The sequence below is a fragment of the Aureimonas sp. AU22 genome (genome assembly GCF_001463745.1).
Classification (GTDB): domain Bacteria; phylum Pseudomonadota; class Alphaproteobacteria; order Rhizobiales; family Rhizobiaceae; genus Aureimonas.
The window spans coordinates 56,864-168,336 of the sequence record NZ_BBWJ01000045.1; the positions used below are offsets into that span (position 1 = coordinate 56,864).

At 65.4% G+C, this 111,473-nt stretch carries 107 protein-coding genes, 2 tRNA genes and 1 pseudogene (2 of these 110 running past the window's edge); 36 read left to right on the top strand and 74 right to left on the bottom strand.

The features are described from left to right. Positions 1–765: the 3' portion of a mechanosensitive ion channel family protein gene (locus AUL34_RS16625; protein ID WP_082653440.1), read on the top strand. The gene continues 300 nt to the left of window position 1, outside the view; only the last 765 of its 1,065 coding nucleotides appear in the window; its start codon lies beyond the left edge, outside the window; the stop codon is at positions 763–765. A 36-nt stretch (positions 766–801) separates the two neighbouring features. Here AUL34_RS16625 and AUL34_RS16630 read toward each other — a convergent pair whose 3' ends face one another. Beyond that, complete coding sequence (locus AUL34_RS16630; protein ID WP_061936070.1) at positions 802–2,574, bottom strand: SLC13 family permease; 1,773 nt, start codon at positions 2,572–2,574, stop codon at positions 802–804. A 272-nt stretch (positions 2,575–2,846) separates the two neighbouring features. On the opposite strand from AUL34_RS16630, the gene AUL34_RS16635 reads away from it, so the two are divergent. Genes AUL34_RS16635 through AUL34_RS16650 form a run of 4 tightly spaced genes read left to right on the top strand, consistent with a single transcriptional unit; the run spans position 2,847 to position 5,647 of the window. Then, on the top strand, positions 2,847–3,314 hold the full coding sequence (locus tag AUL34_RS16635) for an Rrf2 family transcriptional regulator (protein WP_061936073.1): 468 nt from the start codon (positions 2,847–2,849) through the stop codon (positions 3,312–3,314). Continuing rightward, positions 3,304–4,200: an NAD(P)/FAD-dependent oxidoreductase gene (locus tag AUL34_RS16640; RefSeq protein ID WP_061936076.1), complete on the top strand. Its 897-nt coding sequence runs from the start codon at positions 3,304–3,306 to the stop codon at positions 4,198–4,200. Before AUL34_RS16635 ends, AUL34_RS16640 begins: the two co-directional genes overlap by 11 nt. A gap of 29 nt (positions 4,201–4,229) precedes the next feature. Further along, the gene (locus AUL34_RS16645) at positions 4,230–4,949 is read left to right on the top strand and encodes a class I SAM-dependent methyltransferase (RefSeq protein ID WP_274532660.1); all 720 of its coding nucleotides are present in this window, start codon (positions 4,230–4,232) and stop codon (positions 4,947–4,949) included. Then, on the top strand, positions 4,946–5,647 hold the full coding sequence (locus tag AUL34_RS16650; RefSeq protein ID WP_061936082.1) for a class I SAM-dependent methyltransferase: 702 nt from the start codon (positions 4,946–4,948) through the stop codon (positions 5,645–5,647). The genes AUL34_RS16645 and AUL34_RS16650 overlap by 4 nt, the downstream gene beginning before the upstream one ends. 253 nt (positions 5,648–5,900) lie before the next feature. Here AUL34_RS16650 and AUL34_RS16655 read toward each other — a convergent pair whose 3' ends face one another. Beyond that, positions 5,901–8,288 carry a diguanylate cyclase domain-containing protein gene (locus AUL34_RS16655; protein ID WP_061936087.1) on the bottom strand — a complete coding sequence of 796 codons (2,388 nt, stop codon included), beginning with the start codon at positions 8,286–8,288 and terminating at the stop codon, positions 5,901–5,903. A 140-nt stretch (positions 8,289–8,428) separates the two neighbouring features. Between AUL34_RS16655 and AUL34_RS16660 the strand changes: the two genes are divergently transcribed. Next, the gene (locus AUL34_RS16660; RefSeq protein ID WP_370539054.1) at positions 8,429–8,767 is read left to right on the top strand and encodes an SOS response-associated peptidase family protein; all 339 of its coding nucleotides are present in this window, start codon (positions 8,429–8,431) and stop codon (positions 8,765–8,767) included. A 305-nt stretch (positions 8,768–9,072) separates the two neighbouring features. On the opposite strand, the gene AUL34_RS16665 is transcribed toward AUL34_RS16660, so the two are convergent. From AUL34_RS16665 to AUL34_RS16675, 3 genes are all read right to left on the bottom strand, one after another. Continuing rightward, entirely contained in the window at positions 9,073–9,369 is a 297-nt protein-coding gene (locus AUL34_RS16665) for a hypothetical protein (protein WP_061936090.1), read from the bottom strand. Between the two features lie 80 nt (positions 9,370–9,449). Then, on the bottom strand, positions 9,450–10,559 hold the full coding sequence (locus tag AUL34_RS16670) for an HWE histidine kinase domain-containing protein (protein ID WP_061936093.1): 1,110 nt from the start codon (positions 10,557–10,559) through the stop codon (positions 9,450–9,452). Positions 10,560–10,621: 62 nt separating this feature from the next. Further along, positions 10,622–10,828 carry a hypothetical protein gene (locus AUL34_RS16675; RefSeq protein WP_061936095.1) on the bottom strand — a complete coding sequence of 69 codons (207 nt, stop codon included), beginning with the start codon at positions 10,826–10,828 and terminating at the stop codon, positions 10,622–10,624. A 130-nt stretch (positions 10,829–10,958) separates the two neighbouring features. Here AUL34_RS16675 and AUL34_RS16680 point away from each other — a divergent pair, with 130 nt between their 5' ends. Further along, a complete protein-coding gene (locus tag AUL34_RS16680) occupies positions 10,959–11,249 on the top strand; it encodes a DUF3572 domain-containing protein (RefSeq protein ID WP_061936098.1) in 291 nt (96 codons plus the stop codon). Between the two features lie 4 nt (positions 11,250–11,253). Here the strand turns inward: AUL34_RS16680 and AUL34_RS16685 are convergent, their stop codons facing one another. The 5 genes from AUL34_RS16685 to pcsA form a co-directional block, all read right to left on the bottom strand. Beyond that, the gene (locus AUL34_RS16685; protein ID WP_061936101.1) at positions 11,254–12,501 is read right to left on the bottom strand and encodes an MFS transporter; all 1,248 of its coding nucleotides are present in this window, start codon (positions 12,499–12,501) and stop codon (positions 11,254–11,256) included. Between the two features lie 350 nt (positions 12,502–12,851). Continuing rightward, positions 12,852–13,064, bottom strand: a complete 213-nt coding sequence (locus tag AUL34_RS22375; protein ID WP_156420967.1) for a hypothetical protein — start codon at positions 13,062–13,064, stop codon at positions 12,852–12,854. Positions 13,065–13,088: 24 nt separating this feature from the next. Then, entirely contained in the window at positions 13,089–13,415 is a 327-nt protein-coding gene (locus AUL34_RS16690) for a hypothetical protein (RefSeq protein ID WP_370539055.1), read from the bottom strand. Between the two features lie 990 nt (positions 13,416–14,405). After that, on the bottom strand, positions 14,406–15,383 hold the full coding sequence (locus tag AUL34_RS16695) for a quinone oxidoreductase (RefSeq protein WP_061936104.1): 978 nt from the start codon (positions 15,381–15,383) through the stop codon (positions 14,406–14,408). After that, entirely contained in the window at positions 15,380–16,138 is a 759-nt protein-coding gene (gene pcsA / locus AUL34_RS16700) for a phosphatidylcholine synthase (RefSeq protein WP_061936405.1), read from the bottom strand. Before pcsA ends, AUL34_RS16695 begins: the two co-directional genes overlap by 4 nt. A gap of 123 nt (positions 16,139–16,261) precedes the next feature. On the opposite strand from pcsA, the gene AUL34_RS16705 reads away from it, so the two are divergent. Continuing rightward, a complete protein-coding gene (locus AUL34_RS16705; protein WP_061936106.1) occupies positions 16,262–17,485 on the top strand; it encodes a UbiH/UbiF family hydroxylase in 1,224 nt (407 codons plus the stop codon). A gap of 9 nt (positions 17,486–17,494) precedes the next feature. Next, positions 17,495–17,833 carry a heat shock protein HspQ gene (hspQ, locus tag AUL34_RS16710; RefSeq protein ID WP_061936109.1) on the top strand — a complete coding sequence of 113 codons (339 nt, stop codon included), beginning with the start codon at positions 17,495–17,497 and terminating at the stop codon, positions 17,831–17,833. A gap of 67 nt (positions 17,834–17,900) precedes the next feature. Here the strand turns inward: hspQ and AUL34_RS16715 are convergent, their stop codons facing one another. Then, positions 17,901–18,446 carry an invasion associated locus B family protein gene (locus tag AUL34_RS16715; RefSeq protein WP_082653448.1) on the bottom strand — a complete coding sequence of 182 codons (546 nt, stop codon included), beginning with the start codon at positions 18,444–18,446 and terminating at the stop codon, positions 17,901–17,903. Positions 18,447–18,717: 271 nt separating this feature from the next. On the opposite strand from AUL34_RS16715, the gene AUL34_RS16720 reads away from it, so the two are divergent. Further along, positions 18,718–20,580: an extracellular solute-binding protein gene (locus tag AUL34_RS16720; protein WP_061936115.1), complete on the top strand. Its 1,863-nt coding sequence runs from the start codon at positions 18,718–18,720 to the stop codon at positions 20,578–20,580. Between the two features lie 77 nt (positions 20,581–20,657). Here the strand turns inward: AUL34_RS16720 and mfd are convergent, their stop codons facing one another. Both mfd and AUL34_RS16730 read right to left on the bottom strand, forming a co-directional pair. Next, the gene (mfd, locus tag AUL34_RS16725; protein WP_061936118.1) at positions 20,658–24,170 is read right to left on the bottom strand and encodes a transcription-repair coupling factor; all 3,513 of its coding nucleotides are present in this window, start codon (positions 24,168–24,170) and stop codon (positions 20,658–20,660) included. Further along, on the bottom strand, positions 24,167–24,463 hold the full coding sequence (locus AUL34_RS16730; protein WP_061936121.1) for a succinate dehydrogenase assembly factor 2: 297 nt from the start codon (positions 24,461–24,463) through the stop codon (positions 24,167–24,169). The genes mfd and AUL34_RS16730 overlap by 4 nt, the downstream gene beginning before the upstream one ends. A 133-nt stretch (positions 24,464–24,596) precedes the next feature. Here AUL34_RS16730 and recG point away from each other — a divergent pair, with 133 nt between their 5' ends. Next, entirely contained in the window at positions 24,597–26,705 is a 2,109-nt protein-coding gene (recG, locus tag AUL34_RS16735; protein ID WP_061936124.1) for an ATP-dependent DNA helicase RecG, read from the top strand. A 6-nt stretch (positions 26,706–26,711) separates the two neighbouring features. Here the strand turns inward: recG and glmS are convergent, their stop codons facing one another. The 3 genes from glmS to AUL34_RS16750 all read right to left on the bottom strand — a co-directional run bounded on the left by glmS (position 26,712) and on the right by AUL34_RS16750 (position 30,776). Then, positions 26,712–28,538: a glutamine--fructose-6-phosphate transaminase (isomerizing) gene (gene glmS / locus AUL34_RS16740; protein WP_061936126.1), complete on the bottom strand. Its 1,827-nt coding sequence runs from the start codon at positions 28,536–28,538 to the stop codon at positions 26,712–26,714. 102 nt (positions 28,539–28,640) lie between these two features. Beyond that, positions 28,641–29,993 carry a bifunctional UDP-N-acetylglucosamine diphosphorylase/glucosamine-1-phosphate N-acetyltransferase GlmU gene (glmU, locus tag AUL34_RS16745; RefSeq protein ID WP_061936129.1) on the bottom strand — a complete coding sequence of 451 codons (1,353 nt, stop codon included), beginning with the start codon at positions 29,991–29,993 and terminating at the stop codon, positions 28,641–28,643. Positions 29,994–30,035: 42 nt separating this feature from the next. After that, positions 30,036–30,776: a cytochrome c biogenesis CcdA family protein gene (locus AUL34_RS16750; protein WP_061936132.1), complete on the bottom strand. Its 741-nt coding sequence runs from the start codon at positions 30,774–30,776 to the stop codon at positions 30,036–30,038. Between the two features lie 151 nt (positions 30,777–30,927). On the opposite strand from AUL34_RS16750, the gene AUL34_RS16755 reads away from it, so the two are divergent. After that, positions 30,928–31,003, top strand: a tRNA-Lys gene (locus tag AUL34_RS16755). Positions 31,004–31,022: 19 nt separating this feature from the next. Next, positions 31,023–31,898: a nucleoside triphosphate pyrophosphohydrolase gene (gene mazG / locus AUL34_RS16760; protein WP_061936135.1), complete on the top strand. Its 876-nt coding sequence runs from the start codon at positions 31,023–31,025 to the stop codon at positions 31,896–31,898. 32 nt (positions 31,899–31,930) lie between these two features. Here the strand turns inward: mazG and hflX are convergent, their stop codons facing one another. The 8 genes from hflX to AUL34_RS16800 form a co-directional block, all read right to left on the bottom strand. Then, positions 31,931–33,301 (bottom strand): GTPase HflX, encoded by a 1,371-nt coding sequence (gene hflX / locus AUL34_RS16765; RefSeq protein WP_370539056.1) that lies wholly within the window; start codon positions 33,299–33,301, stop codon positions 31,931–31,933. 45 nt (positions 33,302–33,346) lie between these two features. Beyond that, positions 33,347–33,595 carry an RNA chaperone Hfq gene (gene hfq / locus AUL34_RS16770; RefSeq protein ID WP_061936137.1) on the bottom strand — a complete coding sequence of 83 codons (249 nt, stop codon included), beginning with the start codon at positions 33,593–33,595 and terminating at the stop codon, positions 33,347–33,349. 183 nt (positions 33,596–33,778) lie between these two features. Further along, positions 33,779–35,155 carry a Trk system potassium transporter TrkA gene (trkA, locus tag AUL34_RS16775; protein WP_061936411.1) on the bottom strand — a complete coding sequence of 459 codons (1,377 nt, stop codon included), beginning with the start codon at positions 35,153–35,155 and terminating at the stop codon, positions 33,779–33,781. A 16-nt stretch (positions 35,156–35,171) separates the two neighbouring features. After that, positions 35,172–36,533, bottom strand: a complete 1,362-nt coding sequence (locus tag AUL34_RS16780) for a sigma-54 dependent transcriptional regulator (RefSeq protein WP_061936141.1) — start codon at positions 36,531–36,533, stop codon at positions 35,172–35,174. Beyond that, the gene (locus tag AUL34_RS16785) at positions 36,533–38,764 is read right to left on the bottom strand and encodes a PAS domain-containing sensor histidine kinase (protein WP_061936145.1); all 2,232 of its coding nucleotides are present in this window, start codon (positions 38,762–38,764) and stop codon (positions 36,533–36,535) included. The genes AUL34_RS16780 and AUL34_RS16785 overlap by 1 nt, the downstream gene beginning before the upstream one ends. Before the next feature lie 74 nt (positions 38,765–38,838). Further along, a complete protein-coding gene (gene ntrC / locus AUL34_RS16790) occupies positions 38,839–40,287 on the bottom strand; it encodes a nitrogen regulation protein NR(I) (protein WP_061936148.1) in 1,449 nt (482 codons plus the stop codon). Beyond that, the gene (locus AUL34_RS16795) at positions 40,287–41,429 is read right to left on the bottom strand and encodes a nitrogen regulation protein NR(II) (RefSeq protein ID WP_061936151.1); all 1,143 of its coding nucleotides are present in this window, start codon (positions 41,427–41,429) and stop codon (positions 40,287–40,289) included. Before AUL34_RS16795 ends, ntrC begins: the two co-directional genes overlap by 1 nt. A gap of 3 nt (positions 41,430–41,432) precedes the next feature. Beyond that, a complete protein-coding gene (locus AUL34_RS16800; protein ID WP_061936154.1) occupies positions 41,433–42,506 on the bottom strand; it encodes a tRNA-dihydrouridine synthase in 1,074 nt (357 codons plus the stop codon). A gap of 115 nt (positions 42,507–42,621) precedes the next feature. Between AUL34_RS16800 and AUL34_RS16805 the strand changes: the two genes are divergently transcribed. Both AUL34_RS16805 and AUL34_RS16810 read left to right on the top strand, forming a co-directional pair. Next, positions 42,622–43,836 carry a bifunctional 2-C-methyl-D-erythritol 4-phosphate cytidylyltransferase/2-C-methyl-D-erythritol 2,4-cyclodiphosphate synthase gene (locus tag AUL34_RS16805; RefSeq protein WP_370539057.1) on the top strand — a complete coding sequence of 405 codons (1,215 nt, stop codon included), beginning with the start codon at positions 42,622–42,624 and terminating at the stop codon, positions 43,834–43,836. A 4-nt stretch (positions 43,837–43,840) separates the two neighbouring features. Further along, positions 43,841–44,353 (top strand): CinA family protein, encoded by a 513-nt coding sequence (locus AUL34_RS16810; protein WP_061936160.1) that lies wholly within the window; start codon positions 43,841–43,843, stop codon positions 44,351–44,353. Here the strand turns inward: AUL34_RS16810 and AUL34_RS16815 are convergent. The 14 genes and pseudogenes from AUL34_RS16815 to tpiA all read right to left on the bottom strand — a co-directional run bounded on the left by AUL34_RS16815 (position 44,335) and on the right by tpiA (position 58,456). Continuing rightward, positions 44,335–44,787, bottom strand: a complete 453-nt coding sequence (locus AUL34_RS16815; protein ID WP_061936163.1) for a type II toxin-antitoxin system RatA family toxin — start codon at positions 44,785–44,787, stop codon at positions 44,335–44,337. The genes AUL34_RS16810 and AUL34_RS16815 overlap by 19 nt on opposite strands. Positions 44,788–44,790: 3 nt before the next feature. Continuing rightward, positions 44,791–45,756, bottom strand: coding sequence for a lipoyl synthase (gene lipA / locus AUL34_RS16820; protein ID WP_061936166.1), 966 nt, complete (start codon positions 45,754–45,756; stop codon positions 44,791–44,793). Positions 45,757–45,798: 42 nt separating this feature from the next. Beyond that, the gene (locus AUL34_RS16825; protein WP_061936169.1) at positions 45,799–46,059 is read right to left on the bottom strand and encodes a GlsB/YeaQ/YmgE family stress response membrane protein; all 261 of its coding nucleotides are present in this window, start codon (positions 46,057–46,059) and stop codon (positions 45,799–45,801) included. Positions 46,060–46,154: 95 nt separating this feature from the next. Further along, a complete protein-coding gene (lpdA, locus tag AUL34_RS16830; protein WP_061936172.1) occupies positions 46,155–47,606 on the bottom strand; it encodes a dihydrolipoyl dehydrogenase in 1,452 nt (483 codons plus the stop codon). Between the two features lie 29 nt (positions 47,607–47,635). Beyond that, positions 47,636–48,271 (bottom strand): SGNH/GDSL hydrolase family protein, encoded by a 636-nt coding sequence (locus AUL34_RS16835; protein WP_061936175.1) that lies wholly within the window; start codon positions 48,269–48,271, stop codon positions 47,636–47,638. Between the two features lie 23 nt (positions 48,272–48,294). Then, on the bottom strand, positions 48,295–49,698 hold the full coding sequence (locus tag AUL34_RS16840) for a pyruvate dehydrogenase complex dihydrolipoamide acetyltransferase (protein ID WP_061936178.1): 1,404 nt from the start codon (positions 49,696–49,698) through the stop codon (positions 48,295–48,297). Positions 49,699–49,914: 216 nt separating this feature from the next. Next, positions 49,915–51,330: a pyruvate dehydrogenase complex E1 component subunit beta gene (locus AUL34_RS16845; protein ID WP_061936181.1), complete on the bottom strand. Its 1,416-nt coding sequence runs from the start codon at positions 51,328–51,330 to the stop codon at positions 49,915–49,917. Between the two features lie 12 nt (positions 51,331–51,342). Next, positions 51,343–52,434 (bottom strand): pyruvate dehydrogenase (acetyl-transferring) E1 component subunit alpha, encoded by a 1,092-nt coding sequence (pdhA, locus tag AUL34_RS16850; RefSeq protein WP_082653442.1) that lies wholly within the window; start codon positions 52,432–52,434, stop codon positions 51,343–51,345. Positions 52,435–52,581: 147 nt separating this feature from the next. After that, complete coding sequence (locus tag AUL34_RS16855) at positions 52,582–52,908, bottom strand: septum formation initiator family protein (RefSeq protein WP_061936184.1); 327 nt, start codon at positions 52,906–52,908, stop codon at positions 52,582–52,584. 112 nt (positions 52,909–53,020) lie between these two features. Next, positions 53,021–54,298, bottom strand: a complete 1,278-nt coding sequence (gene eno, locus AUL34_RS16860; RefSeq protein WP_061936186.1) for a phosphopyruvate hydratase — start codon at positions 54,296–54,298, stop codon at positions 53,021–53,023. Between the two features lie 78 nt (positions 54,299–54,376). After that, positions 54,377–55,210: a 3-deoxy-8-phosphooctulonate synthase gene (gene kdsA / locus AUL34_RS16865; RefSeq protein ID WP_061936189.1), complete on the bottom strand. Its 834-nt coding sequence runs from the start codon at positions 55,208–55,210 to the stop codon at positions 54,377–54,379. 20 nt (positions 55,211–55,230) lie between these two features. Then, on the bottom strand, positions 55,231–56,859 hold the full coding sequence (locus AUL34_RS16870; protein ID WP_061936192.1) for a CTP synthase: 1,629 nt from the start codon (positions 56,857–56,859) through the stop codon (positions 55,231–55,233). Positions 56,860–57,156: 297 nt separating this feature from the next. Then, positions 57,157–57,615: pseudogene (gene secG, locus AUL34_RS16875) on the bottom strand (preprotein translocase subunit SecG); the annotation flags it as partial. A gap of 85 nt (positions 57,616–57,700) precedes the next feature. Further along, positions 57,701–58,456 (bottom strand): triose-phosphate isomerase, encoded by a 756-nt coding sequence (tpiA, locus tag AUL34_RS16880; RefSeq protein WP_061936195.1) that lies wholly within the window; start codon positions 58,454–58,456, stop codon positions 57,701–57,703. Positions 58,457–58,627: 171 nt separating this feature from the next. Here tpiA and AUL34_RS16885 point away from each other — a divergent pair, with 171 nt between their 5' ends. The 6 genes from AUL34_RS16885 to lexA all read left to right on the top strand — a co-directional run bounded on the left by AUL34_RS16885 (position 58,628) and on the right by lexA (position 64,794). After that, a complete protein-coding gene (locus AUL34_RS16885) occupies positions 58,628–60,514 on the top strand; it encodes a SurA N-terminal domain-containing protein (RefSeq protein WP_061936198.1) in 1,887 nt (628 codons plus the stop codon). Next, entirely contained in the window at positions 60,511–61,536 is a 1,026-nt protein-coding gene (gene trpD, locus AUL34_RS16890; protein ID WP_061936201.1) for an anthranilate phosphoribosyltransferase, read from the top strand. The genes AUL34_RS16885 and trpD overlap by 4 nt, the downstream gene beginning before the upstream one ends. A 3-nt stretch (positions 61,537–61,539) precedes the next feature. Next, a complete protein-coding gene (gene trpC / locus AUL34_RS16895; protein WP_061936204.1) occupies positions 61,540–62,349 on the top strand; it encodes an indole-3-glycerol phosphate synthase TrpC in 810 nt (269 codons plus the stop codon). Further along, positions 62,346–62,828 carry a cyclic pyranopterin monophosphate synthase MoaC gene (gene moaC, locus AUL34_RS16900; protein WP_061936208.1) on the top strand — a complete coding sequence of 161 codons (483 nt, stop codon included), beginning with the start codon at positions 62,346–62,348 and terminating at the stop codon, positions 62,826–62,828. Before trpC ends, moaC begins: the two co-directional genes overlap by 4 nt. Then, positions 62,825–64,045, top strand: coding sequence for a gephyrin-like molybdotransferase Glp (gene glp, locus AUL34_RS16905; RefSeq protein WP_061936211.1), 1,221 nt, complete (start codon positions 62,825–62,827; stop codon positions 64,043–64,045). Before moaC ends, glp begins: the two co-directional genes overlap by 4 nt. Positions 64,046–64,137: 92 nt before the next feature. After that, complete coding sequence (gene lexA / locus AUL34_RS16910) at positions 64,138–64,794, top strand: transcriptional repressor LexA (RefSeq protein WP_370539058.1); 657 nt, start codon at positions 64,138–64,140, stop codon at positions 64,792–64,794. Between the two features lie 16 nt (positions 64,795–64,810). Here the strand turns inward: lexA and AUL34_RS16915 are convergent, their stop codons facing one another. After that, the gene (locus AUL34_RS16915; RefSeq protein WP_061936217.1) at positions 64,811–66,991 is read right to left on the bottom strand and encodes a ComEC/Rec2 family competence protein; all 2,181 of its coding nucleotides are present in this window, start codon (positions 66,989–66,991) and stop codon (positions 64,811–64,813) included. 249 nt (positions 66,992–67,240) lie between these two features. On the opposite strand from AUL34_RS16915, the gene gltX reads away from it, so the two are divergent. Then, a complete protein-coding gene (gene gltX, locus AUL34_RS16920; RefSeq protein WP_061936220.1) occupies positions 67,241–68,662 on the top strand; it encodes a glutamate--tRNA ligase in 1,422 nt (473 codons plus the stop codon). Positions 68,663–68,801: 139 nt separating this feature from the next. Next, positions 68,802–70,091 (top strand): citrate synthase, encoded by a 1,290-nt coding sequence (gene gltA, locus AUL34_RS16925; protein ID WP_061936223.1) that lies wholly within the window; start codon positions 68,802–68,804, stop codon positions 70,089–70,091. Between the two features lie 21 nt (positions 70,092–70,112). Here the strand turns inward: gltA and AUL34_RS16930 are convergent, their stop codons facing one another. The 14 genes from AUL34_RS16930 to AUL34_RS16995 form a co-directional block, all read right to left on the bottom strand. Next, positions 70,113–71,288, bottom strand: coding sequence for a lipid-A-disaccharide synthase (locus AUL34_RS16930; protein WP_061936226.1), 1,176 nt, complete (start codon positions 71,286–71,288; stop codon positions 70,113–70,115). Next, complete coding sequence (locus AUL34_RS16935) at positions 71,285–72,169, bottom strand: LpxI family protein (protein WP_061936229.1); 885 nt, start codon at positions 72,167–72,169, stop codon at positions 71,285–71,287. Before AUL34_RS16935 ends, AUL34_RS16930 begins: the two co-directional genes overlap by 4 nt. Next, positions 72,166–72,975, bottom strand: a complete 810-nt coding sequence (gene lpxA / locus AUL34_RS16940) for an acyl-ACP--UDP-N-acetylglucosamine O-acyltransferase (RefSeq protein ID WP_061936232.1) — start codon at positions 72,973–72,975, stop codon at positions 72,166–72,168. Before lpxA ends, AUL34_RS16935 begins: the two co-directional genes overlap by 4 nt. Further along, positions 72,972–73,436: a 3-hydroxyacyl-ACP dehydratase FabZ gene (gene fabZ / locus AUL34_RS16945; protein ID WP_061936235.1), complete on the bottom strand. Its 465-nt coding sequence runs from the start codon at positions 73,434–73,436 to the stop codon at positions 72,972–72,974. Before fabZ ends, lpxA begins: the two co-directional genes overlap by 4 nt. Then, positions 73,414–74,481 carry a UDP-3-O-(3-hydroxymyristoyl)glucosamine N-acyltransferase gene (gene lpxD / locus AUL34_RS16950; RefSeq protein WP_061936237.1) on the bottom strand — a complete coding sequence of 356 codons (1,068 nt, stop codon included), beginning with the start codon at positions 74,479–74,481 and terminating at the stop codon, positions 73,414–73,416. The genes fabZ and lpxD overlap by 23 nt, the downstream gene beginning before the upstream one ends. Positions 74,482–74,503: 22 nt before the next feature. Continuing rightward, positions 74,504–76,951 carry an outer membrane protein assembly factor BamA gene (bamA, locus tag AUL34_RS16955; protein ID WP_061936240.1) on the bottom strand — a complete coding sequence of 816 codons (2,448 nt, stop codon included), beginning with the start codon at positions 76,949–76,951 and terminating at the stop codon, positions 74,504–74,506. A 200-nt stretch (positions 76,952–77,151) separates the two neighbouring features. Beyond that, complete coding sequence (rseP, locus tag AUL34_RS16960; protein ID WP_061936243.1) at positions 77,152–78,291, bottom strand: RIP metalloprotease RseP; 1,140 nt, start codon at positions 78,289–78,291, stop codon at positions 77,152–77,154. 161 nt (positions 78,292–78,452) lie between these two features. After that, positions 78,453–79,304 carry a phosphatidate cytidylyltransferase gene (locus AUL34_RS16965; protein ID WP_061936246.1) on the bottom strand — a complete coding sequence of 284 codons (852 nt, stop codon included), beginning with the start codon at positions 79,302–79,304 and terminating at the stop codon, positions 78,453–78,455. Positions 79,305–79,307: 3 nt separating this feature from the next. After that, on the bottom strand, positions 79,308–80,036 hold the full coding sequence (locus AUL34_RS16970) for an isoprenyl transferase (RefSeq protein ID WP_061936249.1): 729 nt from the start codon (positions 80,034–80,036) through the stop codon (positions 79,308–79,310). 44 nt (positions 80,037–80,080) lie between these two features. Further along, positions 80,081–80,638 (bottom strand): ribosome recycling factor, encoded by a 558-nt coding sequence (gene frr, locus AUL34_RS16975; RefSeq protein ID WP_061936251.1) that lies wholly within the window; start codon positions 80,636–80,638, stop codon positions 80,081–80,083. A 38-nt stretch (positions 80,639–80,676) separates the two neighbouring features. Then, positions 80,677–81,390 (bottom strand): UMP kinase, encoded by a 714-nt coding sequence (pyrH, locus tag AUL34_RS16980; RefSeq protein ID WP_061936254.1) that lies wholly within the window; start codon positions 81,388–81,390, stop codon positions 80,677–80,679. Positions 81,391–81,497: 107 nt separating this feature from the next. Then, positions 81,498–82,424, bottom strand: coding sequence for a translation elongation factor Ts (tsf, locus tag AUL34_RS16985; RefSeq protein ID WP_061936257.1), 927 nt, complete (start codon positions 82,422–82,424; stop codon positions 81,498–81,500). A 107-nt stretch (positions 82,425–82,531) separates the two neighbouring features. Then, positions 82,532–83,329: a 30S ribosomal protein S2 gene (gene rpsB, locus AUL34_RS16990; RefSeq protein WP_061936260.1), complete on the bottom strand. Its 798-nt coding sequence runs from the start codon at positions 83,327–83,329 to the stop codon at positions 82,532–82,534. 167 nt (positions 83,330–83,496) lie between these two features. After that, a complete protein-coding gene (locus AUL34_RS16995; RefSeq protein WP_156420968.1) occupies positions 83,497–84,294 on the bottom strand; it encodes an EipB family protein in 798 nt (265 codons plus the stop codon). Positions 84,295–84,408: 114 nt separating this feature from the next. Between AUL34_RS16995 and AUL34_RS17000 the strand changes: the two genes are divergently transcribed. From AUL34_RS17000 to AUL34_RS17015, 4 genes are all read left to right on the top strand, one after another. Beyond that, positions 84,409–84,873, top strand: coding sequence for a RidA family protein (locus AUL34_RS17000; protein WP_061936266.1), 465 nt, complete (start codon positions 84,409–84,411; stop codon positions 84,871–84,873). Between the two features lie 4 nt (positions 84,874–84,877). After that, on the top strand, positions 84,878–85,597 hold the full coding sequence (locus AUL34_RS17005; protein WP_061936269.1) for a glycerophosphodiester phosphodiesterase family protein: 720 nt from the start codon (positions 84,878–84,880) through the stop codon (positions 85,595–85,597). A gap of 34 nt (positions 85,598–85,631) precedes the next feature. Further along, entirely contained in the window at positions 85,632–86,834 is a 1,203-nt protein-coding gene (locus tag AUL34_RS17010; protein WP_061936419.1) for a GNAT family N-acetyltransferase, read from the top strand. A 65-nt stretch (positions 86,835–86,899) separates the two neighbouring features. After that, entirely contained in the window at positions 86,900–87,322 is a 423-nt protein-coding gene (locus tag AUL34_RS17015; protein ID WP_061936272.1) for an HIT family protein, read from the top strand. 3 nt (positions 87,323–87,325) lie between these two features. Here the strand turns inward: AUL34_RS17015 and AUL34_RS17020 are convergent, their stop codons facing one another. From AUL34_RS17020 to AUL34_RS17040, 5 genes are all read right to left on the bottom strand, one after another. Next, entirely contained in the window at positions 87,326–87,691 is a 366-nt protein-coding gene (locus tag AUL34_RS17020) for an AzlD domain-containing protein (protein ID WP_244492618.1), read from the bottom strand. After that, on the bottom strand, positions 87,688–88,428 hold the full coding sequence (locus AUL34_RS17025; RefSeq protein WP_061936275.1) for an AzlC family ABC transporter permease: 741 nt from the start codon (positions 88,426–88,428) through the stop codon (positions 87,688–87,690). Before AUL34_RS17025 ends, AUL34_RS17020 begins: the two co-directional genes overlap by 4 nt. Before the next feature lie 67 nt (positions 88,429–88,495). Continuing rightward, a complete protein-coding gene (gene clpA / locus AUL34_RS17030; protein WP_061936278.1) occupies positions 88,496–90,997 on the bottom strand; it encodes an ATP-dependent Clp protease ATP-binding subunit ClpA in 2,502 nt (833 codons plus the stop codon). 8 nt (positions 90,998–91,005) lie between these two features. Continuing rightward, on the bottom strand, positions 91,006–91,404 hold the full coding sequence (clpS, locus tag AUL34_RS17035; protein ID WP_244492619.1) for an ATP-dependent Clp protease adapter ClpS: 399 nt from the start codon (positions 91,402–91,404) through the stop codon (positions 91,006–91,008). A 234-nt stretch (positions 91,405–91,638) separates the two neighbouring features. Continuing rightward, a complete protein-coding gene (locus tag AUL34_RS17040; RefSeq protein WP_061936281.1) occupies positions 91,639–91,998 on the bottom strand; it encodes a phasin family protein in 360 nt (119 codons plus the stop codon). 324 nt (positions 91,999–92,322) lie between these two features. Between AUL34_RS17040 and AUL34_RS17045 the strand changes: the two genes are divergently transcribed. Further along, complete coding sequence (locus AUL34_RS17045) at positions 92,323–93,798, top strand: D-alanyl-D-alanine carboxypeptidase family protein (protein ID WP_082653444.1); 1,476 nt, start codon at positions 92,323–92,325, stop codon at positions 93,796–93,798. 104 nt (positions 93,799–93,902) lie between these two features. Beyond that, positions 93,903–94,166: a hypothetical protein gene (locus tag AUL34_RS17050; RefSeq protein WP_061936284.1), complete on the top strand. Its 264-nt coding sequence runs from the start codon at positions 93,903–93,905 to the stop codon at positions 94,164–94,166. A gap of 7 nt (positions 94,167–94,173) precedes the next feature. Here the strand turns inward: AUL34_RS17050 and AUL34_RS17055 are convergent, their stop codons facing one another. Then, positions 94,174–94,596 carry a DUF1489 family protein gene (locus AUL34_RS17055; RefSeq protein WP_061936288.1) on the bottom strand — a complete coding sequence of 141 codons (423 nt, stop codon included), beginning with the start codon at positions 94,594–94,596 and terminating at the stop codon, positions 94,174–94,176. Between the two features lie 107 nt (positions 94,597–94,703). On the opposite strand from AUL34_RS17055, the gene AUL34_RS17060 reads away from it, so the two are divergent. Both AUL34_RS17060 and AUL34_RS17065 read left to right on the top strand, forming a co-directional pair. Beyond that, positions 94,704–95,402, top strand: coding sequence for a DUF599 domain-containing protein (locus AUL34_RS17060; protein ID WP_061936291.1), 699 nt, complete (start codon positions 94,704–94,706; stop codon positions 95,400–95,402). Further along, on the top strand, positions 95,402–95,674 hold the full coding sequence (locus tag AUL34_RS17065; RefSeq protein ID WP_061936294.1) for a DUF3253 domain-containing protein: 273 nt from the start codon (positions 95,402–95,404) through the stop codon (positions 95,672–95,674). Before AUL34_RS17060 ends, AUL34_RS17065 begins: the two co-directional genes overlap by 1 nt. Positions 95,675–95,677: 3 nt before the next feature. Here AUL34_RS17065 and AUL34_RS17070 read toward each other — a convergent pair whose 3' ends face one another. Continuing rightward, positions 95,678–96,475, bottom strand: a complete 798-nt coding sequence (locus tag AUL34_RS17070; protein WP_061936297.1) for a YdcF family protein — start codon at positions 96,473–96,475, stop codon at positions 95,678–95,680. Between the two features lie 66 nt (positions 96,476–96,541). Next, on the bottom strand, positions 96,542–97,372 hold the full coding sequence (locus AUL34_RS17075; protein ID WP_061936300.1) for an aldo/keto reductase: 831 nt from the start codon (positions 97,370–97,372) through the stop codon (positions 96,542–96,544). A gap of 104 nt (positions 97,373–97,476) precedes the next feature. Between AUL34_RS17075 and AUL34_RS17080 the strand changes: the two genes are divergently transcribed. Further along, positions 97,477–98,433 carry a heparan-alpha-glucosaminide N-acetyltransferase gene (locus AUL34_RS17080; RefSeq protein ID WP_061936303.1) on the top strand — a complete coding sequence of 319 codons (957 nt, stop codon included), beginning with the start codon at positions 97,477–97,479 and terminating at the stop codon, positions 98,431–98,433. Between the two features lie 5 nt (positions 98,434–98,438). Here the strand turns inward: AUL34_RS17080 and AUL34_RS17085 are convergent, their stop codons facing one another. Further along, positions 98,439–98,831, bottom strand: a complete 393-nt coding sequence (locus AUL34_RS17085) for a MerR family DNA-binding transcriptional regulator (RefSeq protein WP_061936306.1) — start codon at positions 98,829–98,831, stop codon at positions 98,439–98,441. 129 nt (positions 98,832–98,960) lie between these two features. After that, positions 98,961–99,045, bottom strand: a tRNA-Leu gene (locus tag AUL34_RS17090). A gap of 178 nt (positions 99,046–99,223) precedes the next feature. On the opposite strand from AUL34_RS17090, the gene lipB reads away from it, so the two are divergent. From lipB to AUL34_RS17110, 4 genes are read left to right on the top strand one after another with little or no spacing between them, the layout of a single operon-like run. Then, positions 99,224–99,967 carry a lipoyl(octanoyl) transferase LipB gene (lipB, locus tag AUL34_RS17095; protein ID WP_061936431.1) on the top strand — a complete coding sequence of 248 codons (744 nt, stop codon included), beginning with the start codon at positions 99,224–99,226 and terminating at the stop codon, positions 99,965–99,967. Beyond that, positions 99,964–100,422 (top strand): YaiI/YqxD family protein, encoded by a 459-nt coding sequence (locus tag AUL34_RS17100; protein ID WP_061936309.1) that lies wholly within the window; start codon positions 99,964–99,966, stop codon positions 100,420–100,422. Before lipB ends, AUL34_RS17100 begins: the two co-directional genes overlap by 4 nt. Before the next feature lie 58 nt (positions 100,423–100,480). Then, a complete protein-coding gene (locus tag AUL34_RS17105) occupies positions 100,481–101,308 on the top strand; it encodes a cytochrome b/b6 domain-containing protein (protein ID WP_061936312.1) in 828 nt (275 codons plus the stop codon). Next, positions 101,305–102,084: a molybdopterin-dependent oxidoreductase gene (locus AUL34_RS17110; RefSeq protein ID WP_061936314.1), complete on the top strand. Its 780-nt coding sequence runs from the start codon at positions 101,305–101,307 to the stop codon at positions 102,082–102,084. Before AUL34_RS17105 ends, AUL34_RS17110 begins: the two co-directional genes overlap by 4 nt. On the opposite strand, the gene AUL34_RS17115 is transcribed toward AUL34_RS17110, so the two are convergent. The 11 genes from AUL34_RS17115 to rpsK form a co-directional block, all read right to left on the bottom strand. Further along, positions 102,085–102,804: an ATP12 family chaperone protein gene (locus tag AUL34_RS17115; RefSeq protein WP_061936317.1), complete on the bottom strand. Its 720-nt coding sequence runs from the start codon at positions 102,802–102,804 to the stop codon at positions 102,085–102,087. 29 nt (positions 102,805–102,833) lie between these two features. After that, positions 102,834–103,523, bottom strand: a complete 690-nt coding sequence (locus AUL34_RS17120) for an HAD-IA family hydrolase (protein WP_061936320.1) — start codon at positions 103,521–103,523, stop codon at positions 102,834–102,836. Then, positions 103,523–104,512: an RluA family pseudouridine synthase gene (locus tag AUL34_RS17125; RefSeq protein WP_061936323.1), complete on the bottom strand. Its 990-nt coding sequence runs from the start codon at positions 104,510–104,512 to the stop codon at positions 103,523–103,525. The genes AUL34_RS17120 and AUL34_RS17125 overlap by 1 nt, the downstream gene beginning before the upstream one ends. A 70-nt stretch (positions 104,513–104,582) precedes the next feature. Beyond that, positions 104,583–104,960, bottom strand: coding sequence for a fluoride efflux transporter CrcB (crcB, locus tag AUL34_RS17130; RefSeq protein WP_061936435.1), 378 nt, complete (start codon positions 104,958–104,960; stop codon positions 104,583–104,585). A 17-nt stretch (positions 104,961–104,977) separates the two neighbouring features. Next, positions 104,978–106,315 carry a replication-associated recombination protein A gene (locus tag AUL34_RS17135; RefSeq protein ID WP_061936326.1) on the bottom strand — a complete coding sequence of 446 codons (1,338 nt, stop codon included), beginning with the start codon at positions 106,313–106,315 and terminating at the stop codon, positions 104,978–104,980. Between the two features lie 7 nt (positions 106,316–106,322). Further along, positions 106,323–107,762: a DegQ family serine endoprotease gene (locus tag AUL34_RS17140; protein WP_082653445.1), complete on the bottom strand. Its 1,440-nt coding sequence runs from the start codon at positions 107,760–107,762 to the stop codon at positions 106,323–106,325. A gap of 102 nt (positions 107,763–107,864) precedes the next feature. Beyond that, positions 107,865–108,035 (bottom strand): hypothetical protein, encoded by a 171-nt coding sequence (locus AUL34_RS22380; RefSeq protein ID WP_156420969.1) that lies wholly within the window; start codon positions 108,033–108,035, stop codon positions 107,865–107,867. Between the two features lie 230 nt (positions 108,036–108,265). Further along, a complete protein-coding gene (locus AUL34_RS17145) occupies positions 108,266–109,285 on the bottom strand; it encodes an NAD-dependent epimerase/dehydratase family protein (RefSeq protein WP_061936329.1) in 1,020 nt (339 codons plus the stop codon). Positions 109,286–109,364: 79 nt separating this feature from the next. Further along, positions 109,365–109,787, bottom strand: coding sequence for a 50S ribosomal protein L17 (gene rplQ / locus AUL34_RS17150; protein ID WP_061936332.1), 423 nt, complete (start codon positions 109,785–109,787; stop codon positions 109,365–109,367). Positions 109,788–109,933: 146 nt separating this feature from the next. Next, entirely contained in the window at positions 109,934–110,953 is a 1,020-nt protein-coding gene (locus AUL34_RS17155) for a DNA-directed RNA polymerase subunit alpha (protein WP_061936335.1), read from the bottom strand. Positions 110,954–111,090: 137 nt separating this feature from the next. Next, positions 111,091–111,473, bottom strand: the 3' portion of a protein-coding gene (rpsK, locus tag AUL34_RS17160) for a 30S ribosomal protein S11 (RefSeq protein WP_039192607.1). 7 nt of this gene lie beyond the right edge of the window; only the last 383 of its 390 coding nucleotides appear in the window; the start codon falls outside the window, past its right edge; the stop codon is at positions 111,091–111,093.

Consider the following 111,473-nt stretch of genomic DNA (forward strand, 5'->3'; position numbering starts at 1 on the left):
AAGTGGCTGGTGCTCCTGTTCGGCACGCTGCTCGCGCTGACCATCGTCATCCCGTCCCTCAACCCCGGCGACCTCCTGGCCGGCCTCGGCATTGGGTCGGTGGCGATCGGCTTCGCCTTCAAGGACATCCTCCAGAACTGGCTGGCGGGCCTCCTGATCCTGATCCAGCGCCCTTTCGAGGTCGGCGATCAGATCATCGTCGATGGGTTCGAGGGCACGGTGGAGTGGATCGAGACGCGGGCGACGATCATCATCCTGTTCGACGGGCGCCGCGTCATCATCCCGAACGCCAGCGTCTATTCGAGCTCGGTGACGGTCAACACTGCGCGGGCCCTCCGACGGTCGCAATACGACATCGGCATCGGCTACGGCGACGACATTGCCGAGGCCCGGAGCGCGATCCTGGAAGCGATCGACAAGGTCGAGGCCGTCGTCTCAGATCCGGCGCCGGAGGTGATCGTGTTCGACCTTGCCGCCTCCAGTGTGAACCTCCGCGTCCGCTGGTGGACGCCGTCCAAGGGATTCAACCTCGTGAAGGTGCAGGGCGAGGTGCTGGAGGGCGTCAAGCAGGCGCTCGACGCGAAGGGCATCGACATCCCCTACGCGACACAGGTCATGCTGTTCCACGACCAGACGGAGGACGCTGACGGGCATCGCGGCGCGCAGCGAGAGGGCTGGCCGAAGGCACCTTCCGGCGCTGCGTCGGGGAGCAACGGCACTGCCCGGCCATTGGGTAACGACCGCGTTGGTGGCCGCGGGACCTAACGGCCCAAAGCGCCCCCTCCGGTTCGTCGGGCGACGCTACTGCAGCGGCCAGAACACGAGCAGCGTCGGCACCGCGACGAGCACGACGAGGATCGAGAGCGGCAGCCCGAGACGGGCATAGTCGCCGAACCGATAGCCGCCTGGCCCCATGACCAGCGTGTTGCACTGGTGGCCGATCGGCGTGAGGAAGTCGCATCCCGCGCCGATCGCAACGGCCATCAGGAACGCGTCCGGACGCAGGCCGAGCTGTCCGGCAAAGGTCGCGGCGATCGGCGCCATGACCAGAACCGTGGCGGCGTTGTTGAGGAACGGTGTCACGGCCATCGCCGCCACCATGATGAGGGCGAGCGCGCCCCAGGACGGCAGCGAGGCGGCGATATCCGAGAGCAGGCCCGCGACGAGATCGGTGCCGCCCGTCGTACGTAAGGATTCGCTGACCGGGATGAGGGCCGCCAGCATCAGGAGGATCGGCGCGTCGAGGCTGCCGTAGACCTCGCGGACGGGAAGCGCCCCCGAGACGACCATCAGCACGGCCGCGGCAAAGAAGGCGACGGCGACGGGGACGAGCCCCGTGGCTGTTGCGGCCATCGCCGCGCCGAGGATCAGGAGCGGCACGAGCCCGCGCCGTACGCTGCCGAGCCGCAGCTTGCGCTCGGCCAGCGGCAGGCAGTCCCATTCGCGCAGGAGATCGGGCAGACGCTCGACGTCGCCCTGAAGCACGATCACGTCACCGGCCAGGATCGAAATCTCGCCCAGACGTTCGGTGAAGCGCTTGTCGCGTCGGCTGACGGCCAGAAGCGTCAGCCCGGCGCGGTGGAACAGCGACAGGTTCTTGGCGGTGTGGCCGATCAGTTCGGAGCGCTCGCCCACCACGGCTTCGGCGACGCCGAGTTCGGCTGGCCCGTCCGGGCGATCGGCGTTGCGGTCGTCGAGCACTAGCGCTCCCTGATCGACGAGGCGATCGAGCGCTTCCGGATCGCCCTCTAGGAGAAGCACGTCGCCAGTCTGGAGCACCGTGTCGGGCAGCGGCACGCGGCGCTTGTCGGATGCCGTCACGATGGCCGTGACGGTGGCGTCGCCGCTGGCGAGCTTGAGGAAATCGCCGATGGTCTGCCCCATGGCGGATGAGCCCTCCCCGACGCGGGCTTCCGTCGTGTAGTTTTTGATGTCGATCGCCGCCCCCATCGCGCCACCGGCCGCCTGCCGCTTCGGGAGGAGCCAGTAGAACAGGGCGAGGAAGACGATGCCGACGGCGGCGAGGACAGCGCCCACCGGTGTGAAGTCGAACATCGTGAACGGTGCGCCCGTAATCTCACCGCGCACGCGCGAGACGATGATGTTCGGCGATGTCCCGATCTGCGTCATCAGGCCGCCGAGCAGCGAGCCAAAGGCCATCGGCATCAGAAACATCGAGGGCGTCACACCGGATCGCTTGGCCATCTGGAAGGCGATCGGCAGCATGATCGCCAACGCGCCGATGTTCTTCACGAAGGCGGAGAGCACCGTGACGATCAGGACCAGGACCACGAGTTGGGATCGGGGCGCGGAGATGTCGGGTGCGAAGCGGCGCAAGGCGGCCTCCGTCACGCCGGATCGCGAGATTGCAGCGCTGACGACGAGCGCGCTCCCCACGATGATGACGATCTCGTCGGAAAAGCCCTTGAAGGCGTCGTCCGGTTTGACGATGCCGGCGGCAAGCGCAGCCAGAAGAGCTCCCGCTGCGACTAGATCGTAGCGGTACCGTCCCCAGACGAACGCCACCATCATCCCGCCGATGATCGTGAATGCCAGAACCTGATCGAGCGTCATGCATGTCCCCCGCCGGCCCTAACGCGGGACCCGCGCATCCGACGCGGAGACGATCTGGAAAACTTCGGTAGTTGGGAGGGACTGGTCCCGATCCAGGACGAACGCATCGGGCTTTCAAAGCAAACGGTCTGCCAACCTTTCCGTCTGGCGTGCCGAACATCGGCATTCGGGCTTCAGCCGGCGAACGCTTCGCTGGCACTACCCGGTCGACGTCCCGTCGGCGTATCTTCGACGCCTTGACGGATCCCGCTTCATGTAACATTTGATAGTGCATGAAACGCGACAGCCGACTTTCGGGCATCCTGCACGTCCTTCTCCACATGGCCGAGACCGATGGTCCGGTCACCTCCGAGCATCTGTCTAAAGCGATGCAGACCAACCCAGTCGTCATCCGCCGGACCATGGCGGGTCTGCGCGAGCAGGGATTGGTGCGCTCGGCCAAGGGGCACAACGGCGGCTGGACGCTATCTCGCGACCTCGCCACCGTGTCACTGCGCGAAATCTACGAGGCTCTCGGCTCGCCCGGGATCTTCGCCATGGGCAACCGCACGGAAGCGCCGGGGTGCCTCGTCGAGGAGGCGGTGAACGCCGCGCTCGACGACACCTTCGCGCGCGCCGAGACGCTACTCCTCGAACGGTTCGGCGAGGTGACGTTGGCCATGCTCCACGCCGACTTTCACGTCCGCATGGAGCGGCACGCGAGCCATTGCGACTTCAAGGACGAACCCGATGCGGCATGACGCGATCGTCGTCGGCGGAAGCTTCGCAGGTCTGTCGGCAGCCACCTATATCGCCCGGGGACGGCGCTCCGTCGTGGTGGTGGACGCCGGAATTCCCCACAACCGCTTCGCCGCCCACTCCCACGGCTTCCTCGCGCAGGACGGCTCGGATCCCGGCCAGATCCTCGCGACGGCCCGCGAACAACTTGCCGCCTATGGCGAAGCCTCGCTCGTCGGCGCGACGGCGATCGACGCGCGCCCGGTCGAGGATGGCTTCGCCGTGACTTTAGACAACGGCCTGGCCCTGGAAACGTCGAAGCTGGTGCTGGCCTTCGGCGTTGCTGACATCCTTCCGGACGTTCCCGGCGTCGCCGAGCGCTGGGGCCGCACCGTCCTCCACTGCCCCTACTGTCACGGCTACGAGATCTCGAGGCAAAGGCTCGGCGTCCTCTACGGGTCGCCCCGATCCGCCCAACAGGCGATGCTGATCGCCGAATGGGGACCGACGACGCTCTTCCTCGACGGCCAAGCCAGTCCCGATGCGGACACGATGGAAGAACTCGTCCGCCGGAACGTATTCCTCGAACCGGCCCGCGTCATCGCGCTCGTCGGCGAGGACCACGGATTAGTGGACATAGCCTTTGAAGGTGGACGGCAGGAACGGATGGGTGCGCTCTTCATCGGAGCACCGAACCGTTTGAACAGCGATCTCGCCGAGCGGCTCGGCTGCGCGATCGACGACGGGCCGCTCGGGCCGGTGATACGCACGGACGCAGATCGGATGACGAGCGTCCCCGGGGTCTACGCGGCGGGCGACATCGCCCGTGCGCCCCACAGCGTGACGTGGGCTGCGAGCGACGGCGTGACCGCCGGCATCGCCGTCCATCGCAGCCTCGCTTTCGGTTGAGGACCGGAATGGCGATCGGGGGAGAGTTTATGCGCCGCCTCCTGCAAGATGCGGGCCTTCGACCCAGCATGAGGGTGCTCGACGCCGGCTGCGGTTCGGGGGACGTAACTTTGATCGCGGCCGAACTGGTCGGCTCCGCCGGCCATGTCGTCGGCATCGACCGCAGCGTGGGGGTGGTCCATGCGGCTCGCGAGCGCGCATCGGCTGCCGGCGTCGGCAACGTTACCTTCGAGACCCGCGACATCGACGACCCGCCCGAGGGTCCCTTCGACGCCGTGGTCGGCCGGCGCGTCCTGATGTACCATCCCGATCCAGTCCGTGCCGTCCGCGGTCTGGCCGCCGCCCTTCGTGAAGGAGGCATCGCCGCCTTCCACGAGCATGCCGCAGTCGAACCCTTGTCAGGCGACGGGCTCATGCTCCACAGAACGGCTCAAGGCTGGCTCCACGAAACCATCCGCCGTGAAGACGGTAACGGGCGCATCGGCATGGAACTCCACGCGGTGCTGACGCAGGCCGGGCTCAACGTCGTGGAGGTCCGGGCCGAGGCCGTCGTCCAGACGCCGACGCAGCACTACGCACTGGCCTCCATCGTGGGCGCGGTTTTGCCGCGGATCGTGGAGCGCGGCGTCGCGACGGCGGACGAGATCGACATCGGGACGCTCGAGGCGCGCCTCGACGCGGAACGCATCGCCTCCGGCTCGACCTACGTCGCCGACATGATGTTCGGGGCCTGGGGACAGAAGCGATGACTGGCGAACGTCCGGCAGACCGCCGCACGACAAGCTTTTCGGATCCAAGGGCGGTGGAGCGCTACCTCGAAGGTCCGGTGCGCATGGTGCCGGGCCTCGTCGACATGCATCGCATGGCGGCGTTGCTCCTCGCCGAACGCGTCCCCGACGACGGACGCGTCCTGGTCCTTGGGGCCGGGGGCGGCATGGAGCTACGAGCCTTTGCGGAGCGCCATCCCGGGTGGCGTTTCGACGGCGTTGATCCGTCGGCCGAGATGCTGGCACTGGCCGGACGGACGCTAGGCCCCCTCGTCTCGCGGACCCGGTTGCATCAAGGGATGATCGCCGTGGCTCCGGAAGGGCCGTTCGACGGGGCCACGTGCCTGCTGACCCTTCACTTCCTTCCGCGGGACGAACGTCTCCGAACCCTGAAGGAGATCCGCCGGCGCCTCAAACCCGGCGCACCCTTCGTCGCCGTCCACCACAGCTTTCCGCAGGAGCCCGATACCAAGGCCCGCTGGCTCGGACGCTTCGCAGAATTCGCTTCTGGATCCGGCATCCCGTCTGACGTTGCCGCCGGCGCCGCCGCGGGGATCGGCGCTCGCCTCCCGGCTCTATCGCCCGAGGAGGATGAGACCATGCTCGGGCAAGCGGGCTTCACCGACGTCGGGCTGTTCTACGCGGCCCTGACCTTTCGGGGTTGGGTCGCCTACGGCTGAAGGGGCCATGGACGTACCGTTCGGGAATTTGTCGGGGCAGCGGGCTCCGCCCTCAAGGCCATGGGGTAGGATCGCGCAACAGAAGGCAGTGACGCCGTACGGACCGTGCTACATGGACCGCGGTGAACCACCGTGTGATCAACCGTCTCAGACCGGAGCCTAGCTACTGACGGCAAAAGAATTCGTTCTCCACTCTTGCACGGGCTGCTGCCGGAGTGCCCATGCGATAAGGCTCGTCCTTCCCTGACAGCCGTCACTTCAAGCATTCGGCAACTGCTTGGCTCAGTCGCTTCAGGGCGTCGCGCTGGGCGGCCGTGGGACTGTCGAGGACTTCAGGTCCGATCGCGCAAACGGCACCGAGCCATAGGCCCTCTCCGGGATCGAGAAGAGGCGCGCCTGCGTAGAACCGGAGATTGGGCTCGCCGGCGACGAGAGGGTTCTGCGCGAAGCGGGAATCGCGTTTGAGATCCTCGACGATCATCGGTTCCGACCCCGTGATCGTATGTGAGCAGAAGGCGATGTCGCGGGGAACGACCTGCGCATCGATGCCCTCTCGGCCGATCAGCCAGACGTCTTCAGCGCCCACCAAGGAGACGAAGCCGACCGGGGCATTCATGATACCGGCGGCATCCCGAGCCATGGCATTCAGAATCGCCACCCGATCGTCGTCGAGAAGACGCGTTCTCACGCGGCTTACCGCTGCAAGGCGCTGCTCCTCCCTAGGACCGATCGGCGCCGTGGGATTGCTCGGCATGTCGCCGGTGGCAATTACCCGGTCCCGCCCCGTCCGCTTCGCTTCGTAGAGCGTGGCATCCGCTCGTCGAACGAGTTCGTCCGGGGTCACCGCGTCGACAGAGCCCGGACCATAGGTCGTGCAGCCAAGGCTTACCGTGACGACACCAGCACCCCCCGCGTCCCGGTTTCCCTCGTGGGCGATCGCGAGCTGGCGCACGGCATCTCTGATCAGTTCCGCGACTGCGCGAGCCGTGACGTCATCCGCATGGGGGAGAACGACCGCGAACTCCTCACCGCCGTACCGAGCAACGAGATCGTTCGATCGCACGCATCCGGCGACGGCCTCAGCAACCCGGCGCAGGCATTCGTCGCCAGCCTGATGGCCGTAACGATCGTTGTACCGCTTGAAGTAATCGACATCGAGAAGAAGCAGGGACAGGCTGCCCCCAGCATCGCTCGCCGCCTCGCATGCATGGGCCAGGACATCGTCGAACCGGCGACGGTTCGCCAGTCCGGTCAGTCCGTCCTTGCTGGCTAGGTCCCTCAGCTCCGCGTGGGCCTTTTCGAGCTCGACCTCCGCAGCTTTCCGCTTCGAGATGTCGCGCAGGACGACGAGGAAGCCGTCTTCGCCCGGCATATACCCGTACCTCCCCTCGACCCAGACATCGCGGCCAGTTCGGTGACGCAGGCGATAAGTGGCCTCTGCCGGCTCACCCGTCTCGCGTGCCGCCGTCACGATGCCCTCGACCAACGGCCAGTCGTCGGGATGGATAAGGTCACGGCTCCTGTGTCCGACAAGCTCCACGGCCTCGTATCCCAGTACGCTGCGGCAGGCAGGCGACACGTAACGCCGCGTCAGCGTATGGTCGAGACGCACGATCATGTCCGTCGCGTTGTCGGCCAGCAGCCGGTACTGCGTCTCGTTTCGGAGGGCCGCCGCCTCAGCCTTCAACGCCACAGCCTCGGCCTTCGTGCGACGGATGAGCTCGCGCCTCATGCGAAGGCCAAGGGTAACGGCAAGGATGGAAAGGAGGACAAGGACGCCCGCGATCTGCGCGGCACGGGTCCGCCAGCCGGCGTAGATTGCCTCTTCGTCCAAAGCCACGTTGAGGATCAGGGGCAGACTGCCGACATGCGAGAACGTGTAGACGCGTCGAACGCCATCGACTGCTGCAACGCCCGAGAAGGACCCGTCGTGATCCCGGATGAAGTGTCGAACGTTGTCGGTCCCCGAGAGGTCGCGGCCGATCTGGTCCTCGCGAAACGGCATGCGCATGAGGAGGACGCCCGAGGTTGAGAACAGGTTGATCGCGTCCCGCGGCTGAAGATGCGCTCGCTGGAGGAGGTCCCGGAAGTAGTCGAGCCGCACCGTCCCGACCGCCACGCCAGCAAATGAGCCGTCCGGGCGCTCAATCCGTCTGCTGAGAGCAATTACCAGATCGTCGCCCGTCAGCCTTCGTTGGAACGGCCGGCTGACAGAGAGCCCAGGCGAGGCGCTGTCGCGCTGCGCTTGGAAATAGTCCCGATCGGAAAAGTTCTCCGTCCTGTGGGGGAAGGCGCCTGCATCCCGCACCACGTTGCCTGCCGCGTCGAGGATGAGGAGGCTAGTGAAATAGGGCTTCACCAAGGCTTCGTCGAAGAGGTAGCGTTGCTGTGCGTCGGGACCGAGCGCAACGAGCTTCGAGCCGTCTAGCTTCGCCGTCACATCGGAAAGGATGCGGTCGTAAGCCGAGAGGCTGTTCTCGATGTCTTGGGACAGCACGGCCAGGAGGTTGCGCGAACCGGCCATGGCGATCGCGTAACTGTCGCGGCGCAGTTCGAGAAGGGCCCAGCCCGATGCGCACCAGAAGCCGGCCAGAATGGCGGCGAGAAGGACCCAGAAGCGGCCGCCCGACTGTTTGGACATCGATTCCAGCCCTCGGCCCGATCATGAATGCCCTGCGACGCCTGTTGGCGAACGCCAGGAAGGCTTGCGTAGCATCGCGGTGGTAGCGATCGCGTTACCGTCGCAGGCCGCCTCGACGGTGCAGTTGCCCCATCGAGTAGTTGCTGGCGTCCGCCAGGCACGGCCGCCTCCGCATCGCCGCAAACGAGGACCGCCCGCTGATGACCTTCGCGGGCGTCTGGACTGAATGGACCAGCACCCGGAAGAAAGCCGAGGATGAGATCACGGGCGACGCCTACGGGTTCCTTACCACCGACGCCAACGGCGTGGTTGGGCGGATCCATCCGAAGGCCATGCCCGTCATCCTGACGGGGCCCGAAAAGTTCGACGTGTGGATGCGGGCGGACAGGTCGGAGGCGTCGAAGCTTCAGCGGCCTCTGCCCGACGACGTCCTCCAGATCGTCGCCAGCGGCCAAAAGCGCGCCGGCGAGGCGTCATGAGCGGCGACAACTCTTGGCGGACCTTCCTGGCCCGACGCGCGCATGGCGTCCGCAAGGTGCATGTTCCTCCGGTCATCTCCGAAGGGCGGCGGCTTGAAGCTTGGGAGCGCGCCGCAGAGAATATCAAGCGGCTAATGCGAAAGGACAGCGAAGCACGATGGACGGCGAAGACGTCTATCGGGCCCGGCTCGCCGCCTGTTTGGCCGCAGCGGAGATAGCGACCCTACCGCAGGTCAGGAAGCGCCATCTTGCGGCCGCCCGCCAATGGCAGACCTTGTTGGACAACGCCTTGGAACTTAAGGGTGCTATCCCTCCGCCGGGCCCCACGGCCTGAGTTCGCGCCGCAGCTCGTCCTGCTGTCGATCGAGGGCGCGCCGGAGACGGCTTCTCGCGTCCGTCGCAGTCGCGATATCATGACGTGTCAGCACATTGAACTCTGTTCGCCCGGCCGGTGTCTCGATCGCTTCTCGGAAGGTCTCGATGTTCTCGAACCAACGGTCGCACTCGCGGAGCATCTCCGTTAGCCGCTCGAAGGTGAGAGCCGACAGCGCCGCCTCGTCCGAATAGACGACGGCGATCGGTAAGTGGCTTCGATGTGGCATGTGGAGTGGTCGCAGACGTTGGTATGATCTGGAGGTGTAAGGAACAAGGTGCGGCGCTGCCAGCGAGTTCCCAGATGGCACTAATCGTGAGGTGGATGGAAACCTACAAGATCGCCATCGATCCGGTAGCGCAGGCCCGACGCCGCGTATTCAATTATCGCTGTGCCTTGGAAGTAGCTCGGGACGACGCGCTCGGTCAGCCGCGATCCGAATCCTTTGGACGTCGGCGTCACGACGGTAGGACCGCCGTCCTCCTCCCATTGGAAGTGGAAGCGCCCGTCCACGTGCTGCCACGCGACCAAGACGTGTCCGCGCTCGTTCGACAGGGCACCGTACTTCGCCGCGTTCGTGGCCAGCTCGTGGATCGCCAGGGCCAGTCCCATGCCTTGCTGCGCCGTCAGTTCGATCGGTGGCCCCTCGATCGCGAAGCGGCCTCCGCCGTCCTTGTGCGGTCCGAGAGCAGCCTCGACGACGTCCCGGATGTCCGACGTCTCCCAATTCGCCTCCGTCAGGGCGTCCTGCGCGCGACCCAGCGCCTGGATACGGTCCCCGACGACCTTCGCGGCGTGATCGAGAGAAGGAGCGTTCCGCAGGCTCTGTGTGACGATTGCTTGGATCATCGCCAGCGTGTTCTTCATGCGGTGGACAAGTTCGCGCTGGAGCATGCGCTGTTGCCGCTCCCAGTCCCGTCGCTCGTCCGCCATCCGCGTCATCTCGGCCATCCGGTCAAAGGCGCCGATGTGCTGGCCGATTAGGTCGGCGAATAGCTTGAAGGTTCCTATCGTGTCGGGGTTCTTCAGCTTTCGGGGTTTCGCATCTATCGCGCAGAGCGTGCCGAAGAATCGTCCGTCGGCGAGGATGATCGGGAACGAGACGTAGCTCTGCAGGCCATACATCGCCGGCGTCGCATGCCCACGGTAGAGCTCGTCCTCCGCGACGTTATCGATGACCACCGGCTCGCGATGATCCTGGATCTCGTGACAGATCGTCGTCTGAACCTTCAGCTCTCCGCCCGGCGCCAAGCCGAAGCCGATGTCGTCACGCGTTGAGCATGCGACCCATCGGTCTTTGGTGACCCGGGCGACCGCGGCGAAGCCCATCCCTGTGGTCCGGCAGACGACGTCGAGAATCGAGTGGACAGCCGGGATGCTCTGAATCAGATCGATGTCGGACTGGAAGTCGTGTTGCACGTCGCACTCGTCGAGGATTCTGCCAGCGTAACCTACATACCAACGATCCTTTCGGTCGAACGCTAAATCGTTGTGTGACGCAAGCTCCGACGCACGCAGCCCGCCGAGATCCGATCCGCATACGCCTCATGCAGCGACCGCTGGCCAAGGATCAGCACCTTGATCGCTACCATCGGATCGCCGCCGGCCACCTGCAGCGCTTCGCCGGCCGCCTCGTTGAGATCGTCCTTCAACGGCAGGTCCGTGATCCGTTCGGCCAGCTTCGACATCGTCCGCTCCTTTGGCGATTCGCTCTGTGGATGATGACTCCGAAGACGGTCGCGAGGAAGCTTTTGTTCCCATTTTGTTCGGGATTAGGAATCAGATCGGAGCCCCTCACATGCTCGACCGCCGCCTCACATGCTCGACCGCCGCCTCGCCAAGCCCGCTGCCATCGACGCGGACCAGATCGCAATCGACGCGCTCGGCTACATCGCCATTGAGCCAGACCTGATGCGGCGGTTCCTGGACCTGACCGGCATCGAGGCCGATGGAATCCGCTGGGCCGCCAGCCACCCTGGCTTCCTCGTCGGCGTGCTCGACTTCTTGCTGGCGAACGAGAACGACGTCGTTGCCTTCAGCCATGCGACCGGCACGCCGCTCGAGGCCGTCCAAGTTGCAAGGCAGATGCTGGACCGCGGCCCGGTATAGAGCGCTAGCGTTCCAGCGCAGCGTCGGCCCGGGGATCGAGTATGATGGACGCGGGGGTCTGGGTGCGCGCCATCGGCACCGACTGGAAGTCAGGCCGCTCGTCGGCAGGCCGCGCGCTCCGGCGAGTGATGCGGACCATCGTATAGAGGAGAAGGGTCAGATGCGCGCTGCCGGTGGCGATGAAGACGCCATTGGGTCCGAAGGTCTGCATCAGCCAGGCCGCCAGCATCGGGCCCCCCATGGTGCCGAAACCGTAGAGGATCAGCAGGCCCCCCGAAATCTTCACGAAGTCAGCCGGGTTGGCGAAGTCGTTGGCATGAGCTACGGCCAAGGAATAGGTCGGGTAGATCACGCCGCCGATCACGAAGGCGATGGCGAAAAGGCCAAGGGCGTCGGTAGACCAGAAGGTCAAGGCCGTGAACGCTACGCTCGCACCGATTGCGCCGGACAGCGCCAGCACGTAGCGGCGATCGATCCAGTCCGAAAGTCGCCCGAGTGGCACCTGGAACACGGCCCCGCCTGCCATCGTCGCCACAAGCAAGGTCGAAATCTCAGCCGTGGACAGACCGATTTCCTGGCCGACGACCGGAGCCATGTTGACCCAAGCGCCCGACAAGATGCCGGACAGGAAGACACCCGCCACCGCGGCAGGCGAGTTCCGGTAGATGCTGCTGAGGTCAAGACGCACCTGCGTCAACGGTTTCGGGCTTGGCGCACGGGACAGGGCATTGGGAATCACCGCGGCGGCGTAGAGGATAGCGCAGAGCATGAAGGCAGCGGGAAGCGCGGGGTCAGCCAGCGGCATCGCAAACTGACCTCCCATCATCGCGGCCATCGAGACGATCATGTAGATGGAGAACACTCGGCCCCTGGTCTCGTTGGTCACGCGCTCGTTCAGCCAACTCTCGATCACCATGTAGGAGCCGGCCAGTGCGAAGCCGGCAAGGCCGCGCACGGTGATCCACACAATCGGATCAATCGCCAGCCCATGCAGCAGCACCGATATGGCAAGCAGCGCCGCCAGCGCCGAGAAGGTTCGCACGTGTCCGGCGGAACGCACGATCGACGGCATCACTACGCAGCCCAGCGTGAAGCCCACCGCGTAGCTTGTGCCCATCAGGCCGATCTCATAGGGGCTCCAACCTTCCAGGGAGGCGCGCACCGGTAGGAGAATGCCTTGGAGACCCGCGCCGGCCATCATGAAGAAGGTGGAGATAAGTAGGGAAACGATCGGCAGGAGGCTGGTGCGCATGGACCGCTTCAGGACAGTGACTGCGAGTGGCGGGGTCGCCCGCGATACCCTCTCTTATAGCGTCGGGTTGACGGTTTTGTGCCCAATGGAGGAGGCAGACGTGTTTGGACGGAACATTGTCGGCATTCAGGCTGCGTTCCTACAGTTTAGGGCACTCTAGAACGCTAGGCCGTCCGTTGGCGCCAGTGGTCTAGGCAATCCGCAGCTTCGATGTGAGTTTACGACGGGCTCGGCACGGTAAATGAAGACGAGGATGGGGCTGGGTAGTGCAGCACTACCAGCTTCGGGTGACGCAGCCTCAGCGGCTTTGCCTGACGATGCGGTTCGTTACGTAAGGAGGACCTGCCCTCTCAAAACTTTCTGTCGAGTTGAGTGCGCACCGCGGCCACCTCAGGCCCTCCCCCGCCACGCTCCAGAAAGTCCTCGACCAGCCGTCGGGTCTCCGTTCCGCCCGAAGAACGGTTGGCACGGTGTATCACCATCACGACCTCACCTGACGCGTTGCGTTCTACGAGCCAGTCGTCACCATTGGAGGATTGATACACCACTTCCGTCTGGGCCATGATCGTCGAACCCTCCGATTTATATCAGTGAATCGTAGGCGCTTCGCCTTCGACGAATGAGCGAATGCCGTCGAACTGTTTCGTCAGCATGAACTGCCGATGAGCCTCTTCGGCCGTTGGGAAAAGCTCTTCCCACGTTGTTGAACCACCTTCATGATCAACCACCTCGAGAGCCCACCCGTCGGTGCTGCCGACGATACGGTAGATGTGCACTTGAACCGTAATGTCATCCTCGGTGACGACGCCACCGAGCGGTGAGAATTCGAGTTCGGGAACATCTTGAGTCATCGTCTGGGATCCCTTCTCGGGTTGCCAAGCGACCGCCCCAAGCAGCGAGCCGGTGGGCTCCATACCGCCTTCGGTTTGTACCGGTCGCGGCTCAGGCCACGTAAGCATTTCGCTTCGAGCATCGCTGAAGTCGATTGAGCATGTCCGCTGCCGCGTCCGCTTCGTCCAGACTCATACGAACCATCACGTGGTTGCGGTGATGCGCAGGGTACATGGTCGAAAGGTCGATGACTGACCACGTCCCGGTCTCATTCAACAGGAGGTCATAACGATCGTTCGACATGTCACGCCTCTTGAATCGTCGCTATGGGAACATGGACCTTGGTTGCCGAAAGTCGACGGACAAAAGGCCTCTCAGCCGACATCGGTTTCGGCGATCCGCACGCTAGGTACGCATCCGCTTTAGAGCGAACATGACGTGAACGGGCTGCTACCATTTTGCTACCCAACTCGGTAGCACAGAGCAGAACAGAACAATACGGTAACGGACGTTGGCTGCAATAACGCCAGACAAACCAGCATATTGGCGGATGAGGTGGTACGGGCTCGGACGCCCGCAACCGAATTTCAAGACCGCTGCCTTAAACCACTCGGCCACCCATCCAAGCCTCTGCGACTTGCATCGCGACGTCCGTTCAGGACTTAGATTTTGTCACGTCGGCACGCGGATTCACGAACCGCTGCGGCTTTTGGCTTTACCGCTTCGTCGTTGGCAAGGTCAACCGGACAGCATGACCGCGTTGGATATGTTAGGCATCCTCGATGCGGAACGGCGCGCGAGGCTACGAGGTGGTGATGTCCGAAGGTTCGATCATACCCTCGGGACCGCGCCCACCCGATCGAAGGCCCATTCGAGCCGATCGGTTGAGCCTCGCACCATCGGAGTTGATCATTGACCGACAGACCTGACCGCCGCCGCACCGCCATCTGGCTTGCCATAGGGCTCATCGCCGTCGTCGGTATCCTCGGCAACATCGGTATTGCGATCTGGATTCTGAACCGCGCCGTTTGACGAACTGCGCTGTGCCGGCCCCGCCGCTCCTAGCGCCGTAGTCAGCCGACCGTTAAGATCGAGATGCCCGTGGTGCGGCGGCCTTCCAAGTCCCGATGCGCGCGACCGGCGTCCTCGACCGGATAGCGTTGGTCGATCCGCACTTTCACCGCGCCGCTTCGCACCACCTCGAAGAGCGCGCCCGCGCTCGCCTCGAGTTCCTCACGCGTCGCGGTGTAGCCGAAAAGGCTGGGCCGGGTCGCGTAAAGCGAACCCTTCTGGTTGAGGAGCGCGAGGTCGAAGTTCTGAATGGTACCGGATGACTGCCCGAAACTGACGAACAACCCACGGCGCTTGAGGCAGTCGAGGCTGGCGGGGAACGTATCCCGCCCCACCGAATCGTAGACGACGTCGCATTTCGCACCGCCCGTGATGTCGGCCACGCGTTCGACGAAATTATCCGTGCGGTAGTTCACGACATGGTCGTAGCCGTGGTCGAGCGCAAGGCGCACCTTGTCGTCCGAACCCGCGGTGCCGATCACGGTGGCGCCGAGGTGCTTGGCCCATTGCCCGGCGATCAGACCGACGCCTCCGGCGGCTGCATGAATGAGGATCGTGTGCCCGGGCCCGACCGGGAAGGTGCGACGCAGGAGATATTCCGCCGTCATTCCCTTGAGCATGATGCCGGCGGCGACGTCGTCGGCGATGGCTTCCGGAATGCGGACGGCGATGGCGGCCGGAACGTTGATCTCCTCGGCGTAGGTGCCGCTGGCGGCACTGTAGGCAACCCGATCGCCGGCGGAGAAGCCGCGAACGTCGGAACCGACGGCGACCACGACCCCCGCGCCCTCCTTGCCCGGCACGAAGGGAAAGGTCGGCGCCTTGTAGGTGCCGTTCCGGAGGTAGACGTCGATGAAGTTCAGGCCTGCCGCGGTCTGGCGTACGCGCAACTCGTCAGCGCGCGGCGCGCCCGGGTCGAACGGCCGCCACGTCATCACCTCGGGTCCGCCAATCGCGTCTACGACCATGGCATGGGTCATTCGTAGGACACCTCTTCGACGGGCCGACCCCGGATACGGTCGAGGATTTGCAGGATAGCGCCGATCGAGAAGAGGTACAGCGCCGACAGCAGGATGCCGGCCCTCACCCAGACCGGGGAATCGAAGGCATAGAGCATCGCCAGGCCGCCGAGTGCGCACCAGACGCCGAGGATCGTCAGGTTCAACACGCGCAGTCGAACCACCCGTACCGGATGGAGGAACTTGATCGGCAGGAAGGTTGTGGCCGAGCAGAGAAGCACGAAGACGAAGGCCGTCCATTCGTTGGGCGTTGCCGCGAACAGCGTAAAAACCACCATGTTCCAGGTCACGGGGAAGCCGCGGAAGAAGTTGTCCTTCGTCTTCATCCGTGTGTCGGCATAGTAGACGGCGCTGGTGATGACGATGAGGGCCGCGGCGGCGAACGACAGCGGGCGCCCGATCATCCCCGACTGGTAGAGCGCGAAGGCCGGGATCAGGACATAGGTCGAATAGTCGATGATCGCATCCAGCATATCGCCCGACCAGTTCGGCAGTCGGCGCTTGATGTCGACGCGTCGTGCGAGGGGGCCGTCGATCCCATCGACGAACAGCGCAAGACCGAGCCAGGCGAACATGTCGACCCAATGGCGATCCGCGGCGGCGATCAGCGCCATGAACGCCCAGAACGCGCCGCTTGCCGTCAGCAGGTGGACGGTGAACGGACGCCACTGCTTGAAATCTGTTCCCAACACGCGCTTCGCTTTTTCGATCGACATGTTCGTCAAGTAACCCACGCATCGGGCCATTGCCATCCGGGACGCCGAGCGTATCTCCCGAATGTGTTGAAAGACGCTGCCGAGCCCGACATCGACCGTTCGGAAACCGCAGGAGTGCGACGTTTGAACCCATCGCGTCATGAAATCTGCGTCGTCGGCGGCGGGCTCGCCGGTGCCAGCGCGGCGCTGGCCTTCGCTCAGGCTGGCTTCGACACGGTCCAGATCGCCGCCCCGTCGCGCACGGACGGCCGCTCGACCGCGCTGATCGGTCCGTCCATTCGGTTCCTCGAGCGGCTCGGCGTCCTGCCTGCTCTGGAGGGACGGGCGCAGCCGATGTTCGCCATGCGGCTGGTGGACGACACGGGCCGTCTGCTGCGCGCTGCGACGGTGGAGTTTCGTGCCGCCGAGATCGGCCTTCCCTATTTCGGGCTGAACGTCCTCAACGCGGACCTCCTCGAGACCCTTCGTGTGCAAGGCGACGTCTACTCCGACCGCCTTCTGCGCATCGACGAACCGGTTGTCTCGGTCGATCTGGACAAGGACCACGCCACCGTCGTCACCGAAAGCGGGCGTTCGATCGTCTGCCGACTTTTGGTTGGCTCCGACGGGCGCAACTCCGTGGTTCGGACGGCCATGCAAGCGCCCGTCCGCGCCTGGAGCTACCCGCAGGTGGCCCTCGTTCTGAACTTCGGGCATCAGAAGGGGCACGATGGCGTCTCGACCGAATTCCACACGGTGACGGGGCCCTTCACGCAGGTTCCCCTGCCCGGTCACCGATCCTCGCTCGTATGGGTGGAGACGCCGGAGAATGCCGATCGGCTGAAGGCGTTGCCCACGGAGCGGCTTTCGGAAGAGGTCGAACGCCGACTGCACTCGATCCTTGGAGCCGTGACGGTCGAGGATCCGGTCCAGAGCTTCCCCCTGTCGGGAGCGAGTGTCGGCCGGCTCGCGGCTCGGCGTTGCGCGTTGGTCGGCGAAGCCGCCCACGTTTTCCCGCCGATCGGCGCGCAGGGCCTCAACCTCGGCCTGCGCGACGTGGAAGCGCTTCTCGCGTGCGCCATGGAGCATCGCGACGATCCGGGTGGCGCCGGAATGCTGGCGGCATACGAGGCACGTCGGCGAACGGACGTCGCCACGCGCACGGCCGCCGTCGATCTCCTCAACCGCTCGCTGCTGACCGGTTTCCTTCCGGTCCAGGCGCTGCGCGCCGTGGGGCTGGGCACGCTGGCGGCGGTCCCGGCGCTGCGCCATGCCTTGATGCGGGAAGGCGTCGAACCAGGGGCTGGTTTCGCTGGCGCCCTTGGGCGAGTGCGCACGCTCTTGCCGGGGCAGCGTGCTTCCGGGTAAGGCCGGAACATGAGTTCCCGCCAGTCCAAGACCGCCCGCTTTTCCATAGGTCAGATCGTTCGCCACCGGCTCTTTCCGTTCCGTGGCGTGATCTTCGACGTCGATCCCGAATTCGACAACACGGAGGAATGGTACGAGTCCATTCCCGAGGACATGCGGCCGCGGAAGGACCAGCCGTTCTATCATCTCTTCGCCGAGAACGCGGAAACCGAGTACGTCGCCTACGTATCGGAGCAGAACCTTCTCGCGGACGAGGAAGGCGGCCCGGTGCGCCATCCGCAGATCGCCGAGATATTCGACGGACCGGTGAACGGCGTCTATCTGCTCAAGGAGGCGAACCTCAACTGAGGCCCCGCCTCAAACGAAAACGGCGGCCCATCGACCGCCGTTTCCTCAATCTCATCCGCGCCGCGTCTTACTGCGCTGCGGTTTCCTTGGCCTTGGTCTGCGCGTCTTCGAAGCGCTGGCGGCGGGCTTCAGCCTGGCTCTGCAGGGCCTCGTTCAGCTGCTGCTGGCGCTGCGCCAGTTCGGGCTCGGCGCGAGCCGGACCGTCGTAGGCGCCGGTGAAGCCGGACAGCGTGATCGAGATCGGGTTGGGCTGACGCTGGAAGTTCACCGAGGTGACCTTCAGCGTAGTGCCCTTCTTCATCGAGTTGACGACCGCGTCGGACAGCTCGACCTCGGCAATGCACCGATCCGGGAAACACACGGAGTAGTTCAGCGTCTGCGGCTTGTTCTGGTCGATCTGAAGCTGGACGCCGGCCGGGATCACGCGGCCCGTCGGCACCACGGTCTGCAGAACCTTCTGCTTCACCTTGCCGTTGACGTTGATCAGGTTGACCGCGGTGATCAGCTGACGCGTGTCGGCGATCAGCGTGTACTGCGTGTTGCAGATTTCGTTGTCGCCCTGCTTGGAGCAGACCTTGAACCATTCGGCGGGGACCTGCTGGGCCTGGGCCATGGCGCCCGTGGCCGGAGCGGCAGCCAGAAGGGCGAGGCCGGCGATCGTGGCAGCGCGCTGGCGGGCGGAAAAGCGGGTTCTCACGGGTTGTGCATCCTTCGTTGGCGGAATGGCTCTGTCCGGTCGGCGCCTTCCATAGCGACCTGTGCGGTCGTCTGCAAATACGGCCGTTTGAAGACCTGCGCGAAGCTTGCGCCAGCCCAGCGAGAGGTAGGCAAGACTTTCGCATTTCGATAGTTTCCGGCTCGAAATGGATGGAGTGCCTGCGACCATGAGACTGCAACGGATGGCCTCGACCGGGCGAAACTGTCTGGCTTCCGCCGGTCTGTGCGTGCTGATCTCTGGGCTCAACCTGTCGGCTTCTCTGGCTGAGCCGAGCCATGCCATCGCGATGCAGGGCGAGCCGAAACTCTCCGCCGCCTTCGACCATTTCCCCTATGCCGAACCCTCCGCGCCGAAAGGCGGGCGGATGGTCTACGGCGTGTTCGGCGACTTCGACAATCTCAACCCCGTCAGCGTGCGGGGCGCCCTCACCACAGCGCGCGGCATCTTCGGGGACCAGGAATTCGGCAATCTCGTCTACGAGCCGCTGATGCAGCGCTCGATGGACGAAGCTTTCACGCTCTACCCATTGATCGCCAGGACAGTCGAGACCGACGACGAGCGCAGTTTCGTCGAGTTCCAGCTCGACCCCGCCGCACAATTCTCGGACGGGCGCCCGATCCGGCCGGAGGACGTGATCGCAACGGCCGATCTCCTGAAGGTGCAGGGAAGCGTCCGTCCGCAATATTCCAACTGGCTGTCGAAGGTCGCCAGGATCGAGCGCGTCGAGCCGAACGGGGTGCGCTTCACGTTTAACGATAAAGCCGACCGTGAACTGCCGTTGCTTCTCGCGGGGCTTCCGGTCCTGCCGGCGGATGCCTTCGACGCCACGACCATCACGCAAACCACGACGAAGCCGCCCATCGGCTCCGGCCCCTATCTGGTGGAGCGGGTCGAGCCTGGCCAACGCATCGTCTATCGCCGCAATCCTGATTATTGGGCGAAGGATCTGCCGACCAAACGCGGCATGGACAATCACGACCAGATCATCGTCGAGTACTACCGCGACCAGAACGCCCAGTTCGAGGCCTTCAAGAAAGGGCTCTCGTCCGTCTACCTCTATCAGCAGCCGAACCCGCGTCACTGGCGCACGGCCTATAACTTCCCTGCCGTCACCGAAGGAAAAGTCGTCAAGGACACGTTCGCCAACGGGCGTCCGGCCAATCTCAACGCCTTCTTCTTCAACGGCCGACGCCCGGTCTTCGCCGAACCCGAGGTTCGGCGCGCGCTCGGCATGGTGTTCGACTTCGAATGGGCGAACGCCAACCTGTTCTACGACACCTATACCCGCATGAGCGGCTATTTCGACAACAGCGAGCTATCGAGCATCGGCCGTCCGGCCGACACTTTGGAGCGCGACATCCTGGCGCCTTACGCCGCGAAGATCGACCCCGCGATCCTCGACGGCAGCTTCCGCCAGCCCGTCGCTGACGGAACGGGCGCCGACCGCAAGGTCTTGCGGGAGGCCTTCGACCTTCTTCAGTCGCAAGGCTTCAAGCTCGACGGCACGCGCATGGTCGCGCCGAACGGTTCGCCCCTCGCCTTCGAGATCCTCGTTCAGTCGACCGACCAGCAGCGCATCGCCCTCGCCTGGTCGCGCACCCTGTCGCGCATCGGCGTCGCCGCCACGGTGCGTCAGGTAGACGACGCGCAGTATCAAAAACGCAAGCAGAGCTTCGACTACGACGTCCTGATCTCCGCCTTCTCGGGCACGTTGTCGCCAGGCGCGGAGCAGATCAACCGCTGGGGCTCGTCCGCGGAAAACCGGCCGGGGTCCTTCAACTATGCCGGCGTCGCCGATCCCGGCGTGGACGCGCTGATCGAGCGGATGGTCGCGGCACGCTCGCGCGACGACTTCGTTTCGGCCGTGCGCGCCTACGACCGTCTTCTGATTTCCGGCTTCTACGTCGTGCCGCTCTACTATGTGCCGGAGCAGTGGATGGCGCGCTGGTCGAACGTCCATCATCCCGAGGTCACCCCGTTGACGGGCTACTACCTCCCCGCCTTCTGGATCTCGGACGAGAAGAGCTGAGAGTGCGCTGAGCCCGGCACCCACCATCGTCGTTCTCCGGATTGACCTGAGAACGACGACGGTGGGCAGATCGGCCCCTACGCTGCCTTCTTCAGCGTCTCGTCGGCGAACCGAGCCAGTTGCGTCGCGACCGAGGCAGCGCCGTTCAGCCGCTGCTCCGGTTTCGTCCAGTCGCGCATGAGAACGATGGACTGGTCGGCCCGGATCTTGGCGGCGACACCCTGTTCCGAGATGTAGCGCACCAGCGCCGCGGGGTTGGCGAAGGTCTTGTCGCGGAACTGGATGACGATGCCCTTCGGTCCGGCATCCAGCTTCTCGATGTTGGCTCGGCGGCACAGTGCCTTGATGAAGACCACCTTCAGAAGGTGCTCGACCTCGACCGGCATTGGACCGAACCGGTCGATCAGCTCCGCACCGAAAGCGTCGATCTCGCGGGCTTCGGTCAGATCCGCAAGGCGCCGGTAGAGCGTCATGCGAAGCTGGAGGTCCGGTACGTAGCCCTCCGGGATCATCACGGCGGTGCCGAGTGTGATCTGCGGCGACCAGTTGCCGTCGTTCTCGACCTCGATGCCCTTCATCTCGGCCACGGCTTCTTCCAGCATCTGCTGGTAGAGTTCGAAGCCGACCTCCTTGACGTGGCCGCTCTGCTCGTCGCCGAGAAGATTGCCGGCGCCGCGCTGGTCGAGGTCGTGGCTGGCAAGCTGGAAACCGGCGCCCAGCGTATCCAGCGACTGAAGCACCTTGAGGCGGCGGTCGGCGCCTGCCGTCGGGGTCTTGTTCGCAGGAATGGTCATCAGCGCATAGGCGCGCTGCTTGGAGCGGCCGACGCGCCCGCGCAGCTGGTAGAGCTGGGCCAGGCCGAACATATCGGCGCGATGAACGATCATCGTGTTGGCCGAGGGGATATCGAGACCCGACTCCACGATCGTCGTCGAGAGCAGGACGTCGTACTGTCCCTCATAGAAGGCGTTCATGATGTCGTCGAGCTCGCCGGGCGGCATCTGGCCGTGGGCGACGGCGACCTTCAGCTCGGGCACCTGTTCGTCCAGGAACTCCTTGATGCCGGCGAGGTCCGCAAGGCGCGGCGCGACGTAGAAGCTCTGGCCGCCGCGATAGCGCTCGCGCAAGAGCGTCTCGCGCACCACGAGCGGATCGAACGGCGCGACGAAGGTGCGCACCGCCATGCGGTCCACCGGCGCGGTGGTGATCAGCGAAAGCTCGCGCACCCCCGTCAGCGCCAGCTGCAGCGTGCGCGGGATGGGCGTCGCGGAAAGGGTCAGGACGTGGATGTCCGACTTCAGCTCCTTCAACCGCTCCTTGTGCTTGACGCCGAAGTGCTGCTCCTCGTCGATGATCAGGAGGCCGAGGTTCTTGAAATCCACCGCCTTGCCGAGCAGCGCGTGCGTGCCGACCACGATGTCGACCTGACCCTCTTTCAGCCCCTTCTTGGTCTCGTTCAGTTGCTTGGCGGTCACGAGGCGGGAAGCCTGCGCGAGATTCAAAGGCAGGCCGTGGAAGCGCTCCGCAAAGGTCTTGAAGTGCTGGCGCGCCAGAAGCGTCGTCGGCACCACGACTGCCACCTGAAGCCCGTTCATGGCGGCGATGAAGGCGGCGCGCAGCGCGACTTCCGTCTTGCCGAAGCCGACGTCGCCGCAGACCAGACGGTCCATCGGCTTGCCGGCCGACAGGTCGTCCGCCACCGCATCGATCGCGTTCTGCTGATCCTCGGTTTCCTCGTAGGGAAAACGCGCCTGGAACTCGCCCCAGAGACCGTCCGGCGGGTTGAGGACGGGGGCCCCACGCATCTGGCGTTCGGCCGCGATGCGGATGAGGCCGCCCGCCATGTCGAGAAGGCGCTTCTTCAGCTTGGCCTTGCGGGCCTGCCAGGCGCCGCCGCCGAGCTTGTCGAGGATCGCCTCCGATCCCTCGCCGCCGTAGCGCGACAGAAGCTCGATATTCTCGACCGGGAGGAACAACCGGTCCTCGTTGGCGTAGCGCAGCTCCAGGCAGTCGTGCGGCGCGCCCGCCGCCTCGATCTTGCGCAGGCCGACGAAGCGGGCGATTCCGTGGTCGACGTGAACGACGATGTCGCCCTCGTCGAGGCCCGTCACCTCAGAGATGAAGTCCGCGCCGCGCTTCTTCCTGCGCCCGCGTCGCACGAGGCGGTCGCCGAGAATATCCTGCTCGCCGACGATGGCGACGCGATCGGTCTCGAAGCCCGCCTCGATGCCGAGGACGGCCGTCGCCACGATGTTCTTTCCGACCTCCAGAGCCTTGCTGTAGCTCTCGACCGGCTTGATGTTGCCGAGCCCGTGCTCTTCCACGACCTGCGTCAGACGCTCGCGTGAGCCCTCCGACCAGGCGGCGAGGATGACCTGTTTCCCATCGGCCCGCAGGCGGGCGATGTGGTCGACGGCGACCTTGAAGACGTTGACATCCTCCGCCTGTCGCTCGGCCGCGAAGTTGCGGCTGCGGTGGACGTCGAGATTGACGACCTCCGTCTGGAAGCCGGCGTCGGTGATGGCATAGGCCGAGAGGCGCACGGGGTCGGCGCTCGCGATCCGGCCGTTCAACTCGTCCTCGGTGAGGTAGAGTTCCTGCGGCCCGAGCGGGTTGTAGGGCACCGAGTTGGCGCTGCCTTCCGCGATGCCGCGCCTGCGCGCCTCGTAGTAGTCGAGCACCAGCTTGCGCCGCTCGCCGATCGCCTCCACCACGAGGTGGTCGAGAACGATGGGGAAGCCTTCGACATAATCGAACAGCGTCTCGACGCTTTCGTAGAACAGCGGCAGCCAGTGCTCCATGCCGCTGAAACGGCGGCCGTCGCTGATCGAGGTGTAGAGCGCGTCGTCGCGCGAGGGCGCGCCGAACCGCCGGACGTAGTTGGTGCGGAAGCGCGAGATGGTCTCTTCGGTCAGCGTCACCTCGGAGACCGGCGCCAGCTCGAAGCTCTTGCGCTGGCCGGTCGTGCGCTGGCTCGCCGGATCGAAGCTGCGGATCGATTCCAGCGTGTCGCCGAAGAAGTCGAGCCGCAGGGGTTCCTCGTCGCCCGGCGCGAACAGGTCGAGAATGCCGCCGCGCACCGCGAAGTCGCCACGCTCGCGCACCGTCGTCTGTCGCTCGAAACCGCCGCGCTGGAGGACGCGCACGATGTGGTCCATGGAGATGCGACCGCTCGCCTTCGCCGAGATCGTCTCGTCCTGAAGAACCTGAAGCGGCGGCATCTTCTGCAGCATCGCGTTGGCGCTGGTCAGGATGATCGCCCGGTGCGGATCGCGCCGCAGCGCCCCGATGGCGGACATCGCCGAGAGACGCCGCGCGGCGGCCTCCGCGGATGGGCCGACGCGGTCGTAGGGAAGGCAGTCCCAGGCCGGGAGGGTCAGGACCGGCAGGTCGGGCGCGACGAAGCGCAGCGCGTCCTCGAGCTCGCCCATCCGGTTGCCGTCGCGCATGACGAAGACGATCGGCTTGTTGCCGCCGCGATGGCGCGCGATCTCGGCGAGCAGGAACGGCTCGTAGCCGTCCAGCACGTTGCCGATGCGGATGCCGCCGCCCTTCTTGAGCTGCTTCTGGAGAACCGCCGAGACGCTCACGACCGCGATTCCTCGCTCAGCTCGTAATAGGCGCGGATGCGCCGGAAGACCGGCGTATCGTAGTTGGCCGGCGTCTCCGCCGAGCCGGTCAGCCACGTGAAGAGGTCGCGGTCGGGCGCTTCCATCAGGTGCTCGAAGACGGTCAGCTCTTCGTCGTCCAGCCTATCGATTTCGGCATCGGCAAAACGGCCGAGCACGAGATCCATCTCGCGCGTGCCGCGATGCCAGCAGCGGAACAGCGCCTTGCGCCGACGCGGATCGAGGTCGGAGGAGGATCGTGTCGTACCCGTCATCGAGATCAGCCCGGTCTAGCAATGCCGCAGAGGCCGGACGCGCGGCGCACCCTGCCTGTTCGCCACCGATATAGGCTTCGAGCCGCGCAGTGTCAGCCTATGCGCGGCGGAGAACAGACGATAAACACCGCCCATGCGCCCTGCCGAACTCGATCCCCTCTTCGCCTCGGTCTCCACCGTTCCGGGTGTCGGCCCCAAGCTTTCCAAGCTTCTGGACGGCTTGGTCTCGCCGCCCGGCGCACAGGACGGTGCGAAGGTGCGCGACCTTCTGTTCCATCTGCCGAGCGGCGTCATCGACCGTCGGCGGCGCGAGGCGATCCGCGATGCTCCCGAGGGCGCACTGGTAACGCTGGAGGTTCGGATCGACCGCTACCAGTTCCCCTCGCGGGAGGCCCGAAACCAGCCGGCGCGTGTGATCGCGTTCGACACTACCGACGAGATCGCGCTCACGTATTTCCGTGCCCAGCCGCAATGGCTGGAGAAGCTCCTGCCGCTCGGCGAGACGTTGCTCGTGTCCGGCAAGGTGGACCGCTACAATGGCCGGGCGTCGATGATCCATCCCGACTTTGTCGGAAGGGCCGAGGATGCGGCCTCTCTGCCACTCGTGGAACCGGTCTATCCGCTGACCGCCGGCCTGTCGGGCAAGGTCCTTCGCCGGAGCGTCGACAGCGCCCTGGAGCGCCTGCCGGCACTTCCAGAATGGATCGAACCGGGCGTCTTCGCCCGCGAAGGCTTCCCCGGCTTCTCCGACGCTCTCCTGCAGCTGCACCGTCCCAACGATCCTGCAGACCTTGCACCGGCAAGGCCGGCTTATCGACGTCTCGCCTATGACGAACTTCTGGCCAGCCAGATGGCGCTCGCGCTTGCGCGCGAACGAGCACGGCGCAAGCCCGGGCGGTCCCTCGGCGGCGACGGCGCGGTTCGCCGGCAGGCAGAGGCTGCCCTGCCCTTCGCGCTCACCGAGGGCCAGCGGCAGGTCCTCGCCGAGATCCACGCCGACATGGCGAAGCCCGTCCGCATGCTTCGCCTGCTCCAGGGCGATGTGGGCGCCGGCAAGACGGTCGTCGCTCTTCTGGCGATTGCCGCCGCCAAGGAGTCCGGCGCACAGTCGGCGCTTCTGGCTCCGACGGAGATACTCGCGCGCCAGCACTTCGCCGGGCTCTCCCGCTTCTGCGAAGCGGCGGGTTTGTCGATCGTGCTCCTGACCGGGCGGGACAACGGCCGCGTGCGCACGGCCAAACTCGAGGCCATCGCCAACGGCGACGCGGACATCGTGGTCGGCACCCATGCCCTCTTCCAGGACGACGTCGACTATCACGACCTCGGCCTCGTGGTGGTGGACGAGCAGCACCGCTTCGGCGTCCACCAGCGCTTGAGCCTCACTCGCAAGGGGCGTGCGCCCGACCTCCTCGTGATGACCGCCACCCCCATCCCGCGCACGCTGGTGCTCGCCGCGTTCGGCGACATGGACGTCTCGCGCCTTCACGGAAAGCCGGCCGGCCGCAAGCCGATCACCACCGTCGCCATCCCCTTCGAGCGCATGGACGAGATCGTCTCGCGCGCCCGCCGGGCGATCGAGGAAGGCGACAAGCTCTACTGGGTCTGCCCGCTCGTCGAGGAAAGCGACAAGAGCGAGCTGACGGCGGCGGAAGAGCGGGCCGAGGTGCTGCGGCAGTTCTTCGGCGACCGGGTCGGCCTCGTCCACGGCCGGATGAGCGCCGAGGAGAAGGATCGCGCGATGGCGGACTTCAAGTCCGGCGTCACCCGCCTCGTGGTGGCGACGACCGTGATCGAGGTCGGCGTCGACGTACCCGACGCGTCCATCATCGTGATCGAGCATGCCGAGCGCTTCGGCCTGTCGCAGCTGCACCAGTTGCGCGGCCGCGTCGGACGGGGCGAGAAGGCTTCGTCCTGCGTCCTTCTCTACAAGGCGCCGCTCGGCGAAACGGCCAAGGCGCGTCTCGCCGTCATGCGCGAGAGCAACGACGGGTTCCGCATCGCGGAGGAGGATCTGCGGCTGCGGGGCGAAGGCGATCTCCTCGGCACGCGCCAGTCCGGCATGCAGACCTTCCGCATCGCTCGTCTGGACGAGCACGCCGACCTTCTGGAGATCGCGCGCGACGACGCGCGACTGCTTCTCGCGACCGACAAGGAACTGGCCTCGCCGCGCGGCCAGGCGATCCGCAACCTCCTCTACCTCTTCGGGAAGGACGATGCGGTTCGCCTGCTGCGCGCCGGTTGACCGGCGCTACTCGACGGTCACGGACTTGGCGAGGTTGCGAGGCTGATCGACGTCCGTGCCCATCTGCACGGCCGTATGGTAGGCCAGAAGCTGCAGCGGCACGCTGTAGACGATGGGGGTGAGGATCTCCGGCATCTGCGGCAGGAGGATCGTATGGGCGTTCACGCCCTTGCCGGCTTCCGCACCCCGTTCGTCGGTGAAGAGGATGATCCGCCCGCCGCGTGCGGCGACTTCCTGCATGTTGGAGACGGTCTTCTCGAACACGCGGTCGTACGGCGCGACGACGATCACCGGCATGGTCTCGTCGATCAGCGCGATCGGCCCGTGCTTCAGCTCACCCGCCGCATAACCTTCTGCGTGGATGTAGCTGATTTCCTTCAGCTTTAGCGCCCCCTCCATAGCCAGCGGGAAGGAGAATCCGCGCCCGAGGAACAGCGCATGGCGATAGGTCGCCATCTCGCGCGCCAGGGTCTCGATCTCCTGCTCCGCATGCAGCGCCGCGTTGATCATGCGCGGCGCCTCGGCCAGCGCCTGTGTCAGCTCCGCTTCCTGGTTCGCCGAAAGCACGCCGCGCTGGACGCCGGCCCGCACCGATAGTGCGGCGAGTGCCGTCAGCTGGCAGGTGAATGCCTTGGTCGAGGCGACGCCGATCTCCGGGCCCGCCAGCGTTGGCAGGGCTGCGTCGGCCTCCCGAGCGATGGTGGACCCTTGGACGTTGACGATTGCCGCCGTCTTCAGCCCCTCGGCCTTGGCGTAGCGCAGCGATGCCAGCGTATCGGCCGTCTCGCCGGACTGCGAAACGAACAGCGACAAGTCGACATCGCCGAGCGGGCTCTCGCGGTAGCGGAACTCCGACGCGACATCGAGGTCGCAGGCGATGCGTCCGTAGCGTTCGAAATAGTAGCGGCCGACCATGCCGGCGTAGAAGCCGGTGCCGCAGGCCGAGATCGCCATGCGGCGGACGTCGCTGAAGTCGAGCTCGGCGCCCGCGGGAATGCGCGTGCGGCCGGTGGTCATGTCCACGAAGGCTCCGAGCGTGTGCCCGATCACCTCGGGCTGCTCGTAGATTTCCTTCTGCATGAAGTGTCGGTGGTTGCCCTTGTCCACATAGTGCTGCTTGCCGACCGAGCGGCGGCGCGGGCGGTCCACCGGCTGGTTGTGGGCGTCGAAGATCTGCGCGCCCTCGCGCCCGATGACCGCCCAGTCGCCGTCCTCGAGATAGCTCACCTCGTCGGTGAAGGGCGACAGCGCGATGGCGTCTGAGCCGAGGAACATCTCGCCTTCACCGTAGCCGATCGCCAGCGGCGGGCCCGAACGCGCGGCCATGACGGTGGACGGATCGTCCTCGAACATGACGGCCAAGGCGTAGGCGCCCGTGATCGACTTCAGAAGCCGTTCCATCGCCTCGCGTCGGCCTGCGCCTTCGCGCCGGGAGCGAGCGAGGAGATGAGCGACGACCTCGGTGTCGGTCTGGCTGACGAAGGACGCACCGTCCGCCTGGAGGTCGCGCTTGAGCTCGGCGAAATTCTCGATGATGCCGTTATGGACGACGGCGATGCCGGTGGCGAAATGCGGGTGGGCATTGGTCTCGTTGGGCACGCCATGCGTCGCCCAACGCGTATGGCCGATGCCGATCGTGCCGCCGAGCGGGTCCTGCGCCAGCCGCGCTTCGAGATTGCGCAGCTTGCCCTCCGCGCGCCGCCGGTCCAGCGCACCGCCATCCAGCGTCGCGATACCCGCGGAATCATAGCCGCGATACTCCAGGCGCTTCAGCGCCTCGACGAGACGCAGGGCCACCGGCTCCTGGCTGACGATCCCGATGATGCCGCACATGCTTCGGTCTCCCGATTCGATCCCGATCGAGCGTTAGCACGACCTCGGGCAGCATCGGCTTAATACGTTCGTCAAACTTGATATCAGTCGATTTCGCTGGCCCTAAGTCCGTCCCGCTTTGCGAGCGGCGTTCCGGGCATTGATTTCGGCGCCCCGTCCCGGCTTCGTCACCTGCCGCGCCCGACCGACCGCGAGCGCTTCGTCCGGAACGTCCTCGGTCACAACGCTACCCGAGCCGACATAGGCCCCGTCCCCGATCACAACGGGGGCGACCAGCGACGAGTTGGATCCCACGAAGGCATCCGCGCCGATGGACGTGCGATACTTGTTGTAGCCGTCATAGTTGCAGGTGATCGTGCCGGCGCCGATGTTCGACCGCGGACCGACGGAGGCGTCTCCGAGATAGGTGAGGTGGTTGACCTTCGCGCCCGTGCCGAGCTTCGTGTTCTTGATCTCCACGAAGTTGCCGACCCGCGCCTTCGGCTCGATGTCGGTGCCGGGCCGAAGACGAGCGTATGGGCCGATCGCGACATCCGCTCCGATCCGTGCGCCCTCGACATGCGAAAAGGCGTGGATCACGGTTCCCGAGCCGACGCTGACGCCCGGTCCGAACACGACGTTCGGTTCGATCACCACATCAGCCTCGATCGCGGTATCGGCGGAGAAGAACACGGTCTGCGGTGCGATCAGCGTCACCCCGGCTGCCATCATCTCGGCCCGGCGCCGCTCCTGCCAAAGATGCTCCACCAAGGCGAGATCGCCCCGCGTGTTGACGCCGAGCGTTTCCGCTTCGTCCGCTAGGACGACACGAACGCCCAAGCCGTCGGCCCTCGCGATCTCGACGACGTCGGTGAGATAGAATTCGGCCTTGGCGTTGGCGTTGCCGACACGATCCAGAAGCGACAGGGCACGACGGCCGTCGAGCGCCATCACCCCGCTGTTGCACAAGCGCACGCGGCGCTCCTCGGGCGTCGCATCCTTGTCCTCGCGAATGGCGAGGAGTTCGGCGCCGTCCATCAGCAGCCGGCCATAGCCCGCCGGATCTGCCGCTTCGAAACCGACGACGCAGACGGCGGCGCCATCCGCAAGCTGGCGCCGCGCCTCGCTCAGCGTCGCCGCCGACAGAAGCGGTGTGTCTCCGAAGAGGACGAGCACATCGTCGTATCCTTCGGCAATGGCAGCGCGAGCGGCGACCACGGCATGGGCCGTTCCGAGGCGCTCGGTCTGCTCGAAGCATTGCACGCCATCGACCATTCCTCGGCCGAGAGCGGCGACGGCCTCGGCGTCCCGCCCGACCACGATCGCCACCGCGTCGGTGCCCGCTTCCGCGGCGCTGGCCAGCACGTGCGCCACGAGCGGACGCCCCGCGACCTCGTGCAGAACCTTTGTGCGTCGCGATTTCATGCGCGTGCCCTCGCCCGCGGCCAGCACGACGGAAAGACAGGTTCTGGTCATGGTTCAGTCTCCGCCCGACCTCGAATGGCCGGCATCAAGGGGCTAGCCGATTTGCTGGAAGGCTGGGAAGGTTTCAAGCAGCCAGAATGCCATGGCCTGCATGCCTCCGGTCAGGAACAGGATGCCGGTCAGCACGAGGAGCCCACCCATCACCTTCTCGACCATGCCGAGATACGAACGGAACCCCTGTAGGGCTCGCAGAAACGCACCTGAGAACAAGGCCGCGAGAAGGAACGGGATGCCGAGGCCGAGCGAGTACACCGCCAGAAGGCCTGCCCCGCTACCCACGGTCTGCGTGCTGCCGGCGACCCCGAGGATCGCGCCGAGCACCGGGCCGATGCAGGGCGTCCAGCCGAAGGCGAACGCAAGGCCCATGGCATAAGCGCCCAGAAGGCTCCCGCGCTCGGACGGCGCCTGGAAGCGAGCCTCGCGCGACAGGAACGCGAGCCGGAAGACGCCAAGAAAGTTCAGCCCCATCGCGATGATGGCGAGCCCGGCGACGACACTCAACCAATCGAGATTGGTACGCAGGAGATAGCCGATCGAACTCGCGCCCGCGCCCAGCGCGACGAACACGGTGGAGAACCCGAGAACGAACAGCACGGCGGCTGCGACGATCCGCCCCTGTCCGCGGCTCGGGCCGCCGGAGGGCGTCCGAAGATCCTCCACGGACACACCCGCCATGTAGCAGAGGTAGGGCGGAACGAGCGGGAGGACGCAGGGAGACAGGAACGACAGCGCGCCCGCCACTAGCGCGGCCGAGAAGGTCGGGTCGGGTAGCAAGGGCGCTTGGTACTCTGCTCGGGTTGGATCGGGCGACGAGGCAGTCCTACCGCAGCCGTGAAATGCGGGCAAATGCGACGGCGGCATGTTGACCGGAAGGGTAGGCCTTTCTATGGTCCGCCCGCTTTCAGCCGCATCCTCGCATGCGTCAGAGCGCGTAGCTCAGTTGGTAGAGCAACGGACTTTTAATCTGTAGGTCCTGGGTTCGAGTCCCAGCGCGCTCACCACTCTTTCCCTGGTGACACCATGCGGCCATCCCGCGATATCGCTGATCTCGTAGCGATCATGGCCGCGTTGCGGCAGCCGGAAACCGGTTGCCCTTGGGATGTCGAGCAGAGCTTCGATTCGATCGTGCCCTACACGATCGAGGAAACTTACGAAGTCGTGGACGCGATCGAGCGGCGCGACGCACAGGACTTGAAGGAAGAGCTCGGCGATCTCCTGCTGCAGGTGGTCTACTACGCACAGATGGCGTCCGAGACCGGCCTGTTCACCTTCGAGGACGTTGTCGAAGGCATCACCACGAAGATGATCAGGCGGCACCCGCACGTCTTCGGCGATGCCGAGGCGCGCTCCGCCCGCTCGGCCAAGGGGCAGTGGGAGCGTATCAAGGCGGAGGAAAAGCGCGAGCGCCGCGAAGCGCGCGAGCGCATGCGGGCTTCTTCCTTCGAGGACACTGCCGGCGAATGGACGTCGTTCGCCGAGGAGACCGAGACAGGCCTTCTCGATTCGGTGCCGGGCGCCCTGCCCGCCCTGACGCTGTCGCGGAAGATTCAGGAGAAGGCGGCGACGGTCGGGTTCGACTGGACCGAGCCGGAGCCGATTCTGGCCAAGCTCCGCGAGGAAACCGAGGAGTTCGAGGCCGCCGCGGCAAGCGCGGACCGCGACGCGCAGGAGGCGGAACTCGGCGACGTCTTGTTCACGGTCGTCAACCTTGCCCGGCGCTACGAGATCGATCCCGACGCGGCCTTGCGCCGGACCACCGCGAAGTTCCGCGCGCGCTTCGCCGCCATGGAAGCGCACGCGGCGCTTGAGGGCCGGTCGCTGGCCGCCATGGGGCTCGACGACCAGGAAGCCCTCTGGCAGCGCGTCAAAGGCGCCGAGAACCGCGGCACGCGATAGAGCGGAAGGCGTCGCGCCTCCCGCCCCTGTCGTCAGTCGTCGATCTCTTCCAGCGCCGGCAGACCCTCGATCTGCACCTCGGGGTGCCGATGCTTCAGTCTCAAGAGGTCGGATCGCGCCTGGCGGGTGAGGTCTATCGCCAGGTGGACGCTGCCGTCCTCGCGGTCCTCGCGCTCGCGCACAACGCTGTTGTCGTACACCCACGGCAGAATGCCGAGCGCATCCGCTGGCACGTTCAGCGATACGGGTTCGGCAAGGCCCGCGATGCGGCCCTCGATGTCTGCGAGCAGCGCCGACACGTTCTCACCCGTGAGCGCGGAAACGATGTGGACCGCCTGCCCCCTTGGATGCGAGGCAGCCGAGATTTCCACCTGGGCCCGCGCCTGCTCGTCCAGCCGGTCGGCCTTGTTCCAAACCTCGATCACATGTTCCGGGTCGTCGGCGTCGATCTCGAGATCGGCCAGGATCTTGCGAACATCGGCTGCCTGCGCACCCGTGTCGGGGTTGGCGATATCGCGCACGTGAAGCACGATGTCGGCCTCGACGACCTCCTCCAGGGTTGCGCGGAAGGCAGCGACCAGGTGCGTCGGCAGGTCCGAGATGAAGCCCACCGTGTCGGAGAAGATGACCTCGGTGCCGTGCGGCAGGTTGATGCGACGCAGTGTCGGATCGAGCGTCGCGAACAGGAGATCCTTGGCCAGAACCTCCGCGCCCGTCACCTTGTTGAACAGGGTCGACTTGCCGGCGTTTGTGTACCCGACGAGCGCCACGATCGGATGCGGTGCCTTCTTGCGCTTGGCGCGGTGCAAGGCGCGAGTGCGGCGCACCTGCTCCAGCTCCTTCTCCAGGCGCTTGATCTTCTCCTGCAGCTGACGCCGGTCGGCCTCGATCTGCGTCTCGCCGGGTCCGCCGAGGAAGCCCGCACCACCGCGCTGGCGCTCGAGGTGGGTCCAGCTGCGCACGAGGCGACCGCGCTGGTAGTTCAGATGGGCCAGCTCGACCTGCAACCGGCCTTCCTTGGTGCGAGCGCGCCGGCCGAAGATCTCGAGGATCAGGCCGGTCCGGTCGAGGACCTTGGCGTTCAGCTCCTTCTCGAGGTTGCGCTGCTGAACGGGCGTCAGTGGGTGGTCGAAGATGACCAGCCCGATCTTCTCCGCCGCGATCAGCCCTGCCAGTTCGGAGACCTTACCGGAGCCGATCAGCGTCGCCGGTTGGATCTTGGAAATCGGGATGCTGCCGCGCGCCACGACGTCGAGTTCGATGGCGAGCGCCAGACCCTCGGCTTCGACCAGCCGCTCCTCGTCACCGCGCTTCACCGCCTCCGACAGGTCTTCTGCCGGATTGCGCTGGCGCACGATCGGAACGAAGACGGCGGCGCGCGTCGGCACCCGCTCATGCTCGATGGGCGTGCGGGGCTCGTGTTCGTGTTCGTTGGTGTATTCGGTCAATCAGACCTTCCTGTCCTCGTCCCCCGCCTCGTTCATGTTGACGGGCTGGGACGGCATGATCGTGGAGATGGCGTGCTTGTAGACGAGCTGGGAATGGCCGTCGCGACGCAAAAGCACGCAGAAATTGTCGAACGAGGTCACGACCCCGGTGAGCTTGACACCATTCACAAGGAAGATCGTCAGCGAGATCTTCTGTTTGCGGACGGTGTTGAGAAAGAGATCCTGAAGGTTCTGCGCACGTTCGGCCATCGGACTGTCCTGTTCTTGTTCTTGCCGTGCTCGCGCCGTGGGGGCGCGACGAAACGGAAACTGCAGCCCACCCGCAAGCTCCGCTGCCTAAGGTTGTCCTTCAGCGAAGCGACGCGTTCAATACGACTTGGTGGTTCGGATGGACCGTTCCCGAGATAGGTATCCTTCCGTTGCAGCGCCACATCAGAAGAACTCGAGGCTGACGCGAAAAAACTGCTCCACCTGTCGAACCGTGTCCGACCGCACGAACAGGACGACCCGGTCCTTCGGTCGAATGCGGGTCTGACCGGTCGGGCGGATGAACACGCCGTTGCGGGTCACGGCCCCGATTCGCATCCCATCGGGGATGTCGAGCTCGCGCAGCGGCTGGCCGACGAGCGGCGAGGTTTCCAGCGCTTCGGCTTCGATCGCCTCCGCCATTCCGTTCTGGACCGAATGCACCGCGCGGATGCGCCCGCGCCTGACATGCTGCAGGATACGCGAGATGGTGACGGAGCGGGGGTTGAGGACTGCGTCGATTCCAAGGTGCTTGGCGAGATCCTGGAACGTCGGGCTGTTGATGAGAGCAAGGTTCGACTTGGCCCCCAGCCGCTTCGCCATGGCCGAGCTCAGGACGTTGATCTGGTCGTCGTTGGTCAGCGAGACCATCAGGTCGGCTTCGCCGATCTCCGCCTCGCGGAGGATCGTCGGATCGAGCGCGCTTCCCTGAAGCACGATCGTGCGCTTGAGCTTGTCGGCGATATGAAGGGCCCGGGCGCCGTCGGCTTCGAGCAGCCGTAGACGCGAGGCGAGGTTGCGGCTCTCCATCTCCGACGCGACCGTCAGGCCCACATTGCCGCCGCCGGCGATCACGATGCGCCCGACGTCGGGCTCCTCGTGGCCAAAGATGGTCAGCGTGCGACGAACCTGCGACTGCTCGACGATGACGTAGGCGAGGTCCCCGGCGTAGAGGATGTCCACCCCGTTCGGAATGAAGATCGCGCCATCGCGCAGGACGCCGACGACGGTGGCGCCGAGGTCGGGAAACAGTTCCGAAAGTTGACCGAGCGGCGTCCCGAGGACGGGGCATTCCTCGCCGCACTCGATGGCGATCAGGGAGATCGACCCCTCGGAAAAGCGCACCGTATCGACGGCGCCCGGCAGCGCGATACGCCGCAGCACCATCTGCGCGACCTCCACCTCTGGAGAGATCACCACGTCGATCGGCATGTGGTCCGTCGAGAAGAGATCCTGCCAGTGCGGCTGAAGATAGGCCTGGCTGCGGATCCGCGCGATCTTGGTCGGCACGTTGAAGAGCGAATGCGCCACCTGGCAGGCGACCATGTTGACTTCGTCGTGCAGCGTCACGGCGATCAGCATGTCCGCTTCGGCAGCCCCCGCCTCGGCCAGCGTATCGGGAAAGGCACCGTGCCCGACGATGCCCTTGGCGTCGAGATTCTCGCGGATGTTGGCGATCAGCGCCTGCGACGTGTCGATGACCGATACGTCGTTGCGCTCTCCGGCCAGACTCTCGGCGATGCCGTAGCCGACCTGGCCCGCGCCGCAGATCACGATCTTCATGGGCATCGGCGGTCGTTCAGATTCCCAGCGACTTCAGCTTCCGGTGCAGCGCCGAGCGCTCCATGCCGACGAACTCGGCGGTGCGCGAGATGTTGCCGCCGAAGCGGTTGATCTGAGCCACGAGATATTCCTTCTCGAACACCTCGCGTGCGTCGCGCAGCGGCAGTGCCAGAATGCGTCCGTCGGACTGGCTGGGCGTCCGCGGCAGCATATCGCTGACCTCGTGCGGCAGCATGTCGGCCGAGATTGCCTCCGCGCCGTCCTGACGCGACAGGATCATTAGGCGTTCGATGTTGTTGCGCAGCTGCCGGATGTTGCCGGGCCAGTCGCTCGACTGGAGAACCGCCAGGGCTTCCGGGCTCAGCGCCTTCGCCCGAATGCCCGTCTGGTCGCCGATCTGCTTCATGAAGGCTTCGATCAGGATCGGGATGTCCGAGCGACGGTCGGCCAGCGGCGGGACGGAGATCGGCACCACGGCGAGGCGATGGAACAGGTCCTCGCGGAACGTGCCCTCGGCCATCAGCGATTCGAGGTTCTGCGACGTCGACGAGATGATGCGCACGTCGACCTTGACGCGCTTCGCCCCGCCGACACGCTCGAACGTCTGCTCGGTCAGCACGCGCAGGATCTTGTTCTGGGTCTCGCGCGGCATGTCGCCGACCTCGTCGAGGTAGAGGACGCCGCCGTGTGCCTCTTCCAACGCGCCGACCTTGCGCTCGACGCCCGGCGGCGTCTCCGTGCCGAACAGTTCAACTTCCATGCGTTCCGGCGTGATCGCGGCCGCGTTCAACGCGATGAAGGGGCCCTTCGCTCGCGCGGAGGCGGCGTGGATGGCACGCGCGACCATCTCCTTGCCGGAGCCCGAAGGCCCGAGGATCATGACGCGGCTGTTCGTCGGAGCCACCCGCTCGATCGTGGCGCGAAGCTGGTTCATCGGATGCGACTTGCCGAGGAGGTCCGGTGAATCGCTGGAGCGTCGCTTGAGTTCGGAAACCTCGCGCTTGAGCTTGGAGGTTTCCAGTGCGCGCTCGGCGATCAGCACCAGGCGGTCGGCCTTGAAGGGCTTCTCGATATAGTCGTAGGCACCGCGACGGATGGCGGATACGGCGGTCTCGATATTGCCGTGGCCCGAAATCATGACGACCGGCACTTCCGGATGCTGCGCTCGGATCGCGTCCAGGACGTCCAGCCCATCCAAGCGGCTTCCCTGAAGCCAGATATCCAGGAAGATCAGCCGCGGCACGCGGTCGGCGATCGCCTGAAGCGCCATATCGGAATTGCTTGCCGTGCGGGTCTCGTAGCCCTCGTCGTCCAAGAGGCCAGCGACCAGCTCGCGGATGTCGGCTTCGTCGTCAACGATCAGGATATCCGCTGCCATCAGTGTTCACCGTCTTCTGCTGAGTTCGTCGTCGGGGCGGGCGTGGGCACGTCGAATGCCGGAAGGCGGATGCGAACGAGGGCGCCGCGCTCAAAGCGCTGCGCATCGTCGAGCGCGATCGTGCCGCCGTGCTCCTCCACGATCTTGCGCACGATGGCGAGACCGAGGCCGGTGCCTTTTTCGCGGGTCGTCATATAGGGCTCGAGGAGGCGATCTCGATCCTCCTTGGGGAAGCCCATGCCGTTGTCTTCGATCTCGACCACGTTCATGCCGTCCGCGGCGTGGGCCGTGACGACGATGCTCCCGGCGTGGTTCTCCAGCGTCTCCATGGCCTCGACGGCGTTCTTCACGAGGTTGCCGAAGGCCTGCGACAGAAGCCGGAGATCGTAGGATCCCATCAGCGGAACGTCGCCGAACCGGCCCTCGATCGATATGCCCTGCGCCGCCAGCTCGCGCATGAAGACGGCCTCGCGCAACGCCTCGCGCAGGTCCCGCTCCTCGAGCGTGGGCTTGGGCATGCGGGCGAACTGCGAGAACTCGTCCACCATGCGACCGATGTCGGCCACCTGCCGGATGATCGTGTCGACGCAGCGGTCGAAGATCTCGCGATCGGTCTCGATGAACTTGCCGTAGCGACGGCGTATGCGCTCGGCCGAGAGCTGGATCGGCGTGAGTGGGTTCTTGATCTCGTGCGCGATGCGCCGTGCGACGTCGGCCCAGGCGGACGAGCGCTGCGCGTCGACGAGATCGGTGATGTCGTCGATCGTCACGACGCTGGCGCTGGCGCCCGCCTCCTCCTCCTCGGACGTCACCCGCACGTCGAGCACCCGCTCCCGGTCGCGCACCCTCTGCTTGATCTGCTCCTGATGCTCGCGGCGCCGAGACTGCCGGGCCGAGGCGTAGACCTCGCTAATCCCCGGCAGGATTTCCGTCAGCGGCCGTCCGACTACGTCCGCTCCATGGATCGAGAGGATGCGCTCGGCCGAAGGGTTCAGCATGCTGATCTCGCCACGGCGGTCGACGCCGAGAACGCCGGCCGTCACGCCCGACAGCACCGCTTCCGTGAAGCGACGGCGCTCGTCGATCACGTCCTTGGCGTTGACGAGTTCGTGCCGCTGGCTGCGAAGCTGGCGGATCATGTTGTTGAACGTGTTCGACAGCGAGCCGACATCGCCGTCCGACACGCGCACCGGAACCGAGACGCCGAGATTTCCCTCGCTCACTTCGTCGGCCGCCGAGATCAGAAGCCGGATCGGCCGCACCAGACGATCGGCGACGCCGATGCCGGTCCAGATGGCCGAGAGCAGCACGATCAGCGTGATGCCGAGATAGAGAAGCGCGAAGGCGATCTGCAGGCCGAAGCGGTTGTCGGCGAGGCTGGAATATTCCGCCGTGCGCTCGCGCATCAGACGCAGCGCGCCGATCACTTCGGGGTCCACGACGCGGATCGTGTAGAGATACACGTCGCCGAACTCGCGTAGGCGCATTACGGCACCGACGAGGTTGGTCACTCCCGGCGGAATGAACACGAGATTGCCGGCGGATGCCTGTTGCAGGGCGTCCGCAGGGGGAACCGGCAAAGGTCGCTCGACCGGCACGTCCGCGCGCAGGAACGGCATGCCGTCGCCATTCAGAAGTTGCGCACCGAGAAGCGAGCGGCCCTTGGCCTGCTCCGTCAGAAGGTCCTGGAAGCCGGTCCGGTCGAGGTTAAACAGCTGACGCTGGCCGCGCAACTCCTGCGCCATCGACAGGGTCGAGCCCTGCAGGTTGCGAGCGTTCTCGTTGACGTAGGCTTCCGCCACGTTGATCGAGGAATCGATGATCGTCCGGGTACGGATCTCGAACCAGCGGTCGAGGCCGAGATCGAGCGTGATGCCGGCGACGATGGCGACGAGCAACGCCGGCAACGCCGCGACGATCGAAAACAGAAGCACGATGCGCACGTGGAGGCGAGACGCCGCCTTGCCATGCCGCTGCGCCTTCGTCATGCGCACGACTTCGCGCGCGATCAGCACGCAGAGCAACACCACGAACACGCCGTTGACCACCGTCGCGGTCTTCACCACGACGGCCGTCGGCGCGATCGGCGTCAGCCCCATCAGCACGACGAACGAAATCGCGCCCGTCACCAGGGCACCGATGACAGCGAGGATCCCGGGCACCAGCATGAACCGACGGCGCTCGCCGAGCGCGGGAACCTCGCCTTCCATGGTCGTGGTTTGCGATGCCATCAGCCTACCGTGATCGATTCACGTGGCACACTTGCAACGCATTGTGTCCAGAATGCAACGAGTAATCCGAAAAATCAGCGGATCGATCGGACGATCGAGATGTCGAGATCGCGGATCTTCTTGCGAAGCGTGTTGCGGTTCACACCGAGGAGATCGGCCGCCTTCACCTGGTTCCCACGGGTCGCGGCAAGAGCAGCCGCGATCAGCGGATACTCCACTTCGCGCAGGATGCGACCATGGAGACCGGGCGGCGGCAGTTCATTTCCGAACGAGCCGAAATACTCGAACAGGTACCGTTCGACGGCCGCCGAGAGATCGATGGGTTTGGAACTGTCGCCGTCGCCGCCAATCGGCTTCGTCTGGTCGTTGGCAAGTTCGTGATCGATGATCTCCGCCGAAATCTCGTCCTGTGGGTAGAGCGCGCTCAAGCGGCGAACGAGGTTCTCGAGTTCGCGCACGTTCCCGGGCCAGGGGTAACGCCGCATCACGTCGAGCGCACCGGACGTCAGCGTCTTTCGCGACAGGCCCTCTTTCTGCACGAGGCCGAAGAAGTGGTTCGTGAGATCGACCAGATCCTCGATCCGCTCGCGCAGCGGCGGCAGCCGCAGCGGCACCACGTTAAGCCGGTAGAACAGGTCTTCCCGGAACAGGCCGCGCTGGATCAGCTGTCGCAGATCCTTGTTCGTGGCCGATACGATGCGCACGTCGGTGGCGATCGGCGTCCGGCCGCCCACCACCGTGTACTCGCCCTGCTGAAGCACGCGCAGGAGACGCGTCTGCGCCTCCATCGGCATGTCGCCGATCTCGTCGAGGAAGAGCGTACCGCCTTCCGCCTGCTCGAAGCGCCCGCTGGCCCGCGCCTGCGCTCCGGTGAAAGCGCCCTTCTCATGCCCGAAAAGCTCTGATTCGATCAGATCGCGCGGGATCGCAGCCATGTTGATGGCGACGAACGGACCTTTCCGGCGGCGGCCGTAGTCGTGCAGGGCCCGCGCGACCAGCTCCTTGCCGGTGCCGGATTCGCCGGTGAGCGTCACCGTCAGGTCCGTCTGCATCATCCGTGCCAGGGCACGGTATATGTCCTGCATGGCGGGCGAGCGACCGATCAGGGGGATCGCATCGGTTCCGTCCTCCATCGCCTTCGCGCGCGCGTCCGCCTTCGGCTCGGCCAGCGCGCGGCGGACGATGCTGACGAGTTCGGTCAGGTCGAACGGCTTCGGAATATAGTCGTACGCGCCCTTTTCCGACGCCTGGATGGCGGTCATGAACGTGTTCTGCGCGCTCATGACGATCACGGGCAGGTCGGGCCGCGTATTTCGAATCCTCGGGAGAACGTCGAACACGTTGCCGTCCGGCATGAGGACGTCGGACACGACGAGATCGCCATCGCCCGCGCTGATCCAGCGCCAGAGGGTGGCGATGTTCGACGTCACGCGGACCTCGAACCCAGCCCGCATCAGGGCCTGCGAAATGACCGTGCGGATCGCCGCATCGTCGTCCGCGACAAGAATCTGGGAGGAGGCCATCAGCGCGTTCGCCTGCGTTTCGGTGTCGTTCCGTCGGGGTCCGCCTCGGCGGGCTCCGTCCAAGCCGGCATCAGCACCCGGAAGATCGTGTGGCCGGGATGGGAATCGCATTCGATCACCCCGCCGTGGTCGCGCACGATCTTGGCGACCAGCGCGAGCCCGAGACCGGTGCCGCTCGGCTTGGTCGTGATGAACGGATCGAAGATGTTCTCGCGTATGTCGTCCGGAACGCCGGGCCCGTTATCCTCGACGACGAACTCCAAAGGCAGCGTCATGCGCGTTCGCGCACCCGGGACCGAAAGGCGCACGCCGGGCTTGAAGGCGGTCGCGAGGCGGATCTCGCCGTCCGGTCGACCCGCGACCGCCTCGCTGGCGTTCTTCACGAGGTTGATGAAGACCTGAACCAGCTGGTCGCGGTTGGCGAACACGGATGGAAGCGACGGATCGTAGGCTTCCGTGATCCTGATATCGCGCGCGAACCCGCTTTTCGCCAGCGTCTTCACATGTTCGAGGACGGAGTGGATGTTGACGGCCGAGCGTTCCACCGGTCGCTCGTCGGAAAAGACCTCCATGCGGTCCACGAGCTTGACGATACGCTCGCTCTCGTCCTGGATGAGCTGAGTCAGGACCCGGTCGTCGTCGCTCGCCTCGGCTTCCAGCAGCTGCGCCGCGCCCTTGATGCCCGACAGCGGATTGCGGATCTCGTGCGCGAGCATCGCGGCAAGACCCGTCACCGTCCGCGCGGCCGAGCGGTGCGTGAGCTGACGGTCCATCTTGTCGGCCATCGAACGCAGCTGGAACATGACCAGGACGTGCCCGACGGGCTCTGCGAGGCTCGACACGTACACGTCGACCAGCCGGTCCATCCCAAGACGCGGTGAGGACACGTCGACCCGGTACTCGCTGATGCGCGAATGGTCGTTCATCACCTGCTCGACCAGCCCCAGCACCGGGCTGTCACGCGGAATGAAGTCGGCAAGCCGTCGCTTCGAGAGATGCCCGGCGCTGGCTGAGAAAAACTGCTCGGCATCCGAGTTGGCGAAGGCGAAGCGCCCGCTTTCGTCGAGCGCCACCACGGGATGGGGCAGCGCGTTGAGAAGCGAGAACTGATCGAGCGGCAAGGCAGATTCCCCTTGTTGCATCGGTCACGCGGCCCGACGAAGCGAAGTGTCGAACTCGGGCTCGACGTCGCTTAGCCGCGTCTTGCCGAAAACGGCGCGAACCATCGAGCACACGCGTTCGGCTTCGCTCGCGCGCATGAGGTCCGCACGATCGGCTGAGACGTTCGCACCCGTGGCGCGCTCGTAGAGGTCGAGATACCATCCAAGGTGCTTGCGCGCGTGGCGCATGCCGGCCTGCGTCCCATAGAACCGCAGCATCTCGCCATGATGGGCGAGCACGAGATCGGCGAAGCATTCGTCCATGCGCAACGGATCGAGCGTGCCTTCGACGAGCGCCGGAAACCACGGCCGTCCGCAGGCGGCGCGACCGATCATCACCGCGTCCGCCCCGCTCGCACCCAGCATGGCGCCGAGGTCCGCCCGGCTCTGCAGATCGCCGTTGGCGACCACCGGGATGGAGACCGTTCGCGACACCGCGCCGATCGCCGCCCAGTCCGCCGCGCCGGTGTAGAACTGATCGCGCGTCCGGCCGTGGACGGTAACGAGCCGCACGCCGGCGTTCTCGGCGCGCAGAGCGAGATCGGCAGCGTTGAGGCTGGATCGGTCCCAACCCAGCCGCATCTTGAGCGTGACCGGTACGTCCCCTGCTCCTTCCACGGTCGCATCGATCAGACGAAGCGCATGGTCGAGATCGCGCATCAGCGCCGAACCCGACAGCCCGCCCACCACCTTCTTCGCCGGGCATCCCATGTTGATGTCGATGAGATCGGCGCCATGCGAGGCGACGATATCGGCCGCCTGACGCATGGCGTCGGCCTCGCGTCCCGCCAGCTGGACGGCGTGCAAACCGCACCCGTCCGCGCCGGCACGCTGCAGGCTTTCCTGGTCTTTTCGAACAAGCTCGCCGCTCGCCACCATTTCGGAGTAGACGATCTCGGTGCCGAACGTCCGCACCAGCCGACGGAACGGAATGTCGGTGATTCCTGAGAGCGGCGCCAAAAACACGCGCGAACGGACGGTCAACCTGCCTATCGACAGGTCACCCGACCGCACCGGCAGCTCGCCGAACTTGCGCGACGTGGCATATTGAGAGCACATTCAAACAGCATATCGCCGCTTGCACAAAAGACAATCAAAATGCGTGTGCAAAGCGGGAGCATGCTGCATTGCACACAGCGCGTGGCTACGGACTTGCTCACCGCGGACGGATGTGCTGACGACGTTCCATGAGAACGGTTCAAATGGGCAATCGATGAAAATTGCAGCGATCCTTGTTGCCGCTGGCCGCGGGTCGCGTGCTGGGCTGACGCCCTTTGGACCGAAGCAGTATTTCGACCTCGGTGGCCGCCCGGTGCTGTGGCGCACGGCCGAGCGCTTTCTCGCAACCGAGGGACTGACCCACGTCGTCGTCGTCATTCACCCGGACGATCATGCCATTGCCGGCCGCGCGCTCGATGAACTCATGGACCGAATCGTTCTGGTGGAGGGCGGCGCGACCCGACAGGAATCGGTCCGGTGCGGGCTGGAGGCTCTGGCGGAAGTCGCGCCCGACGTCGTCCTGATCCACGATGCCGTGCGGCCGTTCGTATCGTCCGAGGCCATCCTGCGGGTGGTGGCGGATGTCGACCCCGCCACGGGCGCGATCCTCGCACTTCCCGTTGCGGACACGCTGAAGCGGTCCGACGGAGACCTGGTCGACATGACGGTGGACCGCTCCGGTCTCTTCGGCGCGCAGACACCCCAAGGTTTCCCCTATGGTTTGATCCGCGAGGCGCACACGAAGGCTTCGCGCGAGACGAAGACGTCGTTCACCGACGACGCCTCCATTGCCGAATGGGCCGGCATCCCTGTCCGCCTTGTCGCGGGCGATCCAGAGAACGTCAAACTGACGTTGGCGCGGGAACTCACCCTGGCCGCCGAACGCTTTCGAGAAGGACCACCGATGATCGACGTTCGCACGGGCAACGGATACGACGTCCACAAGCTGATACCAGGCGACGGCGTCACCTTGTGCGGGGTGCGGATCGAGCACGATCAGACGCTCCTTGGGCACTCGGACGCCGATGTCGGATTCCATGCCCTCACCGACGCCTTGCTCGCCACCTGCGGTGCGGGCGACATCGGCACCCATTTCCCGCCCAGCGATCCGCAGTGGCGGGGAGTCGCTTCCCGGATTTTCCTGCAGCGCGCCGTGGACATCGTGCGGGAGCGGTCCGGCCGCATCTGCAACGTCGACGTGACGCTGATCTGCGAAGCGCCGAAGGTCGGCCCGCATCGCGCAGCCATGGTCGCGGTGATCGGCGACGTGACGGGTCTGGAGCCGGATCGGATTTCGATCAAGGCGACCACGAACGAGACGATCGGCTTCATCGGCCGCCGCGAGGGGATCGCGGCGATCGCCACTGCCAGCGTCGTCTACGGAGGCTGAGGGTATGGATGCCGACGCAAGGCAGCGCCTGGCCGCATCGATCGTCGCCAGGGCCACCGACGCCGGGTTGACAATTGCGACCGCCGAATCCTGCACCGGGGGCCTGGTGGCGAGCGCGCTGACGGACGTCGCGGGCTCGTCCGCCGTGTTCGGAACCGGCTTCGTGACCTATTCCAACGACGCGAAGGCACGCCTCCTCGCCGTTCCCACCGCGCTGCTGGAACGCCATGGAGCCGTCTCTCGCGAGGTGGCCGAAGCGATGGCAGTCGGCGCCCGGCAGGTTGCGCGGTCGGATATCGCGGTATCGATCACCGGCATCGCCGGTCCGGGCGGCGGCTCGGAAAACAAGCCCGTCGGCCTCGTCCATTTCGCCTGCGCCTCGCGGCTCGGAACCGTCTACGCCGAGCATCGCTTCGGACCGATCGGCCGGGGTGAGGTCCGAATCGCGAGCGTTGCCGCGGCGCTGGAGATGCTGGGGGCCGCTCTGGACCGTCTCCTTCAGGCCGATACGGAATAGACCTTTTCCGCCCGCTCCTCGAAAGCCGTGGCGAAGCGGCGGAAGGCGTAGTCGAACATCGAGCCCATCAGCAGACCCAGCGTTCGGCTCTTGAACTCGTAGTCGATGAAGAACCGCACTTCACAGCCGTCGGGATGAGGCGCGAAGGTCCACCGGTTCTCGAGATAGCGAAACGGCCCGTCGACATACTTCACGTCGATCTGCCGCTCGGCCGGTTTTAAGAGGACCTGCGACGTGAACGTCTCCCGGATCATCTTGTAGGCCACGGTCATGTCCGCAATCAGCAGCGTCTTGCCGTCCTTCTCGCGACGCGAACGCACCACGAGGCTCTGGCATAGCGGCAGGAACTCGGGGTAGCGCTCGACATCGGCCACGAGGTCGAACATCTCGTCGGGCGTGTGGCGCACGACGCGCGCATTCTCGAACTTCGGCACGGATCAGGCCGCGATCTTCGCCAGACGGGCGGCCTTCAGACGCTCGAAATCGTCGCCTGCATGATACGACGAACGGGTGAGCGGGCTGGATGCCATGACGAGGAAGCCCTTGGTCAGGCCCACGGTCTCGAAGGACTTGAATTCGTCCGGGGTGACGTAGCGGATCACCGGATGGTGCTTGCGCGTCGGCTGGAGGTATTGGCCGATGGTCATGAAATCCACGTCCGCGGTGCGCAGGTCGTCCATCAGCTGGAGCACCTCGTGCCGCTCTTCGCCGAGGCCGACCATGATGCCCGACTTGGTGAAGATCGTCGGGTCCAGTTCCTTCACCCGCTGCAGGAGCCGTATGGAATGGAAGTAGCGGGCGCCGGGGCGCACCGTCAGGTAGTTCGACGGCACCGTCTCGAGGTTGTGGTTGAAAACGTCGGGACGGGCGGCGACCACCTTCTCCAAGGCGCCCGGCTTGCGCAGGAAGTCGGGAGTCAGGATTTCGATCGTGGTTCCAGGGGCGGAGGCACGAATGGCGTGGATGGTCTCGACGAAATGCTGCGCGCCGCCGTCGGCGAGATCGTCGCGGTCCACCGAGGTGATGACGACGTGCGACAGACCCATGCTCGCGACCGCACGGCCGACACTGGCGGGCTCGCCCCTGTCCAGCGCGTTCGGCAGACCGGTGGCGACGTTACAGAACGCGCACGCGCGCGTGCAGATGCCGCCCATGATCATGAAGGTCGCGTGCTTCTTCTCCCAGCATCCGCCGATGTTGGGGCATCCCGCCTCCTCGCACACGGTGACGAGGCGGTTGGATTTCACGATCTCCCGGGTTTCCTGGTAGCCGAGGGAGACCGGTGCCTTGACTCTGATCCAGTCAGGCTTCGGGAGCACCGCCGTATCGGGGCGGTGCGCCTTTTCGGGATGGCGGGGCCTCGCGGCACCAGCCGTGGTTCGGGCGTCTAGGATCGTGACCATTGACCGTCATTTAAGCTCGGTTCGACAGTCACGCAATCGCGCTTAGACGCGGCGGCCGCGGACTGCCCGGAAGAGGAAGATCAGGATGCAGGCACCGATGAAGCCGACGATCAGGTACTGGATCGAGAAGCTCGCGCCCGCCTGAAGGTTCGTCGCACCGAGGATGCCGAGGAGGAAGTTCAAGAACACGGCACCGACGATGCCGAGAATGATGTTCAGAAGAAGCCCCATGTTGCTCTTCATCACAGTCTCGGCGAGCCATCCGGCGATGCCGCCAACGATAATTGCAGCGAGCCAACCCATACGTATCTCCTACGGTACAAACACCGAGAGTTGAGATAGTGCGGCGAAAATGTGGACAAGACCTCTTGTCGCGGCCCGCTGCAATTTTCACGTCCTCACATGTGGATGACCTTGCCGTAGGCGTCGAGCACGCTCTCGTGCATCATCTCGGACAGGGTGGGATGCGGGAACACGGTGTGCATCAGCTCCTCCTCCGTCGTTTCCAGACCCATGGCGATCACGAAGCCCTGGATCAGTTCGGTGACTTCCGCACCCACCATGTGGGCGCCTAGCAGCTCACCTGTCTTGGCATCGAAGACGGTCTTGACCATGCCGTCCGGCTCGCCGAGCGCGATCGCCTTGCCGTTCGCGAGGAAGCGGAAGCGGCCGACCTTGACCTCGCGCCCCTCCTCCTTGGCCTTCGCCTCGGTGAGCCCGACCGAAGCGATCTGCGGCTGGCAATAGGTGCAACCCGGGATCTGAGTGCGCTTCATCGGGTGGGCGTCGAGGCCCTTGATCTTCTCGACGCAGATCGTGCCCTCGTGCTCCGCCTTGTGGGCCAGCATCGGCGCGCCGGCGACATCGCCGATCGCGTAGACGCCTTCGACATTGGTGCGGCCATAGGCATCGATCTTGACGAGCCCACGCTCGACCGCGACGCCGACGCCCTCGAGATTCAGGCCCTCGGTGTTGCCTTGGACGCCGACAGCGGAGATCAGCTTCTCGGCTTTCAGCACCTGGCTCTTGCCGCCCTGCTCCACCGTGACCTCGACACCGTCGCCGGTCTTCGTCACCTTCGCGACCTTGGCGTCCGAGAGGATCTTCATCCCCTGCTTCTCGAACTGTTTGCGCGCGACGGCCGCGATCTCTGCGTCCTCGACCGGCAGGATCTGCGGCAGGAGCTCTACCACCGTCACGTCGGCGCCCATGGTGCGATAGAACGACGCGAACTCGATGCCGATGGCACCCGAGCCCATGACGATCAGCGACTTCGGCATGGACTGCGGCTTCATCGCCTCGAAATAGGTCCAGATGCGCTCGCCGTCGGCTTCGATGCCCGGCAGGACGCGCGGGCGCGCGCCGGTTGCGACGATCACATGCTTGGCCTTGTACGTGCCGTGGCCGAGTACCCCCTTCGGCACCGGGTTCTGCGGCTGCACCGCGGGCTTCGTCGGTTCGCCGACCTCGACCTCTACTGGGCCGCCCTTGCCGGCCTTGGTGAGCTTGGCCTGGCCCCAGATCACGTCGATCTTGTTCTTCTTCATCAGCCCGGCGACGCCGCCATTGAGCTGGGCCGAAACGCCGCGCGAGCGCTTCACCACGGCACCGATGTCGAAATCGGGCTTCCCGATCTTGAGGCCGTAGTTGTCGCCGTGCTCGGCGTAATGGAACACCTCGGCCGAGCGCAGCAGCGCCTTGGTGGGAATGCAGCCCCAGTTGAGGCAGATGCCGCCCATGTGCTCGCGTTCGACAACGGCGGTCTTGAAGCCGAGCTGCGCAGCGCGAATGGCCGCCACGTAGCCGCCCGGCCCGCCGCCGATGATCAGGATGTCATAGGTATCGGCCATGGGTCTTCTCCGTCGAAAGGAATTCGTCGCTAGAGCAGCGGAACAAGCGTCTGAGCAATCGCCTCGCCGAGGGCGCGTGTGTTGGCGGCATCGAGATGAACCCCGTCCTGCGGGGTGGCGACGCAATGGTCCGACGCTGCCACATGACGGCATCCGGTGACCTCGGCGACGCGGGCATAAGCGTCCTTGAAGCGGTGCGATTCATCGACCGAATGGCCGAACATCGCATCGAAGTCCGGGTCTGCGGTCCGCACCAACGCAGGAGGAGACACCAGCACGATCTCGCCGACCCGGAACGCGAAGGACGAAGGAAAGCTGCGGGCAATCTCTACCAGCCGTTCCACGCCGAAGGCGGCCTCCGCGACCCGGCCGCCGCCCGTATGCTTCTTCAGATCGTTCGATCCAAGCGCGATCACCAGAATGTCGACGGGCTCGTGGGTGGCGAGGATCGTCGGCAGCAGTCGCGCACCGTTTCGGTCCGATGGCGCGAGATGGTCGTCATAGGCGGTCGTGCGCCCGTTCAGCCCCTCCGCAATGACACGCGCCCTTCCGGCCAGCCGTTCTCCGACCACGCTCGGCCAGCGATCTTCGTAACGATGCCGGCCGGGGCCAGCGGCATCGTAGCCCCAAGTCAGAGAGTCACCGAAACAAAGCACGGTCTTCATGGGCGAAGCTCGCAGCCCGCCGATCAGACCAGCATGCTCATCGGGTTCTCGATGAAGCGCTTGAATGCCGAGATCAGTTCAGCGCCGAGAGCTCCGTCGACCGCACGATGATCGGTCGAGAGCGTCACCGTCATAACGGTCGCGACCGTCACGGCGCCGGCCTTCACCACCGCTCGTTCCTCACCGGCGCCGACCGCAAGGATCGTCGCATGCGGCGGGTTGATGACGGCCGAGAAATCCTTGATGCCGAACATGCCGAGGTTCGAAACCGCAGTCGTTCCGCCTTGATACTCCTCGGGCTTCAGCTTGCGGGCGCGAGCGCGCTTGGCCAGATCCTTCATCTCGTTAGAGATGGTCGAAAGCGTCTTCTCGTCGGCCTTGCGAATGATCGGGGTGATGAGGCCGCCCTCAATCGACACGGCGACGCCGACATCGGCGTTGCGGTGCTTCAGCATGGCACTCTCGGTCCAGGAGACGTTGGCGTCGGGCACCGCGACCAGCGCACAGGCCATCGCCTTGATGACCATGTCGTTGACCGACAGCTTGTAGGCCGGGCGTTCGCCCGCCTCGCCCTTCACCGTGGGCGCCGCGCCGTTCAACTGCTTGCGCAGCGCCAGCAAGGCGTCGAGTTCGCAATCCACCGACAGGTAGAAGTGCGGAACCGTCTGCTTGGATTCCACCAGCCGCTTGGCGATGGTCTTGCGCATGCCGTCGTGCGGGATCTTCTCGTAGGAGCCTTCGGCGAAGAGCTTGAGGATCGCGTCGTCGCTGGCACCCTTGGGGGCTGCGGTCGCGGGGGCGGCGGCAGGAGCAGGTGCCTCGGTTGCTGGGGATACCGTAGCGTTGGCGGCACCACCCTTTGCGGCGCCCTCGACGTCGGCCTTCACGATACGGCCGTGGGGTCCGCTCCCCTGAACGCCGGACAGATCGACGCCCTGTTCCCGAGCGATGCGGCGTGCGAGCGGCGAGGCGAAGACGCGGCCGCCTTTCGAAGATTCGGAACCACCGGACGACGACTTGGCGGAAGAGCCGCCCTCGCTGGCGGACGCTGTTTCTGCCGAACGCTCGTAGCCACGCTTGTCAGCGTCCTTTGCGTCGTCCGTCGAACCCTCGACCGCGGCATCGGCCGCGGGCGAACCGGACGCCGACGCTCCACCGCCCGCCGCCGCCGCCGAAGCGTCTTCGCCCTCGGCCGCCAGGATGGCGATCACGGCGTTGACCTTCACGCCTTCCGTGCCGGCGGGAACGACGATCTTGGCGACCGTGCCCTCGTCCACGGCTTCGACTTCCATCGTCGCCTTGTCGGTTTCGATCTCCGCAATGACGTCGCCGGAGGAGACCTTGTCGCCCTCCTTCACCAGCCACTTCGCGAGGTTGCCCTCTTCCATCGTCGGCGAAAGGGCCGGCATCGTGACGTTGATCGGCATCGGCGCACGTCTCCTCAGTCGCCCATTCGAAGGGCATCGATCGTTCCAAGGGCCACGATCCGCTCGTAGCGAAACCGTTCGGCCAGCATCAAGGGTCGCCTGCGCGGCCGCGACGTCAAGCGACCTTCGTTGCCGCATCGCGGCGGGACGGCCGGAGGAGTCCGCCCGTCCCGAATTGTCGAGAACCCCGCCGCTCCCGGACGAGGTTCCATTGCATCAGCGGTAGCAGACGGCCTTGACCGCCTCGACCACTTCCTTGGCCGAAGGCAACGCCAGCTTCTCGAGATTGGCGGCGTAAGGCATCGGCACGTCCTTGCCGCAGACCTTGAGCACCGGCGCGTCGAGATAGTCGAACGCCTTCACCATCAGCTGCGAGGCGATCTCGGAGCCGACCGAGTTCTGCGGCCAACCCTCCTCGACGGTCACGCAGCGGTTGGTCTTCTTGACCGAACGCACGATCGCGTCGACGTCCATCGGACGGATCGTGCGCAGGTCGATGACCTCGGCGTCGATGCCTTCCTTCGCAAGCTGCTCGGCGGCGGCCACGGCATACGTCATGCCGATGCCGAAGGAGACGATGGTGACGTCCTTGCCCTTGCGATGAACGCGCGCCTTGCCGATCGGAACCGTCCAGTCGTCGGTATCAGGCACTTCGAAGGAGTGACCGTAGAGGATCTCGTTCTCGAGGAAGACGATCGGGTTCGGGTCGCGGATCGCCGACTTCATCAGACCCTTGGCGTCGGCCGCGGAATAGGGCTGAATCACCTTGAGACCGGGGATCTGGCTGTACCAGGCCGCATAGTCTTGGCTGTGCTGCGCGGCGACGCGGGCGGCAGCGCCGTTCGGGCCACGGAACACGATCGGGCAGCCCATCTGGCCACCGGCCATGTAGAGCGTCTTGGCGGCTGAGTTGATGATCTGGTCGATCGCCTGCATGGCGAAGTTGAACGTCATGAACTCGACGATCGGCTTCAGTCCCGCGAACGCCGCGCCGACGCCCATGCCGGCGAAGCCGTGCTCGGTGATCGGCGTATCGACCACGCGGCGCGCGCCGAACTCGTCCAGCAGGCCCTGGCTGATCTTGTAGGCGCCTTGATACTCGGCGACTTCCTCGCCCATCAGGAACACCGTCTCGTCGCGGCGCATCTCCTCGGCCATCGCCTCGCGGAGCGCCTCGCGCACGGTCTTCGTCACCGTCTTGGTGCCGGCCGGGATCTCCTCGGCGAAGTCGCCGTCGACATCCTCGGGCTCCGGGTGCGACATGCCTTGCGCGGGCACCGGCGCCGGCTTCGACTTGTCGCCTTCGGCAGCGTCGGGCTTCGCCTCGGTCGGTGTCGATGCGGTCGGCGCCGGCTTCGGCGCGGAGGCCACCGCGTCATCCGCGCTTTCGCCATCGGCCAGAAGAATGGCGATCGGCGTATTGACCTTCACGCCTTCGGTTCCAGCGGCGATCAGGATCTTGCCGATCTTGCCTTCGTCGATGGCCTCGACTTCCATGGTCGCCTTGTCGGTCTCGATCTCCGCGATCACGTCGCCGGGGGCGACGCTGTCGCCCTCCTGCTTGACCCACTTCGACAGGGTGCCCTCTTCCATCGTGGGGGAAAGGGCGGGCATCAGGATTTCGGTCGGCATGCGCCCTTCCCCTTACTTCGAAGCCTGCGGAACGGCGTCCGCATAAATGTCGGTCCAAAGTTCCGAGACGTCCGGCTCGGGGTCGTTCTGCGCGAACTCGGCAGCGTCGGCCACGATGTCGCGCACTTCGCGATCCACAGCCTTCAGGTCGTCCTCGGACGTCCCGTGGGCGTCGACGAGCCGCTGACGAACCTGCTCGATCGGATCGGACTCGGCACGCATCTTCTGCACCTCGTCGCGGGTGCGGTACTTCGCGGGATCCGACATCGAGTGACCGCGATAGCGATAGGTCAGCATCTCGAGGATCATCGGACCCTCGCCGTTGCGGCAATGCTGGACAGCGAGATCGCCCGCAGCCTTCACCGCGCGCACGTCCATGCCGTCGACCTGGATACCCGGAATCTTGAACGACAAGCCGCGATGAGCGAAGTTCGTCTCGGCCGAGGCGCGATTGACCGACGTGCCCATGGCATACCGGTTGTTCTCGATCACGTAGATCACCGGCAGCTTCCACAGCGATGCCATGTTGAAGCTCTCGTAGACCTGGCCCTGATTGGCCGCGCCGTCGCCAAAATAGGTGATCGATACGGAATCGTTCCCGCGGTAGCGATTGGCGAAGGCGAGGCCCGTGCCAAGAGAGACCTGCGCGCCGACGATGCCGTGGCCACCGTAGAAGTGCTTCTCCTTCGAGAACATGTGCATGGAGCCGCCCTTGCCCTTCGAGTAGCCGGAACGGCGACCCGTGAGCTCGGCCATGACGCCGCGCGATTCCATGCCCGTGGCCAGCATGTGGCCGTGGTCGCGATAGCCGGTGATGACCTGGTCACCTTCCTTCATCGCCATCTGCATGCCGACGACGACCGCTTCCTGGCCGATGTAGAGGTGGCAGAAGCCGCCGATGAAGCCCATGCCGTACAGCTGGCCCGCCTTCTCCTCGAAGCGGCGGATCAGAAGCATGTCCCGGTAGGCCCGGACTTCCTCATCCTTGGAGAACTGCGCAGGGGCCGGAGCCGCGTACTGCTTCAGCGTCTTTTCGATGTCACCTGCGCCGGGAGCCCTGGCCTCGCCGTCGCCGCCAATACCCTGCTTCTTCAGTGCGGCCATATCGAATCCCATCCCTTGACGCCCTCAATACGGCGGGCAAGTTTTGGGCAAGTATATGGACACGGCGTAGGCACGCAAGCGGCACACTGAAGCTTAACTAGACACAAGTTAAACGGAGCGCCTCATCCGAGATCAACCATATATGGGTTAATCCGCGCGGGGACGGTCCAGCAGTATCGTGACCTCGTCCGCGTTGGATAAGTTGAGGGAGCGACGGGCCCGCTCGTCGATCATATCACGCTCCAGCGTGCCATCGCTGAGCAACCGGACACGCGTTTCCAATGCCTCGCGGGTTTCGAGCAACGCGGCGTACGCTGCCTGCTTTCGCACCAGATCCGCTTGCAACGCGACGCTCGCTTCGGTTCCGTAGCGCCCGCTCTGAGCATGGAACACGAAGTAGGCAAGGCAAGGCAGTGTGATGGCTGGCACCACGAGCTGCGATAGCCAGGATCGACGCTTCTGCTTCGTATGCATGGATGGGCCTCCGGAATGCCCGATCCTACCCACGCATCGATTTACAGCTCGTTAAGCCTGTTTCGCCTCGTGGCCAAAAAAAGGGCGCCGTAGCGCCCCTTCTTCGGTTCGGTCAGCGACGGCGCAGGATCGAACGCCCCGCATACACCGCCTGGTCGCCAAGCTCCTCTTCGATGCGGAGCAGCTGGTTGTACTTCGCGAGCCGGTCCGAGCGCGCCAGCGAGCCAGTCTTGATCTGCCCGCAGTTGGTGGCGACGGCGAGATCCGCGATCGTCGAGTCCTCGGTCTCGCCCGACCGGTGCGACATCACGGCCGTGTAGCCGGCGCGATGGGCGACGCTGACCGCGTCCAGCGTTTCGCTCAGGGTGCCGATCTGGTTGACCTTGACCAGGATCGAGTTAGCGACCTTCTTCTCGATGCCCTCGCGCAGGCGAACCGAGTTGGTGACGAAGAGATCGTCGCCGACGAGCTGGACGCGGTCGCCGATCTTGTCGGTAAGGCTTTTCCACCCGGCCCAGTCGTCCTCCGCCATGCCGTCCTCGATCGAAATGATCGGATACGCGCCGGCGAGCTCGGCGAGATAGCCGGCCATATCCTCGCCCGACAGACGACGGCGCTCGCCGTCGAGGTCGTAGACGCCGTTCTTGAAGAACTCAGTCGAGGCGCAGTCGAGCGCGAGGTAGATGTCCTCGCCGGGCTTGTAGCCTGCCTTCTCGATGGAGGCCATGACGAAGTCGAGACCGGCCTTCGCCGACTCGAGATTGGGCGCAAAGCCGCCCTCGTCACCGACGTTCGTGTTGTGGCCTGCGGCCTTCAGTGCCTTCTTGAGCGTGTGGAACACCTCGGCACCCATGCGCAGGCCCTCGGCGAAGGTCTCCGCGCCGACCGGCATGATCATGAATTCCTGGAAGTCGATCGGATTATCGGCATGCGCGCCGCCGTTGATGATGTTCATCATCGGAACGGGGAGGACGTGTGCGCTGGCGCCGCCGACATAGCGGTAGAGCGGCAGGCCGGCAGCTTCCGCCGCGGCCTTGGCCGTCGCAAGCGACACGCCGAGAATGGCATTGGCGCCGAGGCGGCTCTTGTTGGGGGTGCCGTCCAGCGACTTCAGGACCGAGTCGATACGGATCTGGTTCTCGGCCTCGAAGCCGACGAGTGCCTCCAGGATGTCGGTGTTGACCGCCTGGACGGCCTGCTGCACGCCCTTGCCGCCGTAGCGCTCGTCGCCGTCGCGCAGCTCGACCGCCTCATGCGCGCCGGTCGATGCACCGGACGGAACGCCCGCGCGGCCCATCGAGCCGTCTTCCAGCACCACGTCGACCTCGACGGTCGGGTTTCCGCGACTGTCGAGGATCTCGCGGGCGATGATGTCGATGATGGCGGTCATGGTCAGTCCCTTGGCTGTTGGCTGGTGCCGGGGTTTAAGCGACCGGCCCCGCTCCGGGACTGGCCGGGAGGCCTGTGTTCAGAGGCCCTTGGCGACCGCGTCGAGATCGCGCAGGCGCTTCAGGAGTTCGGGCATGTCGTCGAGAGCGACCATGTTGGGGCCGTCGGAAGGGGCGTTGTCCGGGTCGTCGTGCGTCTCGATGAAGAGGCCGGCCACACCGACCGCGACGGCCGCGCGCGACAGCGTCGCCACGAAGCGCCGCTCGCCGCCCGACGAGCCCCCCTGCCCGCCCGGCTGCTGCACGGAATGCGTGGCGTCGAAGATCACCGGCGCCCCCGTCTCAGCCATGATCGGCAGGGCGCGAAAGTCGCTGACCAGCGTGTTGTAGCCGAAGGAAGCGCCACGCTCGGTCAGGAGGACGTTGGCGTTGCCGCTCGCCGTCACCTTGTCGATGGCATGGCGCATGTCCCAGGGCGCGAGGAACTGACCCTTCTTGATGTTGACGACGCGCCCCGTGCGGGCGGCGGCCACGAGAAGGTCGGTCTGGCGCGACAGGAAGGCCGGGATCTGCAGGACGTCGCAAACCTCGCCCACCGGCTCGCACTGTTCGGCCGTGTGGACGTCCGTGAGGACCGCAAGGTCGAACTGCGCCTGGACCTCATCGAAGACCGGCAGCGCCCCGTCGAGACCGATGCCGCGACGGCCGTCGCCGCTGGTGCGGTTCGCCTTGTCGAAGCTGGCCTTGAAGACGTAGCCGATCCCAAGATCGCCCGTGATCCGCTTCATCCGCTCGGCGATCATCATCGCATGATCGCGGCTTTCCATCTGGCAGGGGCCGGCGATGAGGGAGAACGCCGTGCCCTGCGAGAACTCGGCGCCCCGAAGTCGGATGTTGGAGTTCGGAGCGGGCATGGATAGCCTTTCTGTGAGGGTCAGAGCAGTCGCGAGCGTTCCATCGCCGCAGCGATAAAGGAGGCGAAGAGCGGATGCGGCTCGAAAGGCCGGGACTTCAGCTCGGGGTGATACTGCACGCCGATGAACCAGGGATGATCGGGCAGTTCGACCGTCTCAGGCAGCAGTCCGTCCGGCGACATGCCAGCGAAGATCATGCCGGCCTGTTCCAAGCGTTCGCGATACGTCCGGTTGACCTCGTAGCGATGGCGATGGCGCTCGTTGATGGTCGTCGAGCCGTAGATGTCGGCGATGCGCGAGCCGCCGGAAAGGTGCGCCTCGTACGAGCCGAGGCGCATCGTGCCGCCGAGATCGCCTTCCGAGGCGCGCATCTCCAACTCGTTTCCGCGCATCCATTCGGTCATGATGCCGACCACCGGCTCCTTGGTCGGGCCGAACTCGGTGGAGCCGGCGTCCACGACCCCGGCGAGCGAACGCGCCGCCTCGATGACCGCCATCTGCATGCCGAAACAGATACCGAAGTAAGGCACGTCCCGCTCGCGCGCGAAGCGCGCCGCGCTGATCTTGCCCTCCGAGCCGCGCTCGCCGAAGCCGCCGGGCACGAGAATGCCGCCGACCTTTTCGAGATAGGGCGTCGGGTCTTCCTTCTCGAAGACCTCCGCCTCGATCCAGTCGAGATTGACCTTCACCCGGTTGGCGATGCCACCATGCTGGAGCGCCTCGATCAGCGACTTGTAGGCGTCCTTGAGGCCGGTGTACTTGCCGACGACGGCGATCGTCACCTCGCCCTCCGGGCGCGCGACGTTCTCGACCACCTGGAGCCAGCGCTCGAGCTTCGGCTTGGGTGCCGGGTCGATGCCGAAGGCGGCCAGCACTTCCGTGTCTAGGCCCTCGTTGTGATAGGCGATCGGCACGTCGTAGATCGTAGCAACGTCCAGCGCCTGGATGACCGCGCTTTCCCGCACGTTGCAGAAGAGACTCATCTTGCGACGCTCCTCCTTCGGGATCGGCCGGTCGGCGCGCACGAGAAGGATGTCGGGCTGGATGCCGATCGAGCGCAACTCCTTGACCGAATGCTGCGTCGGCTTGGTCTTCAGCTCGCCCGCCGTCGGAATGTAGGGCATCAGCGTCAGGTGGACGTAGACGGCGCCGTTGCGCGGCAGGTCGTTGCCGAGCTGGCGGATGGCCTCCATGAAGGGCATCGCCTCGATGTCGCCGACCGTGCCGCCGATCTCGCAGAGGACGAAATCATAGTCCTCGTTGCCTTCGAGGACGAAACTCTTGATGGCGTCGGTCACGTGCGGGATCACCTGGACCGTCGCGCCGAGGTAGTCGCCGCGGCGCTCCTTAGCGATGATCTCCTGATAGATCCGACCGGTGGTGATGTTGTCCATCCGGTTCGCGGAGCGGCCGGTGAAACGCTCGTAGTGTCCGAGGTCGAGATCCGTCTCGGCACCGTCGTCGGTCACGAAGACCTCGCCGTGCTGGGTCGGGCTCATCGTGCCCGGATCGACGTTCAGATAGGGATCGAGCTTGCGGAGGCGGACGCGGTAGCCGCGCGCCTGGAGCAGCGCGCCGAGGGCCGCCGATGCGATCCCCTTGCCCAAAGATGAAACCACGCCGCCGGTGATGAAAATGTATCGCGCCATGGGCCTTCCCGATACTCGCTCAAGCAGGATTCGACCAGTCCCCTTGTGGTCGAAATGAAAAAGGGGCGCCGCAGCGCCCCTCGGGGTGATGCCGTCTCGGCTAGCCGATCACTGGGCCGGCTGAGCAGGAGCCGCGGTCCCGGCAGGCGCGGCCTGATCCGACGTCGTGGCACCGGCCGGCGGCGTCTCGACAGGAGGGACCGTGGGAACGGCCGTCGACTGCGGAGCCTCCGGCGCCGGATTGGCGGGAACCTGAGGCGTGGCGGAAGCGCCAGTCGGAACGCCGTCCTGCGTCACCGGCGCAGCTGGCGTAGCGGCGGGAGCCGCCGTGTCAGGCGTCGTCGCCGATCCCGCCGGAGCGGAGGGCGTCGCGCCCGACGGCACGTCCACCGGGGCGTTCCCCTGCGACTGCTGATCGTCCGGCAGGCCGCCGAGCTGATCGAGGAGCGAACCACCCGCAGCGCCACCGGCTGCCCCGCCTGCGGCCCCGCCAGTCTGCGAGGGCACGCGATCGAGAATGTCGAGACCGTCCGAACCGTATCGCGCCGTCAGCGCCAGGGCGAGCGACGTGATGAAGAAGCCGGTCGCGAGGATCGCCGTGGTGCGGGTCAGCACGTTGGCGGCGCCACGCGCCGTCATCAGCCCACCGCCGCCGCCGCCCATACCGAGCGCACCGCCTTCGGAGCGCTGGAGGAGCACGACGACCACGAGGGCCAGCACGATCAGGAGATGGATGACGATCAGAACGGTCTGCATGGCCTCGAGGCGCAATCCTTGGCAAGTTGCGCGTCTTCTATAGGAGGCTTTCGACTATTCCAACCGCTTTCGATCCCATTGCGACCTAGCGTTGCGCGGCGCGGCAAATCGGCAGGAAATCCGCGGCCTTGAGGCTTGCGCCTCCGACCAGCGCGCCGTCGACGTCGTCCAGCGCGAGAAGCTCGGCCGCATTGGAGGGCTTTACCGAGCCCCCGTAGAGAACGCGCATGGAAGCCGCGACGTCGGCTCCGAAACGCTCGGCAAGTTCCCGGCGGATGAAGGCATGGGTCTCGCCGACCTCTTTTACCGTCGGCGTTCGACCGGTGCCGATCGCCCACACCGGCTCATAGGCGACGACCGTGTTGGTCGCGGTGGTTCCGGCCGGAAGCGAACGCCGGATCTGATCGCCGAGAACGTCCAGCGTGCGTCCCGCGTTCTTTTCCGATTCGGTCTCGCCGATGCAGATCACCGCCACAAGGCCGGCCGCCCATGCTGCTTCGACCTTTGCAGCCACGAGTTCGCTCGCCTCGCCGTGGTCGGTCCGCCGCTCGGAATGACCGAGGATCACGTGGCTCGCACCGGCATCCCGCAGCATCTCCGCCGACACGTCGCCCGTATGCGCACCGCTCGCTTTGGTGTGGGCGTCCTGTCCACCGATCGCGATCACGCCCTCTCCAACGGCAGCCGCCTGCGAGATCAAAACCGAGGGAGGACAGATCAGCACCTCGATGCCGCCGGACTGCGTCGCCCGCAGCTCGTCCGCCATCGCCGCGAGTTCTGACAACGCCCCACGCGAGCCGTTCATCTTCCAGTTCCCGGCGATCAGCGGTTTGCGGCTCATGGTCGATCTCCTTCGATTCGGCTCGACGTTGCGCGCGGCCGATCTCCCAGCTGACGGTGCTACCGGCACGAGCGAGGCGAAATCAAGCGGGCCACGATCGGTGCGGCGCTTTCCTTCGCTGGGCAAAATGCCTATTGCCCTCACGCAAAGAACGGAACCGGGAGACGGGTGATGCTGAATCAGATGCGGCGCGGCGCGTCGAGCTGGGTGGCCAGGATCTTTCTGGGCGCGCTGGCCGTCAGCTTCGTCGGCTGGGGCGTCGCCGACGTGCTGCGCGGCAGCGACGGGGGCTCGACGGTCCTGAGCGCGGGTGACACGCGGGTCACTGTGCCTGAGTTCCAGCTCGCATACCGCCAGGGCTTGAGCCGCCTTTCGCAGCAGCTCCAGCGCCGTCCGAGCGCCGAGGAGGCCGAGGCGTTCGGCCTCGACCAGGCGATCCTGTCGCAGCTGACCGCAGGCGCGCTTCTCGACGAGCAGGCGCGGCGGCTCGGCGTCGGGTTGTCGGACGACGGTCTGATCCAGCTTATCCAGAACGAACCCGCCTTCAAGGACCAGTCTGGCAACTTCTCGCGCAACACGATGCGGGCGGTGCTCGCCAACGCGCAGATCACCGAACAGTCGTATCTCGAAGACCTGCGCGGCAGCGCCACGCGAAACCAGCTGATCGCGCCGCTTTCGGAGGGCGCTTCCGTGCCGGCCGCGTTCATCGATGCGCTTGGCGCCTACAACGGCGAGCGGCGGACGGTGAACTTCGTGCGCCTCCAGCCCCCGGCCGTCGATAGCGTCGAGGAGCCGACGGACGAGGCCCTGGACGATTTCTATACGCAGGGGCAGGACGGGTATCGCGCTCCGGAATACCGTTCCTTCTCCTATCTATCGCTCTCGCCGGCAGCGCTGTCCGACCCTTCTGCGGTCACGGACGAGGCGGTCGCAACCTACTACGAAGCCAACCGCGCCCGGTACACGACGCCGGAGCGGCGGCAGGTTCGCCAGATCGTCTTCGCCGATCGCGCTTCCGCCGACCGCGCGGCGCAGGCGCTCGCATCCGGTACGAGCTTTGCCGACGCGGCGGCAGCCGAAGGGCGGCAGGTTGCCGATCTCGGGCTCATCGCGCGTTCGGCCATCCCCAACGCGACGCTCGCCGATGCCGCGTTCTCGGCGGCACCGAACGTTCCGAGCGCCGTCGTCGACGGGCCATTCGGTCCCGTCATCATGCTGGTCGAACAGGTCGTGCCGGAGGTCGTGCGCTCGCTGGACGACGTGCGCGCCGAGGCGCGCGATTCCGTCGCCCTCGACGCCGCGAACACCAAGGTGACGCAGGCCTACAACGCGATCTCCGACGCGATGCTGAGCGGCGCGCCGCTCGCCGAAGCCGCTCAGCAGGCAGGCTTCACGCTGCAGAACGTCGAGCCGGTGGACGCATCCGGCAACCGGCAGGACGAGACTGCCATCGCCGACCTTCCGGCCAAGGCTCAGCTACTTGCCACGGTCTTCGCTGCCCAGCCGGGCACCGCGCCGCAGCCGGTCAACTACGGCGGCAGCAACTATGTGTTCTTCGAGCTTGGCGACGTGATCCCGGCCCGCGACCGCCCGCTTGCCGAGGTGCGCGACCGCGTGGTGGCCGATTGGAAAGTGGACGAGGCGGAACGCCTGATGACCGAGCGTGCGGAGGCTCTGGCCGAGCGCGTGCGCGGCGGCGAGCCTCTCGCCGAAATGGCTGTGAAGGAAGGGCTGACGGTGGAGACCGCAGTCTCGATCACTCGCGAAAGCGGGCGATCCGAAATCGGCGAAGCCGCCACGCGCGCGGCCTTTTCCGGACCGCAGGGCACGGTTTCCGAAGCGCCGGCACTCGAATCGGGACAGGCGGTGGTGCTCCAGGTGGCCGAGGTCGCCGATGCGGCCGACCCGGCGTCCAACGTGCCTGCCGCGGCGCGCCAGAACCTCGACGAGACCATGCGCGAAGACCTCTTCCAGAGCTATGTCGCCTATCTCCAGGGCTCGATCCCGGTGTCGCTCAACAACGCTGCGATGAACCAGGCCAAGGTCGCGGTTCGATGAGCGCAGGCCTCAAGCCGCTGATCGGCAAGGTCGCGGCGGGGCGGCCGCTGAGCCGCGACGAGGCTCGCGAGGCGTTCGGGATCCTCATGTCCGGCGAGGCGACGCCGTCTCAGATCGGCGGCTTCCTCATGGCGCTGCGCGTGCGCGGCGAGGCGGTGGACGAGATTGCGGGGGCCGTCGACGTCATGCGTGCCAACATGGCACGCGTGCGGGCGCCCGACGACGCCGTCGATATCGTCGGCACGGGCGGCGACCATGCCGGCACCTACAACGTATCCACCTGCTCCGCCTTCGTGGTCGCGGGCTGCGGCGTGCCGGTCGCCAAGCATGGCAACCGCGCCCTGTCCTCGCGCTCTGGCTCGGCCGACGTCCTGGCGGCTCTCGGCGTCGACGTCGACCTGAGGCCAGACCAGATCTCAGACGTCATCGCCCGGTGCGGGATCGGCTTCATGTTCGCGCCCACACATCACGCGGCGATGCGGTTCGTCGGTCCGTCGCGCGTCGAACTGGGAACGCGCACGATCTTCAACATGCTGGGTCCGCTGGCCAATCCCGCAGGCGTTCGTCGCCTCCTCGTCGGCGTCTACGCCGCCGAATGGGTCCGGCCGATCGCAGAGGCGCTACTGGCACTCGGCACGGAGGCGGCGTGGATCGTCCACGGCGACGGGCTGGACGAAATCACGAACTGCGGGCCGACGGTCGTATCCGAGATACGGGACGGCGCCATTCGCGACTTCCTCGTCGAGCCCCAGGCCTACGGCTTCCCGTGCCGTCGTCTGGAGGAGATCGTCGGCGGCGATGCGTCGGAGAACGCGAGGGCGCTGAGATCGGTCCTCGCAGACGAGCCGAGTGCTTATCGCGACATCGTGCTTCTCAACGCGGGTGCCGCCCTTGTCGTGGCGGGACGGACAGTCGATCTTGCCGAGGGGATCGCCCAGGCGACCGAGGCGCTGCGAGATGGGCGCGCCCGTGCGGCGCTCGACCGCCTCGTCGCGGCGACGGCGCAAACCGAAGGGGCTTGAGACATGTCCGACATCCTGTCGAAGATCGAAGCCTACAAGCGGGAGGAGATCGCACAGGCCAAGGCGACGGTTTCCGCTTCATCGCTGCGGGAGCGCATCGCCGATGCCGGCGCGCCCCGGGATTTCATCAGCGCCCTCGCCCGCAAGCATGATGAGGGCGGCTTCGCGCTGATCGCGGAGGTGAAGAAGGCCAGTCCGTCCAAGGGGCTGATCCGCGCCGATTTCGAGCCCGCTTCGCTGGCGCGGGCCTACGAGCGCGGTGGTGCTGCATGCCTCAGCGTCCTCACGGACACGCCGTCCTTCCAGGGCGCCCCTGAGTTCCTGTCCCAGGCTCGCGCGGCGACCAACCTCCCCGCTTTGCGCAAGGACTTCCTGTTCGACACCTACCAGGTGCTGGAAGCCCGCGCCTGGGGAGCGGACGCTATCCTCGTCATCATGGCATCGGTGGATGACGCCCTGGCCGCCGATCTCGAGGCAGCCGCGCATGATCTCGGAATGGCTGCCCTGATCGAAGTCCACGATGAAGCCGAAATGGAGCGGGCGCTGAAGCTCCACTCGCCTCTCGTCGGCGTCAACAACCGCAATCTGCGCACCTTCGCAGTCGACCTCGCCGTAAGCGAGCGCCTCGCCACCATGGCCGGGCCGAATCGCATCCTCGTCGGGGAAAGCGGGATCGGCAGTCACGCCGATTGCCTGCGCCTCGCCCGTTCAGGCATCTCGACCTTTCTGATCGGGGAGAGCCTCATGCGGCAGGCCGACGTGGAAACCGCGACGCGCATGCTTCTGACCGGCGGAACGGCGGCGATCGCATGAGCGGCGAACGCCTTACCCATCTCGACGATGCCGGCAACGCGGCCATGGTCGATGTCGGTGAGAAGCTTGTCACCGTGCGCCAGGCCTCTGCCGAAGGTCTCGTGCTGATGGCGCCGGAAACGCTGGAGATGATCCGCAGCGGTGCCGCGAAGAAGGGCGATGTGATCTCGATCGCTCGTATCGCCGGGATCATGGCAGCCAAGCGGACGCACGAGCTGATCCCGCTTTGCCACCCGTTGCTTCTCGAAAAGGTCGCCGTCGATCTGGAGATCGAGCCTGCTCTTCCCGGCATCCGGGTGACGGCGACGGCGCGTGTTTCGGGGAAGACGGGCATCGAGATGGAGGCCCTCACGGCAGTGTCCGTCGCATGCCTGACGATCTACGACATGGCCAAGGCGGTTGATCGCGGCATGTCGATCAGCGGCATCCGTCTCGTCACGAAATCCGGCGGCCGCTCGGGCGACTGGTCGGCGAAATGACGCTCGTCCCATTCGAGGACGCGCTCGATCGGCTCCTCCGCGACGCCGACCCGGTGGCCGATACGGAAACCGTCGCGCTTTCCGATGCGTTCGGGCGCATCCTGGCCGAGGATCTCGTCGCCCGTCGTACCCAGCCCGCCTTCGACGCTTCCGCCATGGACGGATACGCCCTTCGCGCGGCGGACATCGCGGTCGTTCCCTGCGAGCTCGCGATCGTCGGCGAGTCGGCTGCGGGGCATGCGTTCGACGGTGTCGTTCCGCCGGAAAGCGCCGTGCGTATCTTCACAGGGGCCCCCTTGCCCGCCGGCGCCGACGCCGTGGTGATCCAGGAGGATACCGAGCGATCGGCGGAGGGTCGCGTTCGCATCATGGCTGCCGCGGCGCCCGGTTCGAATATCCGCCGAGCCGGAAACGACTTCGCCGAGGGCGACAGGCTGCTTCAAGCGGGCACGCGCCTCGGCCCTGCCGCCTGTGCACTTGTGGCCAGCGCCGGCCACGGTTCCCTGACGGTTCGAAGGCGTGTCCGGGTCGCGATCGCGGCTACCGGCGATGAGCTCGTAGCTCCAGGAACGATGCCGGGTCCGTCCCAGACCGTCGCGTCCAACAGCCTCGCCATAGCCATGATCGTGCGCGCCATTGGCGGACACGTCATCGATCTCGGGATCATCCCGGACCGCCGGGCCGATCTGGCCGCTGCGTTCCAAAGGGCGCAGACGGAGAACGCCGACGTGCTGGTGACGATCGGGGGCGCATCGGTGGGCGATCACGATCTGGTCGGCCCCACCCTGCAATCGGAGGGCGCCAGACTCGACTTCTGGAAGGTGGCCATGCGACCGGGCAAGCCGCTGATGGCGGGAACGCTCGGTCCCATGCGGATCCTGGGACTGCCGGGCAACCCGGCTTCCAGCTTGGCGACGAGCGAACTCTTCCTGCGGCCACTCGTCGAACGACTGTCCGGCGCGCCTGCCGGCAGATGGCGGCGCAAGGGCATGCTCGGAACAGACGTCAAGGCGAACGATAGGCGCACCGACTTCCTGCGCGCCCGCCTCCGTGCCGGTCCCGAGGGCGCGCCTGCAGTCATCATACCGATCGATCGCCAGGACTCTTCGCTTCTGACCGTCTTTGCGGATGCCGACGTACTTCTGATCCGCCCCGCACACGCCCCGCCCGGGTCAACGGGCGAAGAATGCGAGTATGTGCTTCTGACGAAAGGATGATCCTTGCAGAACACAAGCGGAACAGCTACGTTTGTTCAGGTTTTGTTTCAAGGATTCTCCCCATGCTGACCCGCAAGCAGCACGACCTCCTGATGTTCATTCACGAGCGGTTGCAATCGGTCGGCGTGCCGCCGTCGTTCGACGAGATGAAGGATGCGCTGGACCTGCGTTCCAAGTCCGGCATCCACCGCCTAATCACGGCGCTCGAAGAGCGCGGCTTCATCCGCCGGCTTCCCAACCGCGCGCGTGCCCTCGAAGTGGTGAAGCTGCCGGAGTCGGCTGGAAAACCGGCGAACGCGGCTCCCCTGCCGCTCCCGTCCAATGTCGAGCCGTTGTTCAAGACGCCGCGCGCTGTGGAACGCGATATATCCTCCGTACCGGTGATGGGCCGGATCGCGGCAGGCGTCCCAATCTCCGCGATCCAGCAGAACACGCATGACATCGTCGTCCCGCCCGAGATGCTCGGCCCGGGCGAGCACTACGCTTTGGAGGTCAAGGGCGACTCGATGATCGAGGCGGGCATTCTCGACGGCGACACGGTGGTGATCCAGCGAGCCGAATCGGCGAGCGCCGGCGAGATCGTCGTGGCGCTGGTGGACGATGAGGAAGCGACGCTGAAGCGCTTTCGACGCAAGGGCGGAATGGTGGCCCTGGAAGCCGCCAATCCAGCCTATGAAACGCGTTTGCTCGGCGCGGACCGCGTCAAGGTTCAGGGGAAGCTTGTCGGGCTGATCCGGCGCTACCACTAGGCGTTCCGGGGCTCGCCTAGTTCGGCGACGTGGTTTCAACCTTCTGGTCTTGGCGGTGCCAGTATTCCGGCCATGCGGCGAGCCGGTGACGGTTCCATTCCTGCGGTTCGGCAGGGATGGAAGCGTTCAGAACGATCGCGCCGTCCGCAGCCCGAGAAAGTGCCAGCGACCCGGTTTGTCGTAGGGTTCGCAGGGTTACGAGCGGTGTCCCGTTGGTGCAGGTTCGGGCACGCACGGCACGCGCCATGATCGCGATGTCGCTCGTGCGGCAAAGCTCGTCGAGCGTTTCGTAGTCGTCGCTCCATCCGATCTGGATGCCCGAGTGGGTTCGCGCGTAACAGACATTGCTCTCGCACCGGAAACGCTCCGGCGTCGCATCGGAAGCGAGCGGGCCCGCGCCGTCGGCTACCGGCATCGCAGCCGCTGCGCCGGTCCCGCTACGCACCGCCGTTGCAGGATCTGCCGGGTAAGCCCGCTGCCATTGATCCCATACGAAGGCTGGAGGTCGAGGGCGCAGCGAACGCAGCGTCCCTGCCGCATCGATCGCGGCGACTTCACGGCCGCTTTCGAAGATGAGGAGTTCGGGCGGCGAGCCGGGTCGCAGCAGCAGAAGACCGGCGATCGCCGGTGCCAAGGCGAACCACCGAAAGGCGCTGGCGGAGAAGGACAGGATGAGGATCGCCGCCGAGAAACAGAGCACCGATGTCCCGCTCATCTGGCCCGTCGGGTAGTCCGGAAACGCATCGGCCAGCCATGCCGCCAAGCTGAACACTTGGTCGAGCCCCCAACCCATCCCCTTGAGCGGCCAAGTTTCCAAGCCGAACGGCATCGCGAGCACCGCCAGCATGCCGAGAGGCATGATCCAGAAGCTGAAGATCGGTGTCGCGATGACGTTGGCGATGAGCGAGAACGGCGCTCCGCGCTGGAAGTGATGGATGGCGAAGGGCGCGGTTGCTGTCCCCGCGATCAGGGACGAGAGCGCCATGCCGAAGACGAGGATGCCGATCGCGCGCGGGTCGAGCCAGCCGCCTTTCTTCGGGCCCCTCGCCGCACGCCACCGGGCATAGGCACCATAGGCGCCCACAAGGGCGGCCGTCGCCGCAAAGGACATCTGGAATGTCGCCGTCATGACGACGTGCGGGGAAAATGCCACGACGACGATCGCGGCCAGGCAGACGTTTCGCAAGGTCAAGGCGGGCTGGTCGAGCAGGATCGCGCCGAGCATTACGGCGATCATCACGAAGGATCGCTCCGTCGCTGCGTTGTCGCCCGCCAGGAGAAAGTAGAAGCCGGTGCCCGCCAGAGCGACCACCGCGGCGAGCTTCTTGATGGGCCATCGCAATGCCAGCGATGCGCTGGTGGCAAGGCACAGCCGCGTCGCCAGCATGAAGAACCCGGCGACGAGCGCCATGTGGAAGCCACTGATCGACAGGACGTGGGCCAGCCCGGTGACCCGCAAATCGTCGTTGATCTCTTCGGGGATGCCGGCTCGCTCGCCCGTCACCAGCGCGGCCGCCACCGCGCCTGTTGCCCCGGGAAGCACCTCGCGTATCCGATTTCCCATCGCGAGACGAAGGGTGGCGATGCGATCCGCGAACGTCGGCTCGCGGATCGGTCCCGGTGGCGCTGGTGCACCCAACGAGAAGCCATAGGCTCCCAGACCACCGAAGAACGCGCCGAAGGCGAAGTCGTACGCGCCGGGATAGGCGGGACCCGCAGGCGGACGCAAACGCACCAGCCCCTCGTATGTCGAGCCGATCGGCAACGGGTCGTGCCGGCTGGAGACGACGATCCGTGCCCGCTCGGGCGGCCGCGACAGGACCGGGCGCTCCGTCGAAACGATGTCGATGAGATAGCGGTAGCGACCCCGCTCGTCCCGTTCGCGCACGATGACGGTCCCCTTGATCCGCACGGTCGCCTCACCCGAGAAGACGGTCGTGTCGGTCCGCGCTGTTTCGACGGCGCAAGCGGCAAACCCCGCGGCAAGGCCAAGGAGCACCGTTCCGACGGTGCGCAGGGTACGCGGCAGAGATCGGGGCGCGAGAAGCAGGAGCGCGGCTGCGGCCAGTAGCGCCGTGACGAAGGCATCGGGTCGGACGATGCCTCGAAAGAAGCAGACCGCGGCGATCATCATGCCGATCGGGATAAGTGCGAAACCGGTGCGCGAACGGTCTTCCCGTGCGAGCTGCAAGTCCAACCAGGCTCGTGATCGCCGATACCATTCAGCAGGCAGCGAGGAGGATACCTTCCCCTTCGTGCCGAGCCGCCGCGCTGCGAAGCTTTGATCCCCTGCCGTCACGATGGTTCGCTTCGCTTGTCTCCCCTGCCCTCTATGCTACACCACGGACCGAAAAAGACAGGCATCGTCTCGACGCATTCGCACAGGCTTTTCCGGACTTCCTGGGACCGGCTGTGGATGGGGGCGATCCACCTTCGAGGATCTCCGATGACCGATCGCGTCGTTACCCGGTTTGCACCGTCGCCCACGGGCTATCTCCACATCGGCGGCGCGCGCACGGCGCTCTTCAACTGGCTCTATGCGCGCAAGATGGGCGGCAAGATGCTGCTGCGGATCGAAGACACCGATCGCGAGCGCTCGACGGAAGCCGCCGTCACGGCAATCATCGAAGGTCTGCACTGGTTGGGGCTCGACGCCGACGAGCCGCCGGTTTCGCAGTTCGCGCGCGTGGCCCGTCACCGCGAGGTCGCAGAAGAACTCGTCGCGGCCGGAAAGGCCTACTACTGCTACGCGACACCCGCCGAACTCGACGAGATGCGCGAGAAGGCCAAGGCGGAGAAACGTCCGCCCCGCTATGACGGCCGCTGGCGCGACCGCGACCCGTCGGAGGCACCCGCCGGGGTCAAGCCCGTGATCCGCATCAAGGCGCCGCTCGACGGCGAGACGATGGTGCGGGATCGCGTCCAGGGCGACGTCCGCTTCCCCAACAAGGACCTCGACGACTTCATTCTCCTCCGCTCCGACGGCACACCGACCTACATGCATGCCGTGGTGGTCGACGATCACGACATGGGCGTCACCCACATCATTCGCGGCGACGATCACCTGACCAATGCCGGGCGCCAGACATTGATCTATACGGCGATGGGCTGGGACGTGCCGATCTTCGCACACATCCCCCTGATCCACGGTGCGGACGGCGCCAAACTGTCGAAGCGCCACGGGGCGCTTGGGGTAGAGGCCTACCGCGAGATGGGATATCTCCCCGTCGGCCTCAAGAACTACCTTGTGCGCCTCGGCTGGAGCCACGGCGACGACGAGATCATCTCGCCCGATGACATGATCGCCTGGTTCGACATCGACGACATCAACCGCGGCGCGGCACGCTTCGACTTCGCAAAGCTCGATGCCGTCAACGGTCACTGGATCCGCGCCAGCGCGAACGAGGAACTGGTCGACACCCTGATGTCGGTGCGCGATCACTTGCCGAACGGCGCCATCCTCCGGTCCGTGCCAGACGATGTCGTACGCGACCGCCTGTCGCGCGCCATGCCAGGGTTGAAGGAACGCGCCAAGACGCTGGTCGAGTTGACGGAAAGTTCGGCCTACCTGTTTGCAGCACGTCCCCTGGACCTCGAACCGAAGGCGGAAGAGATCCTGGCGGGTGGCGGCCGGGCGATCGTCGCCGGACTTCTACCCGACCTCGAAAAGGTCGCCGACTGGAACGCGGCGAGTGTCGAATCGGTGGTGCGTGACTATGCGGAACGTGAAGGCGTGAAGCTTGGAAAAGCTGCCCAGCCTTTACGCGCGGCCCTCACCGGGAAGACGACTTCCCCCGGCGTATTCGACGTTCTCGACGTGCTCGGGCGTGATGAAACTTTGGCCAGACTGCATGATCAGGTCGCATGAACCGTTGCACTGCACTGGCGCTTAATAGAGTGCGGTGCAATAATTGCGGACTACGTCGACTGGGGACGTGTCATGGCACGTTCTCAGCTGACATGCTCCCGCCAGGCTTTGTCTGCGCGGTTTTCAGAAGGGGTAACGCATGACCGATTCGGCGAAACTGTCCTTAGGCGCAAAAGAAACGGAACTGAAACTGCGCCATGGGACGATCGGGCCTGATGTCGTCGACATTGCGGCGCTCTACAAGGATACCGGGCTCTTCACCTACGATCCCGGCTTCACCTCCACCGCATCCTGCGAGTCGAAGATCACCTTCATCGACGGTGACGAGGGCGTTCTGCTCCACCGCGGCTACCCGATCGATCAGCTGGCCGAACGCGGCAACTTTCTCGAGACATGCTACCTCCTGCTTTACGGCGAACTGCCGACCGCCGCGGAGATGAGCGACTTCACCTATCGCGTGACGCGTCACACGATGGTCCACGAGCAGATGTCACGCTTCTACACAGGCTTCCGCCGTGACGCGCATCCGATGGCCGTGATGGTGGGTTCCGTCGGCGCCCTGTCTGCCTTTTATCACGACTCCACCGACATCGCCGATCCGCACCAGCGGATGGTGGCCTCGATCCGCATGGTCGCAAAGACGCCGACGTTGGCCGCAATGGCCTACAAGTACCATATCGGCCAGCCATTCGTTTACCCGCGCAACGACCTGTCCTACGCGGAAAACTTCCTGCATATGTGCTTCGCGGTTCCCTGCGAGCCCTACCAGATCAACCCCGTCCTCGCTCGTGCGATGGACCGGATCTTCACCCTCCACGCCGACCACGAGCAGAACGCGTCCACCTCGACGGTGCGACTTGCGGGCTCGTCGGGCGCCAACCCCTTCGCCTGCATCGCGGCGGGTATCGCCTGCCTCTGGGGTCCGGCGCATGGCGGCGCGAACGAGGCCGCGCTCAACATGCTCTCCGAGATCGGCACCAAGGATCGCATCCCCGAGTTCATCGCCCGCGCCAAGGACAAGAACGATCCGTTCCGTCTCATGGGCTTCGGGCACCGGGTCTACAAGAACTACGACCCGCGCGCGAAGATCATGCAGCAGACCTGCCACGAGGTGCTGAACGAACTCGGCCTCAAGGACGATCCGTTGCTGGAAGTGGCGATGGAGCTCGAGCAGATCGCGCTGCACGATCCGTACTTCATCGAAAAGAAGCTCTACCCGAACGTCGACTTCTACTCCGGCATCACCTTGAAGGCGCTCGGCTTCCCCACCGAGATGTTCACCGTGCTCTTCGCAGTGGCACGTACGGTTGGCTGGATCGCCCAGTGGAAGGAAATGATCGAGGACCCGCATCAGCGCATCGGGCGCCCGCGCCAGCTCTACACCGGCGCACCGCAGCGCGACTACACGGCGGTGGAAGCGCGCGGCTAAGCCGCCCGTCGCTCGCCGATTTCAAACGGGCGCTTCGGCGCCCGTTTTCTTTTGCTCGTAAAGGTCGAGAAGGATGCGCGCCGCAGCGGCCCCCGGCGGCTCAGGTACGGTCATCCTCTCGCGGATTAACTCGAACCCCCGCATCTGCGCCGCGCGCTCCGGCGTATCGGTCAGCAGGCGTTCCAGGCGGCGCGCCAGATGCTCGGGCTGGATGGTCTCGTGGAAATGCTCGGGCACCAACGGATGTCCGGCGATGAAGTTCGGAAGCGCAGCCGTCCAACCCGTCATCAGATGGCGCAGGCGATAGGACACCGGATCGAGCCTATAGGCCAGCGCCATAGGCACGGCGGCGAGGGCAAGCTCGAGGGCAACCGTCCCCGAAGCGGCCAATGCCGCATCTGCTCCGGCAAAGGCGCGCCACTTCCCATCCTCGCCCTCGACGACCTCCGGTTTGATCGTCCAGGTCGCGATCTTGTCGTCGATCAGCGGCCGCACACGCGCCACCGCGGGCAGGATACCCCGCAGGCCCGGCAGTCGGGTGGAAAGTTCGGCGAAGGTTCGGCCGAAGTCGTCCATCAGACGTTCGATTTCGCCGCGGCGGGACCCGGGAAGGATTAGCAGTGTCGGCGGTTGCGACGGAGCCCGTGGCCCGACCTCGCGGTCGCGGACCAGGATGCGGGCGAGGTGCGGCTCGGCCATGATGGGATGGCCCACGTAGCTGGCAGGCGGGCCGCCATGACGCTGCAGGATTTCGGGCTCGAAGGGAAACAGGCAGAACGTATGGTCGACCGCCGCCGCGAGCTTGCGCGCCCGTTCGGGTCGATAGGCCCAGATGGCCGGAGGCACCACATTGACAAACAACGTGCCGGGAAGAGCCGCCTTCAGTTTGACAGCGACACGGTTGGTGAAGGTGAAGCTGTCGACCGTGATCACAACGTCCGGCCGATCCTCGACGAGCGAATGCACCGTCTGACTCAGGCGGCGGAGGAGCTTAGGAAACCGGGCTAGGATCGCTCCGATGCCGATGATCGAAAGCTCTTCGATGTCGAAGAGCGAGGTCAACCCTTCCCTCTTCATCGCCGCGCCACCAAGACCGATCACCTGGATCGGCTCAGGCGCCATCGCTCTCAGATGGCGAAGCAGGTCCGCGCCGATCCGGTCCGCCGACTCCTCGCCAAGAACGAACGCTACCTTCATGTCGCGACCGGGCCCCCATCGTCCGACGTGCCGATCACGAACAGTTCCGCAGCGTCGGCGGCCTCGACGACGCGACCTGCTTCGAGAATCAGAGACCGACCGGCGCTGAGCCCTATTCCGCGCAGACCGGCCGCGCTGGCTTGCTGGATCGTCTCCTGGCCGATGCTCGGCAGATCGAATCGTTCGTCCTGCTGCGGCTTGAACGCCTTGAAGAGGACGCAGGGCTCGCGGCGGCCGATCCGGCCGGCAGCCCTCAACTCCCCGACCCGCTCCAGCATCGCGCGCGTCCCTTCGATGCCTTCCAGCGCGATGACGCGATCCGGGGAAGCGACAACGGCTTGGCCGATATCGAGACGCCCGATTTCGGAAGCGGCATGGGCTGCACGTTGTAACGCCAGCGTCTCGCGCTCGCCGGGCGTCCGCTTCGTCAGGGCGCCACCCGGCGTCAGCACGTCACGCAAAATCGAGTGCACGGCGACCACTTCGAACCCGCGTCGCTCGAATGCGCCGGCGACGGCCCGCAGCAAGCTGTCGTCCCCACCGCGAACCATACGAAACAGCTCGGGGAGCATCATGAGGGTTCGTACGCTCGGAATCATCGAGCGATAGTCCGGTCGTACCGATATCGTTCCGCAGAACACGATCCGCCGGACGCCCTGCGACGCAAATACGGAGAAAACGTCCCCCGTGCGCGACCAAGGCAGGGCGGTGGACGGGTAATCCGACCAGTCCGCCCGTATTCCGTCCGCGATCGCAACCACGACGGGCGCGTAGCCCTGCGCCGCCGCCGCTTCGGCCACCAGCTTCGGAAGGATGCCGCCGGCGGCGACGATACCGAGCGGTTCGCCGCCGCGAGCGTATTGTTCGCTCGTATGGCTCAAGTCGGCCTGACACTGCGGGGGAAGCAGATTGCGCGGTCGCCTCCAGCCCGGATGAAGCCGAGAAGATCCTGCACCAATGGGTCTTCCGGATATTCCGACTCGACCTCATCCAGATTTTCGCGGAAGGTCAGGTCGTCCGAGAACAGCATGCGATACGCCTTGCGCACGTTGCGGATCGCGTCGCGGTTGAACCCGGCCCGCTTCATGCCGATGACGTTGAGGCCACTGAGGTAGGCGCGGTTGCCGAGCACCATACCGAACGGGATGACATCGCCCTCGACGGCCGCAAGGCCACCGATATAGGCGTGGTGACCGATCCGGGTGAACTGGTGGATGCCCGAGCCGCCTGCGATCGTCGCGAACTCGCCGATCACGCAATGTCCCGCCAGCATCACGTTGTTGATCAGTGTCACGTTGTCGCCAAGCACACAGTCGTGGGCGACATGAGCGCCGGTGAAGAACGCGCAGTTGTCGCCGACCGTGGTCTCGGAACGCCCCTGCACCGTCCCCGGGTTCATGGTGACATGCTCGCGGATCAGGCAGTTTCTGCCGATCACGAGGCGGGTATCCTCGCCCATGTATTTCAGATGTTGCGGCTCGTTGCCGATCGAGGCGAACGGGTGGATGCGTGCACCCTCGCCGATCACCGTGTTGCCGGCCAGGACGACATGCGACTTCAGCCGGGATCCGGCACCCAGGACGACATCAGGCCCGATGACGCAGAAGGGACCGATATCGCAGCCGTCCCCGATCCGGGCTCCGTCCTCCACGATGGAAGACGGGTGAAGCTGATAACGTGCGCTCACTTGGCTTCGCCGGGAACCAGCATCGCACTGATGGCGGCTTCCGCGACCTTCGCCCCGTCCACGATCGCCTGGCAGTCGAACTTCCAGATGTTGCCGCGCTTCTTGGTCTGCGTGACGTGGTATTCGAGAAGGTCGCCCGGCACGACCGGCTTGCGGAACTTCGCACCGTCGATCGTCATGAAATACACGATGGAATTGGCGTCGCCGCCAGTCGCCTTCTGACAGATCGCTCCGGCTGTCTGCGCCATGCCCTCGATGATGAGCACGCCGGGCATGACCGGATATTCCGGGAAATGACCGAGGAAGTGCGGCTCGTTGGCCGTGACGTTCTTGAGGCCCCGCGCCTTCCGATCGCCGTCGATGTCGACGATCCGGTCCACCATCAGGAATGGATAGCGATGCGGCAGGAGCTTCAGGATGCCAAGGATGTCGATGCTCTCAAGCGTCGTTGTTTCCGTCATCTCCACCCGCCGTCTTTTGCTTTCTATTCGACTGAACCCGAAGCGCCATCATGTCGCGCAACCAGTCCTTGACCGGCCGGGCCGGCACGCCGCCCCAGCGCGCGCCCGCCGGAACGTCCGTCGCCACGACGCTGACGGCCGCGATCTGCGCCCCGTCGCCAACCGTCACATGGCCGTTGAAGCCCGTCTGCCCGCCCACCGACACGCCGTTGCCGATCGTGACGCTGCCGGCGATGCCGACCTGACCGACGATCACGCAATGACGGCCGATCACGACGTTGTGGGCGATCTGAACGAGATTGTCGATCTTCGTTCCCTCGCCGACCACCGTGTCGCGCACCGCGCCTCGGTCGATCGTGGAGTTCGCACCGACCTCGACATGATCCTGAAGAATCACGCGCCCGACCTGCACCTGCTTCACCAGCCCTTGCGGGCCGGCGACATAGCCGAATCCGTCCTGACCGACCCGCACCCCGGGATGCAATATGACCTGATTGCCGATCAGGGCGTGCTGCACGCTGACCTGCGGGCCGATGCGGCACTCCCGCCCGATCTTGCAACCACGGGCGATCGTCGCACCGCTACCGATCACCGTGCCCGAGCCGATCTCGACGTCCGGACCGATCACGGCGAACGGCTCCACCGTCACACCCGGTTCGAGTTGCGCCGAGGGATCGACGATCGCGTGTCGCGATACGGTCCCGTCCTCGAAGTCTGATCGCGGCGCCATCGCATCGGGAAAGAGCGTGCGCCCGGCAGCGGCGAAGGCCAGACCCGGCTTTCGCGCGACAAGCCCGGCAATGCCTGGAGGGATGGACGACGCAAAGCGCGCCGACACGACGACCGCGCCGGCTCGCGAAGTCCGCAAGGCGGCCCCGTAACGCGGATTGTCGTAGAAGCTGAGATCATCCGCGCCCGCCTCGTCCAGCGAGGCGATTCCGGTCACGACCCGGTCGGCATACTCGGGAGCGACGGTGGCGTCGCAAATGGAAGAAAGCTCGGCAAGGGACATTCCCTTGCCGAGCCGAAAGAACGTGCTGGCCATCAGAGCCGCGTCTCGTGCCGGATCAGAACCGCGACGAGAAGCCGAACGAGAACTCCTGCGTGCGGTCGTAATCTTCCTTCGCCAGCGGCACAGCGTAGTTCACACGCAGCGGACCGAAGGGCGAAGCCCAGATCAGGCCGACGCCGGCCGAAGCCCGAAGCGCGAAGTCGTCGCCCTGGATGCCCAACTGGTCGCCGACGTTGTCGACACCCCAGAGCGAACCGGCATCGGCGAACGCAGCGCCACGGAAGCCGAAGTCGCGCGAGACCAGCGGCAGCGGGAATGTCGCCTCGGCCGTGGCATTCACGTAATTCGTACCGCCGATCGCGACACCGTTCTGACGGGGACCCAGACCCTGGTACTTGAAGCCGCGGACGATGTCCTGGCCCTTGAAGAAGTTATCGAACACCCGCAGGTCATCGCCGAGAGAGGTGACGTTGCCACCGCCGCCGCTGACCTGGCCGATGACGTCGTACTCTTCCGACAACAGGCTGAACCACGATCCGCGCGCCGTGGTGCGCAGGAACTGCGCATCGCCGCCGAGACCCGCGACTTCCTGGCCGACCTGCCCGAACACGCCGTCGCGGGGGTCCTGCTGATTGTCCAGCGTGTTGTAGGTCAGCGCGTAGGACACCGACGACGTCGTGTACGGGCTGTCGCAGATCGCCTGATTGATGATCGGCGACTGCGTATAGAGCGGAGCCGCAAGGCCGGGCGCGAAGCCGCTCGCGGTCGGATTGGCGCACGTGCTCGCGATCGGCATGCCCGTGGCATCGAACCCGTAGAACTGCCCGGTGAACGGATTGGTCAGACGACCGTCTTTATCACCGAAGGTCTCTTCCTTGTAGTTATAGGCAACCTGCGCCGTCAGATCCTCGGTGATCGGCGCGGCGAGGCGCAGCGAACCGCCGGTGCGGGTGATGTCGTAGGCCGTCGAGGACGAATTCTCGGTCCGGTAGATGTCGAAGCCCGCCGCGAGGCGGCGGCCCAGGAAGTAGGGCTCGGTGAATGACAGGTTGTAGCTGCGGGTGTCCTCGCCGAAGCCGGCGGACACCTTCACGAACTGGCCGCGACCGAGGAAGTTGCGCTCGGTGATGCTGACCTCGGCCACGGGACCGGCATTCTCGCCGCCGGTCGTGTAGCCGCCGCCGACCGAGAACTCACCGGTCGACTGCTCGTCGACCTGCACGATCACGACGACGCGGTCCGGCTGGCTGCCGGGCGCGGTCGAGACGTTGACCGTCTTGAAGAAACGAAGGGACTCGAGCCGCTTCTTCGCGCGCTGCACCAGCACCTGATTGAAGGCATCGCCTTCCGAAACGTCGAACTCGCGGCGGATGACGTAGTCGCGGGTCTTGGTGTTGCCACGAACCTCGATGCGCTCGACATAGGCGCGCGGACCCTGATCGATGACGTAATCGATGGAAATGGTGTTGTTGGCGAAGTCGCGGTCGCCGCGCGGCGTTACCTGCGCGAAGGCGTAGCCGCGGTTCGCGACCGCGTTGGTCAGATCAAGCAGAGAATCCTCGACCTGCTCGGCGCTGTAGACGTCGCCGGGCTTGGTCTTCAGATCGCCACGCAGCGTCTCGCCATCGATGCCCGGAACGGTGGAATCGATGTTGATGTTGCCATAGACGTAGCGCTCACCCTCATCGACCGTGATGGTGATGAAGTACTGGTTCTTGGTCTCGTCGAGCTCGGCGACCGACGACACGATGCGGAAGTCCGCATAGCCACGGTTGAAGTAGAAGCGGCGAAGCGCTTCCTCGTCTGCGCGCAGACGATCCTCGTCGTAGATGTCGTTGCGCTGCAGGAAGCTGAACAGGCCAGACTCGCGAAGAGTGATGACCTCCTTGAGACGGCTGTCGCCGAAGGCGTTGTTGCCGACGAAGTTGATGCTTTCGACGCGGGTTCGATCGCCTTCCTGGATGTCGAAGACGACGTTGACGCGGTTGCCTTCGGCCGGAACGGTGCGAACCGAGACGGCGGCGTCGGAGCGACCGATGCGCGTATAGGCGGCGCGGATCGCGTCCACGTCGGCCTGCGCCGTGGTCGCGTTGTAGGGCTCGCGCGTGGCGGTCTGAACAGCGGCCGAAAGCTGCTCGTTCTTAATCTTGTTGTTGCCCTGGAAGATCACCTCGCCGACGATCTGGTTCTCGTCGACTTCGATGATCAGGGCGCCGCCGGCCTGACGGGCGCGGACGTCGGAGAAGAGACCGGTCGCGAACAGCCGGGTCACGGCAGCGTCGACATCGGCGTCGGAGACGTTCTGGCCGCTGCGGATCTGCGTCACGTTGCGGACGGTTTCGGCGTCGACGCGCTGGTTTCCGCGCACTTCGATCCGGGTGACCACAGCGGCGAAAGCTTGGGGCATGGTCCCAAGCTCTAGGGTGATGACCGAAGCTGCCAGAACCGTGGACGAAAGTGCGGCCGCCGACAGGGCGTTCAGAAGCTTCGATCCAGCCTGCATAGGGCTATTACCTTTTCTCATTCCGCCGACGGCACGAGTCCGAAACTCGGCATGCCCGTGCGTTTCTATCGGCTTTGCGGAGCCGTTCAACCAAACTGGACGGATTCCGTTTAGGAATCACAAAACCGTTGCACGGCCGCCACGCCAGCTACCGTTATGGTTAACAAACCGCAAACCCTTCGAATGTCCCCTGAACCCCTTCAGCCGAGGCTGGATAGGTCGTTCCAGAAAGCGAATACCATAAGCATCAGGACAAGAGCGAGGCCTATCCTGAAACCGACCTCCTGAATGCGCTCGCTGAGTGGCCTGCCCCGCACCGCTTCGGCCGCGTAGAACAGGAGATGGCCGCCGTCGAGCATGGGGATCGGCAGCAGGTTGAGGAGGCCGATCGAGACGGACAGCAGCGCGGCAAGATTAAGGAGCGGCGCGATTCCCAACGTCGCGACCTGGCTCGAGACCTGCGCGATGCGAATCGGGCCGCCGATCTGGTCGCTCGACTGCGACCCCTTGAAGATCCCGCCGATGAACGAGACCGTCTGCTCGGTCACGAACCACGTCTGGGACACCCCGTAGCGCAGCGCCTCGACGGGTTCGAGTTCGCGTGTCCGGAACCCGCTCTGTTCGGTATTGGCCACGACGCCGATCACGGCCGTCTTGAACTCGTTGCCGAAACCGTCGGTCTGGGCCTGCTCCTGCGGGGTGACGGTGAGCTGGACGGATTGCCCTGCCCGGTCGATGCCGATCCGGATCGGCACACCGGCACGGGTCGACACGTATCGCTGGAGATCGCCGAAGTATTCGATCGCTTCGCCGTCGGCGCTGACGATCCGGTCGCCCGGCTGAAGCCCCGCTGCCTGCGCGGGCGAGCCCGAGCGCACCTCCGCCACCACCGGGTCGCCCACGACGATACCTGTGGAATACGCCGTGAGGGCGAAGATGGCGATCGCGAGGATGAAGTTGGCGATCGGTCCGGCCGCCACTGTCGCCGCGCGGCGTGCCACATGAGCCGTGTGGAAAGCGCTGTCGCGCTCTTCCGTGCTCATGCGTCCGATCGCCGCCTGATCGGGCACGCTGGCGGCATTCTCGTCGCCGAAGAACTTCACATATCCCCCAAGGGGAATAGCCGAAAGCTTCCAGCGGGTGCCGTGACGATCGGTGAACCCGACGAGTTCCGGGCCGAAGCCGACGGAGAACGCCAGGATCCGGATACCGGACCAGCGCCCTACGAGGTAATGGCCGAGCTCGTGGAAGAACACGATGACGGTCAGGACGAAGAGGAACGGCACGACGCGGATCAGCGCCGTGTCCCAGATCGTCGTCCACCAGCCTTCGAGACCCATTCCATCCACCTACGCTGTGTCGGAAGGCGCGCCGTCGCGCCTTGTCCGAACGTCCGAGCATCCTGCGCGGGCGTGATGAACATCCGCTCTCCGTGCCGAACGCAACTCTTCGCAATGATCGCCTGACCGGACGACGCAACCGTTCTGGCCGACGTGATAGCCTACAGTCGGAATATGGCTCTGGCGGGGTGTTCTGCTCCCTCGACCAGCATACCGAACACCCAGGCGGCCCCGGCCGCGAAAATCAGCGCGTCGATCCGGTCCATCAGCCCTCCGTGTCCCGGAATGAGACGGCCGGAATCCTTCACACCGAAACGCCGCTTGACCCAGGACTCGTAGAGATCGCCCGCTTGGCCGACTGCGGAAAGGATGATGCTGAGAACGATCACCAAAGGCCCTACCGAGCCGACGAGCCAGTAGGCGTAGAGGCTGCCGAAACCGACCCCGGCGGCAAGCCCCCCGAACGCGCCCGCGATCGTCTTCTTCGGCGACACCATGGGAAGAAGCTTCGGGCCGCCGATCATGCGACCGCTGAAATAAGCGAACACGTCCGTTGCCCAGACCACGCAGATGATCAGGCCGAGCACCGCCAACCCTTCCGGCCCATCTTCGCGCAGGAGACCCGGAGCGATACCCGCGAGCGCGGCGTAGCCGAGGCCGGTCATCACCCAGTCCGCCTTGCGCTCTCCCTGATCGACCAGCGCGACGAAGGCGATCGACAGCAGGATCACCGCGACGGCCGCGCCGTGAAAGCCGAAGAAGAAAGCGATGAGGCTGACGAACAAAGCCCGCCGGGCAAAGAGGTAGATGTCGCCCGCCCGCTTACCCCGCGTCATCCGCATCCATTCGTCGAAGACGATGATGCAGGTCGCGCAGCAGAGAAGGCGGAAGGCCACGCCGCCCGCGAAAGTCAGAAGAAGGATCGCGATGCCCAGAATCACCGCCGAGATCAGTCGCGACTTGAGATCGGTCCATGTCGCGCTGGCGACGAGACGTCCGAGGCCGAGCCCCATGCCTCAGGACGCGATTTCTTGCGAGACACCGCCGAAGCGCCGATCCCTCATCGAATATTCGCGCACAGCCTCGGCGAAGATCGCCTCGTCGAAATCCGGCCAGTAGCAGGGCAGGAAGGCGAATTCGGAATAGGCGGCCTGCCAGAGCAGGAAATTCGAAAGCCGCAGTTCTCCGCTGGTGCGGATGATGAGGTCGGGGTCGGGAATGCCGGCGGTGTCGAGATGGGCGTCGAGAAGTTCGGGCGTGACGGCGTCGATGGTCGTTTCGCCGGACACGAGCTTTTCCGCGATGCGACGCATGGCACGCGCGATCTCGTCGCGAGCGCCGTAGTTGAAGGCGACCAGAAGGGTGTTCCGGTCGTTGGCCACCGTCAACTGTTCCGCTTCCTCCAAGAGCCCGCGGATGTCGGCAGGCAGCGTCGTCCGCTCGCCGATGACCCGAACACGAACCCCTTCGCGATGCAGCTCTGCGAGGTCGCGGCGGATGAAGAACTTCAGGAGGCGCAGGATCTCACCCACCTCCTCCTGCGGCCGCTTCCAGTTCTCCGAGGAGAAGGCGAACAGCGTGAGATATTCGATGCCGAGCTCGCGCGCCGTGCGCACAGCCTGGCGCACGGCCTCGACCCCGCGCCGATGCCCCATGGTGCGCGGCAGGCCGCGGGCTTTCGCCCAGCGTCCGTTGCCGTCCATGATGATGGCGACATGCCTGGGATGCCGCACCTGATCAGCCATCGTCTCCGTCCGTCCTGAACCCGCCGCCGCCGATTCCGGACAGCCTAGACCTGCATGATTTCCGCTTCCTTCACGGAAAGCGCCTTGTCGATGTCCGAGATCGTATCATCCGTCATCTTCTGGATCTTCTCCGCAATGACGCGGCTGTCGTCTTGGCTCGTATCCCCATCCTTCTCGGACTTCTTCAGCGTGTCCATACCGTCGCGACGAACATGACGTGCCGCAACCCGGGCATTCTCGCCGTAGGTGTGGGCCACCTTCACAAGTTCCTTGCGCCGCTGCTCGTTGAGCTCGGGCAGCGGGATCCGAAGCGTGGTGCCGTCGGTGATCGGATTGAGTCCGAGGCTGCTCTCGCGGATCGCACGCTCCACCGCGCCGACCATGGACTTGTCCCAGACCGAAACGGCCACCATGCGCGGCTCGGGGACCGTGACGTTGGCGACCTGCGTCAACGGCATGGCCGACCCGTAAGCCTGAACCACGATCGGGTCGAGAAGATTGGCCGAGGCGCGGCCGGTGCGCAGGCCTGCGAGGTCGCCCTTGAACGACGTGACAGCCCCATCCATGCGGCGCTTCAGTTCGTTGAGGTCGGGAGCGGCCATTGCGGTTCCTTTCTGCAGGTCAGCGAGTGGGCGGACGGTCAATCGGTAACAATCGTGGAACGTCCGCCGCCGGTCAAAATGCGGGCGAATTCGCCCTTTTCGTGGATCGAGAAGACGACGATCGGAATATGGTTCTCGCGAGCCAGCGCAACAGCCGTCACGTCCATCACGGCAAGACCACGCGACAGGACATCGTCATGCGTCAGCTGCTCGAAACGTGTGGCATCGGGCACGAGCTTCGGGTCGGCGCTGTAGATGCCGTCCACCTGAGTGCCCTTGAACAAGGCCGTCGCGCCCATCTCGGCTGCGCGTAGCGCGGCGGCGGAATCGGTGGTGAAGAACGGATTGCCGGTCCCGCCGGCGAAGATTACGACGCGGCCGGCATTGGCATGGGCCAGCGCGGCACGCTGCGAGAAGCTCTCGCAAAGCTCGGGCATCGCGATTGCGGACAGGATGATCGCGTCCACGCCGAGCTTGGTCAGCGAAGTGCGCAACGCCATCGCGTTTATGACGGTCGCCAGCATGCCCATGTGGTCGCCGGTCACCCGGTCGCCGCCCTTGGAGGCGACGGCGACACCGCGGAAGATGTTTCCTCCGCCGATCACAACGGAGATTTCGACGCCGAGATCGCGGGCTTCGCGGATGTCGGCTGCGATGCGATCGGCGACCGCGACGTCGATCCCGAACCCCTGCCCGCCCATCAGCGCTTCACCGGAAACCTTCAGAAGAACGCGCTGGAAACGGATCGTCATGTCATGTCCTTCGGATGATGCCGGCCTGCGATACAGGAAGGGCGCCCGCTTCTCAAGCGGACGCCCTGCCAGAGCCCCTTGCGGAGCGTAGATGATTAAGGCGCTGCTTACTTCTTGCCGGCAGCGGCCGCGACCTCGGCCGCGAAATCGCTCTGCTCGCGCTCGATGCCCTCGCCGAGCGCGAAGCGCACGAAGCCGACGATCTTGGCCGGAGCACCGAAGTCCTTGGACGCGGCTTCCAGCGCCTTCTCAACGGTCAGGTCGGGGTTGATGACGAAGTTCTGCTTCAGAAGGACGACCTCCTCGTAGAACTTGCGCATGCGTCCCTCGACCATCTTTTCGACGATCGATTCAGACTTGCCGGACTCGCGGGCCTGCTCCGAGAAGATCGCCTTCTCGCGCTCGGCCGTCGCGGGATCGACTTCTGCGTCGGTCAACGCCAGCGGGTTGGTCGCAGCGACATGCATCGCGACCTGACGGCCGAAGGCGGTCAGCGCGGCCTTGTCGCCGGTCGATTCCAGCGCCACGAGAACGCCCAGCTTGCCGAGTCCATCGGCGACCTGGTTGTGGATGTAGGTCGCGACGACGCCTTCCGAGACCGTGAGCTTGGCCGAGCGGCGCAGGTTCATGTTCTCGCCGATCGTGGCGACCGCGTCCTTGATCGTGTCGACGACGCTCTTGCCGGAGTCGGACAGGGTCGCCCCGCCGGCTGCCTCGACCGAACCGTTGGTGCCGAGCGCTGCCTGCGCCACGTTGCGAACGAGCGACTGGAAGGCGTCGTTGCGGGCCACGAAGTCGGTCTCGGAATTGACTTCCACAACGACGGCGGCGTTGTCCGCGCTCGCGACGCCGACGAGGCCCTCGGCCGCCGTGCGGCTCGACTTCTTGTCGGCCTTGGCGATGCCCTTGGCACGCAGCCAGTCGACCGCGGCTTCCATGTCTCCGTTCGTCTCCGCCAGGGCGGTCTTGCAGTCCATCATGCCTGCGCCGGTCTTCTCGCGCAGTTCCTTCACCATCGAAGCGGAGATCGTCATGAATTGGCCTCTATCAAAAAAAGAAACGGCGCACGGCTTCTGCGGGAAGGAGTGCGCCAGTCTTGTGACGGCGCGGTGACGCCGTCACATCGATGGTTTTGAGGAAATCAGGCGGCCGAAGCGGCCTGCTCTTCGGAGGGCGCCGCCTCGAGCTCCTCGAGCGTCTCCTCGACCGGAGCCTCTTCCATGGCGCCGAGATCGACACCCATCGAACCCTGCTGACGGGCGATGCCGTCGACGGCCGAACGGGCGATCAGGTCGCAGTAGAGCGAGATCGCGCGCGCCGCGTCGTCGTTGCCCGGGATCGGGAAGTCGATGCGGGAAGGATCGCAGTTGGAATCGACGATGGCGACGACCGGAATGCCAAGGCGCTTGGCCTCGTCGATGGCGATCGCTTCCTTGTTCGTGTCGATGATGAAGATCATGTCCGGCACGCCGCCCATGTCCTTGATGCCGCCCAGCGCGCGGTCGAGCTTGTCGCGCTCGCGCTGCAGGGTCAGGCGCTCCTTCTTGGTGAAGCCCTGGGCGTCGCCGGCCAGGAGTTCATCCAGCTTGCGCAGGCGCGAGATGGAGTTCGAGATCGTCTTCCAGTTGGTCAGCATGCCGCCGAGCCAACGAGCGTTCACGTAGTACTGGGCCGAGCGGTTGGCGGCGTCGGCGATGATCTCGGAAGCCTGACGCTTCGTACCGACGAACAGCACGCGGCCGCCCTTGGCGACGGTGTCCGACACCGCCTGCAGCGCCCGATGCAGCATCGGCACGGTCTGCGCGAGATCCATGATGTGGATATTGTTGCGCGCGCCGAAGATGAAAGGCGCCATCTTCGGGTTCCAGCGGTGCGTCTGGTGACCGAAGTGGACGCCCGCCTCGAGGAGCTGGCGCATGGAGTAGTCTGGCAGTGCCATGATCGTTTTCCTTAACCGGTTGTGCCTCCACGGAACCAAGCGGCCGACGGCCGCCACCGGAGGGTGAAGGAGAACTCGCGTTCTCCGGATACCCAACTTCCGTGTGTGGAATGTCGGCGCGCATACACCATGTCGGGCGTCGCGGCAAGTCGAACCGGTCGCGCGCCCTACGGCGTCGGGGGGCAGCCGGTCGCGCGATCGTAGTAGTTCAATCGCGCCAGACCGCCTTCCAGGGTGTATTCCCCGAAGTCCAGGTGCAGGCGATCGGTCACCCCGTTCTCGTAAAGACGGTAACGCGTCTCGAAGACCGGCATCCCGTCATCGTCGCTGTCGCTGTTGTAGTAGGATTCGGTGATATTCCAGGAACGCAGGCCCTCCAGCGTCTTGGCGATCTCCGCTTTCTCCGGCGCCTCCCCCGCCTTGGCCGGCAGAATAAGGGACGTCGTCGTCAGGAGCTTGTCCGCGTCGTCGTCGCCGTCGAAGAGCTTCGCCTGAACCACGCGGTCGCCGGCCAGCGCCCGATCGATTAGCTTGGCGGTGTGGCCGAGCGGAAAGACGGAGAGCGGCAAGTCCGTTTCCCGCTGCACCGGCGATTCGAACGTCACCTGCGTGGCGTCGGCGTCGTTGACCGCGACTCCCTCGACCAGCGTCTGCTCGGCCCCGTCCACTAGCGTTCGCGTGCGAAATTCGTATCGCTTTCCGTCGCGCGACTCCTTGGCCAGGGTCTGCTGGTCGGTGACCGTAAGTTCGTCGTCCTCGTGGAAACGCGCGACGAACCGGTAGTCGAGCGACAGCACGTTGCAGGCGTCGGGCTTCAGCTGAAGCGCGATTCGTCCGTCGACGCTGTTGAAGTCCGAAGTCTGTGAAGAAAGTGAGAGGTCGTAGACGGCCTCGTGCGGCTGCAGGTCCGCCGCGCGCGCGTCGACGCACATCGTCAGGGCGATAGCCGTCGCCGACAGGGCCAAGCCATATTGCTTCAAAGCGCGTGCGTCCCATCATGAAGCCGTCGGTTCGACGATCGAACCCGCGGATAAAACCTGATAGCCGTGTGCGGCGCAAATTCCCATTCGGAGTGGACCATGACCGAATCGATTTCTGAGCGTCTTGCGGCAGCAGGCGTCACGGTGCCCGATGCCGCCGCGCCGGTTGCCAACTACGTCGCCTCGATCCGCTTCGGCACGCTGCTTCAGACGTCGGGCCAGCTGCCGATGGAGGGTGGAAAGGTCGCGGTGACGGGTAAGCTCGGCGGCAACGTCTCGGTCGAAGAGGGTCAACGTGCCGCACGCCTTTGCGCCATCAACATTCTGGCACAGGCCAAGGCCGCGCTCGGCGATCTCGAAAAGATCGGCCGTCTTCTGAAGCTCACGATCTTCGTCGCGAGCACCTCCGATTTCACCGAGCAGCACAAGGTCGCCAACGGCGCATCCGACTTCCTGGCCGACGTGCTCGGCGAACGAGGCCGTCATGCCCGCTCGGCGGTGGGCGTGCCCTCGCTGCCGCTCGATGCGGCCGTGGAGATCGAGGCGCTGTTCGAGGTCGCCTGAGACCATGGCAGGCGCATCGTCCGACCTCGGCTGGCTGACGGCCCAGCCCATCGCCCACCGCGGACTGCACGATCGCGCCCGCGGCATTCCCGAAAACTCGATGGCCGCGTTCCGCGCGGCGATCGAGAACGGATACGCCATCGAGTGCGACATTCATCGAACGAGCGACGGCGTGCCCGTCGTCTTTCACGACCACGACCTCCTCCGCCTGACCGGCGAGGCGGGCACGATCGACACGCTGACCGCGGCTGACGTTCGCGACCTTCGCATCCTCGGCACTCCGGAAGCGCCCCCGACACTCGCTGCGCTTCTGGAACTCGTGAACGGCCAGGTGCCGATCGTGGTCGAAGCCAAGGGCATCGATGCCAGTGCCGATGCCGGTTTCATGACCGATGTCGCGGGGGTGCTAGACGCCTATCGAGGTCCGCTGGCGCTGATGTCCTTCGACGAATGGCTGCTCGATCAGACGGGCGACCTCGACCTGCCGGTAGGCCTCACCGCCGAGGGAACCCGGCCGGACGTCTTGGAGCGACATCGTGTCGTCTTCGAGCGACGCTGCGCCTTCGTGTCCTATAACGTCCACCATCTTCCCAACGCATTCGTTGCGTGGGTGAGAGAGGTACGGCGCGCGCCGGTCATCAGTTGGACCGTACGCACGCCGGCCGATGTGGAACACAGCCGGGCCTATGCCGACCAGATGACGTTCGAGGCGTTCATCCCCTAGACGGTCGAAGGCTCGCAAACGCAGGATGATCGGCATGAGCGGTGAACCTTCCGGCAATGACGGGGCGGACTTCACCGTGCGGGTTGTGGAGGACTTGTCGGCCATCGCCGCAACCGATTGGGACGCGCTCGCCGATCCCATCGTCCACGTGGGCGCCCTGCCCCATCCGTTCACCCGCCACGCCTTCCTCGTGTCGCTCGAGGAGGCCGGCTGCGTCGGCGGGCGCTCGGGCTGGTTGCCGCAGCATCTCCTTCTCGAGGACGCAGCGGGACGGCTTCTTGCCTCGGTGCCGGCCTACCTCAAGGGCCACAGCCAGGGCGAGTACGTGTTCGATCATGCCTGGGCCGACGCGTTCGAGCGCGCCGGCGGGCGCTACTATCCGAAGCTCCAGGTCAGCGTGCCCTTCACGCCCGTCACCGGTCCCCGCCTCCTTGTGGGCGACCAACCGGGTGCAGATGTCCGCCGTGCTGCCATGGTTTCCGCGATCGCGGCCTACGTCAGGCAGACGGGCGTCTCCTCGGCCCACGCGACCTTTTTGGACGAGGCGGACCTCGACCCCATGCTCGAGGCGGGCTTCCTGCACCGGACGGACCAGCAGTTCCATTTCGTCAACCGCGGATACGCGACCTACGACGACTTTCTGGAAACGCTGGCCTCACGCAAGCGCAAGGCGCTGCGCAAGGAACGACGCGAAGCGCTCGCGGCCGGCATCACGATCGAGCGCCTTTCCGGCTCCGACATCAGCGAAGAGGCCTGGGATGCCTTCTTTGCTTTCTACATGGACACAGGCAGCCGCAAATGGGGCCGCCCCTATCTCAACCGCGCCTTCTTCCGTCTCATCGCCGCGCGAATGCCCGAGGCGATCGTTCTCGTGATGGCCCGCCGCGAGGGCCGCTACATCGCCGGCGCGCTGAACTTCGTCGGCGGCGATCGGATCTTCGGACGCTACTGGGGTTGCGTCGAGGACCACCCGTTTCTGCATTTCGAGGTCTGCTACCACCAGGCCATCGACTACGCGATCGAGCACAAGCTTTCGATCGTCGAGGCGGGCGCTCAAGGCGAGCACAAGCTGGCACGGGGCTACGAGCCCGTCATCACACATTCGGCGCATGAAGTGGCGCATTCCGGCCTCCGTTCAGCCATCGAGGATTACCTCGAACGCGAACGGGCCCATGTTCTCATGGCCCAGCCTGAACTCGCCGCCGCAACGCCATTCCGGAAAGGCGATCTCGAGTAGACGCGCTGGTGACAACTACATAGGCCGGCGCTTCGCCAGCCGGGAACCCTGACGAGAGGACACGCATGAGCGGCTACGACGACGGCAACATCTTCGCCAAGATCCTTCGCAGCGAAATCCCCGCGACGAGGATCTTCGAAACCGACGATTTCGTAGCGATCATGGATGTGATGCCGCAATCGAAGGGCCACTGCCTGCTGCTTCCGAAGGTCCCTTCGCGCAACATTCTCGACGCCGACGACGCGATGCTGTCGAAGGCTCTGCCGGAACTCGCGCGCCTCGCCCGCGCCGCCAAGGCCGCTTTCGGCGCGGACGGCGTGACGATCAGCCAGTTCAACGAGGCAGCAGGCGGACAGACGGTGTTCCACCTGCACTTCCACGTCATCCCGCGTTACGAAGGCGTGGAACTACAGCGTCACGCGGGCGGCATGGCCGATCCGGCGGAGTTGCGCGATCAGGCGAACGCCATCCGGGCGCAACTGGCCTGACGTTCAGATGATCCCGAGCGTCCAGGGCAGGCCGAGGAGTACGATCTCCGCGAAGAGGATCGCCACCAAGGTCTTCCGTCCCAGCCAGTAATAGGCTGCGAACCCGATCACCAGCGCTGCCACCCGGATCCACAGCGGGATCGCGTCCAGCGACCCGCCGGGAGCCAGGACGAGGCGGCCGATCACGGCCGCCACGAGCGAGGTCGCGATCGTGCGCGCCAATGCGACGGCGGGTGAGCGCTCGTTCAGTCGGCCGGCCGACAGGACGCCGAGCCAGCGCCAAATGTCGGTGGGAAGCCAGCCCGCCAGGAGAATGAAAACGTAGGGCCACCAGACGGCGTCGACCCCGTGGTAGCCCATCCCCATCATTGGTCTGCCTCGCGAACCGTCCTGAGCCGGCCGATCAGGAACGCCGCGACGCCGCCAACCACGCCTGCGACCAGAATGTCGAACTCGGGCGTAAGCCAGTGGGCCAACGGGATCGCCAGGAGCCCGGTCAGGAGGGCGAGCCGCCCGGAAAACTCGCGCGCCGAGCCGTAGAGCGACGTCAGGAAGTAGACGGGCGTGAAGAAGGCGAGAGCGCCCGTGGCGAGCGCCGGCAGTTGTCCCATCAGGTTGAAGGCAAAGGCGACGGCGGCGGTGTTGACGGCCGTCAAGGTTATCGCGAACCCGCCGAAGAAATGCGTGCGATGCCGGCGTGGTACGCTCGGCAGTCGGTCCAGCGCAACGACCCAGGCCGTGACCGCAACGAAGTGCGACAGGAAGAGAAGCGTCGAGCGACGCGTTCCTGGTCCCCGGAGATCGGGCAGCAGCGCAATCACCATCGGCATCATGCGCAACGACGACAGGGCAACCGCGAGAGCCGTCGCCGCCAGCGACAGGCCGGCCGTTACCGACCCCAGCAGGATGAGGTTCGCCGGCAGCGCCCAGATCGTCGCCACCATGAACGTCGCTTGCGTCCACGTCACCCCAGCCTCACGCGCGAGGCCCGCAAAACCCAAATGCGCGACGACGAGGATCAGTGCCGGGGCGCTGATGACCTGCCGCATGCCCAAGAGGATCCATTTGCCGGCTGGATCGGGTGCCGCCCCGGCCTGATCGGTCATCGGTCTGCGATCCCGCCCATGATTCGCACAAAGAAAAAGGCCGCTCTCGCGAGCGGCCCCTTCTAGATCATTCGGCGGTCTTGCGGGGAACTTTGGGAACCGTTCCCGCCCGCTTTTCCGCCTTCTCGCGGGCGGCCGGCTCCCTTGCGGCCGGCTCGGGATCGTCGTCCTCCGGCGCATCGTCCTCGTCGAAGGAGGTCGCCTCGTCGAGTTCCTCACCGTCCGGCCCGACGCGGACCTTGCCACGCGCCTCGTCCGCCTTGCGCGGCTTGGCGTAGCTCTCCTCGGGAATGGACTCGAGGTGGAGCTTGCGACCATCCTCCCCGTCGACCACCGTCACCTTGACTGTACCGCCGCGCTTGAGCTTGCCGAACAGGACCTCGTCGGCCAGCGGCTTCTTGACGTATTCCTGGATCACCCGGCCAAGCGGACGTGCGCCCATGTATTCGTCGTAGCCCTTGTCCGCGAGCCAGGCGATCGCCTCCTGATCGAGATCGAACGTCACGCCGCGCTCAGAGAGCTGGGCTTCGAGCTGCATCACGAACTTCTGCACGACCTCGTGGATCACCGGCGTCGGCAGGGCGCCGAACGGAATGATCGCATCGAGACGATTGCGGAACTCCGGCGTGAACAGGCGATTGATCGCCTCCACGTCGTCGCCCGTGCGCCGCGACGAGCCGAAGCCGATCGCCGCCCGCTGCGCCTCGGAGGCACCGGCATTCGTGGTCATGATCAGGATCACGTTGCGGAAGTCGATCCGCTTGCCGTTGTGATCCGTCAGCTTCCCGTGGTCCATCACCTGCAGGAGGATGTTGAACAGGTCCGGATGCGCCTTCTCGATCTCGTCGAGCAGAAGCACGCAGTGCGGGTGCTGGTCGACACCGTCGGTCAGCAAACCACCCTGATCGAAGCCGACATAGCCCGGAGGCGCGCCGATCAGCCGCGAGACCGTATGCCGCTCCATGTACTCCGACATGTCGAAGCGCAGGAGTTCGATGCCGAGCGCCGAGGCGAGCTGCTTGGCCACCTCGGTCTTGCCGACGCCCGTCGGACCCGAGAACAGGTAGGAGCCGATCGGCTTCTCCGGCTCGCGAAGGCCCGCACGGGCGAGCTTGATCGCCGTCGTCAGGTTCTCGATCGCGGCATCCTGGCCGTAGACCACGCGCTTCAGCTGCTCGGAGAGGTTCGACAGGACCTCCTCGTCGTCCTTCGATACGGATTTCGGCGGAATGCGGGCCATCGTGGCGACGGTCGCCTCGATCTCCTTCACGCCGATGCTCTTCTTCCGCTTGGCCTCGGGCAGCAGCATCTGCGACGCGCCCGTCTCATCGATCACGTCGATCGCCTTGTCGGGCAGCTTGCGGTCGTTGATGTAGCGCGCCGACAGCTCGACCGCCGACTTGATCGCGTCGTTGGAGAACTTCACGTGGTGGAAGTCCTCGAAATAGGGCTTGAGGCCCTTCAGGATCGCGATCGCGTCCTCGATGGTCGGCTCCGCCACATCGATCTTCTGGAAGCGACGGACGAGCGCCCGATCCTTCTCGAAGAACTGGCGGTATTCCTTGTAGGTCGTCGATCCGATGCAGCGGATCGCACCCGACGACAGCGCGGGCTTGAGGAGGTTCGAGGCGTCCATCGCGCCGCCGGAGGTGGCGCCGGCGCCGATCACCGTGTGGATCTCGTCGATGAAGAGGACCGCGCCTGGATATTCCTCGAGCTCCTTGACGACCTGCTTCAGGCGTTCCTCGAAATCGCCGCGATAACGCGTGCCAGCCAGAAGCGTGCCCATGTCGAGCGAGAAGATCGTTGCGTCGGCCAGCACTTCCGGCACGTCGCCTTCCACGATCCGCTTGGCTAGGCCTTCGGCGATCGCCGTCTTGCCGACGCCCGGATCACCCACGTAGAGCGGGTTGTTCTTGGAGCGGCGGCACAGGACCTGGATCGTCCTGTTGATCTCGCTGGCGCGCCCGATCAACGGATCGATCCGGCCTGTCTTGGCCTTCTCGTTGAGATTGACGCAATACGCCGTCAATGCGTCCTGAGCCGTCTTGCGGCGTCCTTCCTCTTCGTTGCCCATGACCGACTGCTCGTCCTCCGCCCCGCGCACGGTGCGGCTTTCGGACGCCCCGGGTCGCTTCGAGATTCCATGGGAAATGAAGTTCACGGCGTCGTAGCGGGTCATCTCCTGCTCCTGCAGGAAGAAGGCCGCATGGCTCTCGCGTTCGGCGAAGATCGCGACGAGGACGTTGGCCCCCGTCACTTCCTCACGGCCGGACGACTGGACATGGATCACCGCGCGTTGGATCACCCGATGGAATCCTGCGGTCGGCTTGGAATCCTCGTCGTGCCCCGTCACGAGGTTGGCGAGTTCGGTGTCGATATACTCCGTCAGCGACGAACGCAGGACGTCGATGTCGACGCTGCACCCCCGCATGACCGCGGAGGCATCCTTGTCTTCGAGCAGCGCCAGGAGCAGGTGCTCAAGCGTCGCGAATTCCTGGTGCCGTTCGTTGGCGAAGGTGAGCGCCTGATGGAGCGATTTCTCCAGGCTTTGCGAAAATGTCGGCAAGCTTCACCTCAATTCTTTTCCATCACGCACTGAAGCGGATGCTGGTGCTGGCGTGCGAAATCCATCACTTGGGTCACCTTCGTCTCGGCCACTTCGTAGGTGTAGACCCCGCACTCTCCCACTCCGTGCTGATGCACGTGGAGCATGATGCGCGTGGCCGCCTCCCGGTCCTTCTGGAAGAAGCGTTCGAGGACGTGGATGACGAACTCCATCGGCGTGTAATCGTCGTTCAGAAGCAGGACCCTGTAAAGGCTCGGCTTCTTCGTCTTGGGCTTGGTCCGGGTGATCACGGAGGTTCCGCGATCAGGCCCGTTCGGACGCTCGTCGTCCTGCCCCTGCGACCGGATCGCCAAGGTTCGGCCGCCATGCGGGGCCGCCCGTTCGTTCAAGGAGTTCACGTTCGCCATCGCTCGATATGTATGTGCGCGGATCGACAATTTAAGACGCCTTCCCGATGCGGCAAAATTTCGTCCCTCCACCATCGTCGGCTGCGGGAGGACGAGGGGCGCCGATCCTGAATCGCCCCCTTGCGGACCCCACATAGTTACTCGGATCGGAGAGGGCGCAACAAAAAAGGCCCGGCTGCGGAGCCGGGCCTTTTCCGACGCGCCCCGTGGGGCGGTCCGAACGGTCGTGGTCGATCAGTTCGTCTGGTTCGCCACGTTCTGGGCGAACTGCTGGTTCTGCTGGACCGAGCTCTCGAGCGGGCGATAGGCCTCGCGCGCGATCTCCTGGTAGATCTCGCCCATCTTCGTGGCCTGCGACATCCAGGCCTCGTAGGCCGAGCGGGCGTACTCGGACTGAAGCTCGATCGCCTTGTCGAGCGTGCGCACCTGCGCAAGGCGCTCGAACATCTGCGCCGACTGCTCGACCGACTTCTTGGTGAACTCGGTGGTCTCGGTCGCGATCTGCTGGAAGCCCTTGGTCACCGCCGACATCGAACGGAGGGCGTTGTCCATGTTGTCCTTACCAACCTTGTTGGCTTCAACGTATGCGTTCATCGAACTCTCCCGTGAATGGTTTGGCGACGACAGGCAGCGACCTTCTTCGTCTGTCCCCACCATATATTGCACTGCACAATAACATGCAAGTCGGTGCTGCACTGCGTCAGATTCGCGCGTTCGGGACTGTCGATCACGAAAATTCGAGACAATCGCCACAACTCGATCACAAGGTTCCGGCAACCATAAACGGATTGGTAAGACCGCCCTGCGTATCTTTCCCTCAAGAAGAGATCGCGAAGACACAGTCTTGGGACCCGGACCGGCGCGCCCGCGCCGCGACCGGGGGCAGCATCTCGACACACGAACACGAGAGTGCCGCCCATGCCGCTGACCTTGTCGACGATCACCGCCGCAGCGAAGCGCCTCTCGAGTTGCCTGATGGCTGCCGCCTTGGTCGGTGGCGTTGTGATGGTCGCCACCTCCGCGTCGGCGCAGGAGTCCCCCGAGCGCTACTCGGCGTTCGTGATCGACGCCAACAACGGCAAGGTTCTCTTTTCGCGCAACGCCGACGACCGCCGTTACCCGGCCTCGCTGACCAAGATGATGACGCTCTACATGCTGTTCGACGCATTGGAGAGCGGTCGCGCGACCCTGTCGACGCCGATGAAGGTGTCGGCCTACGCGGCGGCGCGTCCGCCTTCGAAACTCGGCGTGAAGAGCGGCTCGACCATTTCGGTCGAGGAAGGCATATTCGGTCTCGTGACGCGCTCGGCCAACGACGCTGCGGTGGTCATCGGGGAGTTCCTGGGTGGCACGGAAAGCCGCTTCGCCGAGATGATGACCGCGAAGGCCCGCAAGCTCGGCATGTCGCGGACCAACTTCGAAAACGCCAATGGCCTGCCCAACGACGCACAGATGACCACGGCGCGTGACATGGCCACGCTCGGCATCGCGCTTCGCGAGCATTTCCCGCAGTATTACAAGTACTTCAGCACGCGCAGCTTCAAGTTCCGCGGCCAGACGATCGGCAATCACAACCGACTGCTCGGCCGTGTCGAAGGCGTCGACGGCATTAAGACCGGCTACATCAACAAGTCGGGCTTCAACCTCGTGACCTCGGTGGTTCGCGGCGATCGCAAGCTCGTTGCAGTCGTGATGGGCGGCCGCACGGCGCGCTCGCGCGACGACCATATGGCCGAACTGGTGAAGCAGTATCTGCCGCAGACCAGCACGCGCAGCTCGAGTGCCCTGATCGCCGCCTACAGCCCCAGCGCCCGCGGGCCGTCGGTCGCCCCGCACTCCGAGACCGTGTTGGCCGCTGCCTTGCCGAGCGCCGTTCCGGTTCCGACCCGCCGGGCGTCCAGCATCAACCAGCGTGTCGCCGAAGCCTACGGCTCGAACGCGACAGGTGCCATGAATGCGATCACGGCTTCGAGCCGACGCCCGGTGGTGGGTCGCGACGCCATCCGCGAAGCGCTCGAGGCCAACGACCGCGCCGCACCCGCCGTCGCCACGGCCCTCGCGGCGCCGATGCCTCGCGCCTCGATCCCGAACGTGGTGACGCAGGCCTCGGCCGCCGCTTCGACGATGCCCTCCAGCGGCCCGGCTTCCGGATGGGTCGTTCAGATCGCGGCCACCCCCGCGGAGGCGACCGCCTACGACATCCTTTCCGAAGCCAAGCAGCGCGCGGGTTCGGCGTTGATGGGCGCCCAGGCCTTCACGCAGGCGGTGGCCAGCGGTTCGCAGACCCTCTACCGCGCCCGCTTCTCCGGCTTCGCGGACAAGGCCGCGGCGAACGCCGCCTGCGACGCGCTCAAGAGCAAGGCCTACGCCTGCTACGCCATCGCGGCGAACTGATCCGCCCGCCTTTCTGAACCGACATCACTGCCGTCCGCGCGGAGCCTCCGGCTCCGAACGGCTCCCCCTTGCCTGTCGATATCTTGAGCGTAACCGAGGTTCTCATGTCGTTCGAAACCGAAAGCGCCCTCCTGCCGAAGGCCGAGCAGAAGTCCACCGTGATCGGTCTGCACCCGTTGCAGCAGGCTGCATCGCGGATCTCGGAATACCGCGACGGTCGTTCACGCCTGCGCGCCAAGGATCTGGTCGGCATGCTTCTGTGCCACGGTGCCCGCGCCTGGCGCGCGTCCCAGCCCCGTGCCGAAACCCGTCTCGCCGTCCGGTCGGCATCCGGTCAGCCGGCCGTCCGCCTCACCTTCGGGCGCTGAACGCCGATCAAAGAAGGCCGAGCTCGGCCAGCTCTCGACGAAGGGTGGAAGGGAGTTCCGATAGATCCGCCCCCTCGCCCAAATCCGCCGGCGCATCGTCGACCGTCAGGTAGCGCCATCCTTGGAAGGGGCGCCGGGGCAGTGGCCAGGTTCGAATGAACTCCGGCTTGAGGACGATCCGGCAGCGCTCGATCCCGTCCTCCGTACGAATTGCATCGAACCGCAGGATCGGCTGGCGGACCTGCACCTGCCCCTTGATCACCCAGAACAGCGAGCCGGCACCCACCATCTCTTCGGCTCGCTTGGGCATCACCCGCGTGACATGCGTCTGCTCGCTGTTCGGACTGACGGAGAGGCGGGCGTGGACATGCGCCTCTAGGTCTTCGACGCTGTCGACACCCACGCAAAGCTTGATCATATGAAGCGGCATGCGGAGGTGTTTGCTCGCGTGGTCGGACGACGTCAAGGCGACGTCCGCCTTCCGGGTCTGCGACTGGGCACCTGCGCCATCTTGTCCCTCCACTGACGCGAGCCGACATGCGCATCGATGAGATCTTCGATCTGCCAGACCTCCTCGCCTTCGTCGCATTCCTCGGCGGTTGGGTCGCCTATACGTTCGTCGTCGAGGCGCCCGTCTTCGCGCGGCACGGTCTCAGCCGGCTGATGAATGCGCAGCGCGAAGTCTGGATGCGCACGCTGCTCAAGCGGGATCTCCGGATGATCGACACGGCCATCATGTCGGGCCTGCAGCAGGGTACGGGCTTTTTCGCCTCGGCGTGCATCTTCGCGATCGGCGGTTGCTTCGCCCTGATCGGCTCGGCCGAACAGATCGCGCTGATCGTCACCGATCTTCCGCTCGAAGGCAGCTTCGATCGCGGACTGGTGGAAGCCAAGCTCCTCGGACTCATCACGATCTTCGCCTTCGCGTTCTTCAAGTTCGGCTGGTCGTACCGCCTATTCAACTACTGCTCGATCCTGATCGGTGCGATTCCGATGCGGCAGGAGGCCGATGCCGACCCGCAGGCGGCCGAAGCGGCCGTGGGTCGCGCCTTGGCCATGAACCGCATCGCCGCCCGACACTTCAACGCTGGGCTGCGTGGCATCTTTTTCGGACTGGCCTATCTCGGCTGGTTCGTCGGCCCCATGGTGCTGGTCGGGACGACGGTTCTCGTCATCCTGATCCTCGGGCACCGTCAGTTTTTCTCCGACGCCAACGTCTCGCTGAGGAGCCCGTGATGCCGGACGTACCGAACCAGGAAACCCTGCGCGCAGAGATCCTGCGGATGGCGCACAAGCGCGGCATCGGCAAGACGGTCTGCCCGTCGGAGGTTGCGAGAAGTCTCGGCGGTTCCGACGAGAAGGTCTGGCGTCTGCTGATGCAGCCGATCCGTCGCGCGGCGATCACGCTGTCGGACGAAGGCCGGGTCGTGATCAAGCGTAAGGGCCGCCCGGTCGCGCCGGCCGATCTCAAGGGGATCTACCGTCTGTCCCTGCCCGACGACGCCTGAGGTTCAGGCGCGGGGTGCGGGAAACAAGGCGTCGGTCTTGCCGGTGAAGCGGTACACGGCCAGCCCGAGGTACTCGCGGATCGCGAAATGCACCTTCTCGAGATTACGCACCGTCGCCGTCGAGGGCCAGTAGATCGCGCTTCCGGAGGGCGTCTGGTAGTCGGTTGGGTAGGGCAGCACGTCGAAGGCGGCGACGCGGAAGCACCCGACGGAGCGCGGCATATGCGCAGCCGATGTCACCAGCAGCCAGGTCTCGCCGGGTTTTGGTTGGGCGATCTCGCGGGTGAAGATCGCGTTCTCGGTCGTATTGCGGGAGCGATCCTCCAGTTCCAACCGCTCCGGTGGTAGGCCGAGCGCGGCGAACAGCGTCTGCGCCATCGACGACTCCGTGATGTCCTCCGTCAACATCGCCGCAGCGCCGCCACTGAAGACGACCCGCGCGTTCGGAAACTGGCGCGCGAGCGCCATGGTAGTCGTGATCCGATCGGCCGCGTCGTTCAGTTCCATCTCGCCGCGCGTGCGGCCGATACGCGTATCGAACGAGCCGCCCAGCACGACGATACCGGCGACGTCCGAGGGGAGCTGCGGTTTCGGAAAGCGGTTTTCCAACACGCTCAGCATCAGAAGACCGAGAGGCGTCAGGCTGACTACGGCCAGAACGAAGAGGGACGTGCCAACGAGGCCGAGCCCGAGCCGCGGCATCTTCAGAAGGATGGCCAGGATGCCCGCCGCGCCGATCAGGAGGATGATCACGAGCGGCTGGACGAGGTACCAGAGAACCTTGGACGCGGCGAAGAACATGAGGCGGAACGTCTCGATGGGGGCGCCGCAGCTCGAATGATTCGCGGCATGGTAGAGGGCTCGGCGTCAGCGGTCGTCCCATTGGGGCGCGAAGGCCGGGTCGACCAGACGGTGGCGGCTTCGCGACATCTCGTGGAGGCGCTGACGGTCCTCGTCCTGAAGCTCGAAGTCGAACACGTCAAGGTTCTCGGCCAGTCGCGCGGGATTGGAGGTCCGAGGAATGGCGCCGACATGCGGCTGCTCGACCTCCCAGCGTAGGACGATCTGCGCCGGGGTACGCCCGTAGCGTTCCGCCATGTCGACGACGACGGGATCGGCGAGGAGATCCTTGCCCTGGCCGATGGGCGAATAGGCGATCATTGCCATCCCCAGGCGCTCGCAGGCGGATCGGACCTTCTCCTGCGACAAGCGCGGATGGTACTCGACCTGGTTGCAGACGAGCGGATGCCGGGTCAGGCGGCTCGCTTCCTTCAGCAGTTCCGAAGGAAAATTCGCGACGCCGATGTGATGCGTGAGACCCTCATCGCGCGCCCAATTCAGCGCCTCGATCGTGCCCCCGAGCGGAATGGAGGCGTTGGGCCAGTGGATCAGGAGGAGATCCACCGTGCCGATGTCCAGCGCCTGAACGGCTGCTTCAGCCGACCGGGCAAAATCTGCGGGCGCAAGATCATCGGTCCACACCTTCGTGGTGACGAAGATGTCATCGCGCGCGATCCCGCTCGCCCGCACGCCCTGCCCCACCTCAGCCTCGTTGCCGTACATGCGGGCGGTGTCGATATGGCGGTAACCGATCCCGATGGCTTCGCTGACCAGGCGAACGCAGGTCTCGCCTTCCAGACGGTAGGTTCCCAATCCAATGGCGGGAATTCGGGCACCGTTGGCTTCGATGATCTTCATGGCGTCGATCCCGTCCCGCGCGATAACTTGCCGTGACGGCACTGGTCGCCATCGCATGGGGTTTCAGATAGGCGGGATGCCGTTCGGACCAGGGGACTTCACCGATGAGCGCAACGAATGCCGGTCGCTTCGGCTCTCGGATCGAAGTGTTGGACATCGCACGCGGCGTCGCGCTTCTGTCGATGCTCGTCTACCACTTCACCTGGGACCTGGAATTTTTCGGGTATCTGCCGCCCGGCTACGCGCAGGTTGGTGGATGGCGGCTATTCGCCCGTTCAATCGCAATCAGCTTCCTGTTCCTCGTCGGCGTCGGACTGTTCCTGGCTCATCGCAACGGAGTCCGCTGGCCATCTTTCCGGAAGCGCCTCGGACAGATCGTGGCGGGCGCCGCCGTCATATCGCTGGCGACCTACCTGTTCACGCCGGAGACCTTCGTGTTCTTCGGCATTCTCCACCTGATCGCCGTCGCCAGTGTCCTTGGCCTAGCGCCGATTCGCCTGCCCTTTCTCCTCAACCTTGCGCTGGCGGCGCTGCTGATCGCCTTGCCGCTGTTCGTCTCGACGCCACTGACCGATCCGCGCTCGCTCGCTTGGCTGGGACTGTCGGCCCGGCCGCCGATCTCCAACGACTTCGTGCCGCTGGTACCCTGGCTGGCACCCGTCTTGATCGGCATCGCGGTGGCGCAGATCGCCGAACGGTTCGATCTATGGGCGCGTCTGCGCCGATGGAACGGCCGATTCGGCCCTGCGCGACACCTCGGCGTCCTCGGCCAGCACTCGCTTCTGTTCTATCTCGTTCACCAGCCTGTTTCGATCGGGCTCGTGGCAGCGTTCGCCTATTTCGTGCCGCCGGACCAAACCGCGGCCTTCGATCAGAGCTGCACCCAGACCTGCACCGACTCGCGCGACGAAGGCTTCTGCCAGCGCTACTGCGGCTGTGTGCGGGGTGAGCTGGAAAACCAAGATCTTCTCGCGACCCTCCTGGCCGGCCGTCTCGACGAGGCGCAGCAGCGGACGGTGCGGCAGACGGTCGATCAGTGTTCGTTTTCGTCGGAGCCCTGAAGCGATCAGCTGTTCGGCGATATGCCGAGTTCGGCCATGCGCGTGAGGCAGGCCTCTTCCGCCTGGTCGAGTTCGGACAGCAGATCCTCGATATCCCGGCGCTTCTGTTCGAGCTCGGCGCGTCGCTCGCCGACGCGTCGGATGATGGTGCGCAACTGCCCCGCCTCGCCCGGTGGGGTACGGTACATGCCCATGATCTCGCGGATCTCGGCGATGGAGAAACCGAGACGCTTGCCGCGTAGGATGATCTTCAGGAGCTGGCGGTCCGAATGCCGGAAAAGCCGGGTGCGACCACGTCGAATCGGGGAGATCAGCCCTTCGTCTTCGTAAAACCGGATCGTTCGCGTGGAGATGTCAAACTCCCGCGTCAATTCCGTGATGGTGTAGTAGTCGCGCATCCGATCGGCCCCCGTCGAAGAAGCGTCACAAACCAGATTGACGTAAAAGTCAAATCCACGACAGTATGGCATACACCATCAATCGGCGTATGCAGACCACACCTGAAGTATAAGGGAAGTAAGCAAGGCTGGTGCGGTCGAGAAGACTCGAACTTCCACGGGTTGCCCCACAGCGACCTCAACGCTGCGCGTCTACCAATTCCGCCACGACCGCACGCCGTGTTCCGATCCGGAGATCGGCCCGGTCTCTCTCGACCGGTGGCGGCGATGTAACAAACGCTCCGGGGGCACACAAGCCTTTTCGCGGCGCCGCCCGTATTCTTTTTTCATGACAAGCCGCCCGAACGCGAATGCCCTTTGCGCGCGGGCATGCGCAGCGCTATCTCAGCCCCATGGACAACCCCACTCCGCGCGCGGCGCTCGATATCGGTAGCTTCCATCCGGAGGCGGGCAGCCCGCCGGTGGAGTGGGTCGTGATCGAAGGCACGATCGACTATCCGGCAGCCGTCGCGCTCATGGAAGATCGCGCGGAACGCGTCGCCGGCGGGACGGCGCCGGAAGCCGTGTTCCTCGTCGAGCATCCGCCCCTCTACACAAGCGGCACGAGCGCTCACGCCGACGACCTCCTCGATGCCAGGCGATTCCCGGTGTTCCGCTCCGGGCGCGGCGGCGAATTCACCTACCATGGGCCGGGCCAGCGGGTGGCCTATGTGGTTCTCGACCTGAAGCGCCGGCGTCAGGACATTCGGGCCTTCGTCGCGGCCCTGGAGGAATGGGTCATCTCCACCTTGGCGACGTTCCAGATCCGCGGCGAACGGCGCGAGGACCGCGTCGGCGTGTGGGTTCGGCGGCCCGAGCGCGCGCCGCTCCCCGACGGCGCGATGGCCGAGGACAAGATCGCCGCCATCGGCATCCGCGTACGCAAGTGGGTGACGTTCCACGGCATCAGCCTGAACGTCGATCCCGACCTCTCTCATTTCGACGGGATCGTGCCCTGCGGCATCCGCGGCTACGGGGTGACGAGCCTCCTCGATCTCGGCATCGTGGTGTCGATGCCGGAGGTGGACGGTGCCTTGCGCGCCCGATTCGACGAGATCTTCGGTCCGTCCATCCGAGCGGCTGAGGCCAAGGCATGACCGGCACCCGCGTCATCGTCGATGCCGACGCCTGCCCGGTGAAAGACGAGGTCCTGGACGTCGCCGGGCGTCACGGTGCAGGCGTGGTCCTGGTGTCCAATGGCGGCATGCGCCCTTCGCGGTATCCCGGCGCACGAATCGTCAGCGTGTCGGACGGTTTCGACGCCGCGGACGACTGGATCGTTGAGGAGACAACGTCCGCGGATGTGGTGGTGACAGCCGACATCCCGCTGGCCTCGCGTGCCTTGGAAAAGGGCGCGGCCGTGCTCGGACCTGACGGCCGGCCCTTCACCGCCGCCAATATCGGTGCCGCGCTGTCGTTCCGTTCGTTCAACCAGCACTTACGCGAAAGCGGCACGTCGAGCACCTACAACAAGCCCTTCGCTCCGGCCGACCGGTCCCGCTTTCGTCAGGAATTGGACCGCGCCCTCCGGCGCGCCATGGTCGCGTCGTAATGCGTCCGGAAAGCCGTTCCGGACGTAGCTCGATCCAAATCATTTGGGTGGACGGGACATGAAGCTTCTAGCCGATCGCGACGGCCCCCTGGTCTACCGCCAGCGGTTCGCCACGCGCCTCACCCATTGGGTCTGGGTCGTGTGCCTCTTCTTCCTGCTCCTTTCCGGACTGCAGATCTTCATGGCTCGGCCGGACCTGTATCTCGGCCAGCAGTCCGGTTTCGACTTCGAGAACCGCGTGCTGAGCATCGGCGCGGCCTTCGACGAGGGCGAGCTCGAGGGCGTGACCACCGTTTTCGGCCGCAGCTTCGACACGACCGGCACGCTCGGCGTCATCGCGGATGCCAACGGCAACTTTCAACCGCAGACCTTCCCCGGCTGGCTGACGATCCCTTCCTACCGCGATCTCGCGACCGGTCGCGTCGTCCACTTCTTCTTCGCGTGGCTCCTCGTGGGAACGCTTGTGGTGTGGCTCGCGGCCAGCCTTCTCAACCGCCACATGACGCATGACATCCTGCCGCGCGGACGCGATCTGGTTGCTCTGCCGCAGGATGTCGCCGATCATGCCCGCCTGCGCTTTCACCATCAGCAGCGCTACGGTCCGCTGCAGAAGCTCTCCTATTTCGCGATCCTCATCGTGGTTCTGCCGTTGATGGTGGCGACGGGCCTGACCATGTCGCCCGGCGTCAACGCCTTCGCGCCGTGGATGCTGGACCTATTCGGGGGCCGGCAGACGGCGCGGACGCTGCATTTCGGACTGATGCTGGTGCTGGTTTCGTTCGTGATCCTGCATATCGCGATGGTCCTCCTGGCCGGTCCGTTCAACGAAATGCGCTCCATGATCACCGGGTGGATGCGCATCGACGGCGAGGAAGACGCGCGATGAAGGGAGCACTCGATCGGCGCCGTTTTCTCGGCGGCCTTGCAGCGGCCTCCACCCTGCCCTTGTCCGGATGCTTCGATCCGCTGGTCGCCAATGATTCCGGCGTGCGCGACGTGCTGGAGAAAGCGAACGCGCTGACCTATCGGGCCCAGCGTCTCCTCCTCGGTTCCGATCATCTGGCGCGAGAATTCACGCGATCGGACATCCGGCAGCCGATGCGTCCGAACGGTTCCACCAATCCACAGGACGAGCCCTACCTCGCGCTGGCTCGCCAGGACTTCTCGACCTTCCGGCTTTCGGTGACCGGCGCGGTACAACGCCCCCTCTCGCTGTCCCTTGCAGACCTGCAGGCGATGCCCGCGCGAACGCAGATCACCCGGCATGACTGCGTCGAGGGTTGGAGCTGCATTGCGGAATGGACAGGCACGCGGCTCGGCCTCGTGCTCGATCAGGCCGGCGTCGCCTCCTCCGCCCGCTACGTTGTGTTCCTGTGCTTCGATACGCTCGAGAACGGCTTCAACGGTCCGATCCGCTACTACGAGTCGATCGATCTCCTCGACGCGCGTCATCCGCAGACGATCCTCGCCTACGGCATGAACGGCGAGAAGCTTCCCGTATCCAACGGTGCGCCCCTGCGCGTCCGGGTGGAGCGACAGCTCGGCTACAAGATGGCGAAATACATCCGTGCGATCGTGGTGACGGACTCGCTCGTCGCCTATGGCGACGGCAAGGGCGGCTTCTGGGAAGATCGCGGCTACGAATGGTTCGCCGGAATCTGATCAGTCGCGCAGGAGAAGGTCCGCCGCGCGCATGTCCGTCAGGCGGGCGGCGCGCCGAGCCTGGGCTTCCTCGTCCTCGCCCCAGAGCGAGATGTTCCAGTCCTCGTCCACATGAGCGAGCCGCCAAGCCTCGTCGGCACCCAGCCGCCCTTCGGCAACCGCCAGTGCGAGAATCAACGAGCCGGTGAGCGTCGTCATCTGGTGGATGGCGGCCAACCGGAAAGGGTCCGCTTCGTGGTCCAGACGTGCGCGCAGGACCTGCAACGTATCGGGCGCCTGTGCCACGTGCATTACGCCGGAGGCCATGGCCACATGCACGCCGAAGCGATCCCGGACCCATGCGATCAACGGATCCCAGGCCTCGGCCTGGCGCTCGACCAGCCGCTCCGGTTCATCCGCGCGATAGGCGATCAGATCGGTCTCGGCGTAACGCCCGAGATCCGAGCGCGTCGCCCCGGGGTTCATGGCGACCCCGTCCAGCACCGTGTTGACGAGCCGGTTGACCGGCATCGTCGCGGGATCGATGTGTGTGCCCTGCCCTTCCCATTCCGCCGCCACGGCCTCAGCCGAAGTCCGGTTCGGCAGCGCCAGCATGGTGCGGGCCGGCGTGCGCACGGGACGCCCGTCCAGCCTGATCTCGAAGCCCGCCGGCGTCTCGGCGACGCTCACCTCGGTATAGAAGCGTTTCGGCAGTTCGGGCTTACGAGGCGTGCTGGGCATACGAGCCGGGTCCTGTTGCAGTTCGTCTCTCATGCGCGAATTCCCACCGCCGGCTCGCTCGTCAGCCAGAGGTCGAGCGTATCCCTCAACTCCCTGACTGTGGTCGATACCCCGCTCGCGCCGGCCGCGCGCAATGCCTCCGGGGGCTGGGCGCCCCACGCGACACCCCAACCGGCAGCTCCCGCGGCCACTGCCATCTGCATGTCGAAGATCGCGTCCCCGACCACGAGGGTATCCTCGGGCCGGACCCCTAGGTCGGCGCAGCATTCCAGCACCATCGCGGGATGCGGCTTGGAGAGGCAGTCGTCGGCGGTGCGCACCGCCGGGAAGACGCCCTGCAGTCCGTGGACCTCGACGACGTTGCGGACGCCGCGGCGTGATTTGCCGGTGACCATTCCAAGCAGAACGTCATCGCGCGCCGCCAACTGCCGCAGCATCGGCTCGACACCGGGGAAGAGACGCTCGGGGAACGCGCCTTGTGCACGAATCTCGTGAAACGCCCGCCGGTAGGTCTCCACCAGCGCAGGCAGCTCCTCGACCGGCACGGTCGGTGCCAGCCGATGGATCGCCAGATCCAGAGACAAACCGATCACGCCGCTCGTGGCCGCATCGTCGGGCTCCGGCAGTCCGGCCATCGCGAAGCAGCGGCGCATGGTCTCGCAGATCAGGCCGAAACTGTCGGCCAGAGTGCCGTCGCAATCGAAGAGGATGGCACGCATCAATCGTTCTCGGCCGCCTCGTCGAAACCGAACAGGTTCCAGGTCTGGACCATGTGCGGCGGGAGCGGCGCGATCTGGTCGATCCGACGCCCGCCGTCGGGATGGGGAATGATGATCCGGCGAGCATGGAGGTGGAGCCGGTTCTGGACGCCTCCAGGAAATTCCCAGTTGGTGTCGTGCTCGAAATATTTCGGATCGCCGAGGATCGGGTGTCCGATATGGGCAGCATGGACCCGAAGCTGGTGGGTGCGGCCCGTGTAGGGCTCCATCTCGATCCAGGCGAAGGCCTGTGCCACCTGGTCCACCACGCGGTAGTGCGACAGCGCATGATCGGCGCCGTCCTCGCCGTGCTTGGCAACGCGCATGCGATCGCCGTCGAGGGTCTGCTCCTTGACGAGATAGGTCGAGATGCGCCCCTCGTGCGGCGCGGGCACGCCCTTCACCAGAGCCCAGTAGTATTTCTTCGTATCGCGCTCGCGGAAGGCCTTGGTCAGCGATACCGCTGCGCCCCGGGTTCTGGCGACGACCAGAATGCCGGATGTGTCGCGGTCGATACGATGGACGAGGCGCGGCTTCTCGCCCCGCTTGTTGCGCCATGCCTCCAGCATCCCGTCGACATGGCGATTGACGCCCGAGCCGCCCTGCACCGCGAGGCCCGCGGGTTTGTTGAAGACATAGACCTTCTCGTCCTCGTAGATCAGCATCTGGCCGAGAACGTCGCCGTCGTGCTTGTCGCGCATCGTGTTGGCGGTCAGCACCGCCGTACGCGGACGGCCGGCGTCGACACCCATGGGCGGGATGCGGATCATCTGGCCGGCTTCGATGCGCGTGTCGGTCTTGGCTCGGCCGCCATCGACGCGCACCTGTCCGGACCGCAGAAGCTTCTGCAGGTGTCCGAAACCGAGGCCCGGATAATGGATCTTGAACCAACGATCGAGACGCAGACCCGTCTCGTCCGGCTCCACCCTGATCTGCTCGACTACCGACATCGTATCTTCCTATCGCTCTAGACCCGGCGATACAGCATTCGACGCGTCGCCGGAACACCGGGCGCGTCGATCAGCCGAGCTGACGTACGAGCGCCGCGCCGGCCATCAGGGCCGCCAGACCGACAACGACGGACAACAGGATGTAGAGAATGGCCACGGCCTGCTGTCCGCCCTCCCAGAGAGCGATGGCATCGAGGCTGAACGAGGAGAAGGTCGTGTAGCCGCCGAGCACGCCGACCGCGAGAAACAATCGGACCTCGGGAAGGGTCGAGAAATGGCGGGCGATGAGCTCGATCAGCACACCCATGGCGAACGAGCCCGTGACGTTGACGAAGAGCGTTGCGAAGGGAAAGCCGGTGCCGAACCAGCGACCTGCCGCCACCGCCATCCCATATCGGGCAACGCTGCCCAACGCACCACCCAGCGCCACAAGCACGAAACCCAGCATCGAGCCGTTGTCTCCCATCACCCCTGACGCTCGCGGCGCAGGCGCGCCCAACGTTCCATCCGCTCGCCGATGCGCGCTTCCTCGCCGCGTCCTGTCGGCTGGTAGAAGCTCATGCGGCCCATGGCTTCGGGAAAGTAGTCCTGTCCGGAGAAGGCATCGGGCGCATCGTGGTCGTAGGCGTAGTTCGCCCCGTACCCCTCCTCCTTCATGAGCTTGGTCGGTGCGTTGAGGATGTGCCGCGGCGGCAGCAGCGAGCCGTGTTCCTTGGCCGCCCGCATCGCGGCCTTGTAGGCGACATAGACCGCGTTCGACTTCGGCGCCGACGCGAGGTAGACCACTGCCTGCGCCAGCGCGAGTTCCCCTTCCGGCGAGCCGAGATAGTCGTAGGTATCCTTCGCCGCGTTGGCGACGAGCAGCGCGCGCGGGTCGGCAAGGCCGATATCCTCGGACGCCATGCGCACGATGCGTCGGCCGAGGTAAAGCGGATCCTCGCCCGCATCGAGCATGCGACAGAGATAGTACAGCGCGGCATCCGGATCCGAGCCGCGCACCGACTTGTGGAGGGCCGAGATCAGATTGTAGTGCCCGTCCTGCCCCTTGTCGTAGATCGGCGCACGACGCTGGACGACGCCCCTCAGCGCTTCCCCGTCCAGCACCTCATCCGGCCGTGCCGCACGCCAGACCTCTTCTGCCAGCGTCAGGACGGCGCGACCATCGCCGTCGGCCATTCGGATCAGCATCTCGCGCGCCGCCTCGTCCAACGGCAAGGGACGCCGCATCGCCTCCTCGGCTCTGGCGAGGAGCTGGCCGAGACTTTCGGCGTCGTGCGAGCGGAACGTCAGAACGCGAGCCCGCGAAAGAAGCGCCGCGTTGAGTTCGAACGAGGGGTTCTCGGTCGTCGCACCAATCAGGACGATCGTCCCGTCCTCCATCACGGGAAGAAACGAATCCTGCTGGGCGCGATTGAACCGATGGATTTCATCGACGAAGAGCAGGGTCTCACGCCCGCTGGTCCGCCGCAGCCGAGCCGTCTCGAAAACCTTCTTGAGATCGGCAACGCCGGTGAAGATCGCCGAAACCTGATCGAAGGCGTAATCCACCTCGCGCGCGAGAAGGCGCGCGACCGTGGTCTTGCCAGATCCAGGCGGCCCCCAGAGGATCACCGATCCGAGCGAGCCGCTTTCCAGCATCCGGGTCAAGGCACCCTCGCTGCCCGTGAGATGCTCCTGGCCGACGACATCGGCCAGACGGCGCGGGCGCAGGCGCTCGGCGAGCGGGCCCCCAGGCGCGGCAGCCTCGGCTACGGGTTCCCTGCGCTGGGTCGGCGGCTCGGTACCGGCGAACAGATCGGCCATACGAGCCTCAGCGAAACGTCTGAACGAGGCGCTGCCCGTTCCGATCGACCTCGATGCGCCAGCCCCGGCGACCGTTCTCCGCATCCTCCTCGAGTTCTTCCGTGGATTCCACGTCGCGGCCGTTGAGGCTCGTGATGATATCCTTCGGCCGCAATCCGAACCTCGCCGCCGGAGAGTCGCGCTCGACCTCCGTGACCACGACGCCCGTCGCCGTCTGCGGCATCTCGAGTTCACCTGCAAGGCGCGGCGAGAGGTTCGCGATCGTCACGCCCGCGAACGGCGTGCGACCCGTCAGGGTCCGCACGTCGCGCGGCGGCGTTTCCGGTGCACGCTCCAGCGCCAGCCGGACGGTCTCCCGCTTGCCGTCCGCGGCCATCACCTGGAGTTCCGCGTCCCGGCCGAGCCCTGCCGTCGCAAGCCGGTAACCGAGCGTGTCGGGGTTATCGACGGGAAAACCGTTCATCGAAAGAACCACATCCCCCTCCCGCAACCCGGCGTCCTCCGCAGGCGTGTCGGGCCGGACCGCCTGCACCAAGGCTCCGGTCGGCCGATCGAGACCAAGAGCTTCGGCCATATCGGCCGTTACCGGGACGAAGCCCGCCCCGATATACGGGCGCTCGAAGGGCCGCCCTTCGCGGGCGGCATCCGCGAAGGCGCGAACCATATTGGAAGGGATCGCGAAGCCGATTCCGTTGGAGCCGCCCGAGCGCGAAAAGATCGCGGTGTTCACGCCGACCAGTTCCCCGTGCATGTCCACCAAGGCGCCACCCGAGTTACCCGGATTGATCGCAGCGTCCGTCTGGATGAAATAGCCGACGTCGTTGACGCCGACATGCGTTCGCGCAAGCGCGGAAACGATCCCGTTCGTCACCGTCTGCCCGATCCCGAACGGATTACCGATCGCAAGCACGAGATCGCCGATCTCAGTCTTGTCCGAATCCGCGATCGCGATGCTGGGGAACGGCTTGTCGTCCTCGATCTTCAGGACAGCCAAATCGGCTTGCTGATCCCTGAGCAGCACCTTGGCATCGAACTCGCGGCCGTCAGCCAGGGCGACCCGCACCTCCTCGGCGTCGGCGATGACATGGTGATTCGTGACGACCAGCCCCGCCGAATCGACGATCACGCCCGAGCCGAGCGAAGACTCGCGCCGGGTGCGCCCTTCCCCGCGGCCGAAGAACTGCTCGAAGAACGGATCGCCTGCGAAGGGCGTACGGACCGGCACCTGACGTGCGGCGTAGACGTTCACCACCGCCGGAGCACTCTTGCGCACAAGAGGAGCGAACGTGAGCTTCACCTCCGCTTCCGATCCGGGGATGCGCTCGCCCGAGGCAGCAGGAGCGATCGGTGCCGGGGCCACGGGTGATTGCGCTCCCGCTGGAGCGATCGACGCCGCAAGGAGGAGCGCCGCAACGCCTGGACCAAGGATCAGTCTGCCGTATTGCATGCTCGTTCGCCCCGATGTTCGAATCAGTCCTTTGGTATCGCGCCGACATCCAACGAAAAAAGGGCCTCGCGGCCCTTTTTCCTGCATTCTCTTCGATGTGGCTCAGCGCGCCAGAACGTCCTGCTGGACGTCGACGGCGGCCGATGCCGGCAACTCGGCCGTCGCGTAGCTTGCGGTGAGGATCCCGAAAGCAAATACGGCGCCCAGGAGGGTCAGCATAGTACGACGCATCGAGAACTCGCTCGTATGGGTGGAAGCGGTCCTATTTTCCATGATATCCGTTTAATCCGTCTAAACTCGCCGCTATGCCGTTCGGCGGTCGCCCCGTTCGCCTGGAAAATGCCGCAAACCACCAAAGGTTGCGTTCGCATTGATCCAAACTTGTGCGGAACTGCCTTCGATCCAGCTATCGCATGGGTGCCACGTCCCCCGCTATCGCGGCCGGGCAACACCCCAACGATATGCACTCTGTTTTACAGATCGTCGGTTTCGTAGCGATGTCGTCAGACGCAGCCGTGGCGCAACAGACTTTCTCCCAATGCAACAACTGCGTCCCTTGCGGGGATGAACGACAGGCCGAGGACATCGCGGGCGGGTGCGGTATCGACCGCTTTCGACCGGCCGAGATCGTCCGCCAGCATGGCCGCACCCGGCGAGAACTGGGCGCCCAGCCGCACGACGACGGACGGAAGCCGATGACGCGGCAGTCTGCGTCGGCGTTCCGGAAACGCTTCCGCCAGAAACCCGGCCAATTGCAGGAGCGTCGGTGTCTGCGATGCCGCCAGAAGGAACCGGCGGCCGGTTTCTGGAGCAAGCATCGCGGCGACATGCGCACGCGCAACGTCGCGGACGTCCACCGACGGGATCGCCATATCAGGAAGGAGCGGGATCTGTCCCTTCATCATGGACGCCACGAGTTGGGCAGACGTCCCGAGCCGCGCGTCGAGCACGGGGCCCAGCACCAGACCGGGATTCACGGTGCAGATTGCCAGACCGGTTTCCCGTGCCACATCCCATGCTGCCAACTCCGCCACGGTCTTCGACCGGGCGTAAGGTGACACGGCCGCGCTGGTTAGATTGGTGAAGTCGGCCTCGTCGAACGGCCGAACCCGGTCGCGGGGATGGCCATAGAACACGGCCGCAACTGACGAAGTCACCACGGCACGCTCGACACCAGCCCGGGCGCTGGCATGCAGCACCGACGCCGTCCCGTCCCTTGCGAGCGCGACGAGTGGCTCAGGCCGGCGCGGCTGGACAAGCGGAAACGGCGACGCCGTATGAAGCACGAACCGGCATCCACTGACGGCCGCATCCCAGCCCCGATCCGATGAGAGATCCGCCTCCACGAACTCGCAGCGGCTGACATCCTCACCGGCGCCGAGCACCACCGATCGGACCTCGTCCGCCCGCTCCCGGCTCCGTACCGTTCCCCGCACGTCGAACCCGCACCGCAACAGCTCGAGGACGATATGTTTTGCAATGAAGCCGGACACCCCTGTTACCAGCACTCGGTCACGCGTCATGGGCCGATTCTCCAACGGGACTCATGGCACAACAAAAAAGGGGCCCGAAGGCCCCTTTTCACGCATCCGAAACGAAGCCTCAGGCGGCCTCGGACTGCCCCTCGGCTTCGAGGCGGGCGCGATCGGCCGCACCACGGGCGTTGACGTCGCGCTCGACGAACTCGATCACGGCCAGCGGCGCGTTGTCGCCCCGACGGAAACCGGCCTTCAGCACGCGGCAGTAACCGCCGTTGCGGTCGGCATAACGCGATGCGATCGTGTCGAAGAGCTTGCGGACGGCCGCCTCGTCGCGGATCTGGCTGATCGCCTGCCGACGCGCATGCAGGTCGCCGCGCTTGCCGAGCGTGATGAGCTTCTCGACGATCGGGCGAAGGTCCTTCGCCTTCGGCAGCGTCGTGACGATCTGCTCGTGCACGATGAGCGAAGCCGCCATGTTGGCGAACATCGCCTTGCGGTGCTCGTGGGTACGATTGAGTTTGCGGCCGGAATTACCGTGGCGCATGGGTGTTTCTCCTCAGGTCAGGTCCGGCATGTCGCCGGGGTCGGCATCCTCGCATCCCGGCTTGGCGCCGGTGCATGTGCCTTTGAATCGTTCAGGTCAGGCGTGTCGCCCGCCGTATTCGCGGCGGGCGGCGTTGTCGTGACGGATCAGTACTGATCCTCGTAGCGCTTGGCCAGATCGTCGATGTTCTCCGGCGGCCAGGCGCTCACTTCCATGCCGAGGTGCAGGCCCATCGAGGCCAGCACTTCCTTGATCTCGTTCAGCGACTTGCGGCCGAAGTTCGGAGTACGGAGCATCTCCGCCTCGGTCTTCTGGATGAGGTCGCCGATATAGACGATATTGTCGTTCTTCAGGCAGTTGGCCGAACGGACCGAAAGCTCGAGTTCGTCGACCTTCTTCAGCAGTGCCGGGTTGAAGGCGAGCTCCGCGATCTGCTCCTCGGCGCCACGCACCTCGCGCTGCGGCTCCTCGAAGTTCACGAACACCGACAGCTGGTCCTGCAGGATGCGCGCGGCGTAGGCCACGGCGTCCTCGCCGCTGATGGAGCCGTCCGTGACGATCTCCATCGTCAGCTTGTCCTTGTTCAGGTCCTGCCCCTCACGGGTATTCTCGACCTTGTAGGACACCTTCTTCACCGGGGAGAACAGCGCGTCGACCGGGATCAGCCCGATCGGCGCATCCTCGGCGCGGTTCTGGTCGGCCGGCACGTAGCCCTTGCCCGTGTTGACCGTGAACTCCATGCGGATCTCGGCGCCCTCGTCGAGGGTGCAGATCTCGTGCTCGGGGTTCAGGATCTCGATGTCGCCGACGGTCTGAATGTCACCGGCCGTGACGACGCCAGGACCCGACTTGCGGAGCACCATGCGCTTCGGCCCGTCGCCCTGCATGCCGATGGCGACTTCCTTCACGTTCAGGACGATGTCCGTCACGTCCTCGCGCACACCGGCGATCGAGGAGAATTCGTGAAGCACGCCGTCGATCTGGATGGCGGTCACTGCCGCACCCTGCAGCGATGAAAGAAGGACGCGACGCAGGGCGTTGCCCAGCGTCAGGCCGAAACCGCGCTCCAGGGGCTCGGCCACGAGCGAGGCCTTCGTACGGCTTCCGCCACTCTTGAAGACGACCTGGTTCGGCTTCGTGAGGTTCTGCCAGTTGCTGGCGATCATGTCGCTTGCCTTTCAGCTACCTCGCCACCATCCAATCGTGGCGATAGGTCTCTATGGGAAGGATCGGCTTCCCGAATACGGCGAAAGCCGCGCAGCCCGTCATGGGCTGCGCGGCGCAGTCTCGAATACGCGCTCGCTTAGACGCGGCGCTTCTTGCGCGGGCGAACACCGTTGTGCGGGATCGGGGTCACGTCGCGGATCGACGTGATCGTGAAGCCCGCTGCCTGGAGAGCACGGAGCGCCGACTCGCGGCCGGAACCGGGACCCGAAACCTCGACCTCGAGGGTCCGCATGCCGTGCTCCTGCGCCTTCTTGGCGGCGTCCTCGGCAGCGATCTGCGCGGCGAAGGGCGTCGACTTGCGCGAACCCTTGAAACCCTGCGCGCCAGCCGAAGACCAGGCGATGGTGTTGCCCTGCGCATCCGTGATGGTGATCAGGGTGTTGTTGAAGGACGAATTCACGTGAGCGACGCCCGACGTGATGTTCTTGCGTTCGCGACGACGGACGCGCTGCGCTTCCT

Bases quoted from the DNA above. Each gene is read 5' to 3' on its own strand.
- AUL34_RS16630 (WP_061936070.1), bottom strand. From the start codon at position 2,574: ATGACGCTCGATCAGGTTCTGGCATTCACGATCATCGGCGGGATGATG.
- AUL34_RS16635 (WP_061936073.1), top strand. From the start codon at position 2,847: ATGAAACGCGACAGCCGACTTTCGGGCATCCTGCACGTCCTTCTCCAC.
- AUL34_RS16640 (WP_061936076.1), top strand. From the start codon at position 3,304: ATGCGGCATGACGCGATCGTCGTCGGCGGAAGCTTCGCAGGTCTGTCG.
- AUL34_RS16645 (WP_274532660.1), top strand. From the start codon at position 4,230: ATGCGCCGCCTCCTGCAAGATGCGGGCCTTCGACCCAGCATGAGGGTG.
- AUL34_RS16650 (WP_061936082.1), top strand. From the start codon at position 4,946: ATGACTGGCGAACGTCCGGCAGACCGCCGCACGACAAGCTTTTCGGAT.
- AUL34_RS16655 (WP_061936087.1), bottom strand. From the start codon at position 8,288: ATGTCCAAACAGTCGGGCGGCCGCTTCTGGGTCCTTCTCGCCGCCATT.
- AUL34_RS16665 (WP_061936090.1), bottom strand. From the start codon at position 9,369: ATGCCACATCGAAGCCACTTACCGATCGCCGTCGTCTATTCGGACGAG.
- AUL34_RS16675 (WP_061936095.1), bottom strand. From the start codon at position 10,828: ATGTCGAAGCTGGCCGAACGGATCACGGACCTGCCGTTGAAGGACGAT.
- AUL34_RS16680 (WP_061936098.1), top strand. From the start codon at position 10,959: ATGCTCGACCGCCGCCTCGCCAAGCCCGCTGCCATCGACGCGGACCAG.
- AUL34_RS16685 (WP_061936101.1), bottom strand. From the start codon at position 12,501: ATGCGCACCAGCCTCCTGCCGATCGTTTCCCTACTTATCTCCACCTTC.
- AUL34_RS22375 (WP_156420967.1), bottom strand. From the start codon at position 13,064: ATGGCCCAGACGGAAGTGGTGTATCAATCCTCCAATGGTGACGACTGG.
- AUL34_RS16690 (WP_370539055.1), bottom strand. From the start codon at position 13,415: ATGGAGCCCACCGGCTCGCTGCTTGGGGCGGTCGCTTGGCAACCCGAG.
- AUL34_RS16695 (WP_061936104.1), bottom strand. From the start codon at position 15,383: ATGACCCATGCCATGGTCGTAGACGCGATTGGCGGACCCGAGGTGATG.
- pcsA (WP_061936405.1), bottom strand. From the start codon at position 16,138: ATGTCGATCGAAAAAGCGAAGCGCGTGTTGGGAACAGATTTCAAGCAG.
- hspQ (WP_061936109.1), top strand. From the start codon at position 17,495: ATGAGTTCCCGCCAGTCCAAGACCGCCCGCTTTTCCATAGGTCAGATC.
- AUL34_RS16715 (WP_082653448.1), bottom strand. From the start codon at position 18,446: ATGGCCCAGGCCCAGCAGGTCCCCGCCGAATGGTTCAAGGTCTGCTCC.
- AUL34_RS16720 (WP_061936115.1), top strand. From the start codon at position 18,718: ATGAGACTGCAACGGATGGCCTCGACCGGGCGAAACTGTCTGGCTTCC.
- AUL34_RS16730 (WP_061936121.1), bottom strand. From the start codon at position 24,463: ATGACGGGTACGACACGATCCTCCTCCGACCTCGATCCGCGTCGGCGC.
- recG (WP_061936124.1), top strand. From the start codon at position 24,597: ATGCGCCCTGCCGAACTCGATCCCCTCTTCGCCTCGGTCTCCACCGTT.
- glmS (WP_061936126.1), bottom strand. From the start codon at position 28,538: ATGTGCGGCATCATCGGGATCGTCAGCCAGGAGCCGGTGGCCCTGCGT.
- glmU (WP_061936129.1), bottom strand. From the start codon at position 29,993: ATGACCAGAACCTGTCTTTCCGTCGTGCTGGCCGCGGGCGAGGGCACG.
- mazG (WP_061936135.1), top strand. From the start codon at position 31,023: ATGCGGCCATCCCGCGATATCGCTGATCTCGTAGCGATCATGGCCGCG.
- hfq (WP_061936137.1), bottom strand. From the start codon at position 33,595: ATGGCCGAACGTGCGCAGAACCTTCAGGATCTCTTTCTCAACACCGTC.
- trkA (WP_061936411.1), bottom strand. From the start codon at position 35,155: ATGAAGATCGTGATCTGCGGCGCGGGCCAGGTCGGCTACGGCATCGCC.
- AUL34_RS16780 (WP_061936141.1), bottom strand. From the start codon at position 36,533: ATGGCAGCGGATATCCTGATCGTTGACGACGAAGCCGACATCCGCGAG.
- AUL34_RS16785 (WP_061936145.1), bottom strand. From the start codon at position 38,764: ATGGCATCGCAAACCACGACCATGGAAGGCGAGGTTCCCGCGCTCGGC.
- ntrC (WP_061936148.1), bottom strand. From the start codon at position 40,287: ATGGCCTCCTCCCAGATTCTTGTCGCGGACGACGATGCGGCGATCCGC.
- AUL34_RS16795 (WP_061936151.1), bottom strand. From the start codon at position 41,429: ATGCAACAAGGGGAATCTGCCTTGCCGCTCGATCAGTTCTCGCTTCTC.
- AUL34_RS16800 (WP_061936154.1), bottom strand. From the start codon at position 42,506: ATGTGCTCTCAATATGCCACGTCGCGCAAGTTCGGCGAGCTGCCGGTG.
- AUL34_RS16810 (WP_061936160.1), top strand. From the start codon at position 43,841: ATGGATGCCGACGCAAGGCAGCGCCTGGCCGCATCGATCGTCGCCAGG.
- lipA (WP_061936166.1), bottom strand. From the start codon at position 45,756: ATGGTCACGATCCTAGACGCCCGAACCACGGCTGGTGCCGCGAGGCCC.
- AUL34_RS16825 (WP_061936169.1), bottom strand. From the start codon at position 46,059: ATGGGTTGGCTCGCTGCAATTATCGTTGGCGGCATCGCCGGATGGCTC.
- lpdA (WP_061936172.1), bottom strand. From the start codon at position 47,606: ATGGCCGATACCTATGACATCCTGATCATCGGCGGCGGGCCGGGCGGC.
- AUL34_RS16835 (WP_061936175.1), bottom strand. From the start codon at position 48,271: ATGAAGACCGTGCTTTGTTTCGGTGACTCTCTGACTTGGGGCTACGAT.
- AUL34_RS16840 (WP_061936178.1), bottom strand. From the start codon at position 49,698: ATGCCGATCAACGTCACGATGCCGGCCCTTTCGCCGACGATGGAAGAG.
- AUL34_RS16845 (WP_061936181.1), bottom strand. From the start codon at position 51,330: ATGCCGACCGAAATCCTGATGCCCGCCCTTTCCCCCACGATGGAAGAG.
- pdhA (WP_082653442.1), bottom strand. From the start codon at position 52,434: ATGGCCGCACTGAAGAAGCAGGGTATTGGCGGCGACGGCGAGGCCAGG.
- AUL34_RS16855 (WP_061936184.1), bottom strand. From the start codon at position 52,908: ATGCATACGAAGCAGAAGCGTCGATCCTGGCTATCGCAGCTCGTGGTG.
- eno (WP_061936186.1), bottom strand. From the start codon at position 54,298: ATGACCGCCATCATCGACATCATCGCCCGCGAGATCCTCGACAGTCGC.
- kdsA (WP_061936189.1), bottom strand. From the start codon at position 55,210: ATGCCCGCTCCGAACTCCAACATCCGACTTCGGGGCGCCGAGTTCTCG.
- AUL34_RS16870 (WP_061936192.1), bottom strand. From the start codon at position 56,859: ATGGCGCGATACATTTTCATCACCGGCGGCGTGGTTTCATCTTTGGGC.
- tpiA (WP_061936195.1), bottom strand. From the start codon at position 58,456: ATGAGCCGCAAACCGCTGATCGCCGGGAACTGGAAGATGAACGGCTCG.
- AUL34_RS16885 (WP_061936198.1), top strand. From the start codon at position 58,628: ATGCTGAATCAGATGCGGCGCGGCGCGTCGAGCTGGGTGGCCAGGATC.
- trpD (WP_061936201.1), top strand. From the start codon at position 60,511: ATGAGCGCAGGCCTCAAGCCGCTGATCGGCAAGGTCGCGGCGGGGCGG.
- trpC (WP_061936204.1), top strand. From the start codon at position 61,540: ATGTCCGACATCCTGTCGAAGATCGAAGCCTACAAGCGGGAGGAGATC.
- moaC (WP_061936208.1), top strand. From the start codon at position 62,346: ATGAGCGGCGAACGCCTTACCCATCTCGACGATGCCGGCAACGCGGCC.
- glp (WP_061936211.1), top strand. From the start codon at position 62,825: ATGACGCTCGTCCCATTCGAGGACGCGCTCGATCGGCTCCTCCGCGAC.
- lexA (WP_370539058.1), top strand. From the start codon at position 64,138: ATGTTCATTCACGAGCGGTTGCAATCGGTCGGCGTGCCGCCGTCGTTC.
- gltX (WP_061936220.1), top strand. From the start codon at position 67,241: ATGACCGATCGCGTCGTTACCCGGTTTGCACCGTCGCCCACGGGCTAT.
- gltA (WP_061936223.1), top strand. From the start codon at position 68,802: ATGACCGATTCGGCGAAACTGTCCTTAGGCGCAAAAGAAACGGAACTG.
- AUL34_RS16930 (WP_061936226.1), bottom strand. From the start codon at position 71,288: ATGAAGGTAGCGTTCGTTCTTGGCGAGGAGTCGGCGGACCGGATCGGC.
- fabZ (WP_061936235.1), bottom strand. From the start codon at position 73,436: ATGACGGAAACAACGACGCTTGAGAGCATCGACATCCTTGGCATCCTG.
- lpxD (WP_061936237.1), bottom strand. From the start codon at position 74,481: ATGGCCAGCACGTTCTTTCGGCTCGGCAAGGGAATGTCCCTTGCCGAG.
- bamA (WP_061936240.1), bottom strand. From the start codon at position 76,951: ATGCAGGCTGGATCGAAGCTTCTGAACGCCCTGTCGGCGGCCGCACTT.
- rseP (WP_061936243.1), bottom strand. From the start codon at position 78,291: ATGGGTCTCGAAGGCTGGTGGACGACGATCTGGGACACGGCGCTGATC.
- AUL34_RS16965 (WP_061936246.1), bottom strand. From the start codon at position 79,304: ATGGGGCTCGGCCTCGGACGTCTCGTCGCCAGCGCGACATGGACCGAT.
- AUL34_RS16970 (WP_061936249.1), bottom strand. From the start codon at position 80,036: ATGGCTGATCAGGTGCGGCATCCCAGGCATGTCGCCATCATCATGGAC.
- frr (WP_061936251.1), bottom strand. From the start codon at position 80,638: ATGGCCGCTCCCGACCTCAACGAACTGAAGCGCCGCATGGATGGGGCT.
- pyrH (WP_061936254.1), bottom strand. From the start codon at position 81,390: ATGACGATCCGTTTCCAGCGCGTTCTTCTGAAGGTTTCCGGTGAAGCG.
- tsf (WP_061936257.1), bottom strand. From the start codon at position 82,424: ATGACGATCTCCGCTTCGATGGTGAAGGAACTGCGCGAGAAGACCGGC.
- rpsB (WP_061936260.1), bottom strand. From the start codon at position 83,329: ATGGCACTGCCAGACTACTCCATGCGCCAGCTCCTCGAGGCGGGCGTC.
- AUL34_RS17000 (WP_061936266.1), top strand. From the start codon at position 84,409: ATGACCGAATCGATTTCTGAGCGTCTTGCGGCAGCAGGCGTCACGGTG.
- AUL34_RS17005 (WP_061936269.1), top strand. From the start codon at position 84,878: ATGGCAGGCGCATCGTCCGACCTCGGCTGGCTGACGGCCCAGCCCATC.
- AUL34_RS17010 (WP_061936419.1), top strand. From the start codon at position 85,632: ATGAGCGGTGAACCTTCCGGCAATGACGGGGCGGACTTCACCGTGCGG.
- AUL34_RS17015 (WP_061936272.1), top strand. From the start codon at position 86,900: ATGAGCGGCTACGACGACGGCAACATCTTCGCCAAGATCCTTCGCAGC.
- AUL34_RS17020 (WP_244492618.1), bottom strand. From the start codon at position 87,691: ATGATGGGGATGGGCTACCACGGGGTCGACGCCGTCTGGTGGCCCTAC.
- AUL34_RS17025 (WP_061936275.1), bottom strand. From the start codon at position 88,428: ATGACCGATCAGGCCGGGGCGGCACCCGATCCAGCCGGCAAATGGATC.
- clpS (WP_244492619.1), bottom strand. From the start codon at position 91,404: ATGGCGAACGTGAACTCCTTGAACGAACGGGCGGCCCCGCATGGCGGC.
- AUL34_RS17040 (WP_061936281.1), bottom strand. From the start codon at position 91,998: ATGAACGCATACGTTGAAGCCAACAAGGTTGGTAAGGACAACATGGAC.
- AUL34_RS17045 (WP_082653444.1), top strand. From the start codon at position 92,323: ATGCCGCTGACCTTGTCGACGATCACCGCCGCAGCGAAGCGCCTCTCG.
- AUL34_RS17050 (WP_061936284.1), top strand. From the start codon at position 93,903: ATGTCGTTCGAAACCGAAAGCGCCCTCCTGCCGAAGGCCGAGCAGAAG.
- AUL34_RS17055 (WP_061936288.1), bottom strand. From the start codon at position 94,596: ATGCCGCTTCATATGATCAAGCTTTGCGTGGGTGTCGACAGCGTCGAA.
- AUL34_RS17060 (WP_061936291.1), top strand. From the start codon at position 94,704: ATGCGCATCGATGAGATCTTCGATCTGCCAGACCTCCTCGCCTTCGTC.
- AUL34_RS17065 (WP_061936294.1), top strand. From the start codon at position 95,402: ATGCCGGACGTACCGAACCAGGAAACCCTGCGCGCAGAGATCCTGCGG.
- AUL34_RS17070 (WP_061936297.1), bottom strand. From the start codon at position 96,475: ATGTTCTTCGCCGCGTCCAAGGTTCTCTGGTACCTCGTCCAGCCGCTC.
- AUL34_RS17075 (WP_061936300.1), bottom strand. From the start codon at position 97,372: ATGAAGATCATCGAAGCCAACGGTGCCCGAATTCCCGCCATTGGATTG.
- AUL34_RS17080 (WP_061936303.1), top strand. From the start codon at position 97,477: ATGAGCGCAACGAATGCCGGTCGCTTCGGCTCTCGGATCGAAGTGTTG.
- AUL34_RS17085 (WP_061936306.1), bottom strand. From the start codon at position 98,831: ATGCGCGACTACTACACCATCACGGAATTGACGCGGGAGTTTGACATC.
- lipB (WP_061936431.1), top strand. From the start codon at position 99,224: ATGGACAACCCCACTCCGCGCGCGGCGCTCGATATCGGTAGCTTCCAT.
- AUL34_RS17100 (WP_061936309.1), top strand. From the start codon at position 99,964: ATGACCGGCACCCGCGTCATCGTCGATGCCGACGCCTGCCCGGTGAAA.
- AUL34_RS17105 (WP_061936312.1), top strand. From the start codon at position 100,481: ATGAAGCTTCTAGCCGATCGCGACGGCCCCCTGGTCTACCGCCAGCGG.
- AUL34_RS17110 (WP_061936314.1), top strand. From the start codon at position 101,305: ATGAAGGGAGCACTCGATCGGCGCCGTTTTCTCGGCGGCCTTGCAGCG.
- AUL34_RS17115 (WP_061936317.1), bottom strand. From the start codon at position 102,804: ATGCCCAGCACGCCTCGTAAGCCCGAACTGCCGAAACGCTTCTATACC.
- AUL34_RS17120 (WP_061936320.1), bottom strand. From the start codon at position 103,523: ATGCGTGCCATCCTCTTCGATTGCGACGGCACTCTGGCCGACAGTTTC.
- AUL34_RS17125 (WP_061936323.1), bottom strand. From the start codon at position 104,512: ATGTCGGTAGTCGAGCAGATCAGGGTGGAGCCGGACGAGACGGGTCTG.
- crcB (WP_061936435.1), bottom strand. From the start codon at position 104,960: ATGCTGGGTTTCGTGCTTGTGGCGCTGGGTGGTGCGTTGGGCAGCGTT.
- AUL34_RS17135 (WP_061936326.1), bottom strand. From the start codon at position 106,315: ATGGCCGATCTGTTCGCCGGTACCGAGCCGCCGACCCAGCGCAGGGAA.
- AUL34_RS17140 (WP_082653445.1), bottom strand. From the start codon at position 107,762: ATGCAATACGGCAGACTGATCCTTGGTCCAGGCGTTGCGGCGCTCCTC.
- AUL34_RS22380 (WP_156420969.1), bottom strand. From the start codon at position 108,035: ATGGAAAATAGGACCGCTTCCACCCATACGAGCGAGTTCTCGATGCGT.
- AUL34_RS17145 (WP_061936329.1), bottom strand. From the start codon at position 109,285: ATGACGCGTGACCGAGTGCTGGTAACAGGGGTGTCCGGCTTCATTGCA.
- rplQ (WP_061936332.1), bottom strand. From the start codon at position 109,787: ATGCGCCACGGTAATTCCGGCCGCAAACTCAATCGTACCCACGAGCAC.
- AUL34_RS17155 (WP_061936335.1), bottom strand. From the start codon at position 110,953: ATGATCGCCAGCAACTGGCAGAACCTCACGAAGCCGAACCAGGTCGTC.